Source organism: Nostoc sp. 106C (assembly GCF_002154725.1).
Lineage (GTDB): Bacteria > Cyanobacteriota > Cyanobacteriia > Cyanobacteriales > Nostocaceae > Aulosira.
In genome coordinates this window covers 1-115,343 of sequence record NZ_MTAW01000219.1, presented here as the reverse complement: position 1 = coordinate 115,343, position 115,343 = coordinate 1, and the positions used below count along the sequence as shown (strand labels likewise).

At 42.4% G+C, this 115,343-nt stretch carries 88 protein-coding genes, 3 pseudogenes and 1 CRISPR repeat array (1 of these 92 running past the window's edge); of the genes and pseudogenes, 41 read left to right on the top strand and 50 right to left on the bottom strand.

From position 1 onward, the window contains the following. The 5 genes and pseudogenes from BV375_RS32230 to BV375_RS32215 form a co-directional block, all read right to left on the bottom strand. Window positions 1-382 carry the beginning of a cation diffusion facilitator family transporter gene (locus BV375_RS32230; protein ID WP_086768135.1) on the bottom strand. 557 nt of this gene lie to the left of the window's left edge, so the window shows 382 of its 939 coding nt (coding positions 1-382); it begins with the start codon at window positions 380-382; its stop codon lies off the left edge, out of view. Window positions 383-458: 76 nt separating this feature from the next. Continuing rightward, a pseudogene (locus BV375_RS37405) lies at window positions 459-593 on the bottom strand (alpha/beta hydrolase); the annotation flags it as partial. A 19-nt stretch (window positions 594-612) separates the two neighbouring features. Then, on the bottom strand, window positions 613-1,248 hold the full coding sequence (locus BV375_RS32225) for a DUF4232 domain-containing protein (RefSeq protein ID WP_086768133.1): 636 nt from the start codon (window positions 1,246-1,248) through the stop codon (window positions 613-615). A gap of 269 nt (window positions 1,249-1,517) precedes the next feature. Continuing rightward, on the bottom strand, window positions 1,518-3,272 hold the full coding sequence (locus BV375_RS32220; protein WP_086768131.1) for a thiamine pyrophosphate-dependent enzyme: 1,755 nt from the start codon (window positions 3,270-3,272) through the stop codon (window positions 1,518-1,520). 311 nt (window positions 3,273-3,583) lie between these two features. After that, window positions 3,584-5,980 carry a glycoside hydrolase family 15 protein gene (locus BV375_RS32215; RefSeq protein ID WP_086768129.1) on the bottom strand — a complete coding sequence of 799 codons (2,397 nt, stop codon included), beginning with the start codon at window positions 5,978-5,980 and terminating at the stop codon, window positions 3,584-3,586. Window positions 5,981-6,711: 731 nt separating this feature from the next. Between BV375_RS32215 and BV375_RS32210 the strand changes: the two genes are divergently transcribed. From BV375_RS32210 to BV375_RS32190, 6 genes are all read left to right on the top strand, one after another. Next, a complete protein-coding gene (locus tag BV375_RS32210; RefSeq protein ID WP_086768127.1) occupies window positions 6,712-7,635 on the top strand; it encodes a cytochrome c oxidase subunit II in 924 nt (307 codons plus the stop codon). Continuing rightward, a complete protein-coding gene (gene ctaD / locus BV375_RS32205; protein ID WP_086768125.1) occupies window positions 7,625-9,307 on the top strand; it encodes a cytochrome c oxidase subunit I in 1,683 nt (560 codons plus the stop codon). Before BV375_RS32210 ends, ctaD begins: the two co-directional genes overlap by 11 nt. Before the next feature lie 49 nt (window positions 9,308-9,356). Beyond that, window positions 9,357-10,022, top strand: a complete 666-nt coding sequence (locus tag BV375_RS32200) for a heme-copper oxidase subunit III (RefSeq protein ID WP_086768123.1) — start codon at window positions 9,357-9,359, stop codon at window positions 10,020-10,022. Window positions 10,023-10,045: 23 nt separating this feature from the next. Next, a complete protein-coding gene (locus BV375_RS32195; protein WP_086768120.1) occupies window positions 10,046-10,291 on the top strand; it encodes a hypothetical protein in 246 nt (81 codons plus the stop codon). Window positions 10,292-10,310: 19 nt separating this feature from the next. Further along, window positions 10,311-10,460 (top strand): hypothetical protein, encoded by a 150-nt coding sequence (locus BV375_RS37400; RefSeq protein ID WP_166507585.1) that lies wholly within the window; start codon window positions 10,311-10,313, stop codon window positions 10,458-10,460. Between the two features lie 464 nt (window positions 10,461-10,924). After that, the gene (locus BV375_RS32190) at window positions 10,925-12,301 is read left to right on the top strand and encodes an NAD(P)/FAD-dependent oxidoreductase (RefSeq protein ID WP_086768118.1); all 1,377 of its coding nucleotides are present in this window, start codon (window positions 10,925-10,927) and stop codon (window positions 12,299-12,301) included. A 147-nt stretch (window positions 12,302-12,448) separates the two neighbouring features. On the opposite strand, the pseudogene BV375_RS32185 reads toward BV375_RS32190, so the two are convergent. Beyond that, a pseudogene (locus BV375_RS32185) lies at window positions 12,449-12,649 on the bottom strand (hypothetical protein); the annotation flags it as partial. On the opposite strand from BV375_RS32185, the gene BV375_RS37395 reads away from it, so the two are divergent. Together BV375_RS37395 and ileS are read left to right on the top strand one after the other, a co-directional pair. After that, a complete protein-coding gene (locus BV375_RS37395) occupies window positions 12,567-12,839 on the top strand; it encodes a hypothetical protein (RefSeq protein ID WP_166507578.1) in 273 nt (90 codons plus the stop codon). The pseudogene BV375_RS32185 and the gene BV375_RS37395 overlap by 83 nt on opposite strands. A 569-nt stretch (window positions 12,840-13,408) precedes the next feature. Next, complete coding sequence (gene ileS / locus BV375_RS32180; protein ID WP_086768117.1) at window positions 13,409-16,360, top strand: isoleucine--tRNA ligase; 2,952 nt, start codon at window positions 13,409-13,411, stop codon at window positions 16,358-16,360. A 117-nt stretch (window positions 16,361-16,477) separates the two neighbouring features. On the opposite strand, the gene BV375_RS32175 is transcribed toward ileS, so the two are convergent. Then, window positions 16,478-17,362, bottom strand: coding sequence for a ParA family protein (locus BV375_RS32175; RefSeq protein WP_086768115.1), 885 nt, complete (start codon window positions 17,360-17,362; stop codon window positions 16,478-16,480). Between the two features lie 604 nt (window positions 17,363-17,966). Between BV375_RS32175 and BV375_RS32170 the strand changes: the two genes are divergently transcribed. After that, entirely contained in the window at window positions 17,967-19,334 is a 1,368-nt protein-coding gene (locus BV375_RS32170; RefSeq protein WP_086768113.1) for an AAA family ATPase, read from the top strand. Continuing rightward, complete coding sequence (locus BV375_RS32165; RefSeq protein ID WP_243714118.1) at window positions 19,334-20,041, top strand: ParB/Srx family N-terminal domain-containing protein; 708 nt, start codon at window positions 19,334-19,336, stop codon at window positions 20,039-20,041. Before BV375_RS32170 ends, BV375_RS32165 begins: the two co-directional genes overlap by 1 nt. Window positions 20,042-20,314: 273 nt before the next feature. Here the strand turns inward: BV375_RS32165 and BV375_RS32160 are convergent, their stop codons facing one another. After that, the gene (locus BV375_RS32160; RefSeq protein WP_086768109.1) at window positions 20,315-21,262 is read right to left on the bottom strand and encodes a glycosyltransferase family 2 protein; all 948 of its coding nucleotides are present in this window, start codon (window positions 21,260-21,262) and stop codon (window positions 20,315-20,317) included. A gap of 441 nt (window positions 21,263-21,703) precedes the next feature. On the opposite strand from BV375_RS32160, the gene BV375_RS32155 reads away from it, so the two are divergent. Next, window positions 21,704-22,918 (top strand): glycosyltransferase family 4 protein, encoded by a 1,215-nt coding sequence (locus tag BV375_RS32155; RefSeq protein WP_086768155.1) that lies wholly within the window; start codon window positions 21,704-21,706, stop codon window positions 22,916-22,918. 85 nt (window positions 22,919-23,003) lie between these two features. Here BV375_RS32155 and BV375_RS32150 read toward each other — a convergent pair whose 3' ends face one another. Together BV375_RS32150 and BV375_RS32145 are read right to left on the bottom strand one after the other, a co-directional pair. Next, complete coding sequence (locus BV375_RS32150; RefSeq protein WP_086768107.1) at window positions 23,004-23,339, bottom strand: hypothetical protein; 336 nt, start codon at window positions 23,337-23,339, stop codon at window positions 23,004-23,006. A gap of 946 nt (window positions 23,340-24,285) precedes the next feature. Next, window positions 24,286-25,050 carry a DeoR/GlpR family DNA-binding transcription regulator gene (locus tag BV375_RS32145; protein WP_086768105.1) on the bottom strand — a complete coding sequence of 255 codons (765 nt, stop codon included), beginning with the start codon at window positions 25,048-25,050 and terminating at the stop codon, window positions 24,286-24,288. A 413-nt stretch (window positions 25,051-25,463) separates the two neighbouring features. Between BV375_RS32145 and BV375_RS32140 the strand changes: the two genes are divergently transcribed. The 3 genes from BV375_RS32140 (at window position 25,464) to BV375_RS32130 (ending at window position 29,280) form a co-directional block, all read left to right on the top strand. Then, a complete protein-coding gene (locus BV375_RS32140; RefSeq protein ID WP_086768103.1) occupies window positions 25,464-27,383 on the top strand; it encodes a transketolase C-terminal domain-containing protein in 1,920 nt (639 codons plus the stop codon). Between the two features lie 467 nt (window positions 27,384-27,850). Then, entirely contained in the window at window positions 27,851-28,297 is a 447-nt protein-coding gene (locus BV375_RS32135; RefSeq protein ID WP_347812729.1) for a hypothetical protein, read from the top strand. Between the two features lie 146 nt (window positions 28,298-28,443). Next, window positions 28,444-29,280, top strand: coding sequence for a Uma2 family endonuclease (locus tag BV375_RS32130; protein WP_086768099.1), 837 nt, complete (start codon window positions 28,444-28,446; stop codon window positions 29,278-29,280). Between the two features lie 22 nt (window positions 29,281-29,302). Here the strand turns inward: BV375_RS32130 and BV375_RS38945 are convergent, their stop codons facing one another. Further along, the gene (locus BV375_RS38945; protein ID WP_279432987.1) at window positions 29,303-29,434 is read right to left on the bottom strand and encodes a hypothetical protein; all 132 of its coding nucleotides are present in this window, start codon (window positions 29,432-29,434) and stop codon (window positions 29,303-29,305) included. A 101-nt stretch (window positions 29,435-29,535) separates the two neighbouring features. Here BV375_RS38945 and BV375_RS32125 point away from each other — a divergent pair, with 101 nt between their 5' ends. Further along, complete coding sequence (locus BV375_RS32125; protein ID WP_086768095.1) at window positions 29,536-31,317, top strand: DUF262 domain-containing protein; 1,782 nt, start codon at window positions 29,536-29,538, stop codon at window positions 31,315-31,317. A gap of 37 nt (window positions 31,318-31,354) precedes the next feature. Here BV375_RS32125 and BV375_RS32120 read toward each other — a convergent pair whose 3' ends face one another. Both BV375_RS32120 and BV375_RS32115 read right to left on the bottom strand, forming a co-directional pair. After that, complete coding sequence (locus BV375_RS32120; RefSeq protein WP_086768093.1) at window positions 31,355-32,242, bottom strand: alpha/beta hydrolase; 888 nt, start codon at window positions 32,240-32,242, stop codon at window positions 31,355-31,357. A 47-nt stretch (window positions 32,243-32,289) separates the two neighbouring features. Further along, window positions 32,290-32,787, bottom strand: a complete 498-nt coding sequence (locus BV375_RS32115) for a pyridoxamine 5'-phosphate oxidase family protein (RefSeq protein ID WP_086768091.1) — start codon at window positions 32,785-32,787, stop codon at window positions 32,290-32,292. Window positions 32,788-32,999: 212 nt separating this feature from the next. On the opposite strand from BV375_RS32115, the gene BV375_RS32110 reads away from it, so the two are divergent. From BV375_RS32110 to BV375_RS32095, 4 genes are all read left to right on the top strand, one after another. Continuing rightward, the gene (locus tag BV375_RS32110) at window positions 33,000-34,322 is read left to right on the top strand and encodes a Ycf66 family protein (protein WP_086768089.1); all 1,323 of its coding nucleotides are present in this window, start codon (window positions 33,000-33,002) and stop codon (window positions 34,320-34,322) included. Window positions 34,323-34,346: 24 nt separating this feature from the next. Beyond that, the gene (locus BV375_RS32105; protein WP_243714117.1) at window positions 34,347-34,607 is read left to right on the top strand and encodes a Ycf66 family protein; all 261 of its coding nucleotides are present in this window, start codon (window positions 34,347-34,349) and stop codon (window positions 34,605-34,607) included. Window positions 34,608-34,752: 145 nt separating this feature from the next. Beyond that, a complete protein-coding gene (locus tag BV375_RS32100; RefSeq protein WP_086768085.1) occupies window positions 34,753-36,237 on the top strand; it encodes a CIA30 family protein in 1,485 nt (494 codons plus the stop codon). A gap of 96 nt (window positions 36,238-36,333) precedes the next feature. Then, window positions 36,334-36,687 (top strand): hypothetical protein, encoded by a 354-nt coding sequence (locus tag BV375_RS32095; RefSeq protein WP_086768083.1) that lies wholly within the window; start codon window positions 36,334-36,336, stop codon window positions 36,685-36,687. Window positions 36,688-36,942: 255 nt separating this feature from the next. Here BV375_RS32095 and BV375_RS38475 read toward each other — a convergent pair. From BV375_RS38475 to BV375_RS32025, 12 genes and pseudogenes are all read right to left on the bottom strand, one after another. Further along, window positions 36,943-37,451, bottom strand: a pseudogene (locus tag BV375_RS38475) (ISKra4 family transposase); the annotation flags it as partial. Window positions 37,452-37,836: 385 nt separating this feature from the next. Beyond that, the gene (locus BV375_RS32080; protein ID WP_339376772.1) at window positions 37,837-38,880 is read right to left on the bottom strand and encodes a chemotaxis response regulator protein-glutamate methylesterase; all 1,044 of its coding nucleotides are present in this window, start codon (window positions 38,878-38,880) and stop codon (window positions 37,837-37,839) included. 102 nt (window positions 38,881-38,982) lie between these two features. After that, complete coding sequence (locus BV375_RS32075; protein WP_243714116.1) at window positions 38,983-41,226, bottom strand: hybrid sensor histidine kinase/response regulator; 2,244 nt, start codon at window positions 41,224-41,226, stop codon at window positions 38,983-38,985. 2 nt (window positions 41,227-41,228) lie between these two features. After that, entirely contained in the window at window positions 41,229-41,981 is a 753-nt protein-coding gene (locus BV375_RS32070; RefSeq protein ID WP_243714115.1) for a chemotaxis protein CheW, read from the bottom strand. A 109-nt stretch (window positions 41,982-42,090) separates the two neighbouring features. After that, window positions 42,091-43,797, bottom strand: coding sequence for a methyl-accepting chemotaxis protein (locus BV375_RS32065; protein ID WP_086768073.1), 1,707 nt, complete (start codon window positions 43,795-43,797; stop codon window positions 42,091-42,093). 5 nt (window positions 43,798-43,802) lie between these two features. Next, window positions 43,803-45,119, bottom strand: a complete 1,317-nt coding sequence (locus BV375_RS32060; protein ID WP_243714114.1) for a protein-glutamate O-methyltransferase CheR — start codon at window positions 45,117-45,119, stop codon at window positions 43,803-43,805. Further along, entirely contained in the window at window positions 45,079-46,677 is a 1,599-nt protein-coding gene (locus BV375_RS32055; RefSeq protein WP_086768069.1) for a methyl-accepting chemotaxis protein, read from the bottom strand. Before BV375_RS32055 ends, BV375_RS32060 begins: the two co-directional genes overlap by 41 nt. A 17-nt stretch (window positions 46,678-46,694) precedes the next feature. Continuing rightward, window positions 46,695-47,156: a chemotaxis protein CheW gene (locus tag BV375_RS32050; protein WP_086768067.1), complete on the bottom strand. Its 462-nt coding sequence runs from the start codon at window positions 47,154-47,156 to the stop codon at window positions 46,695-46,697. Between the two features lie 273 nt (window positions 47,157-47,429). Next, window positions 47,430-48,485, bottom strand: coding sequence for a hypothetical protein (locus BV375_RS32045; protein WP_143842279.1), 1,056 nt, complete (start codon window positions 48,483-48,485; stop codon window positions 47,430-47,432). After that, window positions 48,466-49,527 (bottom strand): hypothetical protein, encoded by a 1,062-nt coding sequence (locus BV375_RS32040; RefSeq protein ID WP_086768063.1) that lies wholly within the window; start codon window positions 49,525-49,527, stop codon window positions 48,466-48,468. The genes BV375_RS32045 and BV375_RS32040 overlap by 20 nt, the downstream gene beginning before the upstream one ends. A 796-nt stretch (window positions 49,528-50,323) precedes the next feature. After that, window positions 50,324-56,272 carry a non-ribosomal peptide synthetase gene (locus BV375_RS32030; protein ID WP_166507584.1) on the bottom strand — a complete coding sequence of 1,983 codons (5,949 nt, stop codon included), beginning with the start codon at window positions 56,270-56,272 and terminating at the stop codon, window positions 50,324-50,326. 1,277 nt (window positions 56,273-57,549) lie between these two features. After that, window positions 57,550-57,747, bottom strand: coding sequence for a hypothetical protein (locus BV375_RS32025; RefSeq protein ID WP_086768056.1), 198 nt, complete (start codon window positions 57,745-57,747; stop codon window positions 57,550-57,552). A gap of 330 nt (window positions 57,748-58,077) precedes the next feature. Between BV375_RS32025 and BV375_RS32020 the strand changes: the two genes are divergently transcribed. The 7 genes from BV375_RS32020 to xylB all read left to right on the top strand — a co-directional run bounded on the left by BV375_RS32020 (window position 58,078) and on the right by xylB (window position 67,277). Beyond that, complete coding sequence (locus tag BV375_RS32020; RefSeq protein WP_086768054.1) at window positions 58,078-58,965, top strand: NAD(P)-dependent oxidoreductase; 888 nt, start codon at window positions 58,078-58,080, stop codon at window positions 58,963-58,965. Window positions 58,966-59,249: 284 nt separating this feature from the next. Beyond that, complete coding sequence (locus BV375_RS32015; RefSeq protein WP_086768051.1) at window positions 59,250-59,813, top strand: type 1 glutamine amidotransferase domain-containing protein; 564 nt, start codon at window positions 59,250-59,252, stop codon at window positions 59,811-59,813. A 136-nt stretch (window positions 59,814-59,949) separates the two neighbouring features. Beyond that, window positions 59,950-60,591, top strand: coding sequence for a DUF4142 domain-containing protein (locus BV375_RS32010; RefSeq protein ID WP_086768048.1), 642 nt, complete (start codon window positions 59,950-59,952; stop codon window positions 60,589-60,591). A 209-nt stretch (window positions 60,592-60,800) separates the two neighbouring features. Further along, window positions 60,801-62,999 carry an EAL domain-containing protein gene (locus tag BV375_RS32005; RefSeq protein WP_086768046.1) on the top strand — a complete coding sequence of 733 codons (2,199 nt, stop codon included), beginning with the start codon at window positions 60,801-60,803 and terminating at the stop codon, window positions 62,997-62,999. Window positions 63,000-63,088: 89 nt separating this feature from the next. Next, complete coding sequence (locus BV375_RS32000; protein ID WP_086768044.1) at window positions 63,089-64,222, top strand: potassium channel family protein; 1,134 nt, start codon at window positions 63,089-63,091, stop codon at window positions 64,220-64,222. Between the two features lie 177 nt (window positions 64,223-64,399). Then, window positions 64,400-65,722: an outer membrane protein transport protein gene (locus tag BV375_RS31995; RefSeq protein WP_086768041.1), complete on the top strand. Its 1,323-nt coding sequence runs from the start codon at window positions 64,400-64,402 to the stop codon at window positions 65,720-65,722. 88 nt (window positions 65,723-65,810) lie between these two features. Next, window positions 65,811-67,277: a xylulokinase gene (gene xylB, locus BV375_RS31990; protein ID WP_086768039.1), complete on the top strand. Its 1,467-nt coding sequence runs from the start codon at window positions 65,811-65,813 to the stop codon at window positions 67,275-67,277. 130 nt (window positions 67,278-67,407) lie between these two features. Here xylB and BV375_RS31985 read toward each other — a convergent pair whose 3' ends face one another. Then, window positions 67,408-67,950, bottom strand: a complete 543-nt coding sequence (locus BV375_RS31985; protein ID WP_086768037.1) for an alpha-ketoglutarate-dependent dioxygenase AlkB — start codon at window positions 67,948-67,950, stop codon at window positions 67,408-67,410. A 505-nt stretch (window positions 67,951-68,455) separates the two neighbouring features. Between BV375_RS31985 and rsgA the strand changes: the two genes are divergently transcribed. Next, window positions 68,456-69,517 (top strand): ribosome small subunit-dependent GTPase A, encoded by a 1,062-nt coding sequence (gene rsgA / locus BV375_RS31980; protein ID WP_086768035.1) that lies wholly within the window; start codon window positions 68,456-68,458, stop codon window positions 69,515-69,517. Between the two features lie 803 nt (window positions 69,518-70,320). On the opposite strand, the gene BV375_RS39060 is transcribed toward rsgA, so the two are convergent. The 4 genes from BV375_RS39060 to BV375_RS31960 all read right to left on the bottom strand — a co-directional run bounded on the left by BV375_RS39060 (window position 70,321) and on the right by BV375_RS31960 (window position 74,467). Beyond that, window positions 70,321-71,949, bottom strand: coding sequence for a GUN4 domain-containing protein (locus BV375_RS39060; protein ID WP_086768033.1), 1,629 nt, complete (start codon window positions 71,947-71,949; stop codon window positions 70,321-70,323). Between the two features lie 8 nt (window positions 71,950-71,957). After that, window positions 71,958-72,251, bottom strand: coding sequence for a hypothetical protein (locus BV375_RS31970; RefSeq protein ID WP_086768029.1), 294 nt, complete (start codon window positions 72,249-72,251; stop codon window positions 71,958-71,960). Between the two features lie 435 nt (window positions 72,252-72,686). Next, entirely contained in the window at window positions 72,687-73,544 is an 858-nt protein-coding gene (locus BV375_RS31965; RefSeq protein WP_086768027.1) for a metal ABC transporter permease, read from the bottom strand. Window positions 73,545-73,639: 95 nt separating this feature from the next. Continuing rightward, window positions 73,640-74,467: a metal ABC transporter ATP-binding protein gene (locus BV375_RS31960; RefSeq protein ID WP_086686214.1), complete on the bottom strand. Its 828-nt coding sequence runs from the start codon at window positions 74,465-74,467 to the stop codon at window positions 73,640-73,642. Between the two features lie 90 nt (window positions 74,468-74,557). On the opposite strand from BV375_RS31960, the gene BV375_RS31955 reads away from it, so the two are divergent. Continuing rightward, window positions 74,558-75,574 carry a metal ABC transporter substrate-binding protein gene (locus tag BV375_RS31955; RefSeq protein ID WP_086768025.1) on the top strand — a complete coding sequence of 339 codons (1,017 nt, stop codon included), beginning with the start codon at window positions 74,558-74,560 and terminating at the stop codon, window positions 75,572-75,574. A 427-nt stretch (window positions 75,575-76,001) separates the two neighbouring features. Beyond that, entirely contained in the window at window positions 76,002-76,331 is a 330-nt protein-coding gene (locus BV375_RS31950; RefSeq protein ID WP_086686219.1) for a hypothetical protein, read from the top strand. A gap of 495 nt (window positions 76,332-76,826) precedes the next feature. Here BV375_RS31950 and BV375_RS31945 read toward each other — a convergent pair whose 3' ends face one another. From BV375_RS31945 to BV375_RS31935, 5 genes are all read right to left on the bottom strand, one after another. Further along, a complete protein-coding gene (locus BV375_RS31945; RefSeq protein WP_243714113.1) occupies window positions 76,827-77,216 on the bottom strand; it encodes a dihydrofolate reductase family protein in 390 nt (129 codons plus the stop codon). A gap of 535 nt (window positions 77,217-77,751) precedes the next feature. After that, a complete protein-coding gene (locus BV375_RS38940; protein ID WP_279432986.1) occupies window positions 77,752-77,880 on the bottom strand; it encodes a hypothetical protein in 129 nt (42 codons plus the stop codon). Between the two features lie 233 nt (window positions 77,881-78,113). Continuing rightward, entirely contained in the window at window positions 78,114-78,290 is a 177-nt protein-coding gene (locus tag BV375_RS37390) for a hypothetical protein (protein WP_166507583.1), read from the bottom strand. Between the two features lie 97 nt (window positions 78,291-78,387). Next, a complete protein-coding gene (locus BV375_RS31940; protein WP_086768021.1) occupies window positions 78,388-79,350 on the bottom strand; it encodes a fatty acid desaturase family protein in 963 nt (320 codons plus the stop codon). 346 nt (window positions 79,351-79,696) lie between these two features. Then, window positions 79,697-80,173 carry a hypothetical protein gene (locus tag BV375_RS31935; protein ID WP_086768019.1) on the bottom strand — a complete coding sequence of 159 codons (477 nt, stop codon included), beginning with the start codon at window positions 80,171-80,173 and terminating at the stop codon, window positions 79,697-79,699. 300 nt (window positions 80,174-80,473) lie between these two features. On the opposite strand from BV375_RS31935, the gene BV375_RS37385 reads away from it, so the two are divergent. From BV375_RS37385 to BV375_RS31920, 5 genes are all read left to right on the top strand, one after another. After that, the gene (locus tag BV375_RS37385) at window positions 80,474-80,617 is read left to right on the top strand and encodes a hypothetical protein (RefSeq protein WP_166507582.1); all 144 of its coding nucleotides are present in this window, start codon (window positions 80,474-80,476) and stop codon (window positions 80,615-80,617) included. A gap of 1,068 nt (window positions 80,618-81,685) precedes the next feature. After that, window positions 81,686-82,711 carry a hypothetical protein gene (locus BV375_RS31930; protein WP_208099220.1) on the top strand — a complete coding sequence of 342 codons (1,026 nt, stop codon included), beginning with the start codon at window positions 81,686-81,688 and terminating at the stop codon, window positions 82,709-82,711. A gap of 85 nt (window positions 82,712-82,796) precedes the next feature. Further along, window positions 82,797-83,870, top strand: a complete 1,074-nt coding sequence (locus BV375_RS31925) for an outer membrane beta-barrel protein (protein WP_086768017.1) — start codon at window positions 82,797-82,799, stop codon at window positions 83,868-83,870. A 79-nt stretch (window positions 83,871-83,949) separates the two neighbouring features. Further along, window positions 83,950-84,093, top strand: coding sequence for a hypothetical protein (locus BV375_RS37380; RefSeq protein ID WP_166507581.1), 144 nt, complete (start codon window positions 83,950-83,952; stop codon window positions 84,091-84,093). A 276-nt stretch (window positions 84,094-84,369) separates the two neighbouring features. Continuing rightward, entirely contained in the window at window positions 84,370-84,795 is a 426-nt protein-coding gene (locus tag BV375_RS31920; RefSeq protein ID WP_086768015.1) for a hypothetical protein, read from the top strand. A 37-nt stretch (window positions 84,796-84,832) separates the two neighbouring features. Here the strand turns inward: BV375_RS31920 and BV375_RS31915 are convergent, their stop codons facing one another. The 5 genes from BV375_RS31915 to BV375_RS31895 all read right to left on the bottom strand — a co-directional run bounded on the left by BV375_RS31915 (window position 84,833) and on the right by BV375_RS31895 (window position 94,730). Further along, window positions 84,833-85,324, bottom strand: a complete 492-nt coding sequence (locus tag BV375_RS31915) for a DUF1499 domain-containing protein (RefSeq protein WP_086768013.1) — start codon at window positions 85,322-85,324, stop codon at window positions 84,833-84,835. Between the two features lie 121 nt (window positions 85,325-85,445). Then, window positions 85,446-86,186, bottom strand: a complete 741-nt coding sequence (locus BV375_RS31910; RefSeq protein WP_086768011.1) for a dienelactone hydrolase family protein — start codon at window positions 86,184-86,186, stop codon at window positions 85,446-85,448. Window positions 86,187-86,632: 446 nt separating this feature from the next. Beyond that, a CRISPR array of direct repeats spans window positions 86,633-87,406; the repeat unit is 37 nt; unit sequence ATTGCAATTAACTAAAATCCCTATTAGGGATTGAAAC. 98 nt (window positions 87,407-87,504) lie between these two features. Continuing rightward, window positions 87,505-92,808 carry a caspase family protein gene (locus tag BV375_RS31905; RefSeq protein WP_086768008.1) on the bottom strand — a complete coding sequence of 1,768 codons (5,304 nt, stop codon included), beginning with the start codon at window positions 92,806-92,808 and terminating at the stop codon, window positions 87,505-87,507. A 538-nt stretch (window positions 92,809-93,346) separates the two neighbouring features. Further along, window positions 93,347-94,216 (bottom strand): hypothetical protein, encoded by an 870-nt coding sequence (locus tag BV375_RS31900; RefSeq protein WP_086768006.1) that lies wholly within the window; start codon window positions 94,214-94,216, stop codon window positions 93,347-93,349. A 19-nt stretch (window positions 94,217-94,235) separates the two neighbouring features. Further along, a complete protein-coding gene (locus BV375_RS31895) occupies window positions 94,236-94,730 on the bottom strand; it encodes an Lrp/AsnC family transcriptional regulator (protein WP_243714112.1) in 495 nt (164 codons plus the stop codon). A gap of 545 nt (window positions 94,731-95,275) precedes the next feature. On the opposite strand from BV375_RS31895, the gene hppD reads away from it, so the two are divergent. From hppD to BV375_RS31870, 5 genes are all read left to right on the top strand, one after another. Beyond that, a complete protein-coding gene (gene hppD / locus BV375_RS31890) occupies window positions 95,276-96,379 on the top strand; it encodes a 4-hydroxyphenylpyruvate dioxygenase (RefSeq protein ID WP_086768004.1) in 1,104 nt (367 codons plus the stop codon). 15 nt (window positions 96,380-96,394) lie between these two features. Next, entirely contained in the window at window positions 96,395-97,585 is a 1,191-nt protein-coding gene (locus BV375_RS31885) for a homogentisate 1,2-dioxygenase (RefSeq protein WP_086768002.1), read from the top strand. A gap of 22 nt (window positions 97,586-97,607) precedes the next feature. After that, complete coding sequence (locus BV375_RS31880; RefSeq protein ID WP_086768000.1) at window positions 97,608-98,528, top strand: hypothetical protein; 921 nt, start codon at window positions 97,608-97,610, stop codon at window positions 98,526-98,528. Window positions 98,529-98,767: 239 nt separating this feature from the next. Continuing rightward, window positions 98,768-100,801: an AMP-binding protein gene (locus BV375_RS31875; RefSeq protein WP_086767998.1), complete on the top strand. Its 2,034-nt coding sequence runs from the start codon at window positions 98,768-98,770 to the stop codon at window positions 100,799-100,801. Window positions 100,802-100,812: 11 nt separating this feature from the next. Next, window positions 100,813-102,012, top strand: a complete 1,200-nt coding sequence (locus tag BV375_RS31870) for a hypothetical protein (RefSeq protein ID WP_086767997.1) — start codon at window positions 100,813-100,815, stop codon at window positions 102,010-102,012. A 164-nt stretch (window positions 102,013-102,176) separates the two neighbouring features. On the opposite strand, the gene BV375_RS31865 is transcribed toward BV375_RS31870, so the two are convergent. Then, window positions 102,177-102,395 carry a hypothetical protein gene (locus tag BV375_RS31865; RefSeq protein WP_086767995.1) on the bottom strand — a complete coding sequence of 73 codons (219 nt, stop codon included), beginning with the start codon at window positions 102,393-102,395 and terminating at the stop codon, window positions 102,177-102,179. A gap of 318 nt (window positions 102,396-102,713) precedes the next feature. Next, window positions 102,714-103,955, bottom strand: a complete 1,242-nt coding sequence (locus tag BV375_RS31860) for an amidohydrolase/deacetylase family metallohydrolase (protein WP_086767993.1) — start codon at window positions 103,953-103,955, stop codon at window positions 102,714-102,716. A gap of 1,170 nt (window positions 103,956-105,125) precedes the next feature. Here BV375_RS31860 and BV375_RS31855 point away from each other — a divergent pair. Next, complete coding sequence (locus BV375_RS31855; RefSeq protein ID WP_086767991.1) at window positions 105,126-106,424, top strand: sodium:proton antiporter; 1,299 nt, start codon at window positions 105,126-105,128, stop codon at window positions 106,422-106,424. Between the two features lie 99 nt (window positions 106,425-106,523). Here the strand turns inward: BV375_RS31855 and BV375_RS31850 are convergent, their stop codons facing one another. The 5 genes from BV375_RS31850 to BV375_RS31830 form a co-directional block, all read right to left on the bottom strand. Continuing rightward, window positions 106,524-108,809 (bottom strand): PAS domain S-box protein, encoded by a 2,286-nt coding sequence (locus BV375_RS31850; protein WP_086767989.1) that lies wholly within the window; start codon window positions 108,807-108,809, stop codon window positions 106,524-106,526. Between the two features lie 13 nt (window positions 108,810-108,822). Beyond that, window positions 108,823-109,266 (bottom strand): response regulator, encoded by a 444-nt coding sequence (locus tag BV375_RS31845; protein ID WP_086767987.1) that lies wholly within the window; start codon window positions 109,264-109,266, stop codon window positions 108,823-108,825. Beyond that, complete coding sequence (locus tag BV375_RS31840; RefSeq protein ID WP_086767985.1) at window positions 109,263-110,687, bottom strand: GAF domain-containing protein; 1,425 nt, start codon at window positions 110,685-110,687, stop codon at window positions 109,263-109,265. Before BV375_RS31840 ends, BV375_RS31845 begins: the two co-directional genes overlap by 4 nt. A 236-nt stretch (window positions 110,688-110,923) precedes the next feature. Further along, window positions 110,924-111,490, bottom strand: a complete 567-nt coding sequence (locus BV375_RS31835; protein WP_086767983.1) for a phycobiliprotein lyase — start codon at window positions 111,488-111,490, stop codon at window positions 110,924-110,926. A 163-nt stretch (window positions 111,491-111,653) separates the two neighbouring features. Next, window positions 111,654-112,334 (bottom strand): HEAT repeat domain-containing protein, encoded by a 681-nt coding sequence (locus tag BV375_RS31830; protein ID WP_086768149.1) that lies wholly within the window; start codon window positions 112,332-112,334, stop codon window positions 111,654-111,656. 261 nt (window positions 112,335-112,595) lie between these two features. On the opposite strand from BV375_RS31830, the gene BV375_RS31825 reads away from it, so the two are divergent. Beyond that, a complete protein-coding gene (locus tag BV375_RS31825; RefSeq protein ID WP_086767981.1) occupies window positions 112,596-113,744 on the top strand; it encodes a saccharopine dehydrogenase NADP-binding domain-containing protein in 1,149 nt (382 codons plus the stop codon). Window positions 113,745-113,902: 158 nt separating this feature from the next. Here the strand turns inward: BV375_RS31825 and BV375_RS31820 are convergent, their stop codons facing one another. The 3 genes from BV375_RS31820 to BV375_RS36350 form a co-directional block, all read right to left on the bottom strand. Next, window positions 113,903-114,331 (bottom strand): hypothetical protein, encoded by a 429-nt coding sequence (locus BV375_RS31820; RefSeq protein WP_086767979.1) that lies wholly within the window; start codon window positions 114,329-114,331, stop codon window positions 113,903-113,905. A gap of 526 nt (window positions 114,332-114,857) precedes the next feature. Next, window positions 114,858-115,007 (bottom strand): hypothetical protein, encoded by a 150-nt coding sequence (locus BV375_RS37375; RefSeq protein ID WP_166507580.1) that lies wholly within the window; start codon window positions 115,005-115,007, stop codon window positions 114,858-114,860. Between the two features lie 47 nt (window positions 115,008-115,054). Next, window positions 115,055-115,255 carry a hypothetical protein gene (locus BV375_RS36350; protein ID WP_134076249.1) on the bottom strand — a complete coding sequence of 67 codons (201 nt, stop codon included), beginning with the start codon at window positions 115,253-115,255 and terminating at the stop codon, window positions 115,055-115,057. Window positions 115,256-115,343 lie beyond the last annotated feature (88 nt).

The following is a 115,343-nucleotide window of genomic DNA, read 5'->3' as shown; positions in this document are numbered from 1 at the left end:
AGCCTTCAAAAAATATGGCAAATCCCAGTACAATGTAGTTCCACAATGGGTCTGTTATGGGGCTGGGATGAATTAAATGAATAATTCCTTCATAAAAAGACATACCTCCACCAATAGCAAAGATGAGGATTGCAACAATTAAAGTCCAAAAATATAGTTCCTGACCATATCCAAATGGATGACTATCATCTGCTGGCTTTTGGCTCATGCGTATTCCCAAAAGCAGTAACAATTCGTTGATAGTATCTACCAGTGAATGAATGCCTTCAGATAGCATAGCTGAACTGCTAGTAACACCAGCAGCGATAAATTTAGTAATAGCGATCGCTAAGTTAGCGCCAATAGCCGCAAAGATAGTTTTCTTAGATGAATCAGAAGACATAAGCACTCATATTGCCTGAACAATATAATATGTACCTATCTTGTTATTGACCTGTCATCTTAATTTAGGTTGAAGTTTCTAAACCTGCTGTTTGCAAACGCAAGAGTTCTTTACCAGTTTCATCCATGCCTGGTAAATATACAAACAATAGATAGCTAGGATCGCAAGGTTGGGGAGTAAAAAAATAAGGACAGCTAGTAGTTTTAGACATCTTGTCAGACCATCCTTGACTAGCGTTGAGTAACACCCGCTCGTACAGGAGTAACTTTCACTTGTCTTGTGCAGGCATCAATTTGTTCAGGTATAGTCAAGTGCTCATAGGCGTTGGGAGGCGTAATCTCAATCTTGGCAGACCTAGGACAGGATTTACCTTCAGAACGGATATGGTTGTAGGTTATTTGAAATGAGGCTTGTTCCCCAGTTGCCAAAGTTACCTGTTGTGGAGGTTGTTTATTTTGAAAATAGGTATCCTTGGCGCGGATTACCTTGATTCCCCCTAATGGCTGATCCTTCGCATCCAGCAAGGCGAGTCCAGGATAACCGTAGAGGGTACAGGACGATGTACCTTTGTTCGTAAAAGAGTAAATCAGCGCAACATTACCAGCACCAGCATCGCTACCAACTCGGCTCACCGATAACTGATTAGTTTGGCAACGAGAAGAATCTGCCGTGGCGCTAACTTGTGGACTAGAATGGACTGCTGGTGTGACAGACGGTGTAGACGAGTTTGCGATCGCAGGTTCTGCTGGCTCCTGCTTCGTGATTGAAGGGGAACTGCTACAACCAGTTATGAGTGCGATCAGCAGCCACAAAACACCTACACCACGAGCAGAGACAAGACTTTTAATTTTAATAAAAATTATCATTTTTAGTTTTAAACTGAACAATTGCCTAAATTTCTATTGAGTACACACCAAATCGAGCCAGTAAAATAAATTTCTTCTATATTATTGAGCGCAAAGTTAGGAATAGCAAAAAATAAATTATTTGATATTCTTCGGGTGTGTTAACGAAGTCAACACACCATCTCGATTTGCTCGGTGGTGCTTGATAGCTTCCGCCATAACGCACCCTAAAATTAGATATTTTTTATTGGAAGTCCGAATGATTTGGAGCATGAAATAGAATTTGGCAACTATATCAGCTCTCGCACCTTATCTGCCACTGCCGTGAGAATAATCTTTTCACGGTTAGGTTCGCCTCGAACTATAGCTTCAGTAAATTTAGCTGCTTGCTCTAGAGTAATCTTAGGAGGCAAAGGCATTTCTAATGGATCGACGATCGCATCTACAATTACCGGACCTGGGGTAGCAAGTGCTTGATCGAGAATGTCACCGCACTTAGCAGGATCGTCAATAGTAAAGCCAGTGCCACCGCAAGCACGAGCAAAGGCTGCAAAGTCGATAGATTGGAGTTCGCAGCCATATTCAGGGTTACCGAGAAATACCATCTGCTCCCACTTAATCTGACCTAGGGTGTTATTTTTGATGATGACAATTTTGACGGGCAGTTGATACTTTACACAAGTGACAAATTCTGCCATCAACATCGAAAAGCCGCCATCCCCAACAAAGGCCACACATTGTCTATCAGGGTAAGCAATTTGAGCTGTGATCGCATAGGGTAGACCACAAGCCATCGAGGCCAATGTCCCGGACACTGAGTGCATTTGACCCCGTTTAGCCGGAATTTGCCGTGCCCACCAAGTCGTATTTGTACCGGAATCTGCTGAGACAATTGCGGTATCAGATAAACGTTTGCCTAGTTCCCACGCCACAACTTGGGGTTTCATGGGTTTATCTTGCCGTGTACTCCGTTGTTCCATTAACTTCCACCAATCTTTCATCCCAGATTGAGTCTTTTCTAAAAACCTCCGGTCTTGTTTGAATTGCAGCAACGGTAAAAGTTCTTGCAAGGTGCGACGACAATCGCCCACTAACCCTACCTCAACGGGGTAACGTAAGCCAATCCGCAGCGGGTCAATATCTATTTGTACACCTCTTGCTTGTCCTGGCTTGGGGAGAAATTCCATATAGGGGAAGGATGTACCTACCATTAATAAGGTATCGCAATCCTCCATTGCTTCTTGAGATGGTTTTGTACCAGTTAGACCAATTCCCCCGGTAGTGTAGGAGCTAAAATCTGGGACAGCCGCCTTACCAAGCATCGCTTTCACAATTGGCGCTCCCAATTTTTCTGCCAACTGTTCTAGTTCATCTGTGGCTTTTAAAGCACCACGTCCCGCCAGAATTGCAACTTTTTTACCAGTATTTAAAATCTCGGCTGCACGCTGCAAGTCATTTTTGTTGGGTAGTTGGGCGCTACTAGCTTTCACATCAGAAGTATGATGAGCTACATTATGCATCGAAAGTTTTTTGTTCGTAGCTTTCTGCGACTGAAAGTCAATTGGAAAGGTGATATGAGCTACACTTCGGTAAGAAATAGCAGCACGGCAAGCCAAATCTGCGATACTTTCAACGTGCTCTGGCCCCATGACGCGAGTGTTGTAGACGGCGACATCCATGAACAGCTTGTCTAGGTCTACATCTTGTTGTGAGTGAGTATTAATTAAATCGTGGTAGTGGTGACCTGTGATTGCCAATACTGGCTGACCATCCATTTTGGCATCATAAAGACCATTGAGTAGATGAATCCCACCTGGCCCCGATGTTGCAAGGCAGACACCAAGTTTACCTGTGTACTTAGCATAAGCACAAGCCATAAAAGCAGCAGCTTCTTCATGACGTACTTGCACAAAGCGAATTTTATCTTGGCGCTGGCGTAAAGCCTCCATGATGCCATTAATGCCATCACCAGGTAATCCAAAAATAACATTTACATCCCAATCGATCAGGGTATTTATAAGAACATCTGCTGCTGTAGTTGCCATAAAACTTCTCCGATATTTTTGCTGGACGTTAATTTTAATAGTTTTGTAGTAATGACTAAATTTCCGATGACTGTTATCTATGCAGGAGGGTTTAAAATATGATAATGAATCTAAATTATTTAATTAAGTAGATATTTATAGCGAATAATTCAGTGAATTTTGCAGAGTGCAAAATATATATTTGGTCACTATGCTATCGATATCAGCAGAGATTATTATCATCCTCTAGTAGGATATGACAATTTTTTACTCGCCAAGGATACCATTGTGCCCTCGGCGTTTAGTTTTTTGTTGAAAATTGTGCTAAAAATCTATTCAACAGCAACCTGATAATTATGTTGTTCCCAACTACTATTACTTATCCAAAAGAAAGTAAAAATAATTGGCTGTTGCTGCTCAGAAGCAATTGAAATATCTACATAATCTACGCCCAATTTTGTAGAAGTAGAAGGCGTATTTTGAACAGTTTGCCAATTATTTTGTGACCAGTGCAGTTGGAAGGGTACTAAAGCTTGAATTCGCAAAATTTGACCTTGTTTAACTTTAATCACCTGGCGGTTGAACTTCCAAATTTCCAATGATTTACATTGAGAGCGATCGCCTAAATATCTCTGAGCAACTTGAGGAATATAATCGAAAACCCGATCGTCATGATGCGATCGCACTAGTTTTAAATACTCGGCATGGGCCCACATTAGAGGCATTGCTGAACCGATTGGTTTTCCTAAATACATATGAATATCAGGTCGATCGGCTTCATCCCAAATCTGTTCTGGTAATAAACAAGTATTTGAGGCAAATCCTTCCATTGCTTTGATCAATGTTTTGACATCGCCGCCAGCAGCTAGTTCATAATGTCCGCGTTCTCCGGTAAGTAATGGCCAAGCGCGTCCCTTACCCCAATCAGTATATGGACTACCATCTTCTTGCTGTCCGTAGCCGTCGTGGTTGTAGCGCCGCCAGCAGGGGCCAAAGGGTGTCTCTACTTTTAATACTGCATCAATTACTTTGACAGAATCAACAATAATTGGGTCATCTGGTTGACGAATTCCGTAACGCACTAGTTGTAAAAATCCTGCGTCTACAATTTCCTTGGCGGGATAGGCTGCTGGTTTACCAGGCGGTTGGCTACTAATATAAAGGGTTCCCTGGTTGGGGTTTTCGTTGGGATGAGGATTGTTGATATCTGCGGGGGTAATCCGGATATAATGCCGTTTGATTTCAGGAACTAAAGTACCTTCGGTAGTAACTGTCCAAGCTTCAATATGCGCTTCTAAGAAATCGGCGTATTCTTCGATAAATTGCGCTGTGGCTTCATCGCCACGCTGACGCGCAAATTGAGCTGCACAAATCAACGCTGCAATATTAGATGCGAGGGTTGAAGGTGAGTAACCACTGTTTTCTTCCCAGCGTTCTTGTTGAGTAGCAGGGCCGTAGCGAATTAGATAGCCAGCTGCTCGTAAGATTGTAGGATAGATATCAAAGTTCAAAATAGCGTCTTCTTTTTGCAACAGCCGCGCCAGCAAAATTGGAAACGCCACCTCATCTAATTGAATCCCTGTCCAATAGGGTGTACCATCAATCCAAAAATTTTGCGCAAAGCCGCCGTCTTCTTGCTGAATTGTGGCGAGGTAAATTAGCGATCGCATTGCGGTATCCGTTTCACCAGCCGCTACTAAACCTGCAACGCTGCTGACTAGATCCCGCGTCCAAACTAAATGATATCCGCCTTGTTCTTGGTCGTCTTTGGCTTCACCCCAAGGAATCGCCAAGGATGCAATTAAAGCGCCAGGATAACTTTTATCTTCATGTGCTAACAGCAGACTAATGCTGTTGTGATATAGCTTACCTTCATCATAAGAAAACTTTTCCAAAGGCAGAATATCACGGCGCGATCGCGTCCACTGTTCGAGATATTGCTGCTTCTGCTGTGAGAAAGGCAGATTCAGCGATTGAAATAGTGTAGAAACTGCGTTATGCAGAGTGCAACCAAAGGCTAATCCTAAAGTAAATTCGCGATCGCTATTTAGATCTAGTTCGCCTGTAATACCCAGATTACCTTCTACAGCATGGTCAAATTCCCAATCCATGCGAAAATCATCAGCCAAATCTGTCCAGCCATCACTTTCACCTACATAGCCACAGGAGAAGCGGCTAAAGGGAATTGTTGCACCTAGCGCCAGCCAAGTTCCACCTTTGTGTGCTGTCAAAATATATTTACCAGCCACTTCCACAGCCGCAGCATTGTTCCCCCAACCTCCCACGTCTAGATGAGGCGCACATAAAGCATATAGCTGGAGTTGCGAGAGAAATTCTGCTTCTCCCTCTAATTTAGTGTGCTGTAGTACACAAGAAAGATGCGGATCGCTAATAACTTCCTTAATGATGGCGTAACGTCCTTCTGGATCGGAATTCGTAATCCGATATCCCAAACCATGAGTCCATAGATGCTCCACTTTTGTTATGAGATGGCGTTTCTCTTCTTGGAAAAAGCTTTTCCCGTCAGAAATGAGGTATTGCAAATCTCGAATCTGGGGTTTATCTACAGTTGGATGGTAAACTTCCGTGACTATACCGTTCCAGATAGTAAACCAAATGCGACTGGAAGTAGAGTAGGCAGTCCCTACAGCATCTTTATTAGCATGATTCCACCGAGGTTCGATGCCTGGTGCGCCAAAAGCTTGTTCTTGATCCAGAATCTTTACCATAAATTATCTAGCCAATCAGCTTTAAGTAGCCTGGTGATATTTGGGTGCTGCTGTTCTGGGTCTACTTTAAAAACTTAGAGCTTTTCTTACTTCTTCCTTATGGAGGAAGGTTATCTATCTACTACTACCCTTACCAAAAATTACTTGTTAAAAAACTATCTTGATTTTTGGTTTCAGCGTTATTATCGCCTAACTAGTTTTTTCAATTTTGAATTTGAGCGATCGCCTATTTCATCTACTAATATCAGGACTGATTAACTAACTTGTTTTATACTCCAAAAATCTTCCTCTGTCTGATTTATTTGCATTTACTACAATTACTTGTCATTCCTGTGACAAAAATATGTTTTTCTTTTGTAGATTTGTAAAAATATTTAGTTTTACTCTGATATCAATCTTGAGAAAGATATGTTTGGGATGCAGATCAATGTAGTTTTAATTATTGATTGAACTTAGATAATCAATTATCCCATACATTATGAATGTAACTTATGCAAGCTACTTAAATAATTTTTAGCAACTGAGATAGATGAGCAAAAAAGGTAGTCTTAATGAAAAGTTTTCACCACTATGTATAAAACAGCTATCTTCCCTTCTGCCCTCTGCCCTCTGCCACGGCAGTTGCTACAACGGAGGAAACCTCACGCCAGTTTGCTCAAGTCGGGAGACCCGCCCACGCAACTGGCTCCGCAACGCACTGCCTCCTCTGCCTTTGTCTGCTCATAACTGCTATGTTTACTTTTTTAGAATATTTACTAATAGCCGGTTATATTGCAGCGCTACTTGTGATTAGCCACTGGATTGGGCAGAAAGCTTTTTCTTGGATGCCGCCTGAAGCTACAGCAGAAGCCCAAAGAGTAGATGCTTTGTTTAGCTTCTTAGTCTCAGTGGGAGCCTTCATTTTCCTAGGGCTAGTGGGCATCATATTGTATTCAATAATTTTCTATCGAGCACGCCCAGCAGACTACAGCGAAGGACATCCTTCAAGAGGAGATGTCAGGTTAGAAATACTGTGGACAGCAACTCCAACTCTATTAGTGTTGTGGATTGGTTTGCAAAGCTTCAACATTTATCAGCAATTAAATATTTTAGGTTTAAAGCAAATTGTGCATTTGCATACACCTCTAGACTCGGCACCAGCTTACGCCGCACAAGTCAGCGATGTTCCCAAACCTGCTGCCCAAACAATAGATGTTTACGCCAAGCAGTGGGAGTGGTCTTTCCATTATCCAAATAATGCCACTAGTCAAGAATTACACTTGCCTGTAAATCGTAGTACTCGCCTGAATCTGCAAGCGCAGGATGTGATTCATGGTTTTTATGTGCCTGAGTTTCGCTTAAAGCAAGATATTATTCCCAAGCGCGATATTGACATTGTGCTGACGCCAATTCGCACAGGTAAATATAAGCTCAAAGATTCGCAATTCAGTGGAACTTATTTTGCCTTGATGGAGGCGGATGTATACGTTGAATCTTTGGAAGACTATAACCAGTGGCTCACCCGAACTGCTAATTACGAACCAGCGATCGCTAAAAATCAGGCAGTTGCTGAGTATACCCAACCAGTAAAAACCTTATTCAAAAGTGGCTGGTACACTGTCGCCCCTGCTGCATCTAATGTTGCCAATCAAAGGAAGCTAAATAATGACACATGACTCTAGTGAAGGTGCGATCGTCAATAGAGAGTCGAAAAGCTCTTATAACGAAGCTGTTGATGGCTGGCAGCAATACTTCAGCTTCAGCACCGATCATAAAGTCATCGGTGTGCAGTACATGATTATGACCTTCATTTTCTTCCTGATTGGCGGACTGTTGGCAATGATCATCCGTGCTGAACTGCTTACCCCAGAAGCGAACGTGGTTGACCGCCCTCTCTACAACGGCTTGTTCACCATGCACGGCACAATCATGATTTTCCTGTGGATTATTCCATTCAACGCAGGTTTATCTAACTACCTAGTGCCGCTGATGATTGGGGCGCGGGATATGGCGTTTCCTCTACTCAATGCCATCTCTTTTTGGATACTGCCACCCGCCGGGCTGCTACTGATGTCTAGCTTCTTGTTACCCACAGGCACCGCCCAGAGTGGCTGGTGGTCGTATCCCCCAATCAGTCTGCAAGTTCCACCCGGTCAACCAATTAACGGAGAATTCATTTGGATTGTGAGTTTAATCTTGATTGGCATATCTTCGATTATGGGAGCCGTCAACTTTGTCACTACGATCTTTTGGATGCGGGCACCAGGGATGACATTTTTCCGGATGCCAGTGTTTGTTTGGTCGGCTCTCAGCGCTCAGTTATTGCAGCTAATTAATTTACCTGCTTTAACAGGTGCATTGCTCCTGCTGTTATTTGACCTAGCTTTTGGGACGCAATTCTTTAAACCGCAAGAAAATGGCGATCCGATTATCTACCAGCATCTATTCTGGTTTTATTCTCATCCAGCAGTGTATATCATGGCGCTACCAGCCTTCGGTATTATTGCGGAGGTACTGCCAGCCTTTGCCCGTAATCCCTTATTTGGTTATCGGTCAGTGGCGATCGCTTCTTTGGGTATTGCTGTAGTTAGCATCTTTGTTTGGGTGCATCATATGTTCACCAGTGCCACCCCCGGTTGGATGCGGATGACATTCATGATGACTTCGATGTTAGTTGCCATACCCACTGGTGTGAAAGCCTTTGCTTGGACGGCTACAGTTTGGAGAGGCAGGCTACACCTAGAAACACCAATGCTATTTGCTTTGGGAGGGGCAGCCATGTTTATTTTCGGCGGCGTCACTGGTGTGATGCTAGCTGCTACGCCCTTTGATATTCACGTTAACAATACTTACTTTGTAGTAGGTCACTTCCACTACATTGTTTTTAATACGATCACAATGGCAATCTTCGCGGCCATTTACTTTTGGTTCCCGAAGATAACCGGCAGAATGTATGCCGAAGGCTGGGGTAAGCTGCATTTTTGGTTGACCTTTATCCCTGCTAACATCACCTTCTTCTCCATGCACCCATTAGGTTTGCAAGGAATGCTGCGCCGAATTTCCTCCTACGACCCTCAGTATCAAGGATGGAACGTTATCGCTAGCTTGGGAGCATTTTTACTGGGAGTATCCACACTACCCTTTATTGCCAACATGGTAGGTTCTTGGCTATACGGACCGAGGGCGGTTGACAATCCCTGGCACGCCACCGGTTTAGAATGGACAACCTCCTCACCCCCTCCACGAGAAAACTTTGCAGAGATTCCGGTTGTCAGAAGACCACCTTACGACTATGGCGATCCCAAGTACTCAATCATTGAACCTGATGAACAAACTGAAGCTCGTTAGCACTAAAGTCCTAACTAATAAGTATCGTTAGACCCCAATCCCCAAAACTATGCAACGTCGCAGCATTCATATAGATGAAAGTCCGATCCGTTTTGAACAGTGGCGGCGACGCCTACCAAATTGGTTGCAGCGTTTTTTACCCAGTGGTGGCGGGAGTCATGAAGATCATCATGGCAAAGGAATGTTTGGGTTTACGATATTTCTACTTTCGGAAAGTATAGTCTTTTTGAGTTTGATTTTTACATACATTGGGCTGCGATTGACTACTCAAAACTGGCTACCACCTGGGGTTTCAGGGCCGGAATTGTCCAAATTTGTGATTATTAGTACGGTAGTGCTGCTTGCGAGTAGCTTTGTGATTCAACCAGCAGAAAATGCTCTCAGGCGTCGCAAGCTCAATCAATTTCGCTTGCTATGGCTAATAACGATCGCAATGGGAAGTTACTTCCTCATTAGCCAAGGAATTGAGTGGCATAACCTCAACTTTGGGTTAACTACAGGGCTAGTTGGTTCCACATTCTACGTCCTCACAGGTTTTCACGGTTTACACGTTCTAACTGGCGTGGTGTTACAGATTATCATGCTGGTTCGTTCCTTTATTCCAGGTAACTACAACAAAAGCCACTTTGGTGTCAGCGCGACTACTTTGTTTTGGCATTTTGTGGACGTAATTTGGGTTTTTCTATTCTCACTTCTCTATATTTGGCACCCATAAACATATTTTTCAGGAGCAGTTTTATGAATTTATACCTCCAAGACATCCCAGCTTCAGATTTGCCCCCAAAAGCAATTCAAGAAACTCCAGGACCAACTAAAGACCCACTAATTGCCCGTGGTTTACAAAAAGAACAATACGTTTCTATTGCTATTCTGGCACTTATTCTGATTGCGGCTGTGGGATTTTTTAGCCGCAGAGTTGAATACGCTATTATGTTTGCTTTTGCTCTCAGCATCGTTTTTATAGCGTTCGTTTTACTTATTTAGATAAGGCAGGAGGCAGAAGGTGAGTCACTGCGGTGGACGGGTTCCCCGGCATAAAGGAGACAGTGCCGTGGGCGGGTTTCCCGACTTGAGGAGCCAGTGCGTTGCGCGGGTTCCCCGCGTTGAAGCAACTGGCGTGCAACTGTCGTCAAGTGACGTTAGCGCAGCGTAAAGCCTACGGCATAGCTTCGCTTAGAGCGAGGTACGAGCGTCACCCGAAGGGGAAGATACCTTCTTTATGCATGATGATGATTAATAAGAAGGTAGAAAGAAGAGAATAAACAATTTTTTTCGGTTGCTTATTACTTCAAGCCTTGTCCTTTGTGAACATAATTTTTATCCTTGCTGCCAGCTACCTTTATTCGGGTGCATCCCAGTTTTTATTTTGCAACTAGAGAATAACTGTCATTGCGAGGAGGAACGACGAAGCAATCACAAAATCTTCAACTAAGAACGAGTCCATGCGATTGCTTCGCTCCGCTCGCAATGACGTTCAAAAAAGTGGGATGCTCCCCCTTTATTCACACATAAGGTTAGGGAATTCTAATATTTTTGGCAAGAGAAACAATTCTACTCTTCAACCTTCTGCCTCCTGCCTTCTGCCTTATCCAAACACACAACATTAGGAGATATCTTATGAACAGCCCAGTTTATCAAACTGTCATTGTCGGCGGTGGTTTTACCGGGCTATTTACAGCCTTACACCTCGCTCATGAACACTATCCTCGTTCTGTAATTTTGATCGATCAAAACGATCGCTTTTGCTTTAAGCCGTTACTCTATGAATATTTCGATGGCGAGATGGATACCTTTCAAGTAGTACCGCGTTTTTCAGAATTACTTAAAGGTAGCGGTGTCATTTTTGTACAAGATACGGTGCAATCAATAGACTTGCAGCAACGCGAAGTTAAATTGATTTCGGGAAACTCCTACAATTACAGCAACTTAGTCTTAGCTGTGGGTAGCGTTACTAGTTATCAGCGCGTTGAAGGAGCCAAAGAACACGCCCTATCTTTCTGGACGCAGCAAGATGCGATCGCCATTGACAAACATTTGCGTAGCTGTTTACAAAAAGCCTTGCAAACTGAAGATGCAGAACAACGTCGGCAATTACTCACAGTAGTTGTGGTTGGTGGTGGTGCTTCTGGTGTAGAAATGGCAGCTACCTTAGCTGATTTTCTGCCACATTGGTACAGTGCTTTGGGAGGCAATTCTAGTGAAATTAGAGTGGTACTGCTCAATCACGGCAAAGAAATCCTCAACGGCGATATTAACGATCCGTTGCGCCCAACTGCGGAACAGGAATTGCAAAAACGTGTTGTTCCTGTAGAAATTATCTTGGAAGCAGGAGCAACTGCTGTTCGCTCCAATGCAGTTGAATATCAGCGCCACGATCGCGTTGAAACAATAGCAACTTACACAACAATTTGGACTGCTGGTACTACCACCCATCCCTTGATTAAAGATTTGCCAATTCCTCCGGAACATCGAGATAAACGCGATCGCCTCCTCGTCACACCCACCATGCAACTTTTGGATTTCCCCGAAGTCTTTGCAGGCGGTGATTGTGCAGCAGTTCAGGATAGTTCTCTACCACCGACAGCCCAAGTAGCTTACCAGCAAGGAGCTGATATTGCCAAGAATTTAAAAGCGATCGCTTTAGGCGAAGATCTTCAACCAGCCCAAGTTAATATTCGTGGCACACTCTTGAAATTAGGGCTAGGTGCTGCTGCTGCTAACCTTTTTAATGCTTTTGAAGTAGCTGGTGAACCCGCCCACTTGATCCGCCAAGGTACTTATTTGACACTCTTGCCAACTCCCATTCATGATTTCAAAGCCACTACTGAATGGTTAGATGAAGAGATTTTCCATAATCACATTGCTCCTCAAGATGTGAGTAAAAAAGTCGTGCAAGCAGTGGAATTAGTTGGTGCAGGAGTTGTTAGTGTTTTAGTGGCAAGAAAATTATTAAAAATGTTGGGAAGTGAGGATAAAAATCAAAGTGAACCTTAAATGACAAGGTGTTTGAAAGCGTAACGTACCGCATTTTTTTAGTGCGTTACGCTATTTCTCACTCTCGCACGCTTTCAAATTTATTAGACCTCTTGCAGGCAATACGGTTCGGTTAAGGGGAAAAGGGAAAAGGGGAAAGGTTTAAATTCACTCTAAACCTGTCCCTTGTCCACTGGCTTTGGCGTAGTTATACACTTGTAAAGTAGAGGCAAAAGCTTCACTCCCAACAGCCAAAGTAGTATCATCTATTAAATCTTGTAACTGGTTGAGCGATCGCAATCAGGAATACAACGCCTCGAATAACTCTACATCTTTCTGCATCTCATCAATATCAAACGATCGCCTGATTAAATGCGATATCTACGACAAGTTAATCCAGCATCTACGCAAAATTAACTTTCCTTACCAAAATCATCTCATCCATAGAGAACCTCAACTCATTCATAACGAACAAGTTGAGGTTGCTTATCAACGAGTACTCATCCATAGAGAACGCGATCTCACTCACAACCAACGAGTTAAAGTTCTCTATCAATGAGTACTCATCCATAGAGAACGCGATCTCATTCACAACCAACGAGTTGAGGTTTTCTATCAATGAGTACTCATTCACACAGAACCAGATCTCATTCGTAACCAACGAGTTGATTTTCTGTGCACAGAGGTTACATCAGGCGATGCTAAGTTTCGCTACTTTAAGCAGGGGAACCCCAAGGGTAGCATTGCTCACCCTACTTAACGCTCTTCCGTCTCTTTGGGGAGAGAAAATAAATGTAGTAGCGCGTCAACCGTAAAACGTTGGGTTCAAAAAATCTAGAAAATCCCAAACAATAAAAATAGTCTCTGATGATTCAACCCAACATTTTAGACTTGCCGCGCTAGTAGGTTGGGGAGCCACTCACGTGGGCGGGTTTCCCGACTTGAGTGAAGTGGCGTTTGAACGCAGTGAAACCCAACTAGATCAAGGTTTAAGGATGTTGGGTTTCGTTCCTCAACCCAACCTACGCCTAAATTTATAAAAGTGCTGAACAAAATAGCGAATTTTGGTCTTCATGTCATCTTCTATAATTGATAAAACCTGGACAACTAAATCTTAGGCATGAGACTGTGACAGAAGCAGGAAGTTACAAAGATACTGTAAATCTACCCAAAACGAACTTTGATATGCGGGCAAACGCACTCAAGCGTGAGCCAGAAATCCAAAAATTTTGGGAAGAAAATAAAATTTATGATCGCCTTTCGCAAAATAATCCCGGCGAATTATTTATACTGCACGATGGGCCTCCCTACGCTAATGGCTCACTTCATACTGGTCATGCCTTAAATAAAATTCTCAAAGATATTATTAACCGCTACCAACTGCTACAGGGGCGTAAGGTTCGTTATGTGCCGGGTTGGGACTGCCACGGCTTGCCGATTGAACTGAAAGTTTTGCAGAATATGAAGTCAGCAGAACGGCAAAATCTTACGCCTTTACAACTGCGGCAGAAAGCGAAAGAATTTGCCCTAGCAACAGTAGACGCTCAACGCCAAAGTTTTAAACGTTATGGTGTTTGGGGTGATTGGGATAATCCTTATCTGACTCTGAAGCCGGAATATGAAGCGGCGCAAATTGGCGTTTTCGGTCAGATGGTGTTGAAAGGCTACATCTATCGTGGCTTAAAGCCGGTTCACTGGAGTCCCAGTTCTAAAACCGCTTTGGCTGAGGCTGAGTTGGAATATCCAGAAGGTCATACTTCCCGCAGTATCTACGCGGCTTTCCCCATCACTAGTTTGGGGGAAGCAGCTAAACCAGTGCTGGGAGAATATTTACCAGATTTGGGTGTGGCTATCTGGACAACAACACCTTGGACAATTCCGGGTAACTTGGCAGTGGCAGTGAACGCAGACCTCAACTATGCTGTGGTGGAAGTGGAACCCCACCCCCCAACCCCCTCCCCGCAAGCAGGGAGGGGGAGTGAGGAATTACCTTCCCCCTCTCCGTTAACGGAGAGGGGGACTGAGGGGGTGAGGTTCCGCTACTTAATTGTGGCGGCTGATTTAGTTGAACGCCTATCTTCCACTTTGGAACTTGAGTTAACCGTAAAAACCACATTTAAAGGGAAAGAATTAGAACATATCACTTACCGTCATCCTTTATTTGACCGCGAAAGTCCGGTTGTTGTGGGTGGCGATTACATTACCACTGAATCCGGTACGGGGTTGGTACATACTGCGCCCGGTCACGGTCAAGAAGACTACATAGTTGGTCAGCGCTATGGTTTGCCTATCCTTGCACCAGTGGATGATAACGGTAACTTTACTCAAGAGGCAGGACAGTTTGCTGGGTTGAATGTGCTGGGTGATGGGAATCAGGCGGTGATTGATGCGTTGGCGGCGGCTGGTTCTCTGTTGAAGGAAGAACCCTATCAACACAAATATCCTTACGACTGGCGGACGAAGAAACCGACGATTTTCCGCGCGACTGAACAATGGTTCGCTTCAGTAGAAGGATTTAGAGAAGAAGCGCTAAAAGCGATCGCCTCGGTAAAATGGATTCCAGCCCAAGGTGAAAATCGCATCACGCCAATGGTGGCGGAACGTTCTGATTGGTGTATCTCCCGTCAGCGGGCTTGGGGTGTGCCAATTCCCGTTTTCTATGATGAAGAAACTGGTGAACCACTGCTGAATGAAGAAACCATCAACCACGTCCAAGCAATTATCGCCGAAAAAGGTTCTGATGCTTGGTGGGAATTGTCGGTAGAGGAATTGTTACCCGAACAATACCGCAATAATGGTCGGTCGTACCGTCGAGGTACTGACACAATGGATGTCTGGTTTGATTCTGGTTCATCTTGGGCTGCTGTTATCAAGCAGCGTCCAGAATTGCGCTACCCCGCAGATATGTATTTGGAAGGTTCAGACCAGCATCGCGGCTGGTTCCAGTCAAGTTTGCTCACCAGTGTAGCGGTGAATGGCATTGCACCTTACAAAACTGTGTTGACTCACGGCTTTGTTTTGGATGAACAAGGGCGGAAAATGAGTAAGTCACTGGGGAATGTAGTCGATCCTCAGGTGATGATTGTCGGCGGTAAAGACCAGAAAAAAGAACCCCCCTATGGTGCTGACGTGTTGCGGTTGTGGGTGTCGTCCGTAGATTACACCTCCGATGTGCGTATAGGTAACAACATCATCAAGCAGCTAAATGATGTTAGAGGTAAGATTCGCAATACAGCGCGGTTCTTGCTGGGTAGCTTGCATGACTTCGACCCCCAAAAAGATGCAGTAGCTTTTGAGGAATTGCCAGAACTCGACAAATATATGCTGCACCGCATGACTGAGGTGTTTGGTGAAGTAACAGAAGCCTTTGACAGTTTCCAATTCTTCCGCTTTTTCCAAACAGTGCAGAATTTCTGCGTTGTGGATTTATCCAACTTCTATTTAGATGCTGCTAAGGATAGACTCTACATCAGTACACCTGATGGTTTCCGCCGCCGCAGTTGTCAAACAGTGCTGAAAATAGCTTTAGAGAATTTAGCACGAGCGATCGCTCCTGTTTTATGTCACACTGCCGAAGACATTTGGCAACATCTCCCCTACAAAACACCTTACAAATCAGTGTTTGAAGCTGGTTGGGTGCAGATAGACCAGAAGTGGCATAATCCAGAAATAGCAGAATTCTGGCAACAAATCCGGCAACTGCGTACTGAAGTGAATAAGGTGCTAGAGCAGGCTAGGATAGAAAAATTGATTGGTTCTTCTCTAGAGGCAAAAGTACTGCTATATATCAATGATGAGCAGTTACGTTCTTCTGTAAAAGCACTGAATCCAGCTAAAGGTAACGGTATCGATGAACTCCGTTATCTGTTTATCACCTCCCAAGTCGAAGTATTGGATACTCCCGAAGCACTGCAAGGATTGAAGTACAACTTGCAGTCCGATACCTGGGGAATTGGTGTAGTTAATGCAGATGGCGAGAAGTGCGATCGCTGTTGGAACTACTCCATCCACGTGGGAGAATCAAAAGCACATCCCCTACTTTGCGAACGTTGTGTTGCAGCCTTAGCAGGGACGTTTTAAAAATTAGCCGTGAGTGAGGAGTGAAGAATATAACTCTTAACTCCTCACTCCTGACTCAGCAACGCCACTTGCTCTATGCCGGGGAACCCGTCCACCGCAGTGGCTCCTCAGCACTGACTATAGCTTTTGCAACAACTCTTGGGTTAACTGAAGGAATGCTTTAGAACCAGGTGATTGAGGACTCATTAAAACAGCTGGCATAAAACTATCAACAGCCTTAGCCACATTGACATCAATTGGGATTTGGTTCTTACAAATTTTATCTACACCAAAATCTTCAACAACTCGATGCATAACTTGTTTGTAGTATCTGCCCGTTAGGAGATTTGCACTCGACATACTGAAGACAATACCCAGCATTTTTATATTGATTTTTGTTTCATGTTCGTGGCTGTCTTTTAATTGCCCAATGCGTCTTTCCAACAATTGAATACCTACTACAGATAAAGGTTCTGGTTTAGCAGGTAAAATATAGAAATCGCTGCAAGCTAAAGCACTACGAGTTAAGAGATTATAGCCAGGGGCACAATCCAAAATGATAAAATCATACTCTTCGCGAACTGGCTTTAAGATGTTATTAATCAACACCCTTTCAAAGCGATTCCAAATATTTTCAAAGTCCTGTTCACCTAAAGCAACAGATTGTTGATGCAGCATTTCTGAAACAACAAACTCATCGTATAAATCGATATCTCCTGGCAATAAATCCAACCCTGGCAAATTACAAACCTGGGTGTGAACGATATCCTGAAGCGTCAGCTTGGGATTCGGTTCCGGAGTGATAACTTGGTCTATTAGATATCTAAATGTCTTTCTATTTTTCCTACGCTTGGCAAATTCTAAAGGCGACATTAGGCTAAGTGTCGCACTAATTTGACTATCTAAATCTAAAACCAGTACCCGCTTGCCATGATATTTAGCTAAACAAGTAGCTAAATTGACTGTAATGGTGGTTTTGCCGACACCACCTTTCATATTTGCAGTTGCAATTACATATCCCATTGGTTAAGTCCTTTGATGGCGCATCCCCATGTAGGTAGCGTACATCTCTCCTGATATATGGAAATGTTCGTTAAATTTAATATTTCTGGAATACACAAAGTGATTCCAGTAACATGACTGTGATTGAGGCAGTCAGAATTATATAGCAAGCCGACTTAAGTTGCAGAATCTTCGCAAATATTAAGTAAATACTTATAAGTTCACATTCGTCAGCCATGAGACGAGTTAAAACTTTCTTTAGGGTAAAAAACTTTTTTTACAGCTGGGACTTGCGTAAGAATAGTCTAATTTCGTAATTACCAGCGTAAAGCCTTCCGCATAGCTATCCTGTGGGTTCTCCGAAGGAGTACGCTTAGCGCTGACACTGTTCGAGTAGGGTAGGGAAACAATCACAAAGCTTTGTTTCTGCCTGCAATTGCCGTAAGCCCTAACAATCTAAAGCTAACTGTTGATAAATATAACTTATAAAATCCCAGTAATAGTCTGTTATTATTTGTTACATTTTATCAATGATTATTTTACTTAAAACTACTGAGTTGATGCCATAATCAAGCAGGTATGAGCATCTTTCCCATGATTGCAATTTTCTAGATGGAGTAAGAGATTGCCTTTTAATCCTGAACTGTGCCGCAATGAAAGCGAAGTTGAAAGTAAACTCATCGTTCAATATTTGTTACCACAGCTAGGGTATACTCCTGACACCTGGCATCAAGAAGTTATCCTTGGTAGCATCCGCTTGGATTTCTTAGCATTTGCAGCGCAAGTGGTTCCCTTTGTTTTAGATGCGAACTCGCCGCTGAGTGTCGTGATGGAGGCAAAGCATCCTAAACAGAACTTAAATAATCACGTTCCCAGACTCAGGCATTATTTAACAAGCTTAAACGTGCGCTATGGATTGCTAACTAATGGCAAGGAAATCAGAATTTATGAAAAATTACAATATGATCTTCAGCTAGTTTTTCAGTGTTCTGGTAAGGAAGTTGAGACAAAGATAGAAGAAATTAAAGATTTAATTGGTAGAGATAGTTTAACAAAAAAGGAAGTTCCACTTAATTTATTAATTGAAAATCCTAAAACTGAGAGGCAAAATTCAATGAAAACAATTGCTGTTTATCACAATAAAGGTGGAGTTGGTAAAACAACTGTTGCAGTTAACTTAGCAGCAGCCTTGAGAAAAAAAGGTAATACCGTACTTTTAATTGATATAGATTCTCAGGCGAATACAACTTTTGCTACGGGACTAATCAAGTTTCAATTTGATGAAGACGATGACTTAAGAGATAAAAATGTTTACCATTTACTAGAAGCTGGAGATTTCAATTTTATTCCCGATATTATTCGTAATTCCCACTATTTCAATAATCCTGAGCTTGACGTTGTACCTTCTCATATTACTTTGATTGAAAGTCAAGATAAACTTACTAAAATCTTGGCCAGTAGAAGTAGGCTAATTACCAAATTAAAACGTGTAGAAAAAGACTATGATATTGTAATTATTGATACTCCCCCTTCTAGAGATTTGTATGCTGAAGTAGCTCTGATGGCTGCTGATTATTTGATAATACCTTCAGATTTAAAACCATTTGCAAACCAAGGTTTACCTACTGTAAAAAACTTTGTTGCTCAAATTAATGAATCTAGAGAAGTTATGAATAAACCTTCTATAAAGATTATGGGAGTTCTTGCTTCTAAGATTTCAACTAATGCCAAGTTTTTACAATATACTTTTCCAAAACAGAGAGATGTAATTTTAGAACGTTATAATCTGCCTCTAATGGAAGCAGTTATTTATGATAGAACAGTACTTTCAGAATGTATGAATCAAACTATCACAATTGGCGAGTTAGAATATCCTGATCCAAAATCTGTAATTAAATATGCAGAAGAAGTGAAAACTAATGCTCAACAATCTGCTATGGAATTTGAAGTTTTAGCAGATGAAGTTCTAAAAAAAATGGAGGTTTATGAATAATGCAGTTTTACCTTGTTGATATAAAAGATATTACTTCTGATGTTCCTCGCTCAAATTTTGCGGAGTCCGATTTAGACAGTCTTGCAGACATAATTATAGAAACTGGAGGAATTATCAGACCATTAGTTGTGAAAGCAGTAAGTGCAGAAAGTTATACGGTAGTTGATGGACATTTTGAGTACTATGCTGCTGTTAGGGCAAAGGAAAAAAATCCTCGTAAAGGTGAAATGGTTAATGCCTTTGTGATCTCACCCAAAATAGAAAATTTAGTAGTTAAGCAAATCGCAGCTATTGAGGGGTTAGTTTCTACCGATAAACCATCAAAATCTGTACCTGAAAAAGTTAATCCAGACTCATCGCGCTTATCCAATTTGGAATTACGTCTTGAAAAGCAATTCAACGAGTTTAAATCAGAAATTATACAAGAGAGGCAGAGGATAGATGATAAGTTTAAACAAATTGAAAAACTTATCCCCCAAAAGAGTGAGCAGAGTAGTCCGCTCGATTTACTGAATACTTTGGATAAACACCAGCTATCTGAAAAGTTACAGCGCTCTAGAATTTCTGGAGCTGACAAACTTGCAAAGGTTATAGCAGATGCTCGTAATAAGCAGCCAAAGAAAGAATTTGAAGATTATCGCCATGTACTAAAATCTGTTAAAGGATTAGGAGAAAAATCAATTTTGACTATTATTGATGAGTGGTAAAGAAGTTAGCCAGTAGTGGCGTGGCAAGGCTAAAGTTGTGCATTAGATTTCTAATTGATAGGGCGCTAAAGCGCAACTACAAACATTTTTTATTGCAACATTTTAGCCTAGACAGTCCAGTAGGGTGCGTTATGGCGTTCCGCCTAAAGCACCGCCTATAAAATCAAAATGGTGCGTTAAGCAAGTAACACACCATTGTATTTTATGTGTAGTGGATAATTTATTTTTCGGTATTCCCTTATTTCCAACCTTCGCGCCTTTGCGCAAAACACTCTAACCCCGGACTTTTCGCAGTGCTTTAAACCCTTTACTACGCAACCTACTTGGTAACAGCGACAACCCTAACCCAGTCAAGGCTTTAGTATTGGAAAAAGACTTACCAGCTAAAACTAGTTCTCTACCAGTTTGCATTTCACCTTTTTCAATTAAACGCAAACCTAATATCAACTGAGCTTCAGTAAGCCGAGTTTTTCTGATTGTCTCTAATTTTTCAGACTCAAACTTATAACTTTCTAAATACCGAATCTTATCAAATAAATAAGGAATAGCTCGATTAATGCCTTGCTGTTCTTCATGGCAGCGATATTCCATCAATAATTCTGGCAGGTAATAGCCTTTTTTTCCAGCTAAAGCTAGCCGCACAAATAAATCATTATCTTCACAATTTTGCATATTGGGAAGCATAAATCCCAATTCTTGCAATGTCTGACGTCGAAATAATGTTGCGCCAACTTGAAAGCTTTGGTAAATAAAAACAACCTCTAGTAAATTCTCGACAACACCAGCAGATAATTTTTTCCTCCCCCAACGACTAGAGTTTTCCTGCGTTACCTTATCATTTCGGACATTATCAATATCGATGATCCAGTGGTCAGTGCCCACAAAATCTATGCTAGAGTCTTGCTCAAGAATGGCAACAGTACGTGCTAGAAAATCAGGCGTTAGTCGATCGTCGTCATCAAATTTTATAAAATATTTGCCACTAGCTGCATTAAAGCCAGAGCGCATATTATTACTTTTACCAATATTTTGCTGATGACGGATGTATTGAATACGGTTATCTGTGTACTGTGACATCAATTCAGGCGTACCATCGCTAGAACCGTCATCACAAATAATTAATTCAAAGTCCTGGTAACTCTGCTTGATTACGCTCTCAATAGCGTAAGGTAGTAGATTAACTCTATTAAAGGTAGGAATACAAACACTAATTTTAGCCACAATGATAATAAGTATTGTTTAATTAGAAGTAATTACACGAATCAATAAGTTTAGTCTATTTAATATGATTTGTATCTTAACACGCGAATGTAATATTTTACCCTAAGAATATCTCTCAACTGGAAAAACACTTAGTAAAGTCCATAAAATAATTTGTAACTCAGGATTGCTAACATACCTTGGTAAGTATATTTAATTAACAAGACTCATTAGATTTATATATTGCCATAAAATTTTCCGTATATACAACACTTTCAATGGTGATATACAGTAAATTCATCATATTGCTAGGCAATTGGGAATTAGCTTTTTATGATACTTAATTTACTAAAGTTTCACAAAAAATATCTAAGGGATATTCATGATGACAATTAACAATGATTGAGGTCATTGTATATATATATGATTGTTTTTCCTAGTGTTATTACAGACATCAGTTATATGAATATCCTAATGCTATCTTCTACGTTTCCCTATCCACCAACGCGGGGGGGAACCCAAGTCAGGACATTTAATTTACTCAAATATCTGAGTCAACGCCATAGTATTACTCTTGTAACTCAACGTGATGCTACTGTCACCGACGCAGAAATAGCAGGGTTAGAAGATTGTGTGGATCGTCTAGTGGTTTTTGAACGTCCCCCAGAACCAGGAACATCCGCAGGGATATTAAAGAAAGTTCAGCGCTTTAGCTCATTTTTGCAACAGGGAACACCGCCGAGTGTACTCAATCGCTACTCAACTGAAATGCAAGAGTGGATTGATAACGTTGTACAAGCAGGAAAATATGATGTTATTACCTGCGAACATAGCGTCAATGAGATTTACGTGCGATCGCATTTTCAAAAAGAGCTAAGAACTGTAGTCAATATTCATAGTTCTCTCTACGGTAGCTGTCATAACCAACTTGCAACTGGGATTTCCGAAAATACATTGAGAGATAAAATTAATCTGCCACTTTTACGTCGTTACGAGCAAAGCTACTGCTCTAAGTTTTCCGCCCTTGTGGTGACTACAGAAGAAGACAAAATTCAATTGCAAGAATTTAACCCGAATAGTGAAATTACAGTTATTCCTAATGGGGTTGATTTAGTTTCCTTTCCTTATAGAACCGCCGATCCAGGAGGACATCGCTTAATTTTTATCGGTGCAATGGATAATTTAGCAAATATTGATGCGGTATGCTTCTTCAGCCAAGAAGTATTACCAGAAATCCAGAAACATTACCCCGATACAACTTTTGAGATTGTTGGTGCTCATCCTACACCAGAGGTTTTAGCACTGAAAAAACAACCAGGAATTACCGTGACTGGGCGTGTACCCTCAATGGTGGAATATTTACATAAATCAACCGTCTGCATCGTGCCAATGCGGACGGGTTTTGGGATTAAAAATAAAACTTTAGAAGCAATGGCAGCTGGGGTGCCAATAGTAGCAAGCGATCGCGGTTTAGAAGGACTAGCGGTAGATGGTGCTGGTACACCCCTACGAGCGCTAAGAGCAAATGTACCAGCCGAGTATATCACTGCTATTATTCAACTATTCGATCATCCGCAACTACGATATAAATTGTCTTACTCTGGCAGACAACTGGTAGAAACAGAATTTACCTGGGAGATTGCTGGTCAACACTATGAGCAAGTATGTTGTGGGTAGCGCTCATAAGGACAAGATGAAGTGTGAAGTATAAACTTTGAACCTTCATTATTCATCATTTTTTACTTGCTCATTCATAATCTAATTACTGTTGCATCGAAGGTACAGCAAAAATTCGGCTCGATATTGGAACACGTAAATTAGAAGTTTTAGCTGTTGTACTTACAGTAGCAGTGGTAGAGGAAGTATTAGAATTTTCAGACAAGATATCTGCTTTGTTATTTGTAGAACTCTTCAAATCACTTGGTTGAGATGGCACGATTTTATCTATGCCAGTAGCTAGCTCTGAAGATATAGGGCTAATATTCTGACCATTGCTGTTATTTGATTCTGGCTGGCTTTGTGCTTGACATGGAGTTAAAATGAAAGCAGAAGTTGAGGCTAAAAGTAGGGCTATCAGGTTTTGGCAAGATTGATGCATTTGTTTAAATGACGCGATAAAAAATTAAGCATTGAAAAGGTAGAGTCACACTTCCTAGAAGACTCAACTTATTTGGACAGCAATTTTAACTTGATAAAAATACATACGAAAATGGCAGGATGATGTCATTCCTGATTTTCATGTTTTTTAGTTATTGTTTTAACTTGACAATTGCTGCGCTCAAAAATAAAAAATGAGGTTAGACCTCTAAAATTCATTAACAACTAGGCTATAAAGCAGTAATTACTAAGTTGTTAACTGAAGAGTAACTTTGTAAATGAAAACACCCCTTGAGCAGATATAGTGTTTTGTCAGTTAGGCTAGTGCAACTGTCAACAATATACTTGTATAATCAATCTTTACAAAAGAGAAATTTTACTGATTTTTTTATTTTTAAGTATTTAGTTAGAATGACCAAGAAATTTATATATTTAATGAAGTAAATAATAAATATATAAGTTTTTGAATAAGGGATTTTCCAACAAGTGTTGGAAAAATCTGATTTGCTACCATATAAACGAATTTTGCTGATGCTGACTAAAGTAGAAAAGGCAAAAAGATAGATGTAAAACTTTATATGTCAATCTTGAATTATTTATAAAATATTCAGTATTTTTGCCGCTTTGGCTTTATTAAAATTATGGTTTATTACTAATCTAAATTAGATATTTAAAAATCGGGAAGCAGATGTTTCTAAACAAGTGTAAAGAGTAGAAATGCGTTAAGCGCATGATTGGTAGTATAGTTCATATAATCTTAAAATACCTCAGCACACCTGATTTTAGACCTTGATAATCGTGTACAATCAGCCTCTAAGATGTTGCCAACAAGGTAATGCTAACTCTAAACGAAATGCCCTAGGTAGTACTTCACTAAATACTTGAGTTTTTTATTCATATATTTAGAGTGGGTGGTCAATAGCGATCGCATTTATCAAATCTGGAGATTATTCGTACTCGTCACGGATAATGGTCAGACCTAAAGCTTTATAAGCCGACAGCATTTGGTTAGATACTGTCGGTGCAGTTACAAGATAAGTTAGTGCATGAATCGATTCCACTACATAGGGAGCAGCTGTGTCTAATTTTTCTGTTGTCACTAATCCTACTACCTCAGCCGATCCAGCAATCATCGCTTGTTTAACATGAGCTTCATCCAAATTCGGTACACTAATCCCCACCTCCGGATGCAAGCTGCACACCCCTAACATGCACAAATCTGCACGAATCATCCGTAATGACTCAATTGTGACAGTACCCACATTCACTAAGGCTTTTTTATAGAGTTTGCCACCTAACATCACAACTTCTATATGGGGATGTTCGGCTAATGCGATCGCAATTGGCGGACTATTTGTTACGACTGTGGCTTGCAAATCCAGAGGTAAATGACGGGTTACTTGTAGAGTTGTCGTTCCTCCATCTAAAATTACCACCTGTCCTGGACAGACTAATTTTGCGGCTGCGCGCGCGATCGCTTCCTTTTCTTTTGGCGCTTGCTTTTGGCGATCGGCATAACTCGCGGTAGCTGGCGAAGTCAGCAGTGCGCCACCATGCACGCGTTGCAATAGTCCTGCTTCTGCTAATTCTCGCAAGTCCCGACGAATCGTATCCTCAGAAACCTTAAGCACAGCACTGAGTTCCGTTGACAGTACCTTTTTATCACGACGCAGAATTTCCAAGATGAATTGTCGGCGCTCCGCAGTTAACATAATTATTTTTCCTGAAATTGCGTTTTTGGTCTTGAAACTGCACGTTTGTGAGTTTATACTTATTACATCAGATTCAATTTAGTAGATTACAAGAACTAGACCTAATCCCCAACCTTTTACTTACAAGGAAAACGGATCAATTAGCCTATCTATTTTCTGGTCAATTCACTTAAAAATAGCGGTAATGTGCAGTTTTTTGTACGTTTATCCGTAACTTCAATTAAATTCAAGCACATTCAGGCACAGTTAAATGTATTAATTTTGGCACTTGCGCGCGTGTCAACTTAAGCCACATGGTTCAATAATGATTCCTAGTGGGCTGCTTTTGCTTGGGAAACGATTGGATATTTATTTTTCGTGATTTGCTCATGCGGTTGGTCTGTCCAAATTAGTCCCTATTTCAGAAATACGCCATGACTATTGCTAAAACCCAATTTCCTATTGATCTCGGTGCTTATAAATATTTGGCATTGAATCCAGCAAATGCCACACTGACGGCGGAACAGCGACAAACACTAAAAGCAAACATTCAACTCTGCCGGGATGCGATCGTCTTTTTTACAGCGACAGGTGCGGCTAGAGGAGTGGGTGGTCATACTGGCGGGCCATACGATACAGTTCCAGAGGTGTTGATCCTTGATGCTTTTTTCCGAGGCGCATCAGAGCAATTTGTACCGATTTTCTTTGATGAAGCCGGACATCGGGTTGCAACCCAGTATTTGATGGCAACGCTGCACGGTGACTTACCAGCCGAGCAACTCCTACGCTATCGGGAGGCAAATTCCCATTTACCAGGACATCCAGAATTAGGACTGACTCCAGGTGTGAAATTTAGTTCTGGACGACTGGGACATGTATGGCCCTACGTCAATGGTGTAGCAATAGCTAATCCTGGCAAGGTGGTTTTCTGTCTCGGTTCTGATGGTTCCCAGCAAGAAGGTAACGATGCGGAAGCTGCCCGTTTAGCTATTGCCCAGCATCTCAACGTCAAGCTGATTATTGATGATAATGATGTAACAATCGCCGGGCATCCTTCTAAATATTTACCTGGTTTTACTGTCGCCAAAACCCTAGAGGGTCACGGGTTGAAGGTGCTGCAAGGAGACGGGGAAGATTTGGATGATTTATACCGCCGCCTTTGCGAAGCCGTGAATACACCCGGAGCGATCGCTGTGATCAACAAACGCCCCATGTGTCCTGGTATTGAAGGCTTAGAAGGCTCAACTCACGGTCATGATGTAATTTCCGTAGATTTGGCAATTAAATATCTCGAATCTCGCGGACAAACTGCGGCTGTTGAATACCTGAAGAGCATCCAGAAACCCAAGCAAACCTATACATTTCTGGGTTCCAGCGACAAATGGGGAGCTAACCGCAATGTGTTTGGTGAAGCTGTTGTAGGTGTCCTCAGTCGCATGAGTGAAACAGAACGCAAAGAAAAAGTCTTGGTGATTGATAGCGATTTAGAAGGCTCCTGCGGTCTGAAGAAAATCCATGATACATACCCCGAAGTCTTTATTCCCTCTGGCATTATGGAACGGGGTAACTTCTCGGCTGCGGCTGGATTTGGGATGACCCAAGGCAAGCAAGGTATTTTTGCCACCTTCAGCGCCTTTTTAGAAATGTGCATCTCCGAAATCACAATGGCGCGGTTGAACAAATCCAACGTTCTGTGTCACTTTTCTCACGCAGGTATTGATGACATGGCAGATAACACCTGTCATTTCGGTTTAAATAATATGTTTGCCGATAATGGCTTGGATGATGGCTATGAAACAAGGCTGTACTTCCCCGCAGATGTCAACCAAATGACAGCCTGTGTAGAAACTGTGTTCTCTGAACCTGGATTGCGGTTTATTTTCTCCACCCGTTCCAAGGTGCCTAATATTTTGGATAGTAACGGTAATGACTTCTTTGGCAATGGTTACAAATTTGTCCCTGGTAAAGATGAAGTTATCCGCGAAGGAACACAAGGCTACATCGTGAGTTTTGGTGATGCTTTATACCGTTCTCTTGATGCTGTAGAACGTCTGAAGCAGGAAGGATTAGATGTAGGTTTGATTAACAAGCCGACTTTGAATGTAGTTGATGAAGAAGCGATCGCCAAAATCGGGAAAGCACCTTTTGTTCTGGTTGTAGAAGCCTTCAACCGCCGGACTGGCCTAGGTAGCCGTTTCGGTTCTTGGTTGTTAGAGCGCGGATTAACTCCTAAATATGCTCATCTTGGCACTCATCAGGAAGGTTGTGGTGGTCTATGGGAACAGTACCCACATCAAGGAATCGATCCAGTAAGCATTATCAACAAGGTAAAGGAGCTAGTCGGACCAAAGTAATCGTTGGGTTGAATCACACTTAACTTAAGCGATCGCGATATCACAGAGCATAAGCTAAGAAAGTCTCCAAGTCCTGACTATAAAAAGATAACAGACTTGGAGATCTGACTGAATTTGCATTTGAGAGCAAGTGCAGACATGTCTATCGAGTGATCAAAGGAAAAGCAGGAGTGAGATAACTAAAGACTGTCTTCAACAACTGCATCCACATTTGCTCTAAAAGCACGCAAGAATCAGGATTTGGAAATCGGATGTTAGAGCGATCGCTATTTGGAGAAAATCTAATTAATAACAAGGCTTCTAGCCTGCGGGAGGTCTAAAAATATTGAGTCTGGCAGCAAAATTAAATTAGTGTAGCAGAGGAAGATAAGACGCTCATGTACCTATTGATAGAAAACCTGCTCTTTTTTATAGTAGCTACATTTTTTACTGTGGTTGTGGGCTGGCTATGGAGGAATGCCAATCCTATGATTTTACCTAAACCACTGCTAGGGTGGTATAAAATTTGGTTTTCTACAGTGCAAATTGGTGGAATTGTTCTACCCCTAATAGTAATGCTGTTGTGGGGTGTGGTATGGAGCTACAGCAGTGTATTAACTGTATTGCTTTGGTATTTTATTATGCTAGGGTTACAAATTCTCTTTGAAAGCATAACACTAAGGCAGTTTCAATCAGTCACTTGGGTAATGGTTCCTTACTTATACTTGCCTTATCGCATCTGGCAGCTTTATGAAGGCTTGACACTCGTGGGTTCGGAACCTGAACTGATCTGGGTACGAAATTTATTGCTGTTAGAAATTGTGCTCTGGACAGCCAACTATGCTTTAGATGTGTCCCAGTTGCCAAGATTGTTTAATTGGCCCATCAAAGATAATTCTGAGGTTAATATTAACGCCGAAGCTGAAATTGATTGATATACCAATTCACCGTAACTCAGCTACAGTTCAAAGGAACTAGGTATTAGTGGTTAGAAAGGAAATAAGAAACAATAACTAATGCCCATTCTCCAGTTCAAGTAAAATAGAAATATCCGCAATGGCTAGCCAAAACCTTAAAAGCCATGTCAGAAACTCTAGCTGCACCCGATGTCAAATTTCCGCCAACCCAAGCGGAGCTACCATATGATGACGGTATCCCAATGGAAAGCCAACGACATAAAATGCAAATGGAATTGTTAATTGATGTCGTAGAGACTTGGCTGGAACAACGGGAGGATGGATATACAAGTGGCAATATGTTTGTCTACTTCAGCTTGGCACAGTTAAAAAACCAAGATTTCAGAGGCCCAGATTTTTTTGCTGTATTGGGAGTCCCCAAGGGAGAACGTCGCAGTTGGGTTGTTTGGGAAGAAGGTAAAGGCCCGGACGTAGTGATTGAATTGCTCTCTCCAGCTACCGCAGCCACAGATAAAGATGAGAAAAAGCTAATTTATCAAAATCAGATGCGTGTCCCAGAATATTTCTGGTTTGATCCCTTCAATCCTGATGATTGGGCTGGTTTTTCTCTTGGTAGTGGAGTATATCAACCAATAGTAGCTAATGCAGAGAATAAATTGGTGAGTCAAGCATTAGGATTAGCATTACTACGTTGGCAAGGTACTTACAAAGGCGTGAATACAACTTGGTTGCGTTGGGCAACTTTGGATGGGGAGTTATTACCAACAGCAGAGGAAAAGGCACGCCAATGGGCTGAACAGGAACGCCAACGGGCTGAACAGGAAACTCAACGGGCTGAACAGGAACGCCAACGAGCTGAACAGGAACGCCAACGAGCTGAACGGGCTGAATTGCAGTTGCAGCAAACAGCAAGAAATTTACTGCGATCAGGTATGACAGCAGCACAGGTAGCTAAGATCACGGGTTTATCTGAATCGGAAATAGAGGAACTGAGTATTTAGGCGTAGCCCGCCGTAGACATCGCTACCAGCAACTAAATTGATAGCTAATTGCGATCGAAGCAGCTTGCCGATTCAAGCTTATTCTTGTAATTTGAGCATCTGGTTCCAGGAATGTTTGCAAAGTTTTGGCGTAAGCGGACTCACCAGCCTGCATCAATTGTATTGCATTTTACTAAGTATTTATCTCTCAAAGTTAAGCTGAACAGGAATTCGGGAAAGCTAAAAATATGTCTTTCCTACATAAATTTCAAAGATATGCCAGCGATTAAACACTTTGACCATACCACGGAAGCATTACTTGACCTGTTGCGAAGCACAAAGGAGGGAAAAACACAGCTACCAGATTTCCAGCGTCCTTGGGTTTGGAATGATGAGCAGATACGTAGCATATTAGCTAGCATTTCGCTCTCCTATCCAGTTGGAGTTGTGATGATGCTACAAACTGGTAATCCTGATGTGCGGTTTGAGGCTCGTCCAATTGAAGGTGCGATCCTGAGTAAGCCTACAGAACCAGAAAGGATGATTTTAGATGGACAGCAGCGATTAACTTCACTGTTTCAAGCTTTGCTATCACCAAAGCCTGTAATCACAAAGGATGCGCGAGGCAAAGAGATTAAACGCTGGTATTACATTAATATTACCAAGGCGCTCGCTCCAAATGTTGAGCGTCAGGATGCGATTGTTAGTTTGCCAGAAGACAAAATTATTCGCAATTTTAGCAGTGAGATTTTAGCAGACTACTCAACACTTGAAGCAGAGTACAAAAACGATCTATTCCCAGTTACACAAATTTTTGATTATTCTAATTGGATGCATAATTATAATGAATTTTGGGATTTTCAGAAGGAGAAAATTAAATTATTTAGTCAATTTACTCTGGAAATAATTAAGCCATTTGAACAATATTTAGTACCAGTCATTTTGCTGCGTAAGGAAACACCAAGGGAAGCAGTTTGTCAAGTTTTTGAAAAAGTAAATACTGGTGGTGTTTCGCTGACGGTTTTTGAGTTACTGACAGCAACATTTGCTGCCGATAAGTTTCAACTGCGACAAGATTGGGCAATTCGTGAAAAACAACTGAAGAAATTTCCAATATTAGGGAATATTTACAGTACTGATTTTTTGCAAGCAGTAACTTTGGGTGCAACTTATGAACGAGGCGCTAGTATTGGTTGTACTCGTAAAGATATTTTGGATTTGAAACTCGAAGAATATAAAAAATGGGCTGAGAAAGTCACTCAAGGATTTGAAAAAGCCGCTATATTACTGCATACACAAAAAATATTTTCTGCTAGAGATTTACCCTACCAATCTCAAGTTACAGCACTTGCAGCTATTTTTGCAGTATTAGGCGATCACAGCGACACACATCTAATACGTGAGAAATTGGTCCGTTGGTATTGGTGCGGAGTCTTTGGTGAACTTTATAGCAGTGCGATTGAAGGGCGCATAGCTAAAGATTTGAGGCAAGTTGTAAAATGGATCGAATCTAGCGATTCTGAACCTGACACCATCACAGATGCTAACTTTGCTCCAAATAGACTAGTAAGACTTTACACACGCCGCAGTGCTGCTTATAAAGGTTTGTCTGCTTTGTTATTACGAGATGAAGGATGCGATTTTTTTACAGGTGTTGAGATTGACACTTTGAAGTACTTTGATGAATCTATTGATATTCATCATATTTTTCCTCGAAGTTGGTGTGAAAAGAACGGCATTAAACCCGAAAATTACGATAGTGCTGTCAACAAAACTCCTCTATCATCTAGAACTAACAAAATTATTGGTGGTAATGCACCTAGTGTTTATTTATCTTGTCTTCAAGACAAAGCTGGTATATCTAAGGAACGAATGGATGAAATTTTGCGATCGCATGTTATAGATCCAATAGTTCTACGAGTAGATAATTTTGAGGCTTTCTTCCAAGCTAGACAAAAAGCTTTGGTTAATCGCATCGAAAAAGCGATGGGTAAATCTCTTGTATTGGATTCTCATCCGTTAGAAGATGTAGACAAATCTGAGTATGAGGAAGAATGACCTTTGGGGAGAATATAGACCAAGAAAAAAGATTAGTCTATTTTAAATACTTTTGTAACAGCCCAATAAATACCTCTGGCATTTCTAGATGAGGTAATATTCCTGTATCAGCGATCGCATAAAAATCTCGAATCACCCTTGGATTTAAATTTGCTAACCTTCTCCCCAATTTGATGCTAGTAAATTGTGCTTTTTCTCCCCAAAAAAACACAGTTGGAATTTTGAGTTGCTGAAGATATAAACTCAAGTCAAAGTAAAGGTCGCCCCGCAAAAATGCTAAGGCTGCAAACTTGGCATTAGGCTGTTGTGCAGAAGTTAAATAAGCTTGCACCATTTCTCTTGAGACTCGTTCTGGTTTAGCAAACAGAAAACTTTGGAGAAAGTTGCGCACTGCAAATTCATTTTCTGCACCAAGGGCATAAATTAAATTATCCAACAATGGTGTATTGATCAGTGACAGGGGCAACCTACGTCCAGAACCTTGCCCAAAATCATCAAAACCAGAGGGAGAGACTAGAAACAATGCGTCAAATAAATCTGGTTGGGTAATAGCCAAACGAATAGTGAAAGCCGCTGTCAAGGATGAGGCGACAACTGTCACAGGTTGGCGACAAGTCTTGATAATAAATTCCGCGATCGCACTCAGATAATCCCTAATTTGATAATCCCAGACTGGATGAGCAGATTCTCCCCAACCAATTAAGTCTGGGGCTAATATGCGGTAACTAGAAGCAAATGCTGGATAAACTTTAGACCATTCGTATGCAGATGCACCGCCTCCAAAGTTGTGCAGAAACACTAAAGTGGGTAAATCTTCAGTGTCAGCAATCGACCAGGGTGCAGTCGTTTGGGTATAGTAAACCATTGCTCCCAATGAGGTATTGATGACTTTGTGCCCAAAGCCAGGAGGTTGAAACTGAAGCATAAAATTATGTGTGCGGTATCAAGTTATAAATTACAAAGGACGAAATTCTAGGCTTTATCTCCTGTAATCTGAACAAGTTGCTGGAGGTTATCACCACTGATGTGATAAGCTGCTCCAAAACCAACTATAAAACGGCCTTCACTCGGAGTTAACTGGAAAATCCGAAAGTCAGATAAACCGCGTAAAACTTCGACAATTTCACCAAAACGTTCTTGAAATTGCTCAACAATTTTATTCCATTGGTCAGTTTCCCGTTCTATCACAGTAGCCGTACAATCAAAACTTAACCGGCGACGAGCAAAAATTTGATTAGTCTGAGCTTCATTCTCAATAAATAAGACACAAACATGAGGATTGGCATAGATATTTTTGGTATGAGTGGAAAGACCGCTGACGTAGATATAAATATTTTGGGAATTATCCATCACAAAGGGAGCATAACTAGCGTTGGGTATTCCCTGGGCGTTAACGGTGCTAATAATTACACTCTGAAATTGTTCAGTAAACTTTTCGTACTCAGCTTGAACTTTTTCCAGTTGGCTCATAAGGAAATTACCGTTGGATGAGTAACAATTCATTCAGTATCCTAACGTTCTTCAGCGCTAGGAAGAAATGCATGAAGATTTGGCTTAATTGTAGCTATATCCCAAAACAGTGAGAACACAGGCTGTAGCAAGACTTTAATACTAAGTGATAGCAACTATTCCGTTATCATGTAGCAAGATCATGTTATCAAAACACTTGTGTTAGCCACACCATGCTAGGAAAGCTATTAGATGGGCGTTACAAAGTTATCCAAGTTTTAAGTGCTGGAGGATTTGGAGAAACATACATTGTGGAAGACACCCGCCGACCGGGTAACCCGAAGTGTGTTCTCAAGCTGTTAAAACCTGCCACTTCTGATCCCAATTACTTGCAAATTGCCAGACGCCTGTTTAATAGCGAAGCAGAAATACTAGAGCAGTTGGGTAATCATGACCAAATTCCGCGTCTTTTGGCTTACTTTGAAGAAAATGAAGAATTTTGCTTGGTGCAAGAGTTAATTGTGGGACATCCACTCAGCGCGGAAATGCAACTTGGTAAATGTTGGCACGAAAGCCAAGTTATCCAGATGCTACAAGATGTTTTAGGAATTTTAGAGTTTGTTCATAGCTACGGAGTGATTCATCGCGATCTCAAGCCTGATAACTTAATTAGGCGAGACTCTGATGGCAAATTAGTGTTAATTGATTTCGGCGCGGTTAAACAGATGCAAACGCAAATAGCAGCATCACCTAGCCAAACAGCCGCTACTGTAGCTATTGGCACTCCTGGTTATATGCCAGCAGAACAGGCCCAAGGGAAACCACGCCACAACAGTGATATTTATGCCGTCGGGATGGTTGCTATCCAAGCCTTAACAGGAATGTCACCAAGACAATTACCCGAAAATCCAGAAACGGGTGAGATTGTCTGGCAAAACTATACACAGGTTTCGCTACGACTGGCAGATTTTGTGCAAAAGATGGTACGTTACCATTACCGCGATCGCTATCAGTCTGCTACAGAAGTCTTACAAGATCTGCGGGAATTAGTAAACTTTTCTGCACCGACTCAACCTTTAATTTCACCGCCTGTCAGCGCCTCTGCACCAACTCAACCAGTAAATTCCCCACCTGTAAGTAATTCCCCTACACAACCGCCAACAACTGCCATACCTGTTGGCGATCGTGGAGACGCCTTTCAACCAGCATCTCAAGTTACAGCCGTAAGTTCTCTTAATCAAGCACTATCTGTAATTAGATTTATACCTTTTGTAGGCGCGGCTGGATTATTTTTCTTTAAGTCAACTACCTGGATTGTTTTGTTAGGTGTTGGTCTGGCAGCTTTTGGCGCAGGGTTATTTTTTCTGCGTTCTTGGTATTCTAAGGTTGCACGAGACTATGACGCTGTCTTTGCTGTTATTTTCTGCATTTGTGGCATACTGCTGTTATTTCAAAATCAATATGTCAAGCCAGAAATCCAAATGAGTCAATTTTTATTAGCAGGAATCGGTATTTTCTCACTAGCAGAATGTATCCGCCTGCGAGGACTTAGGTAAAAAAGACCGATTGCATACTAAATTATGAAAAATTCAACCAATTTCATCGGCAGTATCTTAATACTTGCAGCAATGGCTTTATCTGCTGTCCCTTTTGTGAAACCTAAAATTTTTAAACGTCAAGATGTTTTGTTAATTATAGGCTTTTTAATTGCCGGAATAAATCTTCTACTGCAAGGCAAATATCTAGATGAATTACCGCAGTTTAGTTTAGTTTTGCTAGCAATTTCTGCTTTATTCTACACAGTTGAAAGTTTCAGATTGCGGTTGAGAAATCCGAAATAATCATCAGCCTTTATTAGTAAATATTAAATAGGGAGCATTACAAGCTGCTTTAATCCAGTCTACAATCTAAAGCGTAAAAAATGTCTATGCTTATTCTTCAGTCTTCTTCTTAAGCTAGACTTAAGAAAGTTATGAGGACGCGATCGTGGCTGACAAAAATCGTTCTCAATGGGACTTAGGCAGGTTCATTGAAACTTTGACATATTTTGAGGTCATTCCTTTCCTGAACTGGGTACAACAGTTAATCCAAGGTCGTCCCAAGGATGAGAAATATCAACCCAATGGAGGAAGAACTGTGGGTGCAATATTAGTAGCAGGTGCAACAGGTGGTTTAGGCAAACGCGTCGTGCAGCGATTATTAGAACGTGGTTATCAAGTGCGATCGCTTGTTCGTGACCTTGACAAAGCTAGGTCAATTTTGGGTAATGATGTTGACTTAGTAGTTGCAGATATTACTAAACCAGAAACTTTGACTTCTGTTGTTATGGCTAATATCCAAGCTGTAATATGTTGCACGGCAGTGCGAGTGCAACCAGTAGAAGGAGATACAGAAAATAGAGCTAAATATTATCAAGGCATCAAATTTTATCAACCAGAAATCGTTGGTGATACACCTGAAAATGTAGAATATCTAGGTGTAAAAAACTTGGTAGAAGCAGCAAAAAAATATCTCAATCAATCTCATGAAAAACTAATATTTGATTTTACCAAGCCATCAGATGAATTGCGGAATACCTGGGGAGCTTTGGATGATGTGGTTATGGGTGGCGTGAGTGCGAGTAATATACAATTTGTAGAAAATACAGCTTTGTTTGCTGGTAATGTTTCTACCGCCAACTCCGGAGGATTTGCTTCTGTTAGAACTAAAAATTTTGACCCAGCCTTCAATTTAGCTGGGTACGACGGTGTAGAACTACGCGTTAGAGGCGATGGTAAACGCTATAAATTATTTCTACGGACAGACGCGAAATGGGATGGACTTGGTTATAGTTATTCTTTTAACACCGTAGCTAATACCTGGATAGATGTTCGCATTCCTTTTGCCGAGTTAATTCCTGTATTTCGCGCCAAAATTGTCAATGATGCACCAGCAATCGACTCTAGCAGAGTTTGCTCATTGCAACTGATGTTAAGCAAATTTGAATATGATGGCGCATTAAATCCTCATTTTGCACCTGGTGGCTTCAGTTTGCAAGTGGAATCAATTAAAGCTTATGGTGGAGTAACTTTACCAAAGTTTGTATTAGTTAGTTCTGCGGGTGTAACTCGTCCCGGACGCCCAGGTCTTAATCTAGATGAAGAACCTCCAGCAGTCAAATTAAATGACCAATTGGGAGGAATTTTAACTTGGAAACTAAAGGGTGAAGATAGTTTAAGAGAAAGTGGAATTTCTTACACAATTATTCGACCTTGTGCTTTAACAGAGGAAATAGGCGGGAAAGAATTAATCTTGGAGCAAGGTGATAATATTAAAGGCAAAATCAGCCGTGAAGATGTTGCCGAAATCTGTGTGGAAGCGCTAGAACAACCAAAAGCTTGTAACCTCACATTTGAGGTGAAAGAGGGAGAAAATAGCAACAACCCTATCGATTGGCAGAGGCTATTTTCTAACTTAGAACATGATAAATAAATCCAGACACAGAGGAGAATTAAGATAAGAAAATTAAGGGAAGCGGGTAGATAGGAATTTTTTCATCTACCAACTTACCCAAAGGAGTAAATGATAATGTTTAAAATTAAAAGATTATTATTTGCCGGAATTTTTGCAATTGTTCTTTGGATGGGGCTATTATCGAATACCGCTTCATCACAACAAATAGAATCTCGGATTAATAATCTGGAAGCAGACTTGAATCGTGTTGAGTCGCAGTTAAGTCAGATACAGTCTCAACTAGGGCAAACCCGCCTGTCTCCATCGCCAAGAACCACACTTACCCCTCGACAGCCAACTGGCTCTAGAGGCAACGTATCACAAACAGAACGCGACCGCATGTTTGATCGCCTCGCAACTTTAGTGGTTGAACTGAAGCAACAAGTCAACAAATTAGAGACACGAGTCTCAAAGCTAGAGTCACGTTAAAGAATTTTATAGAGCAATACGGTTCAGTTATGGTGATAAGAGTTCTCATCTGTCGAACAAAAACCAAGATTTGGGGGATTATCCCCCAAACCCCCGATTGGGGGACGGTTGCGTCCCCCAAGCCCCCTCCAAAATAATTGTTCGGTTTTTTGTTTAGTAATTATTTGTGAACTTTGTTGTCAATGAATTTTCTTAACTGAACTGTATTGTTTTATAGAGAGGCTGGAGATGGACTCTGGCTTTATAGTCTTTCTAGATGCATGGCTGTCCTTGTATTTCAATCCTAAGCCTCACCTTACCGCCGTCCACGCTAATTTCTTCTAGCTCTTGTCCACATTCTATTTCGGGAAACTCATACCGCTGAACGATTCTTTGTTGTGTATTAGCAGAAATCGACATCCCGGTATATTTATAAATATCTTTTGCTGCATTTTCATAGGAGACATTCGCACTTGCTCTCAAGCAACATTGCTCTAAATAAGGACTTATTTTTTGATTTTTGTCTAGTTTTAACTTTCGTGCTTGTTTCTCACTGACTGGTAATTCTCCGAGAATACTTTTGATTGTTCTTACTCGGCCGGATGAAGTTCCTGTTGCTTCTTTGAGAAAAAAACCCCTAATTCTGGTGTAATGTATTCTAGAGTTTGCGCTCTAATTGTTTTTTCAATCCCGGCTAGACTCTCTAATTCTTCAGTCTCTGCTTCTTGATACAGAATTTTTGCTACGGCTTGAAGATGTTTAGTAAGAATTGATTTCTTCCTCACTGAACAGTATATGTTGCCTTAAATATTTTTACCGAGTTTCGTTACCAAACTTGAATCGATTCTATGGAGACTTGGATATCAATCATAGTAGTAAAGAAAACGGTCGTTTCTTTTACCTTTATAGTTGCAGTAAATCCTGGCTGAAATTTAAATAATTTTGTCTACAAGTCAGGGTGTTTTTTGAGCAACCTGTCTTGCCTACTGTTTGACCGGACTTTCGGTTATTTGCAAATAATGCTGGCTCAAACCGATGATTGTAGGTTGGTTGCAATTAATCCTGACTGAGGCGCAATTATAGTTGCAATTAATCCTGGTTTGTAAATGTCATGATTGCAGGTTTGAGCGATTAGCATTGCAGGTCGCTACAGTTAATAGTCTATTCATTTCAAAATGAGAATTGCTGCGTAATTTGCTGAATTAAGTGATCGCCAATCGCCTCTGGATTCAAAACTTCAACCGCTGCCTTGAGTTGAACGGCTGCTTTGGGCATTCCATAGACGACAGAGCTTTTTTCATCTTGGGCGATCGTATGCCAACCGCGAGATCGCAGTAGCCTAAGCCCTTCAGCGCCATCCTGTCCCATGCCTGTGAGTAATATAGCAATGGCTTTACGGTTCCAAAACTGAGCCAGACTTTTGAAAAACACATCGACTGAAGGACGGTAGGGGTAATCAACTGGGTCTTTCACATACTGCAATGTTAAGTCAGACCTGAGGCTGAGGTGATCATTAGTGCCTGCCACGAGGACAATGCCTTTTTCTAAGCGATCGCCCGTTATCGCTAATCGCACTGTCAGTGGGGTTTGCTGGTTTAGCCAATCTACTAGTCCACCAGAAAACTGCTGATCGACGTGTTGAACAATTGCAATCGCGGCTCCGAAGTTAGCTGGGAGGCGGGAAAGAATAGTGGCAAGTGCTTTGGGACCACCTGTAGAGGAGCCGATCGCTACTAGGGGAGGGTGTGAGGTATGGGTTGTGAGCTGGGGAGTGGATTTTGAAATTGTGGGATGGAGCGTTGCAGGCGGAGGGGATTTGCCAATTAACTTACTGAGGGTGGCAATTTTGGTCAGTAAAGATTGGGCGGCTTCGGGGCTGCCTTGAGTGCCTAAGACGGGTGTTTCTACGGCATCACGGGCACCATAGCCCATTGCCTCAAACACTTTTCCGGCATTCTTGCCCACACTGGCGGTGACAATTAAAATGGCGCAGGGAGACTGCTGCATAATTTGGCGAGTTGCTTCCACGCCATCGATACTTGGCATGAATAAGTCCATCAAAATTAAGTCAGGGGTGTCTTTAAGGCAACGGGCGATCGCCTCAGCACCATCTCTCGCAATCCAGGCAACGTCATAGCCAGGAACAGTTAACAACACCCGTTTGAGGGCTTCCACTGCCATAGCCATATCGTTGACGATTGCAATTCTCATCATGGGTGGAAATGTCTGCTAAACTTGGCTATATCTACTGTAAATGGCTTCGTCGAAAAAGAAGAACTTTTAACGCACCCTTAATTCTTTCGGCTCGTCACTCTGTTATTTACCAATCAGGTCTACGATTGCATTCACAAGCGTATCGTCGTGAAAGCTGCTTTTGGCAATGTAATAATCTGCGCCTGCTTCCATACCCTGAATGCGATCGTCTTCCTGATCGCGATAAGAGACGATAATGACGGGTAGCGAATGCAGTTTGGGATGCTCTTTGATTTGTTTGACGAGTTCAATGCCGTTCATCCGGGGCATATCAATATCGCTGACTACCAGATCGTAGTGATTGCTGCGAATGGCTGTCCAGGCATCCATTCCATTTACTGCAACATCGACATTGTAGCCGCGATTTTGCAGCAATTTACGAGTTGTCTCACGCACTGTAATGGAATCATCTACGACTAAAAGGCGTTTGCGATCGGAAGCTTTTTTCGCTTTATTCACATCAACGGGTCTAAGTTGACCACTGTTGAGCAGATTGTCAATTGAACGTACCAAATCAGATACATCTACAATCAAAACGGGTGAGCCATCGTCCATTAACGCCGAAGCGCTAATATCCCGCACTTTTCCCAAACGTGGATCAAGGGGACGCACCACTAAATCCCGTTCGCCTAAAAACTGGTCTACAACTAAACCATAGACATTCGATTGATCGCTAATCACAACCACACACAGTACTTCGTTTGCAGATGAAGGTTCTGGTCGTTCCAAAACATGATGAGCCACAATCAAACCAATATTGCGATCGTCTTTGGTGAAATACTGACGACCTTCTATGACGTAAATCTCAGATTGATTGAGTTTGACAATTTGATCAACCCGTGCCAGGGGAAAAGCGTAGGGTTCATCAGAGATCTCGACAATCAGGGTTCTGACAACAGATAGGGTGAGGGGAAGCTGGAAGTGGAAACTGGTGCCTTTGCCCGGTTGCGAGAGGGCGCGAATGGAACCGCCCACTTCTTGCACTATGCTCCTGGCAATATCTAGCCCCACTCCGCGCCCGGAGATTTCAGTTACCTGGTCTGCGGTCGAGAATCCCGGCAAGAACAGAAATTCGATGATTTCTGCTTCTGTGAGTTGGGTTGCGGTTTCGGGCGAGGTTAAGTGGCGATCAATAATCTTCTGCCGCAAATGCTCAAAATCGATTCCTTGACCATCATCCGACACGGTAATTGCCAGCATCCCGCCACGATGAAAGGCCTCTAAACGTACCGTTCCCTCAAAGGGTTTACCCGCAGCCGCACGGACTTCTGGAGCTTCAATGCCATGAGCGATCGCGTTGCGAATCATATGGGTCAGAGGTGCTTCCAGTTTTTTGAGGATGTCGCGATCAACCGGAGTGGATTGTCCAATGATTTCCAATTTGACTTGCTTATTTAAGCGTCGCGCCAGGTCGCGCACCATGCGGGGAAAGCTCTGTACACCGTCGATAAAGGGACGCATGTGAGAGGCGATCACTTCCCGGTAGAGGCGATCGCTCAAGTTCGTGGTACGGCGGGCATAGAGTTCTAGCTCACCCAAGCGATCGCTAAGAATTTCACGGCATTCCTGGGCCTTGCGGCGTGCCGTATCGATCGCTTGCTGCCTCTCTGCATCAATGGACGCTTGTGCCAATGTTGTGTGAATGGTTTCCAGCAGTTTGGCAAGCTCTAGTTGTCGAGATTTGAGGACGGTGAAGGAATCAGCAAAGGGTTGTAGCCAATTAGCTTCGACCAGCGATTCCCCTGCCAGTCCCATAATTCGATTCAAATTTTCAGCCGTGACGCGAACTACGCGATCGCTGGGTGTCGTCACCGTCTCCGCGACATTGGCTTGATCATCGCCAGGCTGATAATGACTTAGGGCTGAACGTTGCTCAACGGAGACAAGCGAAGAGGCTCGGCGTTCATTGAAATTGGCAGGGAGCAGCGCCGCAATCGTAGTCTGAGCACGCTCAAACTCCTCCGTCTTTTCAGCTAGCCAGTTCAATATCTCGGCTTCATGCACCTGACTGAGCGCTTGAAGCAGATCAACTCCCTGCAACAATTGGTCAATCTGGTTTGAATCGAGCTTAAAGATCTGGGTTTGCGCTGCTACGAAGTAATCTTCCATGCCGTGCGCCAGGTAAATCACGGGATCAAGGGAAACCATCCGCGCTGCACCTTTAATAGAATGGGCTGCCCGCATCAATGCTTCGATCGCCTCATCCGATTGTGGATTGGCTTCCAAGGCGAGCAATTCCTGATTCAAAATGGCAACCTGAGTCTCCACTTCCTGGCGAAATAGCTCCAGTATCGAATCATTGCTCATAGTCAGAACACCTTGTGGCTCAGTGTGTAAAACAACAGTTCAGCGTTCAAAAAATTTAGCTTTTGGTCTTGCCAGGTAATCACACCTTTTGTGTAGGCTTCTGCGGCTTTGGCAATCACCACTGGAGTTTCTTTAAACTCGCTCAGGTGAAAGCGGTAGATGCCATGCACTTCATCCACTGGAAAAACCCACTTGTTATCGTCTCGCCCTGCCACAATCATGCGCTGGGGATTGATTGAAGAGGCTTGAGTCGTGGTTGCCGCTTCCAAACCCAGTAAATCTTTGAGCGAGACACAGAGTAACGTTTCACCACGAATGTTGATCAACCCCAAAAACACGGCATTACTACGATGGGGCACAGAATGAATCACCTGGGGCGGTGTCACTTCTTGCAGAATATTAACGGGCAAAGCCAATCGTTCATTCCCAAGACGAAAGATAATCACAGACAGGGTATCGGCGGCGCGAACCAGCGTTCCTTCTCCCACTCCAACCTGTGCTTTAGACGCTTCTGATAAAATATTTGTCCATTCTTCGAGATAGTTGGATGGAGCATTTCGCTCTAGCAAACTGCGTCCTGCTGCCGAGTACACCTTGCAGTTGCGACAGTGAATTACCGTTTTCAGTTCACCACAGGAGCGATCGCCCATTACACCAATTTGATTCCAACAATCATTGAGCGTCGGATGGTCTAATCCAGATGCTTCCGGCAGAGATACTAGGTCATTGGTCATTCGTTGTTTGTTAGTTGTCATTTGTTGGTTGTTTCTAGCTGTAGACGTTTTTAGTTCGCTAGTTTTTGTTTATTTTCACTACGCTTTAGTTTTGAATATTGATAATCCAATGACTAATGGCTAGTGGCTCTTATGTCATTACCTTAAATCGAGCAATCTCTGCTTTTAATCCATGTGCAGCTTTATCTAATTGTTCTAATGCCTGATTAGTTTCGCGTAAGGAGTCTGCTGTTTGCTGAGAGCCTAAACTGAGTTGTTCCATTGCTTCACTGATCTGCTGTGCTCCTTGAGATTGTTCATCGACACTGTGGCTGACCCGTTCAAATCGAGGAGTTAATCCTTGTACTTGTTGAATCACTTGAGCAATTTGATCGCTAATGTTACTGACATCATTCACGCTTTCCACAACGGATTGATTGAACTTATTCATCTCGATTACCCCCGTTGCTACAGCAGATTGCATCTCCTTAATCATTTTTTCAATCTCCAGTGTGGCGACAGCGGTTTGATCGGCAAGACGACGAATTTCTCGTGCCACGACTGCAAAGCCTGCTCCATATTCTCCGGCTCTTTCGGCTTCCAGGGCAGCATTGAGGGAGAGGAGGTTGGTTTGGTCGGCGACCACTGTAATCGTAGTGACTACACGACTAATATTGTTAGCACGTTCGTGCATCACTTCCAGTTTGGCGGAAATCACTTGCGTCGCTTCTAACAACTGGCGCATGACCGTATCAATGTGATGCAGGTTGTTTTTACTGTTACCTGCTGCTATGGTGGTTTGTTCCGCCATTGCGGCAACCTGCTCCATTGTTTTCACCAGTTCTCTGGAAGTAGCAGCAATTTGATACGTGGTGGCGGTGACTTCATTGGTGGAAGCGACCTGCTCGGCAACGGTTGCTTCCAAGTTTCTGCCCGTTGCTGTGATTTGATCTGCCGATCGCGTGATTTGATTGCCTGATTGTTGAATCCGGTTGACCAGAGCATTCAGATCCGTATTCATGGTGTAGAAGGCGTTTTGCAATTCACCAATTTCATCTTGCTGGTCAGCTTGAGAAATTTGGCTGGTCAGGTCTCCAGCGGAAATTTTCTTGGCAATGTCAACCACTCCGGCAATTTTTGCGCCTAACGGTTTGGCGATCGTATTACTGAAGAAGATCCCAAACAAAATAGCCGTTCCAGGACCAATCAGAATTGCCACGAATGCCCAAAATCCCACTTGAGAGACATCTCTTGTGGAGATCCGTTCGGTTTCTGCTGCTAAATCCTCATTCATTTTCAGCAGCGATCGCAATGCCTCTGTTACGGCTGTAAACGGTTGCCGATTTGCTTCAACTTGCTGATCCAGCGCTTTATATGCCGCGATCGCCGCCGTGGAGGCTGCTCCTGCATTTTCAAACGGATTGAGAACACGCAGATTCTCAAACTGAAGGTTGACTCGCAAAAACTCTTCATGTGCCTGCTTCCAGGCATTCCATTTGTTCAAAAAGGTTTTGTATGCCTGCTTTTCGGCAGCCGTTTTGGAGGTCGCTTCGTATTGCTCAAAGCCCTCCTGAATTTGTTTCCAGGCATTGTCCATGCGATCGATTTCTGCCTGCCGTCCGTCCTGGTTTAAGGTGATGTCCAGCAAGCCGCGCTCAGAGGACTCGATCTGAGTTTGTCCTTCATTAATTTTCCACAGACCCGAAATGCTGGGGACATTGTTATTTGCCAGGGTGTCGATGTGTTTACTCAACCGAGAACTGCCGCTTAAACCCACCAGCGCCACAATCAGCACCAGAAGCCCCATGAAGATGAAAGCAAAAATCAGGCGTGCCTGCATAGATTGATTTTTGAACATCTTCGCTACCCCTTCTGACTGTCTGTTTCAACCGTTCTAAGTCTATATTGCAAGCGCTGAATTCGCTGTTGAATCATTTCTGCCCCAGCGATATCTCCCTGATGCTGCTTCAGCAATGCCAGGTGAATTAGGGCTTTATCAGAGTTCGGTTCTAAATAAACTGCCCGTCGAAAGCACTCTTGGGCTGCATTGTTCTGTTGGTCAACCTGATACAACTCGCCCAAAAGCAGATAAGCGGCGGCATCGGTGGGCTGGTTCACGAGATAAGCTTGACAGAGGGCGATCGCATCTGCCAACCGTCCGGCATCAGCTAATAGTTTCACCGTTTGTAAATCGAGTGTTTGTAAATCCAGCGATTGATTTGGGTATTCACTTCCTAACTCTGAGCAACGTTCAATTCGCTGTTCTTCAGTTTGAGGAGGAGCGTCAGGCAACAAACTTGTTTCAATCGTTCTTTGAGGAACTGCTAGTTGGGGCGATCGCGTTACTTCTAACTTGCGATAGGCAAACGTAAACGGCTGTCGGATCGAGCAATAATGATCTGCCACAATTTTTCCGGTTTCAGATGCCCCAACGAACAGCAATCCACCTGGAAGCAGCAGCCGATCGATCACGGCTAAAACCTTGGAACAGGCTTCTGGTTGCAGGTAAATCAGCAAATTGCGACAGAAAATGATGTCGTATTGCTTCTGAGTCAGCGCCAAGGAAGTCATGACATTTCCGGGTTGAAAGTTGACCAGGGTACGAATAGGCTGACAGAGTTCATACCCTTCAATGGTTTGTTGAAAGTAGCGCTCTCGACCCGTCCAGGCATCCCCACGAAACGAGTTTTTGGTGTAAACCGCTCGGTTGGCTTTAGCAATGGAACGGTGACTGATATCCATCGCATCGATCGCGAACTGCCTGGGCAATAACCCAGCTTCCAGGAGGGCGATCGCCATTGAGTAGGGTTCCTCCCCCGTCGAGCAAGGCACACTCAACAGTCGTAGTGTGTCACGATTCGGCTTCAATAGCCATTCAGAGGTGGCATAGGTTTTCAGGTATTCAAACGGTTTGCCATCTCGAAAAAACCAGGTTTCCGGGACGATTAATTGCTCAACCAGTTCCTCCAATTCGGTTGTGGAGGTTTGGAGCCGCGTCCAGTAGCGTTCCAAGTCCGGCATGCCACAATCCAGTCGTCGCCCTTCAATTGCCCTGGCAATCCGGTTAGCACCAATGATGTCAGGGTCTAAGCCAGTGGATTGGCGCAACTGTTGGACGATCGCAGAAAACACCATCAGCCTAAGCCGTTTTAAATCGAGTAATTTCTGATCGCATCCCATGTGCCGCCTCATCAAGCTGTCCGACGGCGTTGTTGGTCTCCCGCAGCGCATCCATTGTTTGCTGGGAAGCCTGGCTCAACTGGCTCATGGCTTCACTAATCTGTTGTGCACCTTGTGATTGCTCTTCAACCCTCTGGCTCACCTGCTCAAATCGGGGTGTCAGTCCCTGCATTTGCTGAATCACCTGAGTCACCTGATTGCTAATCTTGCTCACATCCGCAACGCTCTTGACCATTGACTGATTGAACTTGTCCATTTCCATCACCCCCGTTGAAACGGCGGATTGCATCTCCTTGATCATCTGAGCGATTTCTAAAGTGGCGACAGCAGTTTGATCGGCTAATCGGCGAATCTCTCGCGCCACAACGGCAAAGCCCGCTCCGTACTCTCCTGCTTTTTCAGCTTCGATCGCCGCATTTAGCGACAGCAGGTTAGTCTGGTCAGCAACCTTATTAATGGTGGTGACAACGCTGTTAATATTGTTGGCTTTTTCGTGCATCACACCCAGTTTGGTCGTGATAGCAGTCGTGGCATCGGATAACTGCCGCATCACCGCTTCCATCCGGTTCAGGTCATCCTGACTAGCACTCGCTGCTGTAGCCGTTGACTGTGCTGACCCTGCCACCTGATCCATAACTTTGACCAGTTCTTTAGAGGTGGCAGCAATTTGCTGAGAGGTGGCGCTGACTTCATAGGTGGACGCTAGCTGCTCGGCAACAGTGGCTTCTAGTTCCTTTCCGGCGGCAGCAATTTGTGTTGCAGAGGTACTGATTTGCACGCCTGATCGCTGCATTTGTTGAATCAAATCAAGCAGCTTTTTGTTCATGTAGTGAAAGGCAGTCATCAACTGTCCAATCTCACTACCGTCTTGCTTGGCTTCAAGTATTTGGCGCAGGTCTCCATCGGCAATCTGCTCGGCCGCCTGCACCACCTTTGGCAACTGGCGGCGGATGGGAAGGGCGATCCACAGAGCAAGCGCAATCGTTGCTGCAATCGTCAATAGGGTTCCTAGTACTACAACGACCGTTTCCAATGTCTTGGCTCTTTCACCTTCCTGGAGATTTTCATCCAGACGAGATTGGAGAATTTTCTGGGCGCGGGTACGGGCTTCCTCCAGTTTTGCCAGTCGGGGGATTTCGATTTGCTTTTTTGCCTCATCCAGCTTATTGGCATCGACGAGCGGATAAACGCCAGCGGCCACGCGATCGTACTCATCACCAAGCTGAATCATTTCATTGATCGCTTCTTTGGCTTGCGGATCGATAACCTGCGCCAAATCTTGCTTGTTTTGCAGCAAGTCTTTTCTGGCGCTCTCATAAGTGCCGCGATAGTACTGGTCTTGAGGATAGAGGGCATACCCGCGAATGCTGGCAATGATTCTGGAAACGGCATACGCATACTCACCCATATCCTTGATGTTTTCGCTCGTGCGCTGGGAGTCCCCCTGCACTTTGACCAAGTGGGCAGTACTAGAATACAAGATAGCTCCCAGAATAATCAGAAACAAAATTGGAATTGAGAAACCGAGAATGAGACGGTTGGTAATTTTATTCAACATAATCACTTAGTGTATTATCACTCAGCGTATTCACTGTTCAACAAGTCAGTATGGCGCTTATCGCTGAACAATTGTTCAAGCTGGACGCACTGGATCATTCGTTTCTCATCCACAATGATGCCGCTCAAGTACGGCGCTGCTTCTGCTCGAAGACTTGATCGCCGAATTTCGTCACTGGATATCGTTAAGGTTTCTGTCACCCGTTCTGCCATTAACCCTAAATATTGAACTGCTGAATTTGGCTGATCGCGTTTGACAATAATGATGCGCGTGCTCAGGTAGGCTCGGCTAGGAGTGTCCTGAATCAAATGGCATAGATCAATCACAGGTGCAATTATCCCCCGGTAGTTAAACAAACCTGCCACGTAATCGGGAACATGGTGAACTGTCCTCAAACTCACTCGTGGAATCACTTCAACTACATGGGAACTTTCGATCGCGTAAAGATCATTTCCTGTATAAAAAAGCAAAATTAACATTAAATAAATGTAATAAATGTAAGATTATCAATAGGTTAAATTATGGTAATGACATGCAATGAACTTAACCACTCCTCAATTCTTTAAGAAATTGGAAGATTTTTGCAGCAAAAGAATTTAAGCCAATTGGACATTGTTGTATTGCTTTATACCATAGAGCAATTCTTTGAGGTTTCCCAATCAATACACAGACCCTATAATACATAGGGCAACTCCATGAAGTCTAGTGTTTCATAAGCATAAGGCTATGACTTTTAGGCATGGTGAATGTTTTTAGCCCACGATCGCCGCGTGGGAGATGACGATCGCATTCAGGACAATAAACGAGATTGTCAACACCCGAAACAGTAGACGGCGATCAAACCACATAGCCTGTTTTCCTTGCCCCCTTTCGTTCATTAGTCTAGAAAGAACGGTTGCTAGTGCCGCCACAAAAATATAGACGATTGCCACAATATGAATTTGATCCACCAACGTCAAGCTCTCTGTGCGTCCCAAAACCGACTCTGGTGCTCGCATATTTACCAATGCAGCAAACAAACAGCCCACCAGTAAGCTGGTGCGGGCGCTTACTAAACTGGGCTGTCCCGTTTCATAGAAAAACGACAGCATAGCTACGGCAAACGCAACATATAGCCCCGCCGTTAGCTTAAAGAAACTGATGTATTTGACGCGCTGAATGGGGATAGAAACTGTCAGGCGAGAGTAGATCCCTTTCTTATTCATTAATTCTGGATCGCCAAATGTAGTCTGGTAAGCACTTTTTTCCTCTTGCAAGGTAAAGTCCGTAATCTTCCAGCCGCCGAGACTCATATCCTGTTGGTAGCCAGAATTTTTGAAGTCAGGGGTGTAAACAAATCCGTTCACATCCTGGATGCTTTCTTCTAGGACAATTTTCAACGTATGACGATCAAATGGGTAGTTCTGAATATTCCAGTTCTGATTCAACACCGCACTGACATCGCGCTGCGACCAGTAAACATCACCCTTTGTGGCAAACGATTCAGTTCGATTGGGCTTATTCTGCGTTTGATAATCCACTTCCTCAGACTCGATGGTGTCAATTACCTGCATACTCTCTAGGGGTTTCAGGTCTTTGGATGGGCAAACGCTCCAGACGCGAAAGTCAGCCCGGAATGATTTGTCGGCAAACTTGAAGTTGCGTAAGGAGGTCACGAAAATCCCGACTCGACAGGTTTTGGGGGATGTGATTGGTTCTGCTAAAGCAGAAGAAACCTGGGTAAATAGGCCGATACTCATTGCCAGCATCAAGATAGCAATCAGTAAACAAGCCCTTCGCAAAACCCAATCAGCCGACAATAATGGCATAGGCGATCGCAACTACATTAAACACAACAAAGGAACCCGTAAACAGGCGAAAGAAAATTTGCCGATCCAACCATTTTGCCTGCTGTTTCTGACCGCTTTCTGACATCAATCGCGAATAAACAGATATAAATCCAGCACCAAAAATATAGAGAATCGCAGCGATGTGAATTTGATCCACCAACGTTAAGTCTTCAGTACGACCGAGCACCGATTCTTGAACCCGCATATTCAACAGTGCAGCAAACAATGCACCAACATAAATCGCTCGTCTGGGACTCGTCAAATTCACCGTATCAGAATCATAGAAGAACGACAGCATCGCGACGGCAAACGCAATATATACGCCGATCGTTAGTTTAAAGAAGCTGAAAAATTTAACCCGCTTGATGTCAATTGCCGCAACGAGACGAGAGTAACTGTCCTGTGGAGCCGTGAGTTCTGGATCGCCAAAGGTTGACGCATAGGGAACCTTCTGTTCAACCAGTTTGAAGTGGGTAATCTCCCATCCGTCTAGATTCATATTGGGTTGGTAGCCAGAATTCTCAAAGTCAGGTGTATAAACAAACTGCGAAGCGTTTTTGGTGGGTTCCTCCAGGGCAATAGTCAGGGTGTGGCGATCAAAGGGAAAATTACTCACATCCCACCTCTGGTACAGCGTCGCCCGAATCTTTCGCTCCGACCAATATACATTATTCTTCGGGTAAAACCACTTGGGCAGATCCTTTCGAGGTAGCGTACTGTCAAATGCCGCTTTAAAATTGTGAAAGTCCTCCACATTGAGCACCTTCATGCTTGTCAGCGGCTGCAATTCCTCAGAAGGGCAAACACTCCACACATAAAAATCAGAACTGAATTGTTTCTCTGGTAAATTCAAATCCCGCAGTGCCGCGATATAAATCCCAACTCGACAGGTTTGGGGCGATGACACGGTCGCTGCGAATGCCCCGGATGCTCCAACCCATAACCATACCAGGATCATCAGCACTAGCCCGCTCAACAGCCGACCAGCGAGTTGCAGCAGAAATTTCAGGTCAGATGACATACATATTTTGATGCTCGAATTAGTTTGCTGCTATGCTCGCACATAGTGTCTGGGTCACAGTGCGTGGGGGCTAGGTCGAAGAGTGTCACCTGCTCCGGCGGTTTGCTCTCTCTCACCCGTTGCTGATAGTCCAAAATCTGGGCTTTCCACTTCAGCAGGGCATCAGCACTGATCACCAATGTCTCTGCTCTAAGTGCTGGTTTGGGTTTCACGTCTGGAAATAGGTTTAGTTGGTTGGGTTCCAAGTGATGTTTCCTGTATTTGACCAGAGCCATAATAAAGCATCATCGGCAGGTGCGATCGCTTTCCAAGCTTAGTCTTTATTCTTGAGTTCAAGTAGAATCTTACTCTGGTCTTTTTAGCCACACAAAGCATCAGCAGTATTGAACAATCATTCGCTGATGTCTCTGGTTGAAAGCTGAAATATACTGACTTTCCACATTCAGTACACCTAATAAGTGCTTATCTTTGTCTAGAAGTGCTGAATATCTCTTAGTTCTGGGTCTGGTTCCAGGTAATGTTTGGCCAAATTAGCCCATACTGCTCCAGTGCCAGGATGTTTTGACAGACTGCTTCTAGAATATCTTCCAGCTTAAACAGTTTTGAGGTAGCTCGTTCTACCTGGTCTAAGCAAGCAACAAATACATGAGTAAGGGCGTACAGCTAGCTGTGCACCCCTATAAATGAATGAGATGTTGCAAAGATTGTTTGATTTGGTAGAAATTTTTAATACCAAGTTGCAATCAAAAGTAGTATCTGTTACTGCGATCGCAGAAAAGCAATCTCATTACCAGACTTATCTTACGGCTACAGCTCGCGCCATTTCCTCCTCAATCTTGAGCGTTGATTCTGCATCTACTTTGTTCAAGCAATTCCGCAATTTCTCCGCAACTACTTGTACATGAGGTTCATGCATAACAGAGGTGTGAGCACCAGGAACGTAATGAATTTCTACTCCAGCAGCTAGCTTATCCCAGCCCCATAGGGGGTCGATATCTAACCCTTCATTTTGTTCACTAGTTCGCAAAAGAGTCAATTTACCAGGATAGATTGATGGTACATAGTTCTTACGAGCTTGATCGTTAGCCAAAGCTACATCCAAAAGTCTCAGTTCTGCAAGTGAGCGTTTAATATAACGTAGGTAGAACCTATTTAAACTGCTCGCCTTTCCTATCTCTAGATGCCAAGCTACCCTTGCCCATACATAATTGAGTTGTTCTTTAATATTCAGATTCAAAAGTTTCCGAGCATGAAAAAACAGAGAATTATCAGAGTTAGCAACTGGTCTAGAATAACCGGGAGCTGACATATCAAAGATAGCCAGCAGAGCAATTTGTTCACCCTGTGCTTTTAGTTGTTGGGCAATTTCAAAAGTTATCAAACCGCCTAAAGAATAGCCACCAAGATAATAGGGCCCATGAGGTTGAACCTGACGAATTTCTTGAATGTAGTTAGCGGCCATTTCTGTTAAGGAAGTTACCGCTGCTTGTTGCGGATTAATTCCCCGTGCTTGTAGTCCATAAATTGGTTGTTCTGAGTCTAAATAACGTGCTAAATCTCGATAAAAGAGGACATTACCCCAAATTGCATGAGTTAAAAATATAGGTGGTTTAGAACCATTGGGTTTAATTGCTACCAGGGATGACCAAGTATCTAATGATTTTTTCTGTTTCTGATTTTCTTCTGGGCTAATTATTTGAGCTAAAGCTTCAATAGTTGCTGATTGGAAAAGACTCGCCAAAGGTAAATGTTTACTAAATGTCTGCTCAATTTGCCAAAATAGTTTGACTGCTAGTAGCGAATGTCCGCCTAGTTCAAAGAAATTATCTCTAACGCCAATAGATTCGACACCTAAAACTTGTTGCCAAATTTGTACAAGCTGACGTTCTACTTGATTGCGAGGTGCAACAAAGGTAGCTTCTAGTTCCTGTCTAGATAATTCCGGTGCTGGGAGGGCACAGCGGTCTACTTTACCGTTCGGGGTGAGAGGTAAAGTGCCTAGTAAGACAAAAACTGAAGGTATCATATACTGTGGCAGCTTGGTAGAAAGAAAGCGCCGCACATCGCTGATGCTGGGTGCTGTATCTTTTGGAGTAATATAAGCCACTAAGCGTTTGTCACCTGGAACATCTTCACGGGCAATGACTACAGCTTGGAACACATTTGGATGTTGAGTTAATACGCTCTCAATTTCCCCTGGTTCAATGCGTATCCCTCGGAGCTTGATTTGATGATCTTGACGACCGAGAATTTCTAGTAAGCCATCTGGACGATAGCGGCCGCGATCGCCTGTATAGTAAAGCCAATCTTGTTCGTCATTGCCAAAGGGATTTTTGACAAACCGAGCCAGATTTTCTGCGGTAGCGTTGATGTATCCCTTACTGCGAAATGGCGTCCGGATCACAATCTCGCCCAACTCACCAATACCGCAAATTTGATTATGGGAAGTAAACACTAATGCTTGGGTTTGGGGTAGCGGTAATCCGATGGGCTGGACTCCTGGTGTTGGTTCATCAGGCACTTGGTAATAGCACTTCGCGAGAGTTGTTTCTGTTGGCCCGTAAAGATTGATAATTTCCCCTGACGTTGGGAATGCTTTGCGCCATTGCTGTACAAGTGTCTGTTTGAGTGGTTCTCCCGCAAAGAACAACCAGCGTAAGTTTTGTAACGAGACATCTTCTGGAACATTAACTAACCAAGATTGCGCATAGGAAGGGACTGTGTGCAGTACAGAAATTTGCTCTTGTTCCAAGAAATGTAGAGTTTTCGTTGGTTCTAAGTTATCCCCTGCTTCAGGTAGACACAAGGTAGCACCACTAATTAAAGGTAAGAAGATATCTCTAAGGACAACATCAAAAGAAAGTCCAGTCAATTGAGCAACTCGGTCTTGCTGCCCAATGTTAAAAGTCTGCCGTTGCCAAGTGAGAAAATGTGCCAGTCCTTTATGACACCCCAACACACCCTTGGGAATACCTGTAGTGCCGGATGTAAAGAAGATATAAGCGGCATCATCTGCTTGGATTTGTGGTAGTTCAATAATTTGATTGCCATTTTGGGGCAGATTTATGACTGCTCCCGTCTGTGAATCCACAGAGATGACGCTCAGAGATTGCCATAACTCGCTAGCTTCTGGATACTCACCATCAATGTAGATGAGATATTTCGCTTTTGCCGCTTGCAGCATGAGTTCTTGGCGATAGCTGGGCAGTTGCGGATCGATAGTTAAAAGCACACCGCCACTCAAGAGGACACCGATTGTAGTGGCAATCAGCCCAAAGCTTTTTGTTCCGAAGACGGCGACTACATCTCCTGGCTTGGCTCCAGTTGATAGCATTGCCCTGGCGAGAGTTGTAGCGCGATCGCCTAATTCTTGATAACTCCAATTGCTAGAGCCTTGACGCAGCGCTGTCTGTTCTGGATTTCTATCAACCCAAAAAGTAAATGCTGTTGTGACTAATTCGTAATCTGGCTGTGGCAAAGTTGCACTTGGTTGTGGCAACACAGATTGCGATGCTGGTGTCACCAGAGAATAGGAACTGATTGGCTGCTGGGGAACTGCAACTATCTGACTTAGTAAATGCTGAAATTGATGCAACATTTCCTGCATCCGTTCTGCATTAAACAAGTCAGCATTGTAAACTAGTTCCAATCGAATTTCCTGTTGTTCGAGGACATACAGAGTTAAATCAAACTTGGAAGGAGCTTCCACTAAAGAAACAGGTTCAACCACCAACCCAGGTAGTTCCACTTCCATATCCCCTAAGTTGAGCATATTAAACCACACTTGGAATAGGGGGTTGCGGCTGGTATCCCGTTCTACATGGAGTTCTTCTACTAATTTCTCAAAGGGCATGTCTTGGTGCGCATAAGCTCCTAATGCTACTTCCCGAACTTGAGCTAGTAGGTCAGCAAAACTGGGGTTATCAGCAAATTGAGTCCGCAAGACAACTGTATTGATAAAAAATCCAATTAACTCTTCAATTTCTGCACGGTTGCGACCAGCAATTGGCGAACCAATGAGAATGTCTTCTTGTCCAGTGTAACGATGCAGTAGAGTACCAAAAGCCGCCAATAGAGTCATGAACAAAGTCACACCTTGTTGACGCGACAAGGCAGTGAGCGATGCACTTAGAGTTGAGGATAAACTCAACGATTGGCTCGCCCCTCGATAGGTTTGGATGGGAGCGCGCGGTCGGTCGGCGGGTAATTCTAAGACAGTGGACGCACCTGCTAGTTGATTTTTCCAGTAGTCTAGCTCTGCTTCCAGCAGCATCCCAGATAAATATTGACGTTGCCAAACAGCAAAATCGGCATATTGGATTGGCAGAGGCGTTAAAGGCGAAGGTTTACCCTCCAAAAATGCTTCGTAAAGTACTGCTAACTGCTGCCAGAAAATGTCTGTAGACCAGCCATCAGAGGCGATATGATGCATGGCTAACATCAAGATATGCTCCTCTGTGTCAATCTGCACCAAGGTAGCACGCACCATTAGATCTGATGCCAAGTTGAAGGGACGTTGTGCTTCTTGATTAAGAATTTGTTGTATTGGTTGAGGATGCGATCGCAAGTCAATAAGTTTGAGTTCGACTGGCCGGGGTGGGTTAATTACTTGGATGGGACTACCATCACTAGCAAGGATAAAAGTAGTTCTGAGGGCTTCGTGCTGGGTAACGATCGCATCTAAACATTGTTGCAAAATGCCAACGTTCAGTTTACCTTGCAAGCGCTGGGCATCAGTAATGATATACGCCGAGCTGTTTGGTTCTAGTTGCTCTAAAAACCAGACTCGTTGTTGCGCAAAAGATAGGGGAATTGATTCGCGGTTCGCCAGTTGGGGAATTGGCTGGTGGTTTTGGTCATCGCCTGTTTGCAACTGGGCGATCGCTTGTGCCAACTCTGCGATGGTAGGATTGCTAAACAGCGATCGCAAGGATATTTCTACACAGAAGGCTTGCCGGACGCGGGAAATAACTTGAGTTGCGAGCAGTGAATGTCCACCCAACTCAAAGAAGTTGTCATCAATCCCCACTTGTTCGAGTTGTAAAACCTGCGTCCAAATCTCGGCTAATTTTTGTTCAACTGGATTTCGCGGAGCTACAAAGGCTTCTGCTACCACAACTTTAGCTTGTTGTGGTGTAGGTAGCGCCCGACGGTCGATTTTGCCATTGGGGGTGAGCGGAAACTTATCCATCACCACAAAGGCGTTGGGCACCATATATTCGGGCAGCTTTTCTTTGAGGAAAGTTCTGAGTTGGCGAATCAGAGCCGAATCACTCTCATCTTGGTTTGAGATGCGTTCTGTAGCTGTGACAATGTAAGCAACTAAGCTTTTACTACCTGAGTTGTCCTCTGTTGCTAACACTACAGCTGCTCTGATAGTAGGATGTTGACTCAGGGCTGCTTCTATATCTCCTAACTCAATCCGAAAACCACGAATTTTAACTTGATTGTCAATTCGCCCAATTAATTCAATGTTGCCATCTGGTAGATAACGCGCTAAATCTCCAGTACGATATAGATGATTACCAGATTCTTCACTAAAAGGGTTATCGATAAATTTTTCGTTGGTCAATTCTGGTCTGTTGAGATAGCCTCGTGCCAAACCAACTCCCCCAATCAGTAACTCTCCCGCTTCTCCAATCGGAACTAAGTTAATTAATTGTTCTTTGCCTTCTCCACTCTGGTTAATTAAGTAAATTTGGGTATTCGCAATTGGTTTCCCAACCAAAATCGGAGCTTCTCCAGGTTCTACCCGATAAACGGTTGACCAGATGGTTGTCTCGGTAGGACCGTACATATTCCAGACCTCAGCACTGCGAGACAGAAGTTGATTAGCTAAGCTTCTGGTCATGGCTTCGCCGCCACAAAGAATTTTTAACTGTTGATTGCCTTGCCAACCTGCTGCTATTAGCATTCGCCAAGTAGCAGGAGTCGCTTGCATTACTGTCGCCCCAGATTCTGCCAGCAGTTTGATTAACTGATTTCCATCGGCAGCTTTTTCTTGGCTTACTATGGCAACCTTGGCTCCAACTGTGATAGGTAAGAAAAGTTCTAAAACTGCTATGTCAAAAGAGATGGTTGTTACTGCCAATAAAATATCTTCAGCCGTAAACCCTGGCTGTTGTTTCATCGAAGCTAAGAAATTAACCACTGCTTGATGAATAATTTGTACACCTTTCGGTTTTCCAGTAGAACCAGATGTGTAAATGGTGTACGCCAAATTGGCAGGTGTGACTTTGCTATTTAGATTCTCTTGACTTTCTTGAGTAATTGTTTGCCAATCACTATCTAAGCAAACTACTTGGGCTTGATGAGATGGCAAGCGAGAAAGTAGTTCTGTTTGAGTTAAGAGTATTGGCAATTGTGAATCTTCCAGCATTAAAGCTAAACGCTCTTGAGGATAGGCTGGATCTAATGGCACATAGGCTCCACCCGCCTTGAGTATAGCCAATAGCCCCACAATCATTTCCAAGGAGCGTTCCATACAGATACCAACTAGTACTTCTGAAGCGACTCCTTGGTTCTGTAGGTAATGTGCCAGTTGATTGGCTCTAATATTTAGCTCAGAGTAAGTCAATTTCTGGTCTGCAAACACCACTGCTACGGCATCAGGTGTGCGCTGTACTTGTGCTTCAAATAACTCATGAATACATTGTTCGGGATACTCAAATTTTGTGTTATTCCACTTCAACAAAAGCTCATGTTGTGCGATCGCAGCGTTATTTTCCAAAAAATTTACTATCATATTTTGCATCCATATCAACTTGTTTTTTCTGACTGTGTATTTCTTGCACCCACAAATTTATCTACCGGACTCATCATTTACAGGACTTACGCAAAATTATGAAAAAACCTAGATGCAAAGACGTTCCCCTTTCCTGGCTAGGGTGCCACATAGACACTTTTGATGTTGGGCGTTCGCCCTACAGCCCTTCGGGCATCCTACGGCGGGCGTTGCCGAAGCCTAGCCCTGCTCGCAAGGTAGGAAACAAAGGAATAAAACTTTCAGCGAGTTATTGCGCAAGTCTTAATCTAATAAGTATTTGTCCAAAATTTCATTATTTGCGATGATGCAAATAATGAAATTTTGTGTTGATTCTTATGCTTTTGAGAAAAAAACTAAATTGTAAAGCTTCTTAATTAAGCGCGTTATAGAAACCTAATCATTTCCATTTGCAGCAACCAATCTTTGGAGATGATCCTACCCTATTCAGATTATAACTACTAGACACTTTGCTGCTTGTCTCAGGAGACTAATCTTTGAAACAGACGCATTTTGCTTTGAATAAAAAATAATCTTGATGGCGGCATCTATTCGCTCTTTGAATCGGTATAATGGTTTTAGATATAATTGATTTTGTTAAATATGCCATAATACCATCCTCTAAAAAATAGAGTAGAACGAGGATAATGTTATGGCATTTAGTTAATTTTATGATTCTAACTAAAGGAATATTCTTTTTAGCCTATATCAATAAATATAGTCGTTAATTATTGAAATGATAAATTTTAATAGTAATAAATGTTACATTGTTTATTTAACAGAATTATACTGAACTTCCCCTTGCAAATGTAATTATATAGGCTCAAAACCTATCATCATCATGGTTTCAGTTGTTGAGGTACAATTAATTGTGTAGTAATATAAATTATTCCTGGCTGTAAACATTACCTAAGGTTGTCGTAGGCGTCGCCAATCATAGGGAATTTACAACGCTCTGAGCCATTGCAAAAACACTTATTGCTTAGACATGGGTTATTATTTTTAAGTCAAAAATTGTAACCTTTAATTTCTAAAAAAAATTAGAATTTTAAGTTGATTAATCTAGAAAAAGTCCAGTTTAAAAAATAAACAGTGGCAAATTATTGCACGATTGTAACCTCTGGCAAAATTTACCACATTTAGAACGATGCGATCGCTGTCTTAAAAAACTAAACACAGATCGCAAAAAAGCTTGCCCAACAAATTTTGGTGCTCATAGTGTAATTATTCCCAGCAGTCAAGTTAATTGCTGTTTAATACTATCCTTGCAACTCCAGCAAAGAAATCTCCTCAGGATTCCCAATCAGATGCCAAAAGAGTGCGATTTCGCCGACACTATTGGCGATCATGTCCAATTCTTCTGGTGTTGCGTCGTTGTCCATTTTCGCTAAGAAGTTTTTGGCAGCAAGGATAGTGTTTTGACGTATCAATGTTTTTTGTTGTGATTGTCCAGCCATTTTTTCGACTTTAGAGCAATACATCTATATTTGGTTTCTAGAATGACAAAAACGGTGTTTAGCCACATCAATCCTAAGAATAGTATCTATCGATTTCAGCCTTTTGAATTTCAGTAATACTCCTAATAAATAGTCTCAACGTCTCTCAAGATAAGCGATCGCGTAGTTCCATTTCAAGTAGTCAAAGGAAGAATTGCTTTAAGCACAAAGTCAGAGCTTGTTGGCTCTACCGATGGGGAGATGTATTTATTCCCAAAGCCTTGATGATGTGAGGGAAGAGTAGAAGCAGATTTCGAGCACGCTATCAACTTCCTTTACGTAAGGCATCATATGGAACGCATTGCATATTTAGGACTCGGTATCATGGGACGTGGCATGGCAACTAACTTACTCAAAGCTGGTTATCAAGTCACGGCTTGGAATCGCAGCCCAGAAGCTTGTAGGCCTCTAGTGGAAAAAGGTGCAGTACTAGCACAAACACCTGCACAAGCCGTTAACAATGCTGAAGTCATCATGTACTCACTGGCAGATGATAAGGCGGTAGAAGAGGTTGTTTTTGGGCAAGATGGCATTTTATCAAATGTGCGATCGCCACAAATCGCCATTGATATGAGTACGGTTCATCCCGACACATCCCGACGCGAAGCCGCAGCTTATGCCCAAAAGCAAGTGGAATTTCTCGATGCTCCCGTTTTTGGTAGTAAAAACGAAGCCGCAGCTGGAGGATTGTGGATTGTTGTAGGTGGGAAGCAGAACGTATTTGAGCAAGTCAAACCAATTTTGGCACCGTTAAGCGAAACGATCCATTACCTTGGAGACACGGGCAAAGGAGCTGCGATGAAACTCATCGGTAACTCGATTGTGGCAACCCAAATTGAAGCATTAGGAGAAGCGATGATTCTGGCGGCTAAAGCCGGACTAAATCCACAAGACGTTCTCGATGTTCTGCATGTAGTAGATTTTCGCTCTCCGATTTTTGACGGCATGGGTAAGACACTACTTGAGCGCGATTTTACGCCAAATTTTGCATTAAAACACATGCTCAAAGATGCCAATTTAATTGCTCGTTTTGCCCAAGATTTGAATTCGCCAACGCCTGCTGCCGCCCTTGTACGGGAAACGCTCAAAGCGGCTGTCAATCAAGGATGGGGAGAAGAAAACGCCTCGGCTTTGATCAAAGCGCTGGAATTAGAAGCGGGAGTAACCGTTGAATTATAAAGCTTAATTGTGACCTTGGTAACATCAAAAATGAGAGACCCTACTACAAAATCTCTCTTAAGACAAAGCCTCAAACAGTTAAGCTTACCTAGAATAGAAGAGTTTACACTCATTAGCTCAACGCACCTATATCAATATAGATAGATCGCAATTAAACCTGAGATTACAGGTTTGTCTACCTAAAAGCATTGTTGAGCGCGCTTTAGAATTTACAAACAACTTTCAGTAGACCCAATTACCGCTAATTAACATTGTATTGGCTAAATCATCCTGTGGAGATAATCATGGCTGACTTATCAAATTTACGAGTTGCAGTCTTAGCAACTGATGGGTTTGAAGAAACTGAACTCACAGAACCTGTACAAGCACTCCAAGAAGCTGGTGCAAGGGTAGAAATTATCTCGACGAAATCTGGGCAAATCCAAGCGTTCCGGCATCACGATAAAGGAACAACCGTGAATGTTGATCGCGGTATTGATGAAGCTCAAGCTAGCGAATACGATGCGGTATTGTTGCCTGGTGGCGCACTCAACGCAGATACGCTAAGAATGGGGCCAAAAGTGCAATTATTCCTACAGCAAATGCAACAAGCAGGTAAGCCATTCGCTGCCATTTGCCACGCGCCTTGGGAATTGATATCTGCTAACTTGGTACGAGGCCGCACTTTAACTAGTTACTACACTATTCAAGATGACATTCGTAACGCAGGCGGTAACTGGATAGATCGAGAAGTTGTAGTAGATGGGAATTGGGTAACGAGTCGTCAACCAGATGATATCCCAGCATTTAACCAGGAAATGTTGAATCTATTTGCACAGTTCACACCAACAGCATCAGGCTCACGTTAATTGTGAGTTGTGATTTTAATTCATCAACATCTGCATTAGCGGATCGCACGCAACTGTGCGATCGCTAAATTTTTTATTCGGAATCGCTGTAATTCAAGACTGTAAGCTACAGCTTTATCAAAGGAGAACATTGATTATGGTCAACCATACAATACTGTCTGCCAGTTTGGTAGCGATCGCCTTATCTCTAGCGACTGGTTGTTCATCAACTGCTCAACAAGACCAAAATACATCTCAAGCTCCATCTGCGACAATTCAGCCTGTGCAAACAGCTGAAAGTCCTTCGCCAACTCCGTCAGCGCAACCTACCCTCAGTTCTGCCGATAGGCAGTTTGTCACTGAAGCTGCTCAAGGTGGTTTAGCAGAAGTCCAACTAGGACAACTAGCATCACAACGTGGAGCTAGCAATGCAGTAAAACAGTTTGGACAGCGTATGGTTCAAGATCATAGCCAAGCAAACAATCAACTTCAACAGTTAGCGACTCAGAAAGGTATGACGCTGCCCACTGGTATCGGCAATGAAAATGAGAAAGTCAGGCAACAGTTATCCAAGCTTTCTGGTACTAGCTTTGATCGCCAATACATGAATCACATGGTTCAAGATCATGTCAAGGATGTGTCCTTATATCAACGCCAAGCTCAGCAAGGGCAAAATCCAGACCTCAAAGCATTTGCGGCGCAAACGCTGCCAATCCTGCAACAACATCTGCAACAGGCTCGCTCTATTGCAAATCCCACGACTTCAACTAGTACTCCATCTCCAAGCAGTACTCGATAAGTTAAAAGTATTTTACTTCTACAGAGGTTGAGTATTTCTTAACCCCAACATAGCAGTAAGATTGGAGATACGTTCGTGACTTACCTATTCAGCTAAATACCTAGTTTACCGAACTCACTAAATCTTCATGTACTTGAAGTGTAGTTCATTTTTTACAAGAATTGTAGTGGGAATACTAAAGTAAATTGGGTTGAGCAAGGTAGTTACCTATGAGTCAAAAATCTCCTATCTCCAAGACTTGTGCTTGTCGCAAAGTTGCACGCTGCCGGACTGGGGAAGCAGGCAGACTCTTTCTTTGGTTTCCCGTTCCACATACTCTAAAGAAAGTAACTTCCTATCTACAGCAGTTCGCAATTGTATATGAATTGATGCAGGAGCGGCCAGGTTTGAGTTTGGATTGTAGACCCGGACAAGCCCAAGAAATTGCCCGTAACCTAGCCCAACTACTTGCACCAAGAGAACTAAAAGAGACACAAGTCCTTTTTATTCGCGGCGCTATCCAACCTCAACTCCAAGATTTTAGTGATATCGCTTCATTGCAACGCTTCATTAAATATAACCAGTCGGACTGGCTGGTTGATATGCTGGCAACGGAACGATTTACTAGTTACTTCCAACCCATAGTCTCAATTAAAGATACATCCCAAATTTATGGATATGAATCGTTATTGCGGGGACTGGATGAACAAGGCAATTTATTGCCTCCAGGACCAATCCTAGAGTTAGCCACCGAAGCCGGACTCCTGCCACAACTCGACCGCGTTGCTCGCCTGAGCACGATCGCTCAATATAACCACCATCAAATAAGTGGGCACATCTTCATCAATTTTTCCCCAACGGCGCTTTATGACCCAGTTTCTTGCTTGCGGAGTACAGTAGAAGCCATCGATCAAGCAGGCATTTCCCATGAGCGAGTTGTCTTTGAAGTTGTGGAGTCAGATAATCCTCAAGATTTAGCCCACCTCAAAGCTGTACTCCAATTCTACCGAGATGCTGGGTTTTTAGTGGCCCTTGATGACCTTGGTTCTGGTTATTCTGGACTAAATTTGCTGCATAAGTTGCGTCCAGACTTTATTAAATTGGACATGGAGTTAATTCGAGATGTGCATCAAGACCTGTACAAAGCTTCAATTACCGAGAAACTTCTCGAAATTGCTCAAAAGTTAAATATCCAAACCGTTGCAGAAGGAATTGAATGCATAGAGGAACTGAACTGGCTGCGAGAACGCGGCGCAACTTTTGCTCAAGGCTATTTGATTGCCAAACCCAGTGCAGTACCTGCTACTGCTACGCCTAACTTTGATACAAGCATAGTAACTGTAGCATTGGCAAATTGCCAGGAGCTTAAGCAGCAGGTTCAACACCAAAGCGAGTCCGAGCGAATCGTCGCTACTGTAACGCAACACATCCGACAATCTTTGGAGTTAGACGAGATTTTGCAAACCACAGCGAACGAAGTGCGACAACTGTTTCAGGTAGACCGAGTGGTAATCTATCAGTTTCAACCAGACTGGAGTGGGCTAGTCGCTGTCGAATCATTAGCAGAAGGATGTATGTCTATTCTGGGATTTCAGGTGATGGACACGTGCTTTCAATCTACCCATGCAGCTTATTACCAACAAGGTAATACAAGAGCAATCGCAGACATTGAAACCGAAGGACTATCATCTTGCCATGTAGAGCTATTACGGAGGTTGCAAATCCGGGCAAATCTGATTGTGCCCATCTTACAGCAAGAGCGTTTGTGGGGGCTATTGATTGCTCACCAATGCAGTAATACCAGACAATGGCAACAATCGGAAATTAACTTGTTTAATCAGCTAGCAAGTCAAGCTGCGATCGCTATTCAGCAATCGGAACTTTATCACCAATTACAACAAGCAAACCAGGAATTACAGCGTCTTGCTGCTTCGGATGGTCTGACTCAAGTTGCAAATCGACGCTGCTTTGATGATACGCTCAACGCAGAGTGGCAACGGTTAGCACGAGAGCAAGCCTCCTTATCTTTGATTTTGTGTGATGTCGATTGCTTTAAGCTTTACAACGATACTCATGGACATATAGCAGGAGATGATGCACTCAGACACGTGGCTAAAGCAATTTCTCAAACAGTGAAACGCCCGGCTGACTTAGTTGCTCGCTATGGTGGGGAAGAGTTTGCAGTTATTTTGCCGAATACTGATGCCAAAGGAGCCATTGCAGTTGCTCAAGAAATCCAAAGTAATATTAGTGCATTACAACTGCCTCATCCCAATTCTCTAGCCAGTAAATTCATCACCCTTAGTCTGGGGGTGGCAACTATCATTCCTCATAGTCAATCATCTGCTGCTAGCTTAATTGCTGCTGCCGACCAAGGACTCTACCAGGCGAAAGCACAAGGGAGAAATTGTGTTGTACAGATGGACTAAACAACCATAGGGCAGATGAAACAGAACTGCGATCGCCGCTACAAATAAAAACTGTTTAACAACTCAGCCCTAACTCAGGCAATCAAACGATGGCGATATGTGAAGCGATCTTTGGTATCTTAATCATTTTTATCGTGGCGTTTGATGTGTTTCAAGCGGTTGTCGTTCCGCGGCGATCGCCCCGCACTATTAGAATTTCATCGCTGCTGATCAGATTATGCTGGTCGCCGTGGCGAAGATTGAGTTTGTCTGCTGGTAAAAAGCTGCGGGAGTATTTACTAGGAATCTTTGCGCCGCTGTCGTTGATGCTGCTGCTGGCAGTTTGGGTGATGGCGTTGATTTTTGGGTACGGACTGATTTTATATGCCTTGCAAGACTCTATTCAACCTAAGATTCAAGATTTTGGCAATGCCCTTTATGTGGCGGGAACTTCGCTATTCACCCTTGGATTTGGCGATTTTGTGCCAGTGGGAATTGCGCGGTTGGTGATGCTAGCAGCAGCTGGATCGGGATTGGCAGTGATGTCGCTGGTAATCAGCTTTTTATTCTCGCTTTATAGCTCCTTCCAGTCTCGGGAGATAGTTGTCGATTTGATTGAGGCCCGGGCTGGAAGTCCGCCATCAGGGGTGATGTTGCTGGAAACTTATGCTCGGTTAAAGATTCTCGACCAATTACCCCATGATATAGGCAATTGGGAAGCATGGGCAGCCGAAATTTTAGAAAGTCATCGCGCTTATCCCATTCTCTCGTTCTTTCGCTCGACGTCGGCAGATGATTCTTGGATTGGTACCCTCGGTGCTATGCTCGATGCTTGCACACTGCTGCTCACCACCGTTAAAAACGAGCATTGTGGTCGAGCCTATTTGATGCACCGAATGGGCTGTCGGATTTTGCTCGATCTGCATCGCTTATTTCAACTTCCCCCCGCAGACATACTAGAAGTCGATCGCGAACAATTTGAGCAGTCACGGGTTAGCTTAGCGCAGATGGGTTTTGTGCTAGAGGATGCGGAATCAGCGTGGCTGGGGTTTGTAGATATGCATTCGGCTTACAGCAGTTTACTCAATACCTTAGTTCAATACTTTGCTACGACACCGCCGAGTTGGTTTCATCATGCTGTTCCTGCACCGCATCCGCTGGTTCGGCGACTCGATCAAAAAACTGTCTCGCGATCGCCATCCTCTAAAATTTCTCGTAGCAAATCGCGACGACCATTTTCTTGATATCCTACACAAGATTGAGCCAAGCTAACACAGCAGTAGCTACACGCAACAAGTTGTAAAAAAATGACTGGAAATTTATCAGATTGCTGAATAATCAATTTCATCAGCGATCACTTTGCTTTGAAAGCGCAAAAGCGATCGCGAATTTAAAACTGTTTAAATTCTAAAAACATCAATATGAAACAATTACAGGTGAACTTGTTGCTAGTGCCAATCTTTGTGGTACTTACTGTCAACGCTACAGCTAACTCTGCATTGGCGGGTGGATTTGCTCTCAATGAACAGAGTGTCAAGGCTCTGGGAAATGGCTTTGCTGGTAGTGCAGCTAGCGCTGAGGATGCTAGTACGATTTTTGCAAATCCTGCTGGGTTAACTCGCTTAGAAGACAATTCTGTAGTTGGAGCTACTTTTGTCATTTCCCCAACAATCCAGTTTCAAAACCAAGGTTCTCGCGTAGTAACAGGTGCGCCATTAACAGGTGGTAATGGTGGCGAAGCTGGTGTGGATGTTGTGATCCCAAACATTTATGCTGCTTGGAGTGTCTCCGATCGCGTCAAGCTAGGCCTGGGAATTAACGTTCCTTTTGGACTAATTACTAAATATGACAATAACTGGGTTGGGCGTTACCAGGCAGTTGAATCTAAACTCAGCACCTATAATATTAATCCCACTATTGCCGCTAAGGTAACTGATAACTTTTCTGTAGGCGCAGGTCTGAATATCCAGTATGCTGAAGCTACACTCTCGAATGCGATCGACTTTGGTTTGATTGGGCGGAGTGTTGGTTTACCTACCTTACCTCAACAGGCAGACGGCTTTGTGAAAGTCACTGGTTCCGACTGGAGTGTCGGCTATAACTTGGGGGTAATGTATGAACCGAGCAAAAGTACGCGCATTGGTTTAAGTTACCGTTCTCCCATTACTCAAGATATCCGGGGTAATGCGGATTTCAGCGTCCCAGAAAATCTCAGAATCCTTACAGCTAGGGGACAGTTTACAGATACAGGAGCCAGCGCTGTTGTCAAACTACCTGATACACTCTCACTTGCGATTTACCAAGAACTTAGCCCCCAAGTATCAGTTGTTGGCGATGTTACCTGGACACAATGGAGTCGCTTCCAAGAACTGCGAGTCAAGTTTGACAACCCTGCTCAAGCAGACAGCGTACAACCAGAAAATTGGAACGATACTTACCGCGTCGGTGTGGGGGTAAACTACGCAGTCAATGACAAATTAACCCTGCGAACTGGTGTTACTTACGATCCTAGCCCGATTAGCGATCAATATAATACTCCGCGACTACCTGGTGGCGATCGCACTTTGATTGGATTTGGTGCTAGTTACAAGCCTTCCAAATCTTTCAATGTAGACATTGGTTATAGCCATGTGTTCTCTGACGATAGCTTGATTAACCAATCAAGCACTACAGCAGGTACACTCACAGGGAAATTTGCCAGCGAAGTGGATATTATTGGTTTGCAAGTAAATTGGCAGTTTTAGGTAATTGCAAATAATTACACCTCAGTAGGGGCACAACAATTTTGTGCCCTTGGTAATTTAAAGATATATTCCATGCAAAGCAAATGACATGACTGATGTCGTAGTTGGCTTAGATTTGGGTACAGGAGGAGTAAGAGCGATCGCAGTTGACCTGCAAGGGCAAATTATCGCTCAGACTACGAGAAGCTATCCCCTGTTAACTCCACACCCCGGTTGGACGGAACAGAATTCAGCGGATTGGGTGGAAGCAAGTTTAGATGCACTATCTGATGTTGCTCACCAGCTAGATGGACACCAAGCCATCGCCCTTGGCTTATCTGGGCAAATGCATGGTATGGTTCCGCTTGATGCTGAAGGGAAAGCAATTAGACCAGCAATTTTGTGGAATGACCAACGTACAGGTAAAGCTGTTGAAGCAATTGAAGCCGCTATTCCCCGTCAGGAGTTGATTCAGCGCACGGGAAATCCTGCTATTACTGGATTTCAACTGCCGAAGCTTGTATGGTTGCGAACTGAAGAACCCGATGCTTATGCTCAGTTGTGGCAGATTCTTTTACCAAAAGATTATCTGGGATATGTGCTAACTGGTGAATCATTCACAGAACCATCTGATGCGTCTGGTATTGGGTGTTTGAACTTGGCAACTCGCCAATGGGACACAGATATTCTTGATACTCTCAATATTAATCCTGCATTTTTTCCCCCAGTAGTTGAGTCTACCGCGATCGCCGGACGATTGAAATCAGAAATTGCCACCCGTGTGGAACTCCCAGCCGGATTACCTGTGATTGCAGGCGGAGGCGACAATGCAGCAGCAGCGATTGGTTTGGGTATCTCATCAAGCAACCTTAATCGAGGTAGTTTGAGTATAGGCACATCAGGAGTTATCTTTGCACCATGCGATCGCCCAATTCCCGATCCCCAAGGACGAGTGCATTTATTTTGCCATGTCGATGGCGGCTATCATCTGTTGGGAGTGACGCTAGCAGCAGGTGGATCTCTGCGTTGGTATCGAGATACATTTGCACCGCAGATATCCTACACCGAATTGATGGATATGGCAGAGCGATCGCTTCCTGGTGCGCGTGGTGTTCTATTTCTACCTCACCTCGCAGGCGAACGCAGTCCCCACCTCGATCCAGATACTCGCGGTGCTTTCGTTAATCTGTCATTAGCTCATACTCAAGCAGATATAACTCGTGCTGTGCTGGAAGGTGTGGCATTTAGCTTGCGGGAAGCCTTGGAGGTAATTAGTGGAATTGCTCCCGTGCATCAACTCTTGGCAACAGGCGGAGGCGCACGATCTAAAATTTGGTTACAAATTTTGGCAGATATTTTGCAAACAGAACTGATTGCACCCAAAGCCGAAGAAGGAGCCGCTTACGGAGCAGCTATTCTAGCAATGGTGGGGGTTGGTGCATATCCTAATTTAGAAGCTGCATTTAAGATACTGGCACAGGACAGCAGTGTGGTACAGCCGCAAGCAAATTCTGTGTACGAAGCAGGGTTTGAGCGATATAAATTATTGTACGAAGCCCTGAAAGCGGTTCGTTGAGATGAAGTGCAGTTTACCGCGTTTTAGGAACGAGCGATCGCTTAAGTTGGATTGTAGGCGATTGCCTACTTGGTTAATGCCATCAAATCACTAATGTAATCCCTACTCTCAACAGGTTTAAGAATTTTGTTTAGGTATGAGATTTGACAATTGATCGAAACGTAAGACTGATTCGTTCTCCAACACCAGGTGCTTTGGGGATCGCGTGCAACCAGTCTGACTGAATCTGCTTCGGCATATACAAGAGAGCGCCATTTTTCAGATGAAATGAAAACTTAATTGAGCTATCTAGTTTGCTGCGAAAAACGATCCTTCGTTCAGCACCTAAGGATACAATCGCCACTCCAGTTCCTTCGCTCAACTCTTCACTTGAGTCTGAGTGGAAGCCCATTGACGATAACCCATCCTGGTAGTAATTGAGGAGACAGTTATTTGGGTAGAAATGAAGCTCTTCGTAAATCTGTTCACATATCGGGAGAAGTTCAGCAAGCATTTCAACCTGGGGATAGATCATACCTGAGTAGTCATAGGAAACGCCAAAGCTAGCCGTCTTTCTTGCCCGTAAACGCTCGTCCCACTCAACCTTATCCCGCAAAAGAGCAAAGAGCATTTCAGGATGGGTGACAAAGGAGTCTGCTATATGGATATGCGGCGCTGAATTTATGTAGGACATAACTTTTATAAACCAACCTAACAATATGCTCTTTCAAGTATTCACCATTTTATTCAACAGCAGAGTTAACCCTTAAATTGCCGTGAACTATCGCATAACCATACGGCGATCGCAGATAGTTTGAATTTTAGATTTTGGCGATCGCTACGTGTATTTCAAAAATCAAGTATGAATTCCATAACATAACTTAATGATTCCTTGGTTGGTGAGGGCATTACCTTTACTAACCATGCCATCACAGTATTTGATGCCAGTTTTGCCGAAATGAGATAATGTAGTGATGTAGATTATTCTTGTACTACATTAGAGAGGAAGAATCATGACTGAATTGCTAGCCGTCCGGGTTCCCTTCAAAAAAACCAACACAAGGCGCAGAGATTTTCGTTCAGTCCTTCATTTACAGGAATGATACTCGAATTTACAGACACTAGAGAAACTCATCTACAAAAGTGTCCGCCTCTGTGCGCCTTGTTCATAACAAGCAACACACATCGAGGAAACATCAATGAATTTGGATTTTTTAGGCTGGAGTGACTTTTTTACTCACAGTTTTGCACCCTATAGCCAACAAGGTTTTAGCGTTGGTAGGATTGCTATTGAATACAGAAATACTTACATCGTTTATAGCGAACAGGGCGAACTAACAGCAGAAGTTACAGGTAAACTGCGACATCAAGCTACTCAAGGGCAAGACTTTCCCGCTGTTGGAGACTGGGTGATTATTCAGGCGCGAGAGTCAGAAGGACGCGCTACCATTCACGGAATTTTGCCGAGAAAAAGCAAGTTTTCCCGAAAAACCGTTGGTAGTAAAACCGAAGAACAAATTGTTGCAGCTAACATTGACACTGTATTCTTGGTTTGTGGACTTGATGGCGACTTTAACCCTAGAAGAATTGAACGCTATCTAATTCTGGCTTGGGAAAGTGGTGCAAATCCAGTCATAGTTTTAAATAAAGCCGACCTGTGCAACTCTTTAGAAGAGAGTGTCTCAGAAGTTGAAGCCGTTGCCCTGGGAGTACCAATTCTAGTATTGAGTGCCACCAATCATCAAGGGCTGGATGCCTTGAAATCATACCTCCAACCAGGACAAACAGTTGCTTTATTAGGGTCTTCTGGTGTGGGTAAATCTACCATCACCAACCAACTCAAAGGTGCATCAGTGCAAGCTGTGCAACCAGTGCGTCGAGGTGACGACCGAGGTAGACACACGACTACAAATCGAGAATTGATATTACTGTCGACAGGCAGCTTAATTATCGATACCCCAGGAATGCGAGAAATTCAACTTTGGGCAGGTGATGAAAGTTTGCAAGGAACCTTTGCAGACATCGAAACCTTAGCCGCAGAATGCCGTTTTCGTAATTGCCAACACAACAACGAACCCGGTTGTGCAGTGCAACAAGCATTACTTGAGGGAGAACTTGATTTTTCAAGATTTCTCAGCTACCAAAAATTGCAAAAAGAACTTAACTATCTTGTCCGCAAACAAGACAAACGGGAGGAATTAGCCCAAAAAGAACGCTGGAAGAAAATCCATAAGGCTATGCGAAATCATCACAAGGGTTGATGACGTTGGGATAAATAACTGATTTTTTTATGGGGCGGGAATATCACCCGTCCTTTTAAAGACTATGTGTGGCTAGGCAAACTAATAATAATGATTTCGATAGATATAACATCCAAAGCGATTATCTAAAAATTACCTGATCCTAAACCACACCTCACCGGATTTAGCCTAAAACCTCACTGTCTAATCGTAGTTCGACCCAAACAGCGATCGCAGCTAGTTTCAATTTTAGATTTTCGCGATCGCTTTCTGTAAAAATATCTACTGTCTACGATGGGCTACGCCTACGCGCTTGCCTTACGCAGACTGGCATAATCTAATAGTTTTGCGATCGCTTAAGTTGAGTTATAGGCGATCGCTCAATCTTCCTTAAGGCTTAATGTTGTAACGTTGATGACCAAAGTTCGTTGGTGAGTGCAACCATCGCTGTATATGCCAAGCTTTTTTTATGCGATGCCTAGGTTGGACTATGCCTACACATTTTGTCAGAGATAGAGCGATCACAGTTTACAAGATTTTTTGCATATTTGAATCACATATCGTAGGGGCACGGCACCAGTAAAATTTATTGTATAAACCGAAATATTATTGATGCCGTGCCCCTACCATGTACCGCATCCCAGTCGAGCTATAGATGAAGGCAACAAAGCTGATTAAAATTATTGCTAAATCAATAGTAACGAGTAAAGAAAACTCTAATAATCTTTTGACTTTTAACTTCCGCGAAGGGGTTGCCTGGTATCGGATTTATGAAAAGTTGATTACTGCGTGTGAAGAGAGCCTGTAATAAATTTTTGAAAGCTTTAAATTTTACACTTTATTAGTCTTGATGCGATATAAGACCCAGCCACCCAACCCCTTACCACACGGATAAGCCTATCTCCTCTGGCTGGGAGGTGTCCTCTAGGAGCAGAGCTATCAAAAGTGACTTGACTGTAGCTAATCCATTTGCTTTTCGCTCTCCATCCAACGCGATCGCCAAATTTATTCCAGGCTTCTTCGTAATACTTACCGTCTAGCTGACCACCAACGCTTAAGTAAATTTCCTTTTGAACGCTGAAGCCAAAACGTCCATTGCTATATTTTACCCATAGGCGGTCAATTGTGCGGAGGTCGGTACAGGGAAAGTTTAACAGTTCTTCATCCCTAATCCAGTCACCTTTGTCTCGTCCTACGACTTGAAGCATTACTAGATAAGTTTCATCATCAGCGTCTTTCCAATTCTGTGCTGCTAGCAAGTTGCGCAGTTTAGTATAGTCTACGCCTTTTTCTGAACTGAGATCATCCTCGGTTTTAGGTGCTTCTGAGGTAGTCTTCTTTGCCACCTCTTCCTCCCCTCCTTGCTTGCTCTGATGGGTTGAGGGTGGGATCACTCCTGCCTCAATACTCACAATATCCTCATCTCTGAGTTGCAAAAGTTGCTGTAACCGCTTTAATTCTTCTCGTGTATGCTGACTTAGAGTACCTTCATCCTCAACCGCCTCAATTAGCGCTTCTTCGTATTCCTTGAGATTTTCTTGATACTTGCGATAAGGTTCCAAAACTTCGGTTTCAATTTGGCTTGCTACCTGAACTGACAAACCAAGTTGAGTCTGCCGACGCTTGAGAATGCGGCGACCTGTAACCGAAACTTTACCATCTCTTACACATCGCTCTACTTCCTTACGGTACTCCAATTGAGGATTGTCTACAGGAGCTTTCGCTAGCTTAATTTTAAAGCCTTCCCTAACAGCATAAATTTCTGGCTTCATCGCCGGGGCTGCTTCTTGCACCTTTTTTCGGGCATATTCATGCAGTTCATCTACAGAAATCATGCCATCGTTATCAGTGTCAGCTGCACCTTTCTCAATTCCTTCGACAATGTAGCGAGTGTAAACTGATAGGTCTGCCCCTTCTTGTTCAAAAGAATACTGGGTAGAGGTAGAAGAAGTTAGTACTGCCCGTCCTTCTCCTCCCAGTTGGTTTTTAATATCTACGCTGTTATCATCTTTCGCCTTCATTCCTTCGGCAAAAGCACCGCTAAAGCAACAGTCAAGAATAATTACCTGTCGCCGAGAACGGCTTTTTTCCATCATTTCATGTATCAGGCTGGCAGCAGTGGCGGTAGTTTGAATGAGTTCGCCTTTTGGATGCTTACGTGTTTGGTTAGTTGCTAAATATAGTCTGCCACTATCATCTTTAATCCCATGTCCAGAAAAATACAACAGCACTAGGTCATCTTTTTGACAATTAGAAAACAGACTTTCAATTGCTTCTTCCATTTTCTGGCGTGGGGGATTTTCCAGCACTGTAACATCAGCAACGGCAAAATCACCCATTTCTGAGTGCTGTAAGACTCGCTGCATTGCTTTTACATCTTGCACAGCCCCAGGTAAAGCATTTAACCCAGGTTGGTACTCACTAATTCCAATCAGCAATGCTAGCTTTGCCATCTACCTATCTACACCTTTGTAATTTCTTGTATTGCATTCACTGCTGCTTCTAATTCTTTGCGACTGCTGGCTTTAACCTTGACTTTCTTGCTTTCTCCGCTTTCTTTGGTTAATTCTAGTTCTATTTCAATCGGCTTGTTACCTAAGCGATCGCTAAGAAAACCCCAAACTTGCTTGACACTTTCCGATTTCATAATAGCCATCACTTGACCGACAACATAGCCTGTAATTGACTTGCTTCCCACTGGTGCGTTGAGTTCAGCTACTCGGTTAACTTCTTCTACCTCATCAAGTTCTTTCATTTAAGTCAGAAGTCTTTCGGCTTCTTCGTCTTTTTCTTCTTCATCTAAGTCTTGGTCAATAAAACTGATTGTAAGTTTAATGTCTGCCATAGTGGGTATTTGGCGATTTTGAATACCAGAATTTAAGATAATGTATTACTGAGGCTTAAGCTCAGTTTACTGTAAATAAATCAAGAGCAAGGTTGATAATTACGTAAATTGCGAGTTTTCATCAAGAATTTAGCCTGGGAAAAGGCTAGCTCTAAGTTAAAAAATTTCAGTGTAGGGTGTGTTGTCGCGCAGCGCAACGCACCGCCAACAATTCAAGGTGCCTTAGCCTACGGCATAACAATATTGTGACGGCGGGTTTGCGGGATAATGAGAAGTCTTAACTAATTCGTAATTCGTACAAGGTGCGTTAGCCTGCGGCATAACACACCCTACTTTTAAATAAATTTACTTTTCTACCATCTCTTTCTTCTTTTGCGGCGTAAATATCCCGTGTCGAGGACTAAATAATAATGCCGATACAAATAATCCCGATACTACTAAAACGATCGCGGGGCCTGAGGGTAAGTTATAAAAGTAGCTGAGGTACATACCGCTAATACTAGAAATTACGCCGATGACTGCACCCAAAATCATCACTTGATTTAAGCGTTTAACTAATAAATAGGCGGTAGCACCTGGGGTAATTAATAGTGAGAGTACGAGAATCACACCTACGGCTTTCATACTGGCGACAATTGTTAAGGCAATTAGCAGCATTAATCCAAAGTTCAACCGATTGACTGGTAAGCCTGCGGCTTGTGCGCCTAAGGGGTCAAAGGTGTAAAATAAAAGTTCTTTGTATAACAAAACTACAACTAATAAAACAACTGCCGCAATGATGGCGGTGTCTCGCACTTCGTCAATGGTAACGCCGAGAATATTGCCGAATAGAAAGTGATTCAGGTCGATTTTGTTATCTTTTTGAATAACTGTAATTAGGGTGATCCCAAGGGCAAAGAATGCAGAGAAAACTATGCCCATTGCTGCATCTTCTTTGATTGGCGATCGCGTCCTAATTACTGCGATCGCCATTGTACTGAGAACGCCTGCAATAAATGCGCCAACAAATATATTCCCTCCCACCATAAAGGCGATCGCGAGTCCTGGCAAAACTGAGTGACTAATAGCATCACCGAGTAATGCTAATCGTTGCACCATCAAGTAGCTGCCAACTACTGCACACAATAAGCCTACTAAAATCGCAATCACCAGCGATCGCTGCATAAAGCCATATTGTAATGGCTCAATCAATGCTTGTAACATCATTTGTCCTTCGTCATTTGTTGTTTGTCCTTTGTCATTTGTCCTTTGTTCTTTGTCCGATAACTAATGACTAATGACCAATGACCAATGACAATTTAAGCTGCATCAGAAAAGTAAATTACTTTACCACCATAAGCACGGTTTAAGTTTTCTTCGGTGAGTACTTGCTGCCGTGAACCTGTGGCAACTAATTCCCGGTTTAATAATATTAAATCATCAAAATGGGATATCGATTCGCCTAAGTCATGGTTAACTACTAAGACGATTTTGCCTGCGGCTGCGAGTTCTTGGAAGACTTCAAAAATTACTGTCTGAGTTTTCTGATCGATACCTACTAAAGGTTCATCAAAGCAGAAAATTTCTGCTTGCTGGGTTAAAGCACGGGCTAAAAATACTCGCTGCTGCTGTCCTCCAGAAAGTTCTCCAATGGGGCGATCGCGAAATTGGTTCATCCCCACTCTTTCTAAAGCACTGTTTGCTACTTGGCGGCTAACTGCTGAAAAGCTACGCAACCATCCTGTCTTTTTTACCCGTCCCATCATCACTACATCCCAAACGGTAGCCGGATAAGTCCAGTCTATTTGGCTGCGCTGTGGTACATAAGCAACTTTCTCTAGTTGCTGCATCAAAGGTTTACCTTGGTATAAGACATTACCACTACTTGGAGCAACTAAGCCTAACATTGCCTTCATCAAGGTACTTTTACCAGCACCGTTGGGGCCAAAAATACCTGTGAGTTTACCTGGTTCAATAAAACAGTTAACATCTCTCAAAGCTTCTTGCGTGCGGTAGTACACGCCAAGATGTGTGATGCTAATTCCTGCTGTAGATTTCATCTGGTGAGTTTGAATGACTTGTTCAGGTATTGCCCAGTTTTGTATCGGTGCTTGGGCGTTTTTCTTGTAAAAAGAGATACTCTTCATAATTTTATTTCTATATTTCATTTCTTGAGCTTACTATAAAAATGAGAGAAATATGAAAAACTCTATAGTTAGAAGTAATATCTTAGATAAATGAAACTAATACTTGGGATAGAGATTAGCGGCATCTACGGCGAAGCGAAGGTCAACAGAATCAATAAGAATATTGTTTCGCAGATGTGCCTGGGAATTCTTCTGCCTTTAGCTTTAATAAGTTGCAGTCAGCCGACTGGGAGTAACAATCCCCAGGGAGGTGGTAAACCGCGTGTTGTTGCAACTAGCACGATTATTGCTGATTTGACGCAAGAGATTGGAGGAGACGAAATTAAGCTAACTGGAATTCTCAAACCAGGTACAGATCCCCACGTTTACGAACCAGTACCAGCAGATAGCCGGGTTTTAGAAGAAGCTAAATTGATTTTGTATAACGGCTACAACCTCGAACCGGGATTGATTAAGTTGATGAATGCTGCTGGTGGAAATGTGCGGAAGGTAGCAGTGGGAGAAGTTGTCAAACCTTTGGAGTTAGATAAAGGTAAAGGCGAAGTAGTACCAGATCCCCATGTTTGGGGTAGTGCAGAAAATGCGATCGCAATGGTAGGTGCAATTCGCGATGGTTTGATTGAGTTATTACCCGAAGATAAAGAGAAATTCACGCAAAATGCAACCCAACTTACCAACGAATTAAAGCAGTTGCATAGCTGGATTAATCAACAGATCCAAACTATCCCCGCAGATAAACGCAAACTCGTCACTACCCATGATGCATTTCAATATTATGGACGTGCTTATCAGATTGCGATCGCTGGTACATTAATCGGTATCAGCACCGAAGAACAACCAAGCGCCCAAACAGTACAGCGATTGGTAGAGTCAATTAAAAAAATCGGCGTTAGCTCAATTTTTGCCGAAACCACAATCAATCCGGCATTAATCAAGACAGTAGCCCAAGAAGCAGGAGTGAAGCTAGCATCAAGTCAACTCTACTCTGATTCAATTGGCGCAAAGGGTAGTCAAGGTGATACTTATATCAAAATGATGGAGGCGAATACCCGCACCATTGTCGAAGCACTGGGGGGCAAATATACACCTTTTCAACTCAATAAGTGAAGCCGGATTTTAGGATAGCAGGAGAGCGATCGCTGCAATTTAAAATCATTAAACTACTTGTAAATCCCTGAATACAGCTTTATGCGTAAGCTTGGTTGAGATAGGAGTAGACAATAATAGTTCCAACTCTTTTAAAATTAAATTGTATTGTCTATCATATCGGGGTTTTGGTGGGCAGTGCCCACCCTACATTTACCTCCTGTATTTCAAAAATCAGATATGAGTCTTATAGGATATTTGAGCAAAAAATAAATATTAACTATTTCTCTAGCTAGAAGTTTTTGTTAAAAATCAGAACCAATATATAACCATAGACATCTATCTATTTATTGATAATTTCAAACTCTCTCTAGAGAAAGAATTTTTTAGGCATTTTATTTTTTAGATTGATATTAGTAAAAGTAGAGTTTAAATTCCCGCAATAGTTATGACTAACGAACCAAAAGAGCAAATTAATCAACCAGTAAGCGAAGATTGGCATTCTAAAGACGAGCCAAACGTAAAAGAAAGAAACTTAACTGCCAATCCAGGAGATAGAATTGCTGACGAATCCCAGTCAGTTGAAGATAAGGCTCAACAAGTAGCTGTAGATTCACCAGACATTACAGGTGACCACATTAAAGTCCCCACATACTTTGTTGTCGATGAACCCGATGGTGAAAAGAAAGCCCTCCACCATGTAAAAGACGCTGAAGAGATTTCTGATGTAATTCGACAAGCACGAGTTGACGAAAACGGCAATCGCATTTGGTGGTAGTTTGACAATTTTAGATTTCCTGATTTTAGAGATATTTACTCATCGCCAATCTAAAATCGGGATCGTAGCAAAACACCAACACTCCGTAGGGTGGGCAATGCCCACCTACACTATTACTAATTTAGAATGCATCTCTAGGCTTATACTATTTTGAAAAAAGAACGCGACACATGAGTAGGGGCACGGCAGCCACAATCTTTTGGTATATCAAATTATTTTACTGGTGCCCATACGTGTCAACTTAACGTGAAACCCTTGTTAAAACGTGATTTTGTATTCACTCACCTACCATTACGATCCTCGTCACCCCACCCCAGTTTTGTCTAAAGCCAAAACTTCCCCTCCCCGCAGGCGGAGAGAAGTTGCGTGCGGGGGTTCCCCCCCGTTGAGCAAACTTCGGGGGAGGGGATTAAGGGGAGGGGTAAAACGTATGTGGGATAAGCGTTTGAGCTTAAGTTGACACCAATGACTGGTGCCGTGCCCCCTACAAAGAATTTATCTGTCGCAAACATTATTTGAATTGGTATTACTTTTGAAATTGGAAGTTACTTGCAATAATCCAGATTCATAAGTTCTTACATCTTTCAACTCAAGTAATGTTTCTACACTGCGATCTTTCCAAATTAGGGGTATACCATCTCCTAAAATAATGGGGTGGATCGAGAGAATCAATTGATCAATCAAGCTGTGAATCAGAAAATAATGAATTATCTGTCCTCCCCCAACTAACCAGATATCGCCGCTACTAGATTGACGCAGCGTGTTGATAAAGCCCTTCAAATCACCCCCAACAAATTCCACGTTGTTGTCTGTTTTACCTTGGAGAGTATTAGAGAAAACAAAACCTTTCTTGCCTTTGTATGAATATTCCCCAAATCCAAGCATTTGGTGATATGTCTTACTACCTATAAGTACTGTGTAAATTTGGTCAAAAAACTCAGTGTAACCATAGTCTTGGTCTGTGAATAGCCAATCGACCTCTCCTGATGTCCTGGCAATATATCCGTCAAGACTAGAGGCAATAAATAAGCGTATTTTTCGTATGTTCTCTTCTGCTTGTCTGTGATTTATTTTCAGCTAATCGTGGTATTTTTAGTAGTTAGCTTGAGCAAGAGTATTGAGGTGGCTCAACCGGGTAATAACGTAGCTAACAAGAAATTATCCAACTTCCCATGCGATCGCAGAATTGAAAATTTAACCAAGAGTTGACTATATATAGCAAAACCGCTCTAAACTTAATTGAGAGCGGCTTTGAGAGATTAGTTTTATATGGGGCTTCATAGTAGTATTGCCCCGTTTTAGGTATAAGTGGTTCTGTATGTAATGGTATACAGGATGCGTTTGGCGCATTCCGGAAGAAATTTAGAACTTATGTAAATTTGCGGGTTTTGTCAAATTTTAGCGCTCAATGACGGTCTGGTTAAGGCAGAAGCAGAGGAACACGCATCACTTGTTTGTCGTTAGGTGTTCCCGCTTTCTTAGCATCTGTAGGCAGTGCCCATGCCATCAAAACCCGGATATGGTGGGCAATGCCCAGTCTATTTACCAATAAAACACATATTTAATACACTTCTTGCAAAAATGCAAATCAGTAAAAAAGGAACCACAGATAAACACAGATGAACACAGATAAATATCGGTGTTCATCTGTGTTTATCTGTGGTTTGATATTCAAATACAGCAGATTTCATTTTATTGAATATACATCCTAAGTTTTAAAACCAGACATATAAAGCCTCTTGTGGTTCTAAATTCTGCTGTATTTTTGTCGTTTGGAGCAAATTAGCGAACTAGTCCGTAATAAGCAGTTGCTGCCACAAGTACAATTACTACTACTCCTAATAAAATGCTAACTGAAAATTCTACAGAAGTCTTTTGATTGAGTTCTTTTTTGCTTTCACTTTGCCCAGAAGTGGCAGACGCAATATTTTTGGAATTTTTTGCTTTTTCAGTAGTCATGGCTGTGATGATTTACGCTTACTTATTTCTAAGTTTGCTGCAACATCCAGAAACTTCATCTTGCTTGAGGACTACGAAAAAAGTTGTAGAAAAAGATTTAACAAGGCAACTTTCCTAATTGAGCAATAATATATTGGTTGACTTTGATATAGCCGAGATCGACATGGGTAAAGTGTGAACTTAATATTGGATATGCTTGCGGCAGCGCATGGAATGGAATTGATGGATATAAATGATGTACAGCATGAAGTGGCATATTCCACATCAAAAATCGCACAGGCCAGAGTGTGAGTGTTATGCGCGTATTCGTCAGCAAGTTAGCGTCAAGAGTGCAACCTGTATGTTCCCCTAGCAAAATAAAACGCAAAATTGGTTGACCGACAAGCATCGGTAGCAGCCAATAAAGAAAAAACCAAGGTTGACCTACTGCAAATGAAAGCGCGATCGCACCTGCATAAACAGCTAATTGTAATCTAGTAGAACGAATAACTTCAGCTCTTGCGGTGTCTGGGATAAATGGGCAATTGTCAAGTTGACCGAGTGCAGCGCGATAATGTCCCTGTATTTTGTCTACCCACCAAGGTAAACCGCTAAGTACCAAGAAGTACTCACCCATGTTGTGAGGTGTGAGATCGGTCAGTTCTGGATCTTTACCTGGAACACGAGTATAACGATGGTGCCATTTGTGATAACGCCGATAGAATGTGCTGTTGTAAAACGAGAGTAGACCTGCAAGCCAAGCAACAATATCATTTAAGCGATTGTTAGCAAAAGCTGTTCTGTGTCCAGCTTCGTGCATAGGTGCAAACATGCAAGCAAGACTAAAGCCATAGATTATCAATGCAGGGATCGCTACAAGCCAATTGCCAAAGTTTGTTGCCCACAAGTAACCACTACATCCGATGATCGTTAGATGTCCTGCTAGTTGAATCAGTCCTTGAACGTTAGAGCGATCATTCAAAATGCTTAATTGTTCAACACTAAGAATTTGCTGCGGATTGTAATGCTGCTCAGTTTTTTCATCCAATAATTCAATTTGAGCAATGGTATCAATTGACATAGTTAACACTCCATATCATCTCAGTAGTTATATCCAAGTATTATTTGTTAGGGCTAGGCACAAGACAGAGGTTAGCAGACGTTACATTTAAGTATTGTCATGTAGATGCCCCGTAATAATTTAGAACATCATTTGCTAAATGGGTGTAAAGAATTGTAGTAAAATCTTGCCGAGCATTTAGTTACATATCACACAAATGCCTTAATCAAATTTACTGATGCCCAAGAGAAATCGATCGCAACATTGCTGCGATGATAAAGCCGTATCGTAATTAGACACTCAGACTAAGTGCCTTTTAAAATCTTTTTTCCTTCTGCCTTGTTTTAACGAGAAATAGCCAACCTACCTAAACACCCAAACGCTGCTGCATAATTAAGCGTGCATTTTCGTAATCTTGCCCCACTAAATAGGAAAAATGATAGTAAGAGGCGATAAAAAAGTCACACCCATATTTTTGATAGCGGTCAGCAACCGCAAGAAAACCGTAACGGGCAGAATGTATATCGTCAAACCAACTACTGTGATAGGTATCAAACAAAAATAACGTCAATGAAGTTTCATCTTTATTAATATTTAAGCGCAGTAAATTTAAATGGGGGTGGTGGTTCCGTCCCATCGGCAGGAGTATCTCATAGCTATTAAAATTAATCAACTCTGCCAGTTCATCTTCTTCGTAATCCGCCGTATGCGGGTTTGGTAGTAAATATTTCCAGTGCATGAAGAACTCATGTTTTGCATCAAAACCAGGGTCGATATCAATTCGCCAATATTCGCTAGTTACTAGTTCTTCAATTACCGATGCGGGTAAATCAGCTACTTTCATAACCTAAAGCCTTATAGTTCTGTACCCAAAACTTACCCTATGCTTTCCATTAGAACAAAAACTGTCTCCAAACTGTCTGTTCGCTAGAGATTTTTTAGCATTGCAAGCGATGCGATAGGCTGAAAGTCGGAATCTTCAGGCATAAGATTGCAACGTTAAGGGTTAAAGTCGTAATGTTTAGGCTGAATATTTCAGCGATCGCCATAAATGCACAAACTCTGCTCTATTTCCAAGATGGCTAACGTCAAATTACCCCTTCAGACTCCGCAGCCAGTTTAAAACATCATCAATTGACTAGCTGTGGGCAAAGAATTGTCGGGGAAGATTATCTATTATGCGATCGCAGATAATACAAATGTTGCTCCTAAAAACAACAACACCCAAGCTGCGACTTACTTAGTAATTTCCTCTGCTTTTTCTTTCACACGGGGCTACACTGACTAATTACATCCTCGCAATGTAATTAACTTTCAGTTATACTACCCCCTCTTTACCACATTGAGGAAATATAAGTTATCGAGTTGGGTGTTGTTGTTAGTTGACGAGACAGATGATGTAACAGCGTTTTTACCTCTTAACTAACTGGGACTTAACCTACTTGGCTGTTGTATCTGCCAGGGAAGCTTTGTAGCTTCAATTATTAAAATAGCACTATTTAATTATGATAGATTTATCTTGAAACTAAACTTTACTTGTTTGAAGATTGACGCTCATAAACTGCAACAGTTACTTTACTTCTGTCGGATGTTTGATTAATAGACAAGAATACAGCTAAAAATTATTAGCAGATTGAGCAGTTACTTATATTATTGATGAGCTAAATCTAAAAAATAATCCCAAAAACAACAACACCCAAGCTACGACTTGCCTAGTGATTTCCTCTGTTTTAGCTTGACACACGGGGCTACACTGACTAATTACATCCTCGCAATGTAATTAAGTTTTAGTTGTATTACCCCCTCTTTATCAAATTGAGGAAATATTAGCTTTCGAGTTGGGTGTTGTTGTTAGTTGACGAGACAGATGATGTAACAGCGTTTTTACCTCTTAACTAACTGGGACTTAACCTACTTGGCTGTTGTATCTGCCAGGGAAGCTTTATTAGCTTCATATTATTAAAGTAGCACTGTTAAATAATGATGGATCGCCTTGAAACTAAACTTTACTTGTTTGTAGATTTACACTCAGAAATTGCAACAAACGCTTAAAGCAAGGGAAACCAAAAGATATAGAAAGTAAACAGAGAACAGTATATATAGGGTAGGCATCACCCAGCAAAATCCCGCTCAGGTGGGCAGTACGTACAATTATTTCAAAAATCAAGTATGAATTATATAGAAAAATCTGGCTTTCTTTGCTCAATAAAACTTGAAACTGCCTCTACAGTTAGGGAATTTACCAAACGTAACAACAGTTATCTGGAAAAAGGCGATCGCTATTTGTAGATCAAACTAAGAACAAATGTTCTAATTATATTTAGGATTTTTATTTCAAGTTGTGATGGAGTGGTAGATGCGATCATTAGCTCAAAATATAATTGTGGGGATTATTCTCACAGCATCTTGGATAACTCCAGCATTGGCGCAGCAAGATTTACTTACCCGCGCAGAAGTTTACAAGCTGTTGAATCAAGTGCAATTGCTGCTGAAAAATAAACCACCTCGCACTGCCAAAAAAGCAGATGTGTTGGTTCCCCTAGATGCACTTCAGACAAAATCGCGATCGCGCGCCGAATTATTATTTAATGAAGGTTCATTAGCCAGAATTGGTTCTAGTGCTACCTTTCGTTTTAAGCCAGGAATACGTCGCTTTGAATTGCCTGGTGGTGTTTACAAAGCAGAAACTATTTTTGAACTGAGAAATGGTACTGCCTTAATTCTCACTCCATCTGGGAGTACGGGAACTACAATCGAAACTCCTCAAAGCCGCATTGACGTAATTGCAGCAGCACCACCTCCAGGTTCAGATATATTACCGCCAACTACTACAAGTGGCGCCGTAGCTGTAACTCATAACAGCGCAACTAATATTACTCAAGCTTTTAATTTAACCAATCTGCCAGTTAAAGTATCAAATTTGGACGGCACTCAATTCCAAATTTTAAAAGCTGGTCAAACAGTAACAATTCGCAATGGGGTAATCAGTCCAGTACAAAACTTTGACTTACAGAAGTTTTACCAAACAAGCCAACTAGCTGCTGGGTTAGGGCCAGGACAAGAAGCTTTAGTATCTCAAGAATCTGCCAATGTACAGGTAGTCCTCAATAAAGTCAGAAAGGAAACCTTAGCAGGATTAGAAACGCAAAGAGTGTGGGTTGAAGGTTTGTGTAATCTCAATTCTCGTAGTGGAGCTAGTACACTCTCAACTAACTGTATCACCACAAATTCCGATGACCCACTGCGGAGATTTGAAGACGATCGCAATATTGTAACTCCACCAAGAAGAGAAACAGGTGGTCAAACCGGAGGTCAAACTGGCGGTCAAACCGGAGGTCAAACTGGCGGTCAAACTGGCGGACGAGGACAAGTACCTCAATAAGCGATCGCTTATCAAGCTTGAATAGCTAAAACCTAGACTCCATGTTTGATATTTTCTGTTACTTACTTTAAAATTTGAATTCTTTATGCGTCTTTTTCCGATTGCGCTTTGTTCGTTAGCTACCTTGCTGGCTTGGGACATCGATCATAGTGCGGCTGCTAACCCTACCCCAAGCGAAAATTTACCCATTTCTCAAGAAGCAGATTCTCAAAAACCAATACCAGAAGTAATTACCAATGATTCTGTACACAATGAGCAAAGCGCAAAACATACAACGCAGAATGGGAATGTAATTATAGTCCAAGTACCTGTAGTTCCAGGTGACCCGACTAATCCCACAAATTTCCCTCCTGCTGACTCAAATCAAGCGACTGATCCACAAGATGTTGAGGCAGAATTAGGCGAAATTAAAATTATCCCTCCTCGTCCACAACAACCACCCCAGCGCCGTCAGCCTGATGTGCAGTTATTACTGCGTTCCTCAGCCTTTACCAGTTCTAACATTACGGGTTTTGAAGCATTTCAACCGAGCGATACGGTGTTTATCAATGGTGCTACCCTACTAGCAACACCTAAATTAGCAGAAGATACGCGATTAGTGGCTGCTGTGGGTGGGGGTTTGGTGAGATATGCCGATCGCGGAGACTTTAATTACAACTACCTCAACTTTAATGTGGGAATACAGCAACGACTCACAAGGGGAATGTATGGTCAACTGGGATGGGTTCAGGAGAGACTTTACAGAGATGGTAGTGGCGATCGCTTATTATTAGATGACTCAGTTCGCTTAAGTGTAGGGCGACAAGACCAATTAAGCGATCGCCTAAGATTGGATTCATTTTATGAACTGCGAGCCAGCTTTGCCACACCCAGCGACCAAAATCGTTTAGCCAACACCTTAGGCGCGCGTTTGCGCTATGACATTACACCCCAACTCCAAGGTGCATTAGACTATCGCTTAAGTTTAAAAGACTTCACCCAACAAGAAAGATTTGATACTCAAAATCAAATAGGTTTAGAAGCAATTTACAACATTAACCCCGACTTATTTATAAGTGGTTCAGCATCATACCTTTTCGGCTCCTCGTCAGATCCATTGGTAGATTTGGACAACTTTTCTGTAGGAGTAAATATAGGGTTAAATGTGCCTTTATTCTAAATAGCTTGAAGCCAAAGTTAGTACTAATACCAATTTCAGGAAAAAATGAGACAGATGCTTAGGTTGGGGAGCCACTCACGTGGGCGGGTTTCCCGACTTGAGTGAAGTGGCGTTTGAACTCAGTGAAACCCAAGAATTAAAAGACTTTGGAATGTTGGGTTTCGTTCCTCAACCCAACCTACATCTACAGCATATTTTTTGTGAAATGGTTATGACGCGATAACACACTCTACAAAACTATCTGGATCAGGATTTTCGTGAATTGATATCACCAACAGCGATCGCCTAAAGACAGCATTTTTACAGAGGAAACATCAGCAAAATCTTAATATAATAAGTATTTTATTATACGTTATATAATAGAGATATTATTTCTGCATTCCCCTATGTACACGCGAAGTAGTCAGCATTGGTTATGGATAACTGAACAAGATTACAGAGTTCAATAATTTTGAATAGTTCATAAATTCAATACTTAGTAGTACATCAAAAAGGTTGTATGAAACTGATTAAGAAATTTTTGGCAATATGTTTTCTATTATTTGGCATTCCATTTTCTGTGGGGATGATGGTGGAAATTCTCAATCCAAAAACTACCCCTAAAGATAAACACGATGCTTTAGCTGCTTTAACTATTCTTACTCTTCCGTCAACAATCGTCGGAGGTGGGTTGATTTGGTCTTTAGCACAGCAAAAGCGAAAAGAACAAGCATTACTTGTTGCATCAGAAGAAAAGCGTCTTAACTTAGTGTTCTTAGAATTAATTGAGAACAATGCTGGAAGCATAACGGTTTTTCAACTGGCGAGAAATGCTGAAATATCAATCAAGGAAGCTAAACAATATTTAGATAATAAAGCTAAAGAACTCAATGCTTCTTTTGAAGTGAATGAAGAGGGAAATATTTTGTATCGGTTTTCTTTGTAAGACTGGTAGCGATTACAGCAGTTCAGGTGAGATTAAATCAAATATTTAAATCTTTCAGAGCGAGACGAATTTGCTCTAAACGCCTGCGGTTAACACCGAGATCAGACTCTCCCACGCGAGATGCTGAACGTAGATGAATTACAGACTCATGAGGGGGAAAATAAAACTCTACATCGTCAACAAATTTGAAGATACGGCTTTTAGAAAGAGCGTGGATGTAATTATCTGTATCTTCTATAACTTCTGTACGGGGAACAACTGTAAGAACCTTGAGTAAGGTTTCTTTAGCTGCATTGCGGTCTACATGATAAGGAATCGGGTCAATGGCGTGTTTAGAATCAGCGTTTTGACTAACAACACAGTTGTCTGAAGCTGGACAAGAACTAAGATGACCATTATTAAGTCCCAAGCTAGAAGACACAGCCCAAGCAGCAGCAGGAAATATTAAACTACTAGTCAGGGTTAAGAATATTACACAAGTTATACTCAGCAGAAATCTCTGGGCAAATGCTCTTAGCAAACCGGACATCATAAATCTACTCCTCAAGATTTAAATAGCACTTAGTTATTGTCTGTCATTTCGGTTGCCTGTTGCGAGCCTCAACAAGATGCGATCGCACAATGAAGACTTCAGGCTGAAAGTTTCTTCTTCAGTTTGCAAATATACGTTGCAAGAAAGTTACTATCTCAGACCAAGCCTCAGTAGTAGCAGCTGAATCGTAGCGATAACCGTCATCTCGCATAAAAGTATGCTCTGCTTCATAGAGAAGAACTTTATGAGGTACATTAGCATTCTCTAGAGCTTTAATTATGGTTTGTCGGTCATGTTCTGGGATGTGAGGGTCGAGAGTACCGAATACTAATAGCATCTCGCCTTTGATTTCACTCACCCGATGGATTGTATCAGCTATCCCCTGACCCAGCTTGCCACTGGGAATGCCGGTCGGGTAGCAACAGACAGAAGCCTTAATTTCATTTTGAAAAGCTGCGCGGAAAGCTAAATGTCCACCAATACAAAAGCCGAGAGTGCCTATCATATCAGCAGAAACAGCACTTTCTGTTTTGAGAAATTCAATTACCGCACGAGAATCTGCATCATAATCTGCGATCGCAGTTCGGCGTGCATCATCATTCCCCCGCATCCGACCGAGATCATCTGGTTCAATCACCAAACCAATTGGCTCAAGGCGATGAAAAATTTCTGGTGCTGCTACTACATAACCAAATCCTGCTAAGTAGTTAGCTAGACGTATGATTGGGCCACCTAACTGATAAATATCACTGTAGAATACAATACCTGGATAAACTCCTGCTGCTTTGGGAGCCGCTACATAGACACGCATTAAACTGTCGTTTACTCTTAACTCAACATTGCGCTTAGTGATTTGCACTTTTTTGTCTCCGTGTCATGCCTGCGTTCATTAGCTTCTACACAACTGGGTTAGAATTGAGAACAGCTTGCTGCCCTTAGGAAAAGGAAGCATCCTTTCATTATTTCTCTTTCTCCCAGAAAGGAAGAGTAATTTTGGAACAATTTTATCGAATTGCTAAAATATCCCCTTGTAAAGCTGACGGTAAGATAAGCTAGCGTCAACCAGTAGGTGTTTAAAAAATCAAGAAAAATTTTGCACCTCAAAAGCTTACTCTCTCTGAGTTTGAACGCTTTTACATCAACTTTGAGGTTGACGCAAACTCGCTAACCCTTACTACACAAGCTTTTGGAGTGATTTTCCTCATGACACCCTTGACAACTCAATGCCCGAAAAGCTACTTTGATTGGAGGTTGACGCAACTGCACCTTGAAAACCAAATATATCAATGCTTCCAACTGCGAGCCATTGCAATTAACTAAAATCCCTATTAGGGATTGAAACTCTAAGGACGGGGAACAATCAGAAGAAACTATAGAAATTGCAATTAACTAAAATCCCTATTAGGGATTGAAACTTATTTTATCGAAGGCTTCAATTAAGCGACGTTGAATTGCAATTAACTAAAATCCCTATTAGGGATTGAAACACATTGATTTTTCTTCCTTTACTACTGGAGGAGATGGAAGTATTGCAATTAACTAAAATCCCTATTAGGGATTGAAACTTAGAGTACGTCTTCAACAACATTAAATTGCCTAATTGCAATTAACTAAAATCCCTATTAGGGATTGAAACGAGCTAAATTTGAAGGACGAAATTTTACAGCGAAATTGCAATTAACTAAAATCCCTATTAGGGATTGAAACTGCTTCACCAATGGTATCAGCAATGATTTCGTGTGATTGCAATTAACTAAAATCCCTATTAGGGATTGAAACTTCTTTGTATTGATTAAATGAGTAAGAGAGGCAGGAGGCAGAATTGCAATTAACTAAAATCCCTATTAGGGATTGAAACTTCTTTGTATTTTTCGTCTGAACTAAACCAGGTGTTATTGCAATTAACTAAAATCCCTATTAGGGATTGAAACGCATGGTGCAACGCTTTATCCAATTGCAAGCTAATATTGCAATTAACTAAAATCCCTATTAGGGATTGAAACTAAATATCTTTTTACAGAACTACCACGCAGACTAATAGAATTGCAATTAACTAAAATCCCTATCAGGGATTAAAACCAAGTAATAAGTCAAACAAAATTCATCCCATCAATCAGCAACGCCATATCGGTGTTTATCGGTGTTCATCTGTGGTTATTTATTCATAACTGTATCAATCAATCTTTGCAGATATTGCGATCGCTCTGGCTTACATTGGGATTATTTTGCAGGTAATCTTTGATTTGCAAGCATCCGCGCCGCCTCAACTCATCCAAATCTAAATCCCATAGCCTGACTCCAGCATCTTCACTTGCACTAATTAGCGTCTTACCATCAGGGCTGAAACTGATGCTATTGATTTTACCAGGATGTCCCAATAGGGTTTTTAGTAAAGTGCCTAGTTTACCGCCGTAGGCATCGCTAATATTCCACAGTTTAATCGTACTATCAGCGCTGCCAGAAGCTAATATCTGGCTATTTGGCAGAAAACTCAAACTATTTACGCCACCAGTATGTCCTGCAAGGGTACTGATTAAAGTTCCGTCGGCGACATTCCAAAGTTTGATAGTATTGTCCAAACTAGCAGCAGCGAGGATGGTGTTATCTGGACTAAATTTGACAGATGCGATCGCAAGTCCATTTCCCTGCAAACTTCTTACCAGGCTACCATCAAGTCGCCACATTTTTACTGTATTATCGTAACTGCCAGAAGCCAGCATTTTACTATCTGCGCTAAAGCTGACGCTGGTTATTTCATCAGCATGTCCTTTGAAAGTTTGTAGTAATTTTCTATCTACAATTTGCCATAACTTAATAGTTTTATCGGCACTACCAGAAGCCAGCATTTTACCATCGGGACTAAAATTAATACTAGTTACTCGCGCTGTATGTCCTGTTAGCGTCTGAAGTAGAGAACCATTTGCTATATTCCATAATTTTATTGTTTTATCATCACTAGCAGCAGCGATAATTTTACTATTGGGGCTAAAATCTACAGTATAAATTATCCGTTTATTGCCTGAAATAGATTTGATAAATTTCCTATTACTTTCCCATATTTTGATTGTGCCATCCCAACCAGCCGCAGCAAACATCTTGTTATCAGGGCTGACACTCACGCTATAAAAACTACCCTCATCTTGGGTTTGTTTAGAATTATTTACTCGCCAAAGCTTAACGGTTTTGTCAACGCTAGCAGAGGCAATAATTTTACCATCAGGGCTAAAGCTAATATAATTAATTTGTGCGCCATGTCCTCTCAAATTTTGTTTGATTTTATATTCTATACCTGATTTATCTTTAATATTCCATATTTTCAATATAGCATCAGCATCACCAGCAGCGAGTAATTGACCATCTGGGCTAAAGCTGATACTGTTAATTTGATTTGTATTACCTTCAATAGTTTGTAAATTTTCGCCCTGACGATTCCAAAACTTAATGGTTTTATCGCCGCTGGCGGAAGCTATGATTTGACCATCAGGGCTAAATTTCACACAAGTAACTCGTTCTTTATGCCCTTTCATCGTTTGCAGCAACTTCCCATCTGCAATCTGCCAAAGCTTCACTAAATTATCTTCACCACCAGAAGCAATAACTTGACCATCAGCACTAAAGCTAACAGTATTTACCCAGCTATTATGAGCATTCCAGGTTTTAATTAAACTCCCATCAATACGCCATAACTTTATAGTTTTATCTCGACTAGCAGAAACAAGCTTCTTCCCATCGGGGCTAAAATCAATACTATTTACAATATCAGTGTGCCCACTAAAAGTTTTGATTAGCTTGCCATCTATAGTTGTATATAGTTTAATGTATTTAGCTGTACTAGCAACAATAAATTCACCATTGGGACTGAAAGCTAAATATGTAAATCTATTTTTACTATCACTAATAGTCTTGATTAATTTACCATTTAAACTCCAAAATTTAATTGTGCCATCATCACTAGCAGAAGCGATAATTTTGCTGCCAGGGCTAAAACTAACAGCATTAACTTGTTGACTGTGACCTTGTAAGCGGTTGAGTTCTTGAGTTTGCTCAACACCTTGCTGAAGAGTTGCTACAGTTGCTAATTGAATATCTTTAGCTGGCGCAAATACCTGCTTTACTTCTCGCCCAGCTTTTACACTTGCAATTAAAGCTTCAAGTTGCTGATTTGATAACAATAATGCTTCTGATGAGGCATTCAAAGCAGAAATTTCGCGTAACTGAGCCGCTTGTTTTTGGAAATAAGCTAATCCGCCAAAACCGCTAGCAGCAATACCTAAAACACTAATAACAGCAACAGCTTTTTGAGCTTGTCGGAGTCGCTTTTTTTGTTCAAATTGTTGCCGTTGTCTTGCTTCTAAACAAGCAGCAATAAAATGTTGGACATCTTGAGATAATTCTTCTGTATATTTGACATAAATTTCTTCCGCCTCTGCCAAACGGATTCCATGCAACAAAAAATCAGCTTGCTCATGATTATATTTCCATAAAGCTGCCGCTTGTTCAATTTGACGCTGCGATCGCAATCTACTACGATTCTCCTCCAACCACCAGCGCAAAGTTGACCAATGGCGAATCAAAATTTCATGCGCCACTTCAATAGTTACAGCCGACGCATTAGGGCTGACAGGGAGACTGTCTGACGCAAAGACGCGGAGAGATTTTAATGATAGATTACTCGAACTAGATATAAGAGCATCTCCTTCATCCCCATATCTTCCCATCTTTGCGTCTCCATCTCCCCGCATCCCTGCGTCTCTCATACTCCCCTCCTCTTCCAAATTCACCACCACTAACTTCGCAGCTGTTAAAGCTTGCAGTGTTCTTTCCACCAACGCCGCCGGATATTTTTGCACTACTAACTCTGATTTCAATACCCTGCGCCTGGTATCTTCTGTACCCTCCCCTAATTGGGTAAGTGAGAGAAAAATCCATCTAGCACAATCTTGAGCTTGAGTATCCAAACTTTCATAAACTGCTTGCGCCTTGCGTTCCAGTGCGCCCTTAATCCCACCCACTTGTTGTTGATACGCCGCTAGAGTCAGTTCTCCTTCTTGCCGGAATTCCCATAACTGCTCTAGTACAAATTCTAACAACGGTAAATCTCCCGCCGAGTGGTTTAACTCCTGTAACAGAACTTCTACCAGTTCCGGTTCTACTTTTAAACTCACTTGTTCCGCTGGATTAATAATGACACGACGATAATCGCGATCGCTCAGGTGCGGCGGAACTAACACACTAGATTCTTGCAATAAATTCGCCAGTGCAGAGACTTCCAAACAAGAAGCGATAAAATCTGCCCGCAAAGTAATGACTAATTTAAACTTATCAGAAGCATATTCTATTGCTCCCAACACCAATTCTAAAAACCGCTGTCTATCTTCAATAGGTGCAAGGGTAAACAATTCCTCAAATTGGTCTACCACCAAAACCACCACAGACTCAGGTCGGCTACGCAACCAGTAGACAAAGCCCTCCACCCCCTGATATAGCATTCCCTCTAGTACGAGGTCAGGGGATGAAGTAGCATTTTCTTCCTTGTTACCTTCTCTCCGCGTCCCCGCGTCACCCCGTCTCCGCGTCTCCGTATCCCCTCCCAACCGTCTCGCTAACTCCTCCAAGGGGCGCGCACCGGGACGCAAACTTTTAATTAACCAAGAATCGCTTCCAGCTAAACAATTACCTGGACGTAATTGAGCAATTAATCCCGCTTGCACAACGGAAGATTTACCACTACCAGAAGCACCCACCACAGCTAAGAAAGATTTATGTGCTATTTGACTAATTAAATGCTGAGTTAAAGATTCTCTCCCAAAAAAATATTGAGCATCTTCTTCAGCAAAAGCCTTTAATCCTCGGTAAGGACAAATTTTTAAATCTAATGCTGCTTTTTTATAGCTGCGTGCACCAGTTGTGGCAGGGATGATTTCAATTACGCCTTGAGTTCCTGATAGCCAAAAATGCAGTGGTAGAAACGGCGTGCTTTGGATTTGTGATGCCAGTTGAACTTGTAATTGAGTGATCCAACCAGCTACAGATAAACCAGCAGCTTTATTAACATTTTTTAAAGTTTCGATGAGCGTTTGTGCAAAAAACTCAGAATTATCTTTTGGTGAAGTGGCGGCGATAATACATTGCCCTGTTTCCGATTCTAACTGCAAGTCTTCAACCCACTCTTTGAGAGAAGAAACAGCAGTTGCAACGGCAGGAAAATCTAAAATAATGATTTGTTGAGCAATTTGCGAACGGCGTAATTGTTGCCTTAACCAAGAACGACTTAGCCAAATATCCTCTGATATTAATAATGCGGCTTCCCCAGTCGGCGTTTCTTCCAAACTTCCGCGTAGATATAAAAATACAGTTGAGGCTTCTTCAATTATTTCGTGGCGTCGTTGATTTACTGAACCCAAACATTCTTGAATTGCAGAGCGAATATCCTTAGCGGTTGTTTCTCCCGAACGAGGCAAATATTCCAACTCAAAATCACCAGCGTTAACCAAGACTTTACTCAAATCTAGAGTCGCCTGATAACCACTAAATCCCTCAATTACCAGTGCTATTCTAGAAGAATGGGATTGCGCGATCGCAGGTATTGAGCCTAAAAGCAATTCCCCTACTCCTTCGACAATCCGCTTCGGTGTTTGTAGAGGATATTCGCTAAAAATTTGAGTGTCTCCTTTGCCGCGCTTCTGCTGATTAATTAATCGTAACTGTTGATTGGTTTTATCAATATATTGCAAGGTCTGATGATAAACATAGCGATAAAGCCCATCAGCAAAAATGACACCTTGGGTATCAGCAGCATCACCATTTAGACCCCGCATTAAATAATAAGTAAATACTCCATGCCCCAGTTCAGGAAACTCCCAAGATTGCTGATTGACATCACAAGAAAGCAACGCATAAAAACCTTTACCTTTAGTAGCGTTACGTTGTAAAGCGTCTACCAATTGCGGAGTAGGATTCAGTAATGGTTCTGCAATGGCTCCCCTAAGAGTCATCCCGCCACTATGACAAGCATCCAACCATACTAACTGATTTTGCGCTCCACTTTTACTTAACTGTGTCAACAGTTCTTTGACAGGTAAACCAGTCTGTTCTAAACTATCTTTTTGCGTATCTGCCAAACACAAAAATGCTTCTTGAGTATTTGGCTGTAGCATTCCATGACCAGAAAAATAAAATAGAACCGTGTCAATCGGTTGTGCATCAGCCGCTATTTGTCGTAAACTTTCCCGCACAGTTACTAATAATGGTAACTGGTTAGCAAAATCGTGATAAATTTTTACCTGTCTTTGCGGAAACTGTTCCTTAGTTGCACCTGCTAAAGCTTCAGCTAATACCTGACAATCAACTGCTGAATAACGTAGAGAAGGAAGTTGTTCATCTTGGTATTGATTGACACCCACAAGTAACAACCACAATTTCGGAGCAATTGTTTGTTTAGCTGGAGTTGAGCGACTGGTATTAACACCGCGTGGACACATACCGATTTTAGTTTTTGGATGGGAAATTACAGCATAATTCAATAGCCAGAATTCAGAAGTAAAACAGGCTTGTGTATCTATTTTTTATCTCTAAGTTCTGTATTTCACTCAATATTTATACTAATTCTCTGAAATCTAAAATCTAGATTAAATCTGAATTTTTTAATTACGAATGGGTATGACTATATCAATGATATTATGTCCGGTTGAACACTTGTCATTGCGAGCGAAGCGTTCGCTGAAAGCGTTCTCGAAGAGTAGCAATCACAGAGGTTTTGGGATTGCTCCGTTCCACTTCATTGCACTCGCAATGACATATCATAAGTAATTTGCCGGATATGATATGACCTCTTAAGATTTACATTATATATAGTAGGTTTTATGCTGTCTGTTTATGCAGCAAACATACCTGGTAACCGGTAGGTAAGTTGTGGAGGCAGGCAGGGGTAGAGAAAAAAGCCTTATCTGCACCTTAATTGCGGTATGACTATTCAATACCGATACAAAAGTTTTCCCAAACACGCAAATTGAGCGCTAATTAGATTAATAATTCCAGTTCCTTAAGATCATCTATTGGCTCTTGAAATGAGCAGGAACCAAAGGAACGAAAGAAACGCTGTCTAGTTTCTTCGATTTCTGAAATATTCAGTTGGTAATCTTTCCAAGAGATACTATCAGTTCTAACTTTAAAATTCTCTTTAGATGATTCTTGAAGTAATTCTAAGGCTGTCTCTGGCGTTAATTTGTGTTGATAAACAAGTGCTGCCAAGACTATAACATTCAAAAAACCGTGCATAAGGCTGATGGGGCTGTTTGCTTCACTCGTTAATCGATGTTTTCTTGGTAATGGGTGATGCAGTCCTGCGGTTGCTTTAAACGGAACTTGCGCTGCTGCAAAGGTGAAGATACTCTGACACAGTTGAGTAACACTAGGAAAGGCATCAACTGTTACGCCGCCAGTACGGATTTTAGCAGCTGCACCAGTATGTTGTAAAACAGATATATAGCTCTTGAAGTCGCTGTTAAAAGGAATTTCAAAGAATGATTCTATTCCATCAGGAAGATAGGAAAGTATTGTTTCGATTTCAGTGGGTGGAATTGGCGGAAACTCCAGGGATGTAATGGCAATTTTATCTTTGTTGAGTGACTGTAGTTGGGCGATCGCTTCTTTAACGTCTCCAGTCATAATTATGCTCAGTGACCATTTTGTTGGTTTCTCCGGTAAATGTTGCTCAAACTCGCGCAACCGGGAAATTGGCAAAATAAAGCGACCTAACATCCAAGCGTAGGGAGTTGTCTGATATTGAGCATAATTTGCCATTGCTGGCTGTAATTCCAACTTTGCTGGCGGAAACAGTCCAGCGTAGTCCACAACTGATGAAAGAAGCGCCTCTAGTGATGCAACCATCGGATTTCACCTGCTGTATTTAATCCAATGGTAGCGAGGTTGAAGCTTTAATTTCATTAAGAACAATATTGGTCTGGATTCTATCTATACCAGGAATGCGAGTAATTTTCTCTGACAATAACTTTGCTAAGTGCTGATGGTTGGGAACAACCATTTTCAATAGGTAGTCAAATTCTCCACTAAGATGGTGACATTCTAAAACCTCTGGTAATTCCTTGACGCGATCGCAAAACCTTCCCACACATTCCGGCTGATGATTTACTAAGGTTACCTGAGCAAAACACAGCAAGTCTAAACCTAACGCCTCGCGATTTACCAAAGTTACATAGCGGTCAATTACACCTTTTTCTTCTAGCTTGCGCAATCTCTTTTGCAACCCAGGCGTTGAGAGATTCACGTGACGGGCTAATTCCACAATGGTTGTACGGCTATTTTCTTGCAACAGACACAACAGTTGTCGGTCTATGTCATCTAATTGTTGGAGTTGTTCAAAGTTTTTGAGTATTGGCTTCACTTTTACATTCTCCAGTCCTATATTTAGTGCTGAGTCCTGAGTAATGAGTGCTGAGTGGGAATCCTCGCTCAACACTCAGAACTCTTTTATGGCAACTTTCCTCCTCTACGTAGAAGGAAATGGAATTGTTTGTTGCTATTTTTAAGAATATCCTTAGAGGGTAGTTAAAACTACATGCTAAATTTATTTTAAAAGTTAATATTTTACACTTGTATATAGTCGTAAGTAAAATTTATAATCTAAATTAGGAGCATAGAGTTAATAATCTAAACTCAAAATTCAGCAACGAAAGACAGATTTTTGCCAAGGCATCAGGTGAACTTGCCAAAGGGGAGATGTTTATCTATATAAATCTCCTTCTTTAGGAGACTGTGCCTACATCGTTAGCACAGGCAGTGTAGAAGAAAAGGCGTTCATTCCAGTCCATGATTGGTTAAAGGATGAAAGACCTGAAACTGTCTGCATTTAAGCTTGTTGAAGCTGCTATAAAACCTCCCTTGATAGGAAGTTCAGCAGTTAAAGAAGCTTGTTATAAGGAGTAATATATGAACGATTTTTGCCCAATTAAGCGCATTGACAACTTGGAATTTTATGTTGGAAATGCCAAGCAAGCAGCGCTGTTTTATGCAAAGTGTTTCGGATTTACTAACACAGCTTATAGAGGATTAGAAACAGGCTACCGCGACACAGCATCATATTTGATGCAACAGAGAAATATCAACTTTGTTTTAAGTACAGGGCTGAGTCCGGATCATCCCATTTCCAAAAGCGTACTGAAACACGGTGATAGTGTAGCAGCGATCGCCCTAGAAGTACCGGATGCTGTTAGCGCTTACAAACAAACAACCAGCCGAGGTGCTGTAGGAGTTATTGCTCCCACCGCAGAAGAAGATGCTTATGGGATATTTCGTTATTCTGCGATTCGTGGTTACGGCGACACTCTTATTAAGTTCATCGATCGCAGCGATTACGCAGGTGTGTTTGCTCCTGGTTTTGAGGCTCAAACTAAGGCGCATCTTAACAGTAAAGGAGTAGGACTGAAAGCCGTTGACCACGTAGTTGGCAACGTAGAATTGGGGGCAATGGAACGCTGGGTGCAGTTTTTTGCCGAGACAATGGGCTTTAATCTTTTAGTAGAGTTTGATGATAAAACCATTGCTACAGAATATTCTGCCTTGATGTCCAAGGTGATGCAAGATGGTGCAGGCAAAATTAAATTGCCAATTAACGAACCTGCTACTGGTAAACGCAAATCTCAAATAGAAGAGTATTTGGAATATAACTATGGGCCTGGAGTTCAACACGTAGCTTTGGCAACTGACAATATTATTGAAACAGTTACCCGCATGAAAGCAACAGGTGTGGAGTTTTTGGTCACCCCACCAACTTATTACGATAACTTGGAACAACGGGTAGGGAAAATTGACGAATCTATAGATAAGTTGGCAGAGTTAGGAATCTTGGTAGATAGAGATCAAGATGGGTACTTGCTACAAATTTTCACCCAACCTGTACAAGATAGACCAACACTGTTTTTTGAGGTGATTGAACGACACGGGGCACGGGGTTTCGGTGAAGGAAACTTCAAAGCCTTGTTTGAAGCTATTGAACGCGAACAAGCACGGCGGGGAAATCTCGTAAGCGTCTAAAAGTAGGACGAAATTATGACTTACTACTATAAGTTGGGGAAAATACCACACAAGCGACACACCCAATTTCGTCAACCCAACGGTTCTTTATATCACGAAGAATTAATTAGTATTCACGGCTTTTCTGGCGTACAATCTTTGCTCTACCATCTACGTCCACCTACTCAGATTGAGAAAATTTTGGTGGAACAAAAGGTAGAAATTCCCTATGAAGAAACTGGTGCGTTGCTGCACCGCCACTTACGGACAGCGACAGTAGATTTGGGTGGGGATGCGATCGCATCTCGTGTTCCCCTAATGGCTAATGCAGATGTCTGCATTTGGGTTGCGCGTCCTACCCAACCGATGCATTACTGGTATCGGTTTGCTCACGGTGATGAAGTACTTTTCATTCATGACGGTAGCGGTGTTTTAGAAAGCCAATACGGCATTCTGCGTTACCAAGTGGGGGATTATTTGATAATTCCTACAGGAGTAATGTGGCGCATCATTCCCGACGCTGGAATTGAGCAACGGATGCTTGTTATCGAAGCCTACGGACATATTGACCCACCAGCACGTTACCTTAATCGTTACGGTCAATTCCTCGAACATTCTCCCTACTGCGAACGTGACATTCGCCCACCTGATGAGTTAATTACCCACGACGAAGAGGGGGAGTTTGAAGTCCGAGTCAAAGCCCAAGACCGAATTACTAGTTACCTTTATCGCCATCATCCCCTAGATGTGGTTGGTTGGGATGGACATCTCTGGCCCTTTGCCTTTAATATCGAAGACTTTGAGCCAATTACAGGGCGACTGCATCAACCACCACCTGTACATCAAACCTTTGAAGCGCCGGGTTTTGTGGTGTGTTCTTTTGTACCGCGCCTGTTTGATTACCATCCCCAATCCATTCCCGCTCCTTACAACCATTCCAACGTAGATTCGGATGAGGTCATCTACTACGTAGAAGGCAACTTTATGTCCCGCAAAGGAATTGATCGGGCATCGATTACCGTTCATCCTAGCGGCATTCCCCACGGCCCTCACCCAGGAATGTACGAGGGGTCAATTGGTAAAGAACGGACGAATGAACTTGCAGTGATGATTGATACATTTCGTCCGTTGAAATTAACGAAGTATGCCTTGGCGCTGGAGGACAAAAACTATTCCTACAGTTGGATTTCACATATAGGAGAACCTGTACACGGTATAAAGCCGTGAGTTTCTCAAATGAGGTGTGTTTATGACTCAAGTTCTTGCAACACCAAAAAACTTAACTATTTCCTCGCGCATTGAGGAACGCTTGCAGCGAGGCGAGTTGACTCAAGCTCAAGTGGATGACTTCCGCGACTTCCTGACCGCAGTAGAACGGGAATTTTTGCAGCACCGTATCATCACTAACAACACCTATACTCGGTGGTTTAGCAATGGAACGGCGACAGATGAAGAATTGCGCCACTTCATCAAACAATTCTCAGTATTTTCCAACCAATTTTTAATTGCAGCTTTACTCAAAGCGATCAATTCGCCTACCCTGCAACAGTCGCGGGCTAGTCGAGAGATTTTGTTAAACGAGTTAGGTGTAATTTATCGCCAGTCTGGACAGAATATAGGCACTCATTTAACTCAAACAGAGGAAGATAAAGACAAAGAAGGCGACCCCGAATTAGTCAGTACAGAAGGCACTGTAGACGGTGGTATCTGCCGCTTTCGGGCTGCTCATTTTGAATGGCTGCTAGGTGTAGCTGAAGGGTTGGGGCTGCACTACGAAGAACTGGGTAAGCGCAAGCACGGCCGCCCCAGCACATTACACTTTTGTGACGAATTGCAACGCCTTTATGGTAGCGATGACCCGCAAATAGCTGAGGGTGCTAGCTTTGCCGTCGAGAATTGGGCAGCAGCAGGTTTTTGGCAAGAATTGGAAGACGGACTGACAGGGATTAAAAAAACACGACATCCGCAGCTGCATCTAGCATTCTTCACCTGGCACAACCGCGTTGAAGGACAGCACGCCGGACATACCTTAGAAGAACTGGAGGAGGTGTATTTTCAACCAAATTTTGAGCGAGAGAAATTCATTCAAGGAGGGCGAGAAATCTTAGATGCGATCGCTGTTTTCTGGGATGGTCTTAATGAAGACAGAGTACATGGAGTTTCTACTTAATAATAAGTTAGTTTTTTTTAACGCAAAGTAACGCAGAGTGTTTTCAAACCTTATTCTCTCTGCGTCATGGGCAGTTTGCTCAAGTCGGGAAACCCTTTCGGCAGTCGCTCATGGGGGAAACCCCCAAGACCGCGCTGCCTCACCACGCAACTGCCCTCCTCTGCGCCCTCTGCGTGAGAAAAATCATCTAATCCAAAATCCAAAATCTAAAATCCAAAATTCTATAAGAGGTAAGGGCGATGACAAAGCAGTTATCGCTAGAACAAATTATCGCTTGCGGCATAGCAAAAGAAACGGCTGCCGCAATGCTACCACAAATCAATCAGTGGTTATCCTCTCTGCCAGCCTCAGAGTGTTGGCAGCACCTCACCCACCACATCCTCAAACCTGACCAACCTTTTAACTTCCACGAACTGCTATATCAAACCACCTTTGCTAGCTGGAAAACTGGACAGCCTCCAGCTTGGTTCCCCACCAACGAGCAAATACAGGCTACCAACATCGCGGTGTTGATGAAACAGTTAGAAGTGGATGACTACGCAGAATTGCACGCTTGGTCAGCCGCGCATCGTAGTGAGTTCTGGGAGATGATGATTCAACGATTAGGTATTCGCTTGCAAAAGCCATACAGCGAAATTGTTGACCTGTCGCAAGGTGTAGAGTCTCCCCATTGGCTGGTGGATGCGCGGCTTAATATTGCTGAGAGTTGTTTTTTGGCAGATGAAAATGCGATCGCCATTATCTTTCAAGAAGAAGGCGGTTCCCTAGCTACTTTAACCTATGGAGAACTTCATAGTTTAACCAACCGAGTCGCCAATGGATTGGTAAACGCTGGCTTTGTTCCTGGGGATGCGATCGCAATTGCTATGCCCATGACTGCCGAATCGGTGGCGATTTATTTGGGTATTGTTAAAGCTGGCTGTGTGGTTGTTTCCATTGCCGATAGTTTTGCGGCGGCGGAAATTGCCATGCGGTTGCACCTGTCTGAGGCGAAAGCTATCTTTACCCAAGACTATATTTGGCGTTGCGGCAAGCAATTACCTCTTTATAGCAAAGTAGTTGATGCCAATCCAACGAAAGCGATCGTGCTAGGAACTTCTGTGGAACTGCGTTCTAGCGATTTGACTTGGAAGGAATTTCTCAGTAACAACGAACAGTTCGATGCATTTTCCGTTCATCCAGCGGCTCATACTAACATCCTGTTCTCCTCTGGTACTACCGGAGTACCGAAGGCAATTCCCTGGACGCAAACCACCCCAATTAAATGTGCTGCGGATGGGCATTTACATCAAGATATTCATCCTGGTGATGTGGTAGCTTGGCCTACCAATTTGGGGTGGATGATGGGGCCGTGGCTGATTTATGCCAGTTTAGTGAATCGAGCAACTATTGCTCTCTATTACGGCACAGCTACAGAACGAGGATTTGGTGAATTTATTCAAGATGCCCATGTGACTATGCTGGGTGTAGTGCCTAGTTTAGTCAGCATTTGGAAAACCACCGCCTGTATGCAAGGTCTTGATTGGAGCAGTATCAAAGCCTTCAGTTCCACAGGTGAGTGTTCCAATCCCCAAGATATGCTCTTTTTGATGTCCTTAGCTGGTTACAAACCGATTGTAGAGTACTGCGGTGGAACAGAAATTGGTGGGGCATATATCACTAGTACTCTGGTACAACCTTCTGCACCTTCAATCTTTACTACACCTGCTTTAGGTTTAGACTTGGTAATTGTTGACGAAGAAGGACATCCTGCCGATAAAGGCGAAGTGTTCATAGTTGCTCCTTCTATTGGGCTTTCTACTGAGTTACTAAATAAAGACCACCATCAAGTTTACTTCGCCAATACTCCTCGCGCTTCCCTCCGCCGTCACGGTGACCAAATCGAGCGATTACTTAACGGCTACTACTGCGCCCAAGGTCGTGTTGACGACACGATGAATTTAGGCGGTATCAAAGTTAGCTCAGTGGAAATTGAGCAAATTGTCAATTCTGTAGAGGGAATTTCTGAAGCTGTGGCGATCGCTTGTTCACCGCCTTCAGGCGGGCCGAGTCAGTTAGTTATTTACGCTGTGCTCGAAACTAATGTACAGCATGACAAAGAAGTACTGAAAAATTCCTTACAAACGGCAATCCGCCAGCAACTCAATCCCTTATTTAAAATTCAAGACCTCGTAATCATTGATACATTGCCACGTACTGCATCTAATAAAGTCATGCGTCGTGTGCTACGCGAACATTATCAGGCTGTTTTCCCAAGTTACAAATTGGTCTGAGGCAAAGAATTATGACTGCCATCGCACCCAAAGACGAAATTGTGTGTCCTCTCAAGCTGGAGGATTATGAAGTCAGCCCAGAAAGTGGTTTTTTACCGACTAATTCTCCAGCCGAAGCGCAATTACCGGATATTTTCTGGCAAGTCCAAAAAACTGTTGGCTTATTACCCAAGTGGATGACTACCGGGAAGATTCGCCACGTGATTGAGAATATTCTGAAAGTAGATGTAGAGCGAGCAACGTTAAATCAGATGCAGTTGCGTCGAGCCATGCAGATATATTCTTACCTAACCCATGCCTATGTTTGGGGCGAAGCAACACCCGCTAAAGTGCTACCATGCAACATTGCTGTACCTTTTTATAAAATTTCGCAAAAACTCGGCAGGCCGCCTGTGTTGTCTTATGCTTCCTATGCCTTGGATAACTGGGTACGGATTTACGAAACCGAACCCATCGAAATCGGCAATATCATGATATGGCAAAACTTTTTAGGTGGGTTGGATGAAGACTGGTTTATCTTGATTCACATCGAAATCGAAGCCAAAGCTGCGCCTGCACTAGCAGCAATTCCGGCTATTTTGGCAGGAATTGCTGAAGGTGACACTACCACTGTCATTGCTGCTTTGGAGAATATTAAGCAGGCATGGATAAACATTAATACCACCATGAGCCGGATGCCAGCAGCCTGCGATCCTTATATGTACTACAATCGAGTGCGTCCTTACATTCATGCCTGGAAAAACAACCCTGCATTGCCAGAAGGATTGATATATCAAGGTGTAGAAGCTTACGGTGAACAACCCCAGCAGTTTCGCGGTGAGACAGGTGCACAAAGTGCGATCGTACCTACTATGGATGCTCTGTTCAACATTACCCATCAAGGCGACCCGTTATGGGAATACCTGATAGAAATGCGGGATTATATGCCACCTAAACACAGGGCTTTTATTAAAGAAGTAGAAAACCTTTCAACGCTGCGTGATTTTGTTAAAAACCACATGGTTCAAGTCCCTCAACTGAAGGATTTATATAATGACTGCGTTGCTCTCATAGAACAATTTCGGACTCAGCATCTCAAATTTGCTGCTTCTTACATTAACCAACAAACTGCAAAGTCCAATAACGACACCAATATTGGTACAGGCGGCACACCATTCATGGAGTATCTGAAAAAACATCGTAATGAAAATAGCCAGCATCTATTGACTTAGAATTCCTCAAAAGTTCCTCAAATTTTTTTCTAATCGTAAGCTGGTGGCCAATAAGATAATTAGCGATAAGGTGGGCTAGAATCACCTTATTGCTAAATGCTGAAAACTATTTATTGCTAAAGACATATACAGGGTAAGAAATCAGAAAATTTATTGAGATTAACTCAAATAGAAGTTATATCTTGTTGCAATTTATCATGTTCTCCCTGTGCAATATCATAGGTATGCCCATCACTCATGCATACTTGATACTTGCCTTCTTGGAAACCAAATATGCCTAAGAAACCTGGATCTTCTTTTTGTACTTCTACTATTTCAGAAATTGCCGCAGGATTAATCTCAACTTGATGACCATCTGTCGTTTTTACATTGATAGTCTTCATACAGCCATTCCCCTTGATGTCATGTAGAATTAATTATCCATGACTTGATAGGTAAATATGAGAATCTAATACAATATTTAACTTAAACAAGCATAATTACTTAACAATTTAGAATCTCTAAAAATCAGCGATCGCTAATATCCTGACGGCAATTAGATGAAGGCCAGTCGACACGATATAAACCTCGTCGCTTTTGAAACCTGGAGTAGTGCGAGACGGAAAGCCTGCTACGCAGAGCAGGAAGCAAGATGCTCTCACTACTTTTAAAACTATGGTTCTCAAAATAGATGTGGTTTAAATACTATTAAATTAATTGAATTATGCCTTGGTTAGAGTATAAAGTTCTAAATCTCGGAGCAGGCGGCGATGTGGTTGAATTAATTCTCCTGAACGCACCACCCATAGTGGAACTAGTTTTTGTTTAGCTATCAATTGCTGACCTAGAGAGTCAAAAAATAAGCAATCACCCTCTACTAACTTTAGGATGGAGATATCTGCAACTGAACCAACTTGTAAAGTCCCAATTTCTGCTTCAGCCTTTAAAACACGCGCTGGGTTAATTGTGACAGTAGCGATCGCATTTTCCAAATCTAATCCCAAAGCCATAAGTTTAGAAAGCGCACCACACAGGCTGTAGTTCAAATGCGAGTCATCGTGAACGCGAGTAAAATCAGCGTGAACATCGCTACTAACCGTGTGAGGTAATACTCCTTGCTCCATCATCCGCTGAGCAATATCAAAGCTAAATTGTAGTCCGTGTCCTAAATCTAAAAGCACACCTCGCTCAATCGCTGCAATTAGCCATTTGGGAACTTTGGTACGTGTTCCCATTACCCCATCTGGTTGACAACTGTAGCAGTGACCAATGACATCTCCAGCTTGCAGGTAGGACAATACATTTTCTACGATTTTTTCGGGGTTGGGTCGGTTTGCTGCAACTACAGGAAATAATTCTCCTGTGTGAATATATAAAGGTAAATGAGTGCGATCGCCAAGTTTACGAGCTAATTCTAAAACCCCCATACCCCAACGAGATATAGTTCCTGATTCTGCATGAGCTTTAAAGCCACGGACAATCTGTGGATTTTCTCTAGCTAATTGAATCAGTAGTTCTATATCTACTTTTTGGGGATTTTCTAAACCTGATTCGCTATCTCCTAGCGTTTGTGCTGCTAAATGGTTAACTAAAGGAAAGCACCGTACATCCGTTTTTGCTTTCTCAACAATGTTTGATTTAAAGCCTGGAAAAGTGAAAGCACTACTGCTACCCTGATCGATAACTGTAGTGACACCAGCATTTATGCCAACATCATCAGCAGATAATCCAAAAGTAGTAATCCACTCGTAAACATGAACGTGTAAATCAATAAACCCAGGACAAATAAGATAACCATTAGCTGCTACTGTTTGTTTAGCCTTGTAAGCAGGTAACTGATGAGCAACCGCTACAATTCTTCCATTGTTAATAGCAATATCAAAATTTCCATTTAGGGATTGGCTAGGGTCGATAACCCAACCATCTTTAATGACTAAATCGTATAAAATTAGATTGGTATTCATAAGACCTCACAGGAGTTAGAAAACTCCATATTGTTAAACTGAGGCGGCTTACTAAATTAGTTCTTAATTATCAGTATAAATAAAATTACTAGCGGCGGTAGCAATTTCTAGCACCAGCAAACACAGCAATTTATTAGACTGGATCTTAGAGGATTTTTATAAAGTAAATTTAAAGAAGGGTAATCAGGTAAAAAAGCAATGATAGAACAATACAGTTCAGTTAAGAAAATTCATTGACAACAAAGTTCACAAATAATTACTAAACAAACCTGAGTTCGGGATAAGAAATCCTCAAACCCCTTGATTTTTCGTTATCCGGTCTGAAGCTTTGTTTTCATATATTTTCAATAAGGCATGTTGTTGATATTAATCTCATTTGTGAACCTTATTGACGAAACGATTCCACTTTAATCACTTCTTTTACCACTTAGAATTTTGCTCAATCTATACACAATAAGCTTTTTAGCTTCTGGCTTAACCCGAACTCAGGTTAAACAAAAAACCGAACAATTATTTTGGAGGGGGTTTGGGGGATTCTCCCCCAAATCTTGGTTTTTGTTCAACAGATGAGAACTCTTATCACCTTAACTGAACCGTATTGAATGATAGAATACTTTTAAGACAGTATATCTACGTCTAATTTTGCTTACCTCGTCGCTAACCGTTATTTCTTACTCCAGTATAATTAAAGTATAAACATTGCCTAGTATATAGCCTGGATTCATCCTTCTAATATGCAACGTCTAGGACTATCTCGCTAGGAAAGAAATTAAAATATCTCTGCGTTGTTGTATTTGCACGGGAGCCAGTCAAGTTGCGGTGGAAATTAAAGCAAAAGTAATAGTATCCCGGGCGTTGCTGATTGATGGAATGAATTTTGTTTCGCGCATTCGACGTTGGGCGTTCGCTCTCAAGCGTTCCCGTATCCCTACGCTTAAGCAAGCTACGCGTAGCGTCTCCGACAGGAGAAGGGTAGAATCAATCTTTAGCTTTGGTCAAAAATCTTAATTCATACCGCATTTATACAACGCCGTATCCCGTAAGGTAAAACTAGATAAATCTACCACCAAACGCAAAATTAGAAAAATAAAATCAACCCAAGGGTGATTTAGCTGTATCAGCAATACTACTAAACTTGCAGTGCGAAACTTATTTTTTATACTCCTATCTATGGTAGATATTTATATTATTGACCTGCTGGTAATTGGTCTACTTTTGCTGATAGTCACATTAGGGTCTGGATGGATTTCACGTTTACCTCTTTCCTTCGCCCTCATCTATCTAGTGGTTGGTATTTTATTAGGCCCTTATGGCTTTGGGCTGATTCAATTGCGTCGTAATGATGTATTCAATGCTGAGGTTCTAGAGCATATTACCGAACTTGTGGTAATTATTTCTGTATTTAGCTGTGGCTTAAAAATAGTGCGACCTCTCAAATTAGGAATTTGGGATATTACAGCTCGCCTCATCGGGTTTTTGATGCCAATTTCAATTTTAGCCCTGGCTGTTGTAGGCAAATTATTTCTGGGGCTGGATTGGGGTGCAGCTATTTTGTTGGGAGCAATTCTCGCACCAACCGATCCAGTTCTAGCCTCAGAAGTTCAACTAACCGATACGAACGATCAAGATGAGTTGCGCTTTGGTTTAACTTCGGAAGGTGGTTTGAATGATGCTTTAGCATTTCCTTTCGTTTATTTTGGTATTTATGCTCTAAAAGATAGCAACTGGAATAATTGGTTGAAAAGTTGGTTGTTAGTTGATTTAATTTGGGCGATCGCTGCTGGTATAGTGATGGGAATTATTGTTGCTAAAGCAGTAGTTTGGCTTGATAAAAAGATTCAAAAGCAACGTCCTGCCGATAATGTGATGGAAGATTTTATCGCCATCAGCATTATTTTCTTGACTTATTCTCTGACGGAAATAGTTAATGGCTATGGGTTTTTGGCAGTATTTGTTGCAGGTTTAGTTACTCAACGTAGTTACCACAATCCAGACAAATCACTTGCACAACTAGGATTTATTGAACGGGTGGAAAAACTGCTAGAAGTCGGGACAATTTTGCTATTGGGATCGATATTATTATTACAGCCAATGCTCAATTATGCGGCTCAATCTTTGTTAGTCATAGTGTTGTTATTCTTTGTAATCCGACCAGTGGGTGTTTGGATTAGTACAATAGGCAAACGTCCTCTAAATTCCTATCGTCGAACTTTGAATCCAGTAACTCGTTGGTTATTTGGCTGGTTTGGCATTCGTGGTGTTGGCTCTTTATATTATCTTGCCTATGCATTTGGTAATGGCTTAAAAGGTGATACCGCTGAGCAAATTGCTTGGATAACTTACACTACGATTGTAGTTTCTGTGATTGTGCATGGAATTAGCACGACACCGTTAATGAAATGGTATGAGCGAAATACTGCTCACGATACAAAGCCTCATATTCCTGCCACAATTGATGAATTGGAATAATTGTCATTTGTCATTGGTCAAGAGTCCAGAGTCAAGGGTCAAGCATTTCTTCCCCCCTGCTCCCCTGCTTTTTCACCCTCATCTCCCCTACACCCGTGCTTACGAAAGAACCTCATGTAACGTATTAAGTAGTACTTGGGCTGTAAAGGGTTTTGGCAGGAATTCTCGGATACCAAGGCTATTCTTTTGAGCAGCAGCCTCATAGGCCATAATTCCACTCATGGCAATAATTTGTGTCTTTGGATTCATGCGTTGCAACATGAGTATTGTGCTAGCACCATCCATGACTGGCATCATCATGTCTATTAACACTACGCTGATGTCATCCATATGCTGCGCGTAAAGTGCAAGGGCCCCAATACCATCACTAGCAGTTAAAATTCTGTAATTATGGCTTTCTAAGGTAGTCTTAGCGATCTGGCAAATTGAGACTTCGTCATCTACTACCAAAATCAATTCACCATTACCGCTTGGCAATTCTGTATTGGTAACTGCTTTAGTTTCGGTAGCTTCTCTACTCGGTAAGTAAACCTTAAAACAGCTTCCCTGCCCTATCTCGCTGTAAACTGTCACAAAACCACTGTGGCTTTTGATAATACTCATGACAGTAGAAAGCCCTAGACCTGTTCCTTTGCCGACTTCTTTGGTAGTAAAAAAGGGTTCAAAAATCCGCTCCATAATTTCTGGTGGAATACCCGTACCAGTATCAGCGATCGTTATGACAACATAAAAACCTTCTTGAGCATCGACATGCATACTAGCGTAGTTTTGGTCAATGCAAAGGTTTTCCGCACTAATCCTCAGAATACCGCCATCGGGCATGGCATCACGAGCATTAACACATAGGTTCATTAGCACTTGATGAAGTTGAGTTGCATCTGCAAAAACTGTCCACAGGTCTGGGGCGATGTCAGTTTTGGTTTCAATAAATTTGGGGAAGGTGCGTTGAGCCACCTGCGCCACATCTGAAAGCAAATGTCGCACTTGGACGATAGAACGACGGCCTTCCACACCTCGTGTAAAAGACAGAATTTGTTGGACTAAATCAGCTCCTCGCCTAGCGCTTCCTTCTAGTATTCGCAGCAGTTGCTCAGTGCTCTCATCAAAGTTGGGGAGTTTGAGAGGTAGCAGTTGAGCAATTGCCAAAATGGGAGTCAGGATATTGTTGAAGTCGTGGGCAATACCACTTGCAAGAGTACCTAGACTTTCCAGCCGTTGAGCGCGGAGAAATTGTTCTTCGAGTTGCTTTTTTTGAGTAATATCGGTAGTGAGTGTCAGAATAGATTTAGGGTTACCAGCTTCATCGCGCATCAGTGACCAGCGACTTTCGACGATGATTTCTTGACCATATTTTGTAAATTGCTGTAACTCGCCTTGCCATTTACCATTCTTAGCTAATATTGTCTTTATTTCCGGAAACGGTGGCGAAGTTTCTGCATATTTACACAAAAATTGAGCAGCATTTCTGCCCAGAACTTCTGCTGTCGTCCATCCATAAAGGCGCTCCGCCCCTTTATTCCAAAATAAGATATGATTTTCTAGGTCACGAACTGCGATCGCATCTATAGAAATATCCAACAACGCTGCTTGTTCGTAGATTTTCTGTGCGGCTTCTTTGCGATCGGTAATGTCTTCAACTGTCCCTACATGACCCAAAAATCGGCATTCAGCAGAGTACATTGGGCTGGCAAGAGCACGCACCCATCGGACTTCACCTTGGGGTGTCAAGAGTCTGTATTCGTGAACCCAGGTACTTTGTTCAGATACTGTCCGCTCCCAATCTTGGAAAACCTTAGCTCTATCTTGGGGGTGAATTGCCTGAGTCCAACCGTAGCCTAAACTTTCCTCTTCGCTTACACCAGAGATGTCATACCATAAAGGATTATTGTAAGTAAGCTGCCCTTTGGCATCAGTTTGAAAGATAGCCAGCGGAGCCGAAGAGCAAAGTGTGCGAAAGCGGTCTTCGCTTTCTTGAAAAGCCTGTTCTGCACTATGCCGTTTGTATCGTTCCCTAGCTTCCCGCAACTCTCGTTCCACCGCAGGCACCAGGCGAGCGAGGTTACCCTTAATGAGATAGTCGTGAGCACCAGCTTTCATGGCGGCGACAGCAATATCCTCACCAATAGTACCGGAGACAATAATAAATGGTAAATCCAGCTTGCGCCTTTGGAGGAGTTTCAAGGCATCTAAACCACTGAAGGCAGGCAGACTATAATCTGCGATCACAATGTCCCATGATTGTTGATCTAGCGCTGCTTGCATTGCATCTGCGGTATCGACCCGAACATAATTCAGAGTATATTCACTGCGACGCAACTCCCTAACAAGTAGGAGCGTATCATCTTCCGAATCTTCAACAATCAAAACACGCAGGTGGGGGAGCATCTTGACTAACTCTCTAAATGGGCGGTGCTTCGTTCATGAGTAACCAGTACATTCCTAGTTGTCGGACTGCTTCCGTAAATTGAATAAAATCTACGGGTTTGCGGATATAACTGTTGCACCCCAAACTGTAACTATTAAGCAAATCTTTTTCTTCGCTGGAAGTAGTTAAGATTACTACAGGTAGTAAGTTAGTACGTTTGTCTTCTCGCAAGCGACGCAATACTTCTATGCCATCGATGCGGGGTAGCTTAAGATCCAACAAAATTACAGTAGGTTTAATGTTAATATCCCGTCCAGTGTGAACTCCAGTGCCAAATAGGTAATCAAGAGCTTCAACACCATCGCGAGCTACTACTATTTCATTACTGATGTGATTGCGCCTGAGTGCTCGGATAGCTAAAGCTTCGTCATCAGGATTATCTTCTACCAGTAAAATCATTTTATTGCTCACGCTCATGCTCCAGGCTCATCTGCTACTAATGTAAAGTAAAAAGTAGCTCCCTGTTCTACAACTCCTTCTGCCCATACCCTACCACCATGCCGATGTACAATTCGTTGGACTATGGCTAGCCCAATTCCAGTTCCAGGAAATTCATCTATTCTGTGTAAGCGCTGGAAGGGGCCAAATAACTTATTGGCGTAGGCCATATCAAAGCCAGCACCATCATCTCGAATAAAGTAGATTGGAATACCATTTTCTTGAGGCATTGTACCGAACTCAATTTTAGCTTGGGTGTGCTTGGAGGTAAATTTCCATGCATTTTCGAGTAAGTTTGTCAACATCATTTGCAACAGTCGGCTATCTCCTTGGGCTATAAGTCCTGGTTGAATGACACAATCGACCTGTCGCTCTGGCTGACTTTCCTGTAGCTCTTTGTAGATGACTTTTGCTAACAAACTGAGATCTACTGGTTCTAGCTGCATCTCACTACGCATCAACCGAGATAGATTCAGGAGATCGTCGATTAATTGACCCATTCGCTGAGTAGCTAACCGAATTCGCCGGAGATAGTTCTGCCCTGTTTCGTCTAGCTGTTCTTGATAGTCTTCAAGAAGAGCCTGGCTAAAGCCATCAATACTACGTAAGGGAGCACGTAAATCGTGGGAAACGGAGTAGCTAAAAGCTTCTAGTTCCTTATTTACTGCTTGTAGCTCAATCATTGCCCGTTGCATTCCCTGGTTTAGGGAATGTAGTGCTTGTTCGGCCTGCTGGCGCTCTATTACTTCTGCTTGTAAGTCAGCAAGGAGTTCTGCATGTTGGAGAGCCACAGCTAGATGGCTGGCAATTTCGGTAGCAAACTCAATCTCTGTAGGTTGCCATTCTCGCGGCGCACGACATTGGTTAATACACAGCAATCCCCAGAGAGTCTTACCTTGTAACAGTGGTATTACTAAGTTGGCTCTGATTTGAAATTGAGCTAGAACCTGGATGTGACAATCACTCAGCCCATAAGTGTGAATATCTGCAACTGCCTGAATCCTTCCCTGCTGATAATGGACTGCAAACTGCTCACCAAAGCAGTGGTCATGGATTCTTTGTTCCATAGCAGATGGAAAAGCAGGATCTACATCCTCAGAAACAAATTCCCCATCATTCCAACCTGAATCTGGGTAGAAGCGAAACATCCCCACTCGGTCTACAGCCAAAAGTTGGCGCACCTCAGTAGCTGTAGCTTGAAAAATTGTTTCTAGGTCTATTGGTTCGCGTAGGCGAGTAATTACACGGAATAATGCTTTTTGCCGCTGTACTTGGAAATTTGCCTGATTGATTTCGTGCTTGGATTTTAGGACTTCATCGCCCAGGATCTGCTTGATTTGTTCAAATGCCGCTTCATCCCGGCACAAATTCCGCAGTCTTGCCAATCTCTCTGGGTTCATTCTTTTTTTATCGTAGGGGCTAGTACTGCTGTTTGGAAGTCAAAAGTTAAAAGAATTATATTTCAGGCTTTTTAGCTGTTGTGAATTATAAGTTTATTTGTAATGCACTTTAATAGATTATTGTAAGCGATCGCTTAAGTTAATAAAAAACCCAGTAATCCAAAGGCTTAGGGCACAATATTACATTGTGCCCTTACTATCTTAGATATTGTTTAATCGCAAGTCCGCTAATACAACTAACTTGATGCTGTATTAGCCGCCTCTGATGCTTTCACACTTGCTGGGGTCCCACCCATGCGAATCTCAGATGTGAAAGAAGCCATGCTAAAGCCACCGAAGCGTTTCAGGACACTGACTCGCATCCGCAAGTTGGGGCTAGCAAACCAGAGGCGTTCCTCAGACCACATAGTTTCATACTCTGTAGTTAGTGTCAACGCTCCATCACTGCCCATCTTATAACGTCCGGCGACTGGAGCTTTTTCGGCATAACCCATTTCTCGCAGCAACTTGCCTTCGTTGGGGTTATCTTCATCAGGTACTGAAACTAGCACAGTAGAGCCACTGTGTTTTTCTTCATCCCATTCCATAGTGCCGTTCCAAGTAACTCTCGCACCACAGGAAGCACCACTGGGGTTAATTTCGTACTGTTGGCACAGTTTGATTACCTCTGGATGATCTGCTGCCAGCATCTCGATGGTAATATCCGACTTACCGTCTTCGGATTGCTTAAAAGCTAAATGATGACTGGTGCGATGGGAAAACCATTTACCAGCGCTCAACTCAAAAAACTCTTCTATATTCATGATTGAAACTACTCTGCATCAAAATGCTGAAAATCCCACTTATTAAAAGGTAGCAGGAGGTGTTGCCTAAAGCAGTCTGAAGTTTAAAGGATGAAATTAAAACTTGGTAAATTGGTAGAGATATTTCATCCTTAATAATTTATACTTTAGCTTTCAATGGCGCTTATGCTTGAGTGTCTGTAGCTTCGAGCCTTTTCAGAGAAATTGTCGCTGCTTCAGCAACGTGAGGATGGCTATCTTTTTCTAGGTATTTCAAAGCTGAGACGCTCTTAGGGGTAGGAAGATTACCTAAAGCTTCTGCAAGACGTTGCCGCACTAACCAATCATCTGACTGGGCAAAGCGCAAGATCATATCTACAGACTCAATGTCTTTAATCTCTCCTAGTGCTGCGATCGCTGCTTGATGTAAGATAACTTCGTCACTATCTAATGCTTGAATCAGAATGGCATGGGCACGCGGATCTTTAATATTGCCTAGAGAAACTGCCACACTAAAGCGTACTAGCCAATCAGTATCTTCATAAAACGCCCGTGCTAGCACCTCAAAGGCTCTGGCATCACCTAAATATCCCAATGCCCCAGCAGCATCAGCACGCATACCATAATCTGGGTCAGTTTCCAAAATTTTTACCAATATTGGATAACATTCTGGTGTCTGTTTAATTCCCAAAGCAAAAATTGCCATCGATCGCAGTTGCAAAGATTCGTCATCTAATACCTTTTTGATTAAAGGTACGGCATCTTCAGACGGAACATCGCGCAGATTGGCAAGAGCTACCATGCGATCGCGCAGGTTCGGACTTTCTAACTGAACAGAAATTTCTTCTAAGCTTAAAGCAGCCATTTTGGTGAAAATAGTTTCTTTACTTATCTTTACTTTACAAAAATTCTCATAATAAAGGACACCTTCTTTTTGGGGGGTTAACCATACATCAAATTGATGGGTCATTTGTCACTTGTCATGAGTCATTTGCCGTAATTGTCTGCTTTGTCCTTCTTCCAACCCAAGAATACTACTTGCATAATAAGCAAGGTCTTACTTGTTGCTGATGACAAGCAGAACTGAAAATTGGTGCAATAAATCTAGTTTTGACCAGCATTACTCATGACAAACCGCATTTTGATTCTTGGAGGCAGGGGGAGGATTGGTAGCAGTGTTGCTCAGGATCTAGCCACCCACACCCAAGCACAAATTACGATTACCGGACGTTCCCCAGTGGCTGAGGAGGACGAAGATGCCAAGTGGCTCAGTACTAAAAACAACTGGACTTTAGGAACGCAGGTGCAGTTTTTGGTGTTGGACTTGGCGGAAGTGGACAAACTGCGCAAGGCGATCGCTAATTCCGATTTAGTCATCCACTGTGCTGGTCCTTTTCACTACCGAGACACTAATGTTTTACAAATTTGCATTGAACAAGGCGTTAATTATCTAGATGTCAGCGATCATCGTTCTTATACTAGTAAAGCTTTAAAGTATAACGAACAAGCTGCCGCTGCTAATGTCACGGCAATTATTAACACTGGAATTTTTCCTGGTATTTCTAACAGCATGGTACGCCAATGTGTTGAGCAATTCGACAAACCAGAAAAAATTCATCTCAGTTATTTAGTGTCTGGTTCTGGTGGTGCTGGCATCACAGTTATGCGAACAACTTTTTTGGGTTTACAATATCCTTTTGAAGCTTGGATTAATGGCAATTGGCAAGTAGTTAAACCATATAGTGAGAGGGAAATGATTAATTTTGCACCTCCCTATGGACGTACTGGGGTTTACTGGTTTGATATGCCAGAAACCTTCACTATGCCGCATTCTTTTCCTTCAGTGAAAACTGTAATTACAAAATTTGGTTCAGTACCCGACTTTTATAATCACATGACTTGGATAGCGGCGCATATTTTCCCTAAATGGTTGATGCAGCGTCGAGCTATGATTGAGTTTCTCTCTCATGTCAGTCATTTTATGACAGATGTGACGAATCCTTTTACAGGAATTGGGGTAGCAGTGCGTGCAGAAGTCACAGGGCAAAAAGATGGTAAAACAGCCCTTTATTATGCAGATTTAATACATGAAAATACCGCTTTAGCTTCTGGTTGTGGCACAGGTAGTATTGCCCAATTGTTACTTGAAGATAAGCTGAAAAAGCCAGGAGTTCTACCTGTAGAAGAGGCACTACCAACAGATTTATTTGTCCAAACAATGGAAAGCCGAGGAATTAAAATTGCTCATAATTGGGTGAAAAATAATCTGCCGTAATGTATTAAAAACACCGGGCGATGGGAAATCGCGGCTACACAGGCAAAACCCAGCGGACTGAGTTTCAAGGAGTACCCAAAAGCTCACTTGGGTAAGGGTTTAGCAATGCTAAACCCCTACCAATGTATTTGTATATTTATTAAAATGCGTATCACATCCTAACTTGTTACTGTTGGCGTCTTGCCATTTCCATTGCCGTTTTCACTCGCAACTAATGCCGTTGGCTGAGAACTAGGAGTTGGTGAGCCACTTTTTGTTGCCCGGCGGCGCTGGTTTTTAGGTACTCCTCCTGCCATGTTGTACTCTACACTGCTTTTGCCAAATCTTGTTGCAACTCCCAACAGTATAAGTTCGGTCATGTCTCCCAATTCACGCTCGGTTTCTAGCATTTCACGGTATAACCCATCCAAGTTAGAAAGGGCACTATTATATGCATATTCTTGAGTTTGCATCTTCTCAATGAGAGTGGAAAAGGCAGGTAAAGTAAGTCCATTACCTACATCTAAATTTGGATTAATTGAGTTCATGCTAGCAGCACGACGCACTGCTCTTTCTAATACTTTAGAGCTTCTTTTTTGACGCGCCATATCCTACACCTTCTCATACGGTACGGTTAATATTATTTACCTTAAAAACTTTTGTATCGATCAGCTTGGGAAGATTTCGCCAAATCTGCAATAGCTTTTGCTACACAGATATTTCTGTGATAAGTAGGTGAATTACTGATATGTTTTAGCAAAAAAGTATAATGAGAATGTGATTTACCTTTTTACTTGCGGAAAACACCAAAATGAGTGCGTGATTTACCGAAATGAGTAAGCGATAAGGCTTTTTGTGAACTCATTAAGGCTTTTTACTTGCGGAAAACACTAAAATGAGTGCGCGATTTACTAAAATGAGTAGGCGTTAAGGCTTTTTAAGAACTCATTAAGGCTTTTTGCTTGCGTAAAACACCAAAATGAGTAAGCGTTAAGGCATTTTGTGAACTCGTTAAGGCATTTTGAGTAAGTAAAATGCCATTTTGCTTACTAAATTCAACTTAATGTGTTTTTTGAATGAAGATATCAGTTATGGCGATCACTAAATATAAAATTTCCACGAAGTGCGATCGCTCTATTTAAAGTCATTGCGAGCGTAATAAAATGGAGCGTTCGCTGAAAGCCTTCCCGAAGGATAGCAATCCCAACCTTTGCGATTGCTATCCTTCGGGAAGGCTTCGCCGACATTCCGCTTCGCTCCATTCGGAATGACACGGGTATCCATCAAGTTGCGGAGAAATTTTTGGGGAAGTCGCTTGAAAGCTTTACTTGTTAAATTTTACAAGTCTCGACGCGAGAGAAGAGAGTCCCTCTTGTCATATGTCGTACTTGGGTACCTGGTCGAAAGTTGTAGGGTAAATGTCCTCGTGTCAAGGTATTATATTTTACTGTTATCTCTACCACTAATCCCCACTCTACGCGATCGCAGAAGCGTTTGTAAGCTTCGTATTTTTCCTCATCTTCATCCCTCACTCTACCACCAAAACGAGTATATATCCTTAATAACTGGAGTTTAGACTAAGCCATCCAAAAAGACCCAGCAGTGCTGAGTTAATGAGAG

What these genes read in the sequence shown, in the direction of transcription:
- BV375_RS32225 (WP_086768133.1), bottom strand. Translation starts at nt 1,248, where the DNA reads ATGATAATTTTTATTAAAATTAAAAGTCTTGTCTCTGCTCGTGGTGTA.
- BV375_RS32220 (WP_086768131.1), bottom strand. Translation starts at nt 3,272, where the DNA reads ATGGCAACTACAGCAGCAGATGTTCTTATAAATACCCTGATCGATTGG.
- BV375_RS32215 (WP_086768129.1), bottom strand. Translation starts at nt 5,980, where the DNA reads ATGGTAAAGATTCTGGATCAAGAACAAGCTTTTGGCGCACCAGGCATC.
- BV375_RS32210 (WP_086768127.1), top strand. Translation starts at nt 6,712, where the DNA reads ATGTTTACTTTTTTAGAATATTTACTAATAGCCGGTTATATTGCAGCG.
- ctaD (WP_086768125.1), top strand. Translation starts at nt 7,625, where the DNA reads ATGACACATGACTCTAGTGAAGGTGCGATCGTCAATAGAGAGTCGAAA.
- BV375_RS32200 (WP_086768123.1), top strand. Translation starts at nt 9,357, where the DNA reads ATGCAACGTCGCAGCATTCATATAGATGAAAGTCCGATCCGTTTTGAA.
- BV375_RS32195 (WP_086768120.1), top strand. Translation starts at nt 10,046, where the DNA reads ATGAATTTATACCTCCAAGACATCCCAGCTTCAGATTTGCCCCCAAAA.
- BV375_RS32190 (WP_086768118.1), top strand. Translation starts at nt 10,925, where the DNA reads ATGAACAGCCCAGTTTATCAAACTGTCATTGTCGGCGGTGGTTTTACC.
- BV375_RS32175 (WP_086768115.1), bottom strand. Translation starts at nt 17,362, where the DNA reads ATGGGATATGTAATTGCAACTGCAAATATGAAAGGTGGTGTCGGCAAA.
- BV375_RS32165 (WP_243714118.1), top strand. Translation starts at nt 19,334, where the DNA reads ATGCAGTTTTACCTTGTTGATATAAAAGATATTACTTCTGATGTTCCT.
- BV375_RS32155 (WP_086768155.1), top strand. Translation starts at nt 21,704, where the DNA reads ATGAATATCCTAATGCTATCTTCTACGTTTCCCTATCCACCAACGCGG.
- BV375_RS32150 (WP_086768107.1), bottom strand. Translation starts at nt 23,339, where the DNA reads ATGCATCAATCTTGCCAAAACCTGATAGCCCTACTTTTAGCCTCAACT.
- BV375_RS32145 (WP_086768105.1), bottom strand. Translation starts at nt 25,050, where the DNA reads ATGTTAACTGCGGAGCGCCGACAATTCATCTTGGAAATTCTGCGTCGT.
- BV375_RS32140 (WP_086768103.1), top strand. Translation starts at nt 25,464, where the DNA reads ATGACTATTGCTAAAACCCAATTTCCTATTGATCTCGGTGCTTATAAA.
- BV375_RS32135 (WP_347812729.1), top strand. Translation starts at nt 27,851, where the DNA reads ATGATTTTACCTAAACCACTGCTAGGGTGGTATAAAATTTGGTTTTCT.
- BV375_RS32130 (WP_086768099.1), top strand. Translation starts at nt 28,444, where the DNA reads ATGTCAGAAACTCTAGCTGCACCCGATGTCAAATTTCCGCCAACCCAA.
- BV375_RS38945 (WP_279432987.1), bottom strand. Translation starts at nt 29,434, where the DNA reads ATGCAGGCTGGTGAGTCCGCTTACGCCAAAACTTTGCAAACATTCCTG.
- BV375_RS32125 (WP_086768095.1), top strand. Translation starts at nt 29,536, where the DNA reads ATGCCAGCGATTAAACACTTTGACCATACCACGGAAGCATTACTTGAC.
- BV375_RS32120 (WP_086768093.1), bottom strand. Translation starts at nt 32,242, where the DNA reads ATGCTTCAGTTTCAACCTCCTGGCTTTGGGCACAAAGTCATCAATACC.
- BV375_RS32115 (WP_086768091.1), bottom strand. Translation starts at nt 32,787, where the DNA reads ATGAGCCAACTGGAAAAAGTTCAAGCTGAGTACGAAAAGTTTACTGAA.
- BV375_RS32110 (WP_086768089.1), top strand. Translation starts at nt 33,000, where the DNA reads ATGCTAGGAAAGCTATTAGATGGGCGTTACAAAGTTATCCAAGTTTTA.
- BV375_RS32105 (WP_243714117.1), top strand. Translation starts at nt 34,347, where the DNA reads ATGAAAAATTCAACCAATTTCATCGGCAGTATCTTAATACTTGCAGCA.
- BV375_RS32095 (WP_086768083.1), top strand. Translation starts at nt 36,334, where the DNA reads ATGTTTAAAATTAAAAGATTATTATTTGCCGGAATTTTTGCAATTGTT.
- BV375_RS32080 (WP_339376772.1), bottom strand. Translation starts at nt 38,880, where the DNA reads ATGATGAGAATTGCAATCGTCAACGATATGGCTATGGCAGTGGAAGCC.
- BV375_RS32075 (WP_243714116.1), bottom strand. Translation starts at nt 41,226, where the DNA reads ATGAGCAATGATTCGATACTGGAGCTATTTCGCCAGGAAGTGGAGACT.
- BV375_RS32070 (WP_243714115.1), bottom strand. Translation starts at nt 41,981, where the DNA reads ATGACAACTAACAAACAACGAATGACCAATGACCTAGTATCTCTGCCG.
- BV375_RS32065 (WP_086768073.1), bottom strand. Translation starts at nt 43,797, where the DNA reads ATGTTCAAAAATCAATCTATGCAGGCACGCCTGATTTTTGCTTTCATC.
- BV375_RS32060 (WP_243714114.1), bottom strand. Translation starts at nt 45,119, where the DNA reads ATGGGATGCGATCAGAAATTACTCGATTTAAAACGGCTTAGGCTGATG.
- BV375_RS32055 (WP_086768069.1), bottom strand. Translation starts at nt 46,677, where the DNA reads ATGTTGAATAAAATTACCAACCGTCTCATTCTCGGTTTCTCAATTCCA.
- BV375_RS32050 (WP_086768067.1), bottom strand. Translation starts at nt 47,156, where the DNA reads ATGTTAATTTTGCTTTTTTATACAGGAAATGATCTTTACGCGATCGAA.
- BV375_RS32045 (WP_143842279.1), bottom strand. Translation starts at nt 48,485, where the DNA reads ATGCCATTATTGTCGGCTGATTGGGTTTTGCGAAGGGCTTGTTTACTG.
- BV375_RS32040 (WP_086768063.1), bottom strand. Translation starts at nt 49,527, where the DNA reads ATGTCATCTGACCTGAAATTTCTGCTGCAACTCGCTGGTCGGCTGTTG.
- BV375_RS32030 (WP_166507584.1), bottom strand. Translation starts at nt 56,272, where the DNA reads ATGATAGTAAATTTTTTGGAAAATAACGCTGCGATCGCACAACATGAG.
- BV375_RS32025 (WP_086768056.1), bottom strand. Translation starts at nt 57,747, where the DNA reads ATGGCTGGACAATCACAACAAAAAACATTGATACGTCAAAACACTATC.
- BV375_RS32020 (WP_086768054.1), top strand. Translation starts at nt 58,078, where the DNA reads ATGGAACGCATTGCATATTTAGGACTCGGTATCATGGGACGTGGCATG.
- BV375_RS32015 (WP_086768051.1), top strand. Translation starts at nt 59,250, where the DNA reads ATGGCTGACTTATCAAATTTACGAGTTGCAGTCTTAGCAACTGATGGG.
- BV375_RS32010 (WP_086768048.1), top strand. Translation starts at nt 59,950, where the DNA reads ATGGTCAACCATACAATACTGTCTGCCAGTTTGGTAGCGATCGCCTTA.
- BV375_RS32005 (WP_086768046.1), top strand. Translation starts at nt 60,801, where the DNA reads ATGAGTCAAAAATCTCCTATCTCCAAGACTTGTGCTTGTCGCAAAGTT.
- BV375_RS32000 (WP_086768044.1), top strand. Translation starts at nt 63,089, where the DNA reads ATGGCGATATGTGAAGCGATCTTTGGTATCTTAATCATTTTTATCGTG.
- BV375_RS31995 (WP_086768041.1), top strand. Translation starts at nt 64,400, where the DNA reads ATGAAACAATTACAGGTGAACTTGTTGCTAGTGCCAATCTTTGTGGTA.
- xylB (WP_086768039.1), top strand. Translation starts at nt 65,811, where the DNA reads ATGACTGATGTCGTAGTTGGCTTAGATTTGGGTACAGGAGGAGTAAGA.
- BV375_RS31985 (WP_086768037.1), bottom strand. Translation starts at nt 67,950, where the DNA reads ATGTCCTACATAAATTCAGCGCCGCATATCCATATAGCAGACTCCTTT.
- rsgA (WP_086768035.1), top strand. Translation starts at nt 68,456, where the DNA reads ATGAATTTGGATTTTTTAGGCTGGAGTGACTTTTTTACTCACAGTTTT.
- BV375_RS39060 (WP_086768033.1), bottom strand. Translation starts at nt 71,949, where the DNA reads ATGGCAAAGCTAGCATTGCTGATTGGAATTAGTGAGTACCAACCTGGG.
- BV375_RS31970 (WP_086768029.1), bottom strand. Translation starts at nt 72,251, where the DNA reads ATGAAAGAACTTGATGAGGTAGAAGAAGTTAACCGAGTAGCTGAACTC.
- BV375_RS31965 (WP_086768027.1), bottom strand. Translation starts at nt 73,544, where the DNA reads ATGTTACAAGCATTGATTGAGCCATTACAATATGGCTTTATGCAGCGA.
- BV375_RS31960 (WP_086686214.1), bottom strand. Translation starts at nt 74,467, where the DNA reads ATGAAGAGTATCTCTTTTTACAAGAAAAACGCCCAAGCACCGATACAA.
- BV375_RS31955 (WP_086768025.1), top strand. Translation starts at nt 74,558, where the DNA reads ATGAAACTAATACTTGGGATAGAGATTAGCGGCATCTACGGCGAAGCG.
- BV375_RS31950 (WP_086686219.1), top strand. Translation starts at nt 76,002, where the DNA reads ATGACTAACGAACCAAAAGAGCAAATTAATCAACCAGTAAGCGAAGAT.
- BV375_RS31945 (WP_243714113.1), bottom strand. Translation starts at nt 77,216, where the DNA reads ATGCTTGGATTTGGGGAATATTCATACAAAGGCAAGAAAGGTTTTGTT.
- BV375_RS37390 (WP_166507583.1), bottom strand. Translation starts at nt 78,290, where the DNA reads ATGACTACTGAAAAAGCAAAAAATTCCAAAAATATTGCGTCTGCCACT.
- BV375_RS31940 (WP_086768021.1), bottom strand. Translation starts at nt 79,350, where the DNA reads ATGTCAATTGATACCATTGCTCAAATTGAATTATTGGATGAAAAAACT.
- BV375_RS31935 (WP_086768019.1), bottom strand. Translation starts at nt 80,173, where the DNA reads ATGAAAGTAGCTGATTTACCCGCATCGGTAATTGAAGAACTAGTAACT.
- BV375_RS31930 (WP_208099220.1), top strand. Translation starts at nt 81,686, where the DNA reads ATGCGATCATTAGCTCAAAATATAATTGTGGGGATTATTCTCACAGCA.
- BV375_RS31925 (WP_086768017.1), top strand. Translation starts at nt 82,797, where the DNA reads ATGCGTCTTTTTCCGATTGCGCTTTGTTCGTTAGCTACCTTGCTGGCT.
- BV375_RS31920 (WP_086768015.1), top strand. Translation starts at nt 84,370, where the DNA reads ATGAAACTGATTAAGAAATTTTTGGCAATATGTTTTCTATTATTTGGC.
- BV375_RS31915 (WP_086768013.1), bottom strand. Translation starts at nt 85,324, where the DNA reads ATGTCCGGTTTGCTAAGAGCATTTGCCCAGAGATTTCTGCTGAGTATA.
- BV375_RS31905 (WP_086768008.1), bottom strand. Translation starts at nt 92,808, where the DNA reads ATGTGTCCACGCGGTGTTAATACCAGTCGCTCAACTCCAGCTAAACAA.
- BV375_RS31900 (WP_086768006.1), bottom strand. Translation starts at nt 94,216, where the DNA reads ATGGTTGCATCACTAGAGGCGCTTCTTTCATCAGTTGTGGACTACGCT.
- hppD (WP_086768004.1), top strand. Translation starts at nt 95,276, where the DNA reads ATGAACGATTTTTGCCCAATTAAGCGCATTGACAACTTGGAATTTTAT.
- BV375_RS31885 (WP_086768002.1), top strand. Translation starts at nt 96,395, where the DNA reads ATGACTTACTACTATAAGTTGGGGAAAATACCACACAAGCGACACACC.
- BV375_RS31880 (WP_086768000.1), top strand. Translation starts at nt 97,608, where the DNA reads ATGACTCAAGTTCTTGCAACACCAAAAAACTTAACTATTTCCTCGCGC.
- BV375_RS31875 (WP_086767998.1), top strand. Translation starts at nt 98,768, where the DNA reads ATGACAAAGCAGTTATCGCTAGAACAAATTATCGCTTGCGGCATAGCA.
- BV375_RS31870 (WP_086767997.1), top strand. Translation starts at nt 100,813, where the DNA reads ATGACTGCCATCGCACCCAAAGACGAAATTGTGTGTCCTCTCAAGCTG.
- BV375_RS31865 (WP_086767995.1), bottom strand. Translation starts at nt 102,395, where the DNA reads ATGAAGACTATCAATGTAAAAACGACAGATGGTCATCAAGTTGAGATT.
- BV375_RS31860 (WP_086767993.1), bottom strand. Translation starts at nt 103,955, where the DNA reads ATGAATACCAATCTAATTTTATACGATTTAGTCATTAAAGATGGTTGG.
- BV375_RS31855 (WP_086767991.1), top strand. Translation starts at nt 105,126, where the DNA reads ATGGTAGATATTTATATTATTGACCTGCTGGTAATTGGTCTACTTTTG.
- BV375_RS31850 (WP_086767989.1), bottom strand. Translation starts at nt 108,809, where the DNA reads ATGCTCCCCCACCTGCGTGTTTTGATTGTTGAAGATTCGGAAGATGAT.
- BV375_RS31845 (WP_086767987.1), bottom strand. Translation starts at nt 109,266, where the DNA reads ATGAGCGTGAGCAATAAAATGATTTTACTGGTAGAAGATAATCCTGAT.
- BV375_RS31840 (WP_086767985.1), bottom strand. Translation starts at nt 110,687, where the DNA reads ATGAACCCAGAGAGATTGGCAAGACTGCGGAATTTGTGCCGGGATGAA.
- BV375_RS31835 (WP_086767983.1), bottom strand. Translation starts at nt 111,490, where the DNA reads ATGAATATAGAAGAGTTTTTTGAGTTGAGCGCTGGTAAATGGTTTTCC.
- BV375_RS31830 (WP_086768149.1), bottom strand. Translation starts at nt 112,334, where the DNA reads ATGGCTGCTTTAAGCTTAGAAGAAATTTCTGTTCAGTTAGAAAGTCCG.
- BV375_RS31825 (WP_086767981.1), top strand. Translation starts at nt 112,596, where the DNA reads ATGACAAACCGCATTTTGATTCTTGGAGGCAGGGGGAGGATTGGTAGC.
- BV375_RS31820 (WP_086767979.1), bottom strand. Translation starts at nt 114,331, where the DNA reads ATGGCGCGTCAAAAAAGAAGCTCTAAAGTATTAGAAAGAGCAGTGCGT.
- BV375_RS37375 (WP_166507580.1), bottom strand. Translation starts at nt 115,007, where the DNA reads ATGGATACCCGTGTCATTCCGAATGGAGCGAAGCGGAATGTCGGCGAA.